105 protein-coding genes (2 of these 105 cut by a window edge) are annotated in these 112779 nt (G+C 70.3%); 52 read left to right on the top strand and 53 right to left on the bottom strand.

The features are described 5' to 3' along the window. The 5 genes from rho to pdxT all read left to right on the top strand — a co-directional run. On the top strand, positions 1-377 hold the 3' portion of the coding sequence (gene rho / locus DEIGR_RS10000) for a transcription termination factor Rho (protein ID WP_058976880.1). Its footprint begins 898 nt before the window's first position; only the last 377 of its 1275 coding nucleotides appear in the window; the start codon falls outside the window, past its left edge; its stop codon occupies positions 375-377. 39 nt (positions 378-416) lie between these two features. Next, complete coding sequence (locus DEIGR_RS09995) at positions 417-1742, top strand: M23 family metallopeptidase (protein WP_058976878.1); 1326 nt, start codon at positions 417-419, stop codon at positions 1740-1742. Continuing rightward, entirely contained in the window at positions 1739-2134 is a 396-nt protein-coding gene (locus tag DEIGR_RS09990) for a response regulator (RefSeq protein ID WP_058976877.1), read from the top strand. The genes DEIGR_RS09995 and DEIGR_RS09990 overlap by 4 nt, the downstream gene beginning before the upstream one ends. Positions 2135-2217: 83 nt before the next feature. Then, positions 2218-3108: a pyridoxal 5'-phosphate synthase lyase subunit PdxS gene (pdxS, locus tag DEIGR_RS09985; RefSeq protein ID WP_058976875.1), complete on the top strand. Its 891-nt coding sequence runs from the start codon at positions 2218-2220 to the stop codon at positions 3106-3108. A 2-nt stretch (positions 3109-3110) separates the two neighbouring features. Next, entirely contained in the window at positions 3111-3701 is a 591-nt protein-coding gene (gene pdxT / locus DEIGR_RS09980) for a pyridoxal 5'-phosphate synthase glutaminase subunit PdxT (RefSeq protein WP_058976873.1), read from the top strand. A 56-nt stretch (positions 3702-3757) separates the two neighbouring features. Here the strand turns inward: pdxT and DEIGR_RS09975 are convergent, their stop codons facing one another. Continuing rightward, complete coding sequence (locus tag DEIGR_RS09975) at positions 3758-5137, bottom strand: MDR family MFS transporter (RefSeq protein ID WP_058976871.1); 1380 nt, start codon at positions 5135-5137, stop codon at positions 3758-3760. A gap of 83 nt (positions 5138-5220) precedes the next feature. Here DEIGR_RS09975 and DEIGR_RS09970 point away from each other — a divergent pair, with 83 nt between their 5' ends. After that, positions 5221-6195 carry an aldo/keto reductase gene (locus tag DEIGR_RS09970; RefSeq protein ID WP_058978650.1) on the top strand — a complete coding sequence of 325 codons (975 nt, stop codon included), beginning with the start codon at positions 5221-5223 and terminating at the stop codon, positions 6193-6195. Between the two features lie 56 nt (positions 6196-6251). Here the strand turns inward: DEIGR_RS09970 and DEIGR_RS09965 are convergent, their stop codons facing one another. Next, a complete protein-coding gene (locus tag DEIGR_RS09965; RefSeq protein ID WP_058978649.1) occupies positions 6252-6692 on the bottom strand; it encodes a response regulator in 441 nt (146 codons plus the stop codon). Positions 6693-6841: 149 nt separating this feature from the next. Here DEIGR_RS09965 and DEIGR_RS09960 point away from each other — a divergent pair, with 149 nt between their 5' ends. From DEIGR_RS09960 to DEIGR_RS09945, 4 genes are all read left to right on the top strand, one after another. Further along, positions 6842-7267, top strand: a complete 426-nt coding sequence (locus DEIGR_RS09960) for a DinB family protein (protein WP_058976869.1) — start codon at positions 6842-6844, stop codon at positions 7265-7267. Beyond that, on the top strand, positions 7264-7818 hold the full coding sequence (gene yjjX / locus DEIGR_RS09955; RefSeq protein WP_058976867.1) for an inosine/xanthosine triphosphatase: 555 nt from the start codon (positions 7264-7266) through the stop codon (positions 7816-7818). Before DEIGR_RS09960 ends, yjjX begins: the two co-directional genes overlap by 4 nt. Positions 7819-7842: 24 nt before the next feature. Further along, entirely contained in the window at positions 7843-8694 is an 852-nt protein-coding gene (locus DEIGR_RS09950; RefSeq protein WP_058976865.1) for an MBL fold metallo-hydrolase, read from the top strand. A gap of 278 nt (positions 8695-8972) precedes the next feature. Further along, entirely contained in the window at positions 8973-9530 is a 558-nt protein-coding gene (locus DEIGR_RS09945; protein ID WP_058976863.1) for a hypothetical protein, read from the top strand. Between the two features lie 36 nt (positions 9531-9566). Here the strand turns inward: DEIGR_RS09945 and DEIGR_RS09940 are convergent, their stop codons facing one another. Together DEIGR_RS09940 and DEIGR_RS09935 are read right to left on the bottom strand one after the other, a co-directional pair. Continuing rightward, on the bottom strand, positions 9567-10217 hold the full coding sequence (locus DEIGR_RS09940; RefSeq protein ID WP_407638317.1) for a glycosyltransferase family 2 protein: 651 nt from the start codon (positions 10215-10217) through the stop codon (positions 9567-9569). Positions 10218-10291: 74 nt separating this feature from the next. Further along, positions 10292-12091: a hypothetical protein gene (locus DEIGR_RS09935; protein ID WP_174518661.1), complete on the bottom strand. Its 1800-nt coding sequence runs from the start codon at positions 12089-12091 to the stop codon at positions 10292-10294. A gap of 270 nt (positions 12092-12361) precedes the next feature. Here DEIGR_RS09935 and DEIGR_RS09930 point away from each other — a divergent pair, with 270 nt between their 5' ends. The 3 genes from DEIGR_RS09930 (at position 12362) to ftsY (ending at position 15764) form a co-directional block, all read left to right on the top strand. Further along, positions 12362-14443 (top strand): protein kinase domain-containing protein, encoded by a 2082-nt coding sequence (locus DEIGR_RS09930; protein ID WP_058976859.1) that lies wholly within the window; start codon positions 12362-12364, stop codon positions 14441-14443. Positions 14444-14445: 2 nt separating this feature from the next. After that, positions 14446-14724 carry a glutaredoxin family protein gene (locus DEIGR_RS09925; protein WP_058976858.1) on the top strand — a complete coding sequence of 93 codons (279 nt, stop codon included), beginning with the start codon at positions 14446-14448 and terminating at the stop codon, positions 14722-14724. A gap of 83 nt (positions 14725-14807) precedes the next feature. After that, positions 14808-15764 (top strand): signal recognition particle-docking protein FtsY, encoded by a 957-nt coding sequence (gene ftsY / locus DEIGR_RS09920; RefSeq protein WP_058976856.1) that lies wholly within the window; start codon positions 14808-14810, stop codon positions 15762-15764. 54 nt (positions 15765-15818) lie between these two features. On the opposite strand, the gene DEIGR_RS09915 is transcribed toward ftsY, so the two are convergent. The 5 genes from DEIGR_RS09915 to DEIGR_RS09895 form a co-directional block, all read right to left on the bottom strand. Beyond that, positions 15819-16820, bottom strand: a complete 1002-nt coding sequence (locus DEIGR_RS09915) for an ABC transporter permease (protein WP_058976854.1) — start codon at positions 16818-16820, stop codon at positions 15819-15821. Positions 16821-16835: 15 nt separating this feature from the next. Continuing rightward, positions 16836-17864: an ABC transporter permease gene (locus tag DEIGR_RS09910; RefSeq protein ID WP_058976852.1), complete on the bottom strand. Its 1029-nt coding sequence runs from the start codon at positions 17862-17864 to the stop codon at positions 16836-16838. A 192-nt stretch (positions 17865-18056) separates the two neighbouring features. Further along, entirely contained in the window at positions 18057-19634 is a 1578-nt protein-coding gene (locus tag DEIGR_RS09905) for an ABC transporter substrate-binding protein (RefSeq protein ID WP_058976850.1), read from the bottom strand. 373 nt (positions 19635-20007) lie between these two features. Then, complete coding sequence (locus tag DEIGR_RS09900) at positions 20008-20772, bottom strand: fumarylacetoacetate hydrolase family protein (protein WP_058976848.1); 765 nt, start codon at positions 20770-20772, stop codon at positions 20008-20010. Positions 20773-20904: 132 nt separating this feature from the next. Then, positions 20905-22041, bottom strand: coding sequence for an acyl-CoA dehydrogenase family protein (locus tag DEIGR_RS09895; RefSeq protein ID WP_058978648.1), 1137 nt, complete (start codon positions 22039-22041; stop codon positions 20905-20907). A 194-nt stretch (positions 22042-22235) separates the two neighbouring features. Between DEIGR_RS09895 and DEIGR_RS20855 the strand changes: the two genes are divergently transcribed. Continuing rightward, complete coding sequence (locus tag DEIGR_RS20855) at positions 22236-23561, top strand: hypothetical protein (RefSeq protein WP_058976846.1); 1326 nt, start codon at positions 22236-22238, stop codon at positions 23559-23561. A gap of 21 nt (positions 23562-23582) precedes the next feature. On the opposite strand, the gene DEIGR_RS20850 is transcribed toward DEIGR_RS20855, so the two are convergent. Next, on the bottom strand, positions 23583-23726 hold the full coding sequence (locus tag DEIGR_RS20850) for a hypothetical protein (RefSeq protein ID WP_160329928.1): 144 nt from the start codon (positions 23724-23726) through the stop codon (positions 23583-23585). A gap of 150 nt (positions 23727-23876) precedes the next feature. Beyond that, on the bottom strand, positions 23877-25184 hold the full coding sequence (gene purB / locus DEIGR_RS09885) for an adenylosuccinate lyase (protein WP_058976844.1): 1308 nt from the start codon (positions 25182-25184) through the stop codon (positions 23877-23879). A 206-nt stretch (positions 25185-25390) separates the two neighbouring features. Between purB and DEIGR_RS09880 the strand changes: the two genes are divergently transcribed. Beyond that, complete coding sequence (locus tag DEIGR_RS09880) at positions 25391-25984, top strand: hypothetical protein (protein ID WP_174518656.1); 594 nt, start codon at positions 25391-25393, stop codon at positions 25982-25984. 76 nt (positions 25985-26060) lie between these two features. Continuing rightward, positions 26061-27191, top strand: coding sequence for a DNA glycosylase AlkZ-like family protein (locus DEIGR_RS09875; protein ID WP_058976843.1), 1131 nt, complete (start codon positions 26061-26063; stop codon positions 27189-27191). Here DEIGR_RS09875 and DEIGR_RS09870 read toward each other — a convergent pair. Both DEIGR_RS09870 and DEIGR_RS09865 read right to left on the bottom strand, forming a co-directional pair. After that, positions 27161-28177: a phosphotransferase family protein gene (locus tag DEIGR_RS09870; protein WP_083523997.1), complete on the bottom strand. Its 1017-nt coding sequence runs from the start codon at positions 28175-28177 to the stop codon at positions 27161-27163. The genes DEIGR_RS09875 and DEIGR_RS09870 overlap by 31 nt on opposite strands. Before the next feature lie 41 nt (positions 28178-28218). After that, positions 28219-28452 (bottom strand): hypothetical protein, encoded by a 234-nt coding sequence (locus DEIGR_RS09865; protein ID WP_058976841.1) that lies wholly within the window; start codon positions 28450-28452, stop codon positions 28219-28221. A gap of 121 nt (positions 28453-28573) precedes the next feature. On the opposite strand from DEIGR_RS09865, the gene glmM reads away from it, so the two are divergent. Both glmM and DEIGR_RS09855 read left to right on the top strand, forming a co-directional pair. Then, entirely contained in the window at positions 28574-29908 is a 1335-nt protein-coding gene (gene glmM, locus DEIGR_RS09860; protein ID WP_058978645.1) for a phosphoglucosamine mutase, read from the top strand. Between the two features lie 122 nt (positions 29909-30030). Then, on the top strand, positions 30031-30531 hold the full coding sequence (locus tag DEIGR_RS09855) for a hypothetical protein (RefSeq protein WP_058976839.1): 501 nt from the start codon (positions 30031-30033) through the stop codon (positions 30529-30531). Between the two features lie 249 nt (positions 30532-30780). Here DEIGR_RS09855 and rpsT read toward each other — a convergent pair whose 3' ends face one another. After that, entirely contained in the window at positions 30781-31059 is a 279-nt protein-coding gene (rpsT, locus tag DEIGR_RS09850) for a 30S ribosomal protein S20 (RefSeq protein WP_058976837.1), read from the bottom strand. A gap of 245 nt (positions 31060-31304) precedes the next feature. Between rpsT and DEIGR_RS09845 the strand changes: the two genes are divergently transcribed. Next, entirely contained in the window at positions 31305-31871 is a 567-nt protein-coding gene (locus tag DEIGR_RS09845; protein ID WP_058976835.1) for a RecX family transcriptional regulator, read from the top strand. Positions 31872-31895: 24 nt separating this feature from the next. Here the strand turns inward: DEIGR_RS09845 and DEIGR_RS09840 are convergent, their stop codons facing one another. From DEIGR_RS09840 to DEIGR_RS09830, 3 genes are all read right to left on the bottom strand, one after another. Further along, on the bottom strand, positions 31896-32828 hold the full coding sequence (locus tag DEIGR_RS09840; protein ID WP_083523996.1) for a diacylglycerol/lipid kinase family protein: 933 nt from the start codon (positions 32826-32828) through the stop codon (positions 31896-31898). A 71-nt stretch (positions 32829-32899) separates the two neighbouring features. Continuing rightward, positions 32900-33100, bottom strand: coding sequence for a hypothetical protein (locus DEIGR_RS09835; RefSeq protein WP_058976833.1), 201 nt, complete (start codon positions 33098-33100; stop codon positions 32900-32902). 110 nt (positions 33101-33210) lie between these two features. Then, positions 33211-34857 carry a methylmalonyl-CoA mutase family protein gene (locus DEIGR_RS09830; RefSeq protein WP_058976831.1) on the bottom strand — a complete coding sequence of 549 codons (1647 nt, stop codon included), beginning with the start codon at positions 34855-34857 and terminating at the stop codon, positions 33211-33213. A gap of 132 nt (positions 34858-34989) precedes the next feature. Between DEIGR_RS09830 and DEIGR_RS09825 the strand changes: the two genes are divergently transcribed. Continuing rightward, the gene (locus tag DEIGR_RS09825) at positions 34990-35943 is read left to right on the top strand and encodes a hypothetical protein (protein ID WP_201785750.1); all 954 of its coding nucleotides are present in this window, start codon (positions 34990-34992) and stop codon (positions 35941-35943) included. 196 nt (positions 35944-36139) lie between these two features. Here the strand turns inward: DEIGR_RS09825 and DEIGR_RS09820 are convergent, their stop codons facing one another. Then, entirely contained in the window at positions 36140-37171 is a 1032-nt protein-coding gene (locus DEIGR_RS09820; protein WP_058976830.1) for a peptidylprolyl isomerase, read from the bottom strand. An 81-nt stretch (positions 37172-37252) separates the two neighbouring features. On the opposite strand from DEIGR_RS09820, the gene DEIGR_RS09815 reads away from it, so the two are divergent. Continuing rightward, the gene (locus DEIGR_RS09815; protein ID WP_058976828.1) at positions 37253-38317 is read left to right on the top strand and encodes a lipid II:glycine glycyltransferase FemX; all 1065 of its coding nucleotides are present in this window, start codon (positions 37253-37255) and stop codon (positions 38315-38317) included. 75 nt (positions 38318-38392) lie between these two features. Here DEIGR_RS09815 and DEIGR_RS09810 read toward each other — a convergent pair whose 3' ends face one another. Then, positions 38393-40471, bottom strand: coding sequence for a S8 family serine peptidase (locus DEIGR_RS09810; protein ID WP_058976826.1), 2079 nt, complete (start codon positions 40469-40471; stop codon positions 38393-38395). Between the two features lie 113 nt (positions 40472-40584). On the opposite strand from DEIGR_RS09810, the gene DEIGR_RS09805 reads away from it, so the two are divergent. The 5 genes from DEIGR_RS09805 to DEIGR_RS20350 all read left to right on the top strand — a co-directional run bounded on the left by DEIGR_RS09805 (position 40585) and on the right by DEIGR_RS20350 (position 45626). Further along, complete coding sequence (locus tag DEIGR_RS09805) at positions 40585-41100, top strand: metal-binding protein (RefSeq protein ID WP_058976824.1); 516 nt, start codon at positions 40585-40587, stop codon at positions 41098-41100. Between the two features lie 287 nt (positions 41101-41387). Further along, positions 41388-41525, top strand: a complete 138-nt coding sequence (locus DEIGR_RS20845; protein WP_160329927.1) for a hypothetical protein — start codon at positions 41388-41390, stop codon at positions 41523-41525. Positions 41526-41795: 270 nt separating this feature from the next. Further along, positions 41796-44576 carry a DNA polymerase I gene (polA, locus tag DEIGR_RS09800; protein ID WP_058976822.1) on the top strand — a complete coding sequence of 927 codons (2781 nt, stop codon included), beginning with the start codon at positions 41796-41798 and terminating at the stop codon, positions 44574-44576. Between the two features lie 206 nt (positions 44577-44782). After that, positions 44783-45382: an HAD family hydrolase gene (locus tag DEIGR_RS09795; protein WP_058976820.1), complete on the top strand. Its 600-nt coding sequence runs from the start codon at positions 44783-44785 to the stop codon at positions 45380-45382. A gap of 22 nt (positions 45383-45404) precedes the next feature. Beyond that, positions 45405-45626 (top strand): hypothetical protein, encoded by a 222-nt coding sequence (locus DEIGR_RS20350; protein ID WP_153013698.1) that lies wholly within the window; start codon positions 45405-45407, stop codon positions 45624-45626. A gap of 13 nt (positions 45627-45639) precedes the next feature. Here DEIGR_RS20350 and DEIGR_RS09790 read toward each other — a convergent pair whose 3' ends face one another. The 11 genes from DEIGR_RS09790 to DEIGR_RS09740 form a co-directional block, all read right to left on the bottom strand. Next, positions 45640-45909 (bottom strand): hypothetical protein, encoded by a 270-nt coding sequence (locus tag DEIGR_RS09790; RefSeq protein ID WP_058976818.1) that lies wholly within the window; start codon positions 45907-45909, stop codon positions 45640-45642. Continuing rightward, a complete protein-coding gene (locus DEIGR_RS09785; RefSeq protein WP_058976816.1) occupies positions 45902-46897 on the bottom strand; it encodes a ribonucleotide-diphosphate reductase subunit beta in 996 nt (331 codons plus the stop codon). The genes DEIGR_RS09790 and DEIGR_RS09785 overlap by 8 nt, the downstream gene beginning before the upstream one ends. A 216-nt stretch (positions 46898-47113) precedes the next feature. Beyond that, positions 47114-49201: a class 1b ribonucleoside-diphosphate reductase subunit alpha gene (gene nrdE / locus DEIGR_RS09780; RefSeq protein ID WP_058976814.1), complete on the bottom strand. Its 2088-nt coding sequence runs from the start codon at positions 49199-49201 to the stop codon at positions 47114-47116. Beyond that, positions 49180-49623 carry a ribonucleotide reductase stimulatory protein gene (locus DEIGR_RS09775; RefSeq protein ID WP_058976813.1) on the bottom strand — a complete coding sequence of 148 codons (444 nt, stop codon included), beginning with the start codon at positions 49621-49623 and terminating at the stop codon, positions 49180-49182. Before DEIGR_RS09775 ends, nrdE begins: the two co-directional genes overlap by 22 nt. Next, entirely contained in the window at positions 49620-50048 is a 429-nt protein-coding gene (locus DEIGR_RS09770; protein WP_058976810.1) for an acyl-CoA thioesterase, read from the bottom strand. The genes DEIGR_RS09775 and DEIGR_RS09770 overlap by 4 nt, the downstream gene beginning before the upstream one ends. Before the next feature lie 348 nt (positions 50049-50396). After that, complete coding sequence (gene hemG / locus DEIGR_RS09765; protein WP_058976808.1) at positions 50397-51779, bottom strand: protoporphyrinogen oxidase; 1383 nt, start codon at positions 51777-51779, stop codon at positions 50397-50399. Continuing rightward, the gene (gene hemH / locus DEIGR_RS09760; RefSeq protein ID WP_058976806.1) at positions 51776-52732 is read right to left on the bottom strand and encodes a ferrochelatase; all 957 of its coding nucleotides are present in this window, start codon (positions 52730-52732) and stop codon (positions 51776-51778) included. Before hemH ends, hemG begins: the two co-directional genes overlap by 4 nt. Positions 52733-52804: 72 nt before the next feature. Continuing rightward, on the bottom strand, positions 52805-53881 hold the full coding sequence (gene hemE / locus DEIGR_RS09755) for a uroporphyrinogen decarboxylase (RefSeq protein ID WP_236704718.1): 1077 nt from the start codon (positions 53879-53881) through the stop codon (positions 52805-52807). Positions 53882-54115: 234 nt separating this feature from the next. Next, positions 54116-54508, bottom strand: coding sequence for a hypothetical protein (locus DEIGR_RS09750; protein WP_058976804.1), 393 nt, complete (start codon positions 54506-54508; stop codon positions 54116-54118). A 53-nt stretch (positions 54509-54561) separates the two neighbouring features. Beyond that, entirely contained in the window at positions 54562-54891 is a 330-nt protein-coding gene (locus DEIGR_RS09745; RefSeq protein WP_046844702.1) for a cyclic-di-AMP receptor, read from the bottom strand. A 111-nt stretch (positions 54892-55002) separates the two neighbouring features. Then, positions 55003-55515 carry a transcription initiation factor IIE subunit alpha family protein gene (locus tag DEIGR_RS09740; RefSeq protein WP_058976802.1) on the bottom strand — a complete coding sequence of 171 codons (513 nt, stop codon included), beginning with the start codon at positions 55513-55515 and terminating at the stop codon, positions 55003-55005. 466 nt (positions 55516-55981) lie between these two features. Here DEIGR_RS09740 and DEIGR_RS09735 point away from each other — a divergent pair, with 466 nt between their 5' ends. The 3 genes from DEIGR_RS09735 (at position 55982) to DEIGR_RS09725 (ending at position 59096) form a co-directional block, all read left to right on the top strand. Continuing rightward, positions 55982-56731: an ABC transporter ATP-binding protein gene (locus tag DEIGR_RS09735; RefSeq protein ID WP_058976801.1), complete on the top strand. Its 750-nt coding sequence runs from the start codon at positions 55982-55984 to the stop codon at positions 56729-56731. Beyond that, positions 56721-58013, top strand: coding sequence for an ABC transporter permease subunit (locus DEIGR_RS09730; RefSeq protein ID WP_236704717.1), 1293 nt, complete (start codon positions 56721-56723; stop codon positions 58011-58013). Before DEIGR_RS09735 ends, DEIGR_RS09730 begins: the two co-directional genes overlap by 11 nt. 231 nt (positions 58014-58244) lie before the next feature. Beyond that, a complete protein-coding gene (locus tag DEIGR_RS09725; protein ID WP_058976799.1) occupies positions 58245-59096 on the top strand; it encodes a metallophosphoesterase family protein in 852 nt (283 codons plus the stop codon). 219 nt (positions 59097-59315) lie between these two features. Here the strand turns inward: DEIGR_RS09725 and DEIGR_RS09720 are convergent, their stop codons facing one another. Together DEIGR_RS09720 and DEIGR_RS09715 are read right to left on the bottom strand one after the other, a co-directional pair. Beyond that, entirely contained in the window at positions 59316-60929 is a 1614-nt protein-coding gene (locus tag DEIGR_RS09720) for a fasciclin domain-containing protein (protein WP_058976798.1), read from the bottom strand. Between the two features lie 185 nt (positions 60930-61114). Continuing rightward, a complete protein-coding gene (locus DEIGR_RS09715) occupies positions 61115-64492 on the bottom strand; it encodes a DNA translocase FtsK (protein ID WP_058976796.1) in 3378 nt (1125 codons plus the stop codon). A gap of 86 nt (positions 64493-64578) precedes the next feature. Here DEIGR_RS09715 and DEIGR_RS09710 point away from each other — a divergent pair, with 86 nt between their 5' ends. After that, entirely contained in the window at positions 64579-64998 is a 420-nt protein-coding gene (locus tag DEIGR_RS09710) for a Mov34/MPN/PAD-1 family protein (RefSeq protein ID WP_058976793.1), read from the top strand. Continuing rightward, positions 64995-65468 (top strand): AAA family ATPase, encoded by a 474-nt coding sequence (locus DEIGR_RS09705; RefSeq protein WP_058976791.1) that lies wholly within the window; start codon positions 64995-64997, stop codon positions 65466-65468. The genes DEIGR_RS09710 and DEIGR_RS09705 overlap by 4 nt, the downstream gene beginning before the upstream one ends. On the opposite strand, the gene DEIGR_RS09700 is transcribed toward DEIGR_RS09705, so the two are convergent. The 3 genes from DEIGR_RS09700 to pulA all read right to left on the bottom strand — a co-directional run bounded on the left by DEIGR_RS09700 (position 65469) and on the right by pulA (position 70564). After that, complete coding sequence (locus tag DEIGR_RS09700) at positions 65469-66431, bottom strand: nucleoside hydrolase (protein WP_058976790.1); 963 nt, start codon at positions 66429-66431, stop codon at positions 65469-65471. It abuts the gene before it with no gap. Between the two features lie 57 nt (positions 66432-66488). Then, positions 66489-66779, bottom strand: coding sequence for a hypothetical protein (locus DEIGR_RS09695; RefSeq protein WP_046844711.1), 291 nt, complete (start codon positions 66777-66779; stop codon positions 66489-66491). 80 nt (positions 66780-66859) lie between these two features. After that, complete coding sequence (gene pulA, locus DEIGR_RS09690) at positions 66860-70564, bottom strand: pullulanase-type alpha-1,6-glucosidase (protein ID WP_058976787.1); 3705 nt, start codon at positions 70562-70564, stop codon at positions 66860-66862. Between the two features lie 218 nt (positions 70565-70782). On the opposite strand from pulA, the gene DEIGR_RS09685 reads away from it, so the two are divergent. Further along, complete coding sequence (locus DEIGR_RS09685; RefSeq protein ID WP_058976786.1) at positions 70783-70989, top strand: hypothetical protein; 207 nt, start codon at positions 70783-70785, stop codon at positions 70987-70989. A gap of 60 nt (positions 70990-71049) precedes the next feature. On the opposite strand, the gene DEIGR_RS09680 is transcribed toward DEIGR_RS09685, so the two are convergent. The 3 genes from DEIGR_RS09680 to DEIGR_RS09670 form a co-directional block, all read right to left on the bottom strand. Continuing rightward, positions 71050-71493 (bottom strand): hypothetical protein, encoded by a 444-nt coding sequence (locus DEIGR_RS09680; protein WP_058976783.1) that lies wholly within the window; start codon positions 71491-71493, stop codon positions 71050-71052. Between the two features lie 62 nt (positions 71494-71555). Continuing rightward, the gene (locus tag DEIGR_RS09675) at positions 71556-72065 is read right to left on the bottom strand and encodes a DUF3592 domain-containing protein (RefSeq protein WP_058976781.1); all 510 of its coding nucleotides are present in this window, start codon (positions 72063-72065) and stop codon (positions 71556-71558) included. A gap of 77 nt (positions 72066-72142) precedes the next feature. Next, the gene (locus DEIGR_RS09670) at positions 72143-73003 is read right to left on the bottom strand and encodes a M55 family metallopeptidase (protein ID WP_058976780.1); all 861 of its coding nucleotides are present in this window, start codon (positions 73001-73003) and stop codon (positions 72143-72145) included. A gap of 130 nt (positions 73004-73133) precedes the next feature. On the opposite strand from DEIGR_RS09670, the gene map reads away from it, so the two are divergent. Next, positions 73134-73895 carry a type I methionyl aminopeptidase gene (gene map, locus DEIGR_RS09665; protein WP_058976778.1) on the top strand — a complete coding sequence of 254 codons (762 nt, stop codon included), beginning with the start codon at positions 73134-73136 and terminating at the stop codon, positions 73893-73895. Further along, the gene (locus DEIGR_RS09660) at positions 73892-74554 is read left to right on the top strand and encodes a pentapeptide repeat-containing protein (protein ID WP_058976776.1); all 663 of its coding nucleotides are present in this window, start codon (positions 73892-73894) and stop codon (positions 74552-74554) included. The genes map and DEIGR_RS09660 overlap by 4 nt, the downstream gene beginning before the upstream one ends. 25 nt (positions 74555-74579) lie before the next feature. On the opposite strand, the gene DEIGR_RS09655 is transcribed toward DEIGR_RS09660, so the two are convergent. From DEIGR_RS09655 to DEIGR_RS09645, 3 genes are all read right to left on the bottom strand, one after another. Further along, a complete protein-coding gene (locus tag DEIGR_RS09655) occupies positions 74580-75650 on the bottom strand; it encodes a peptidoglycan recognition protein family protein (RefSeq protein WP_058976774.1) in 1071 nt (356 codons plus the stop codon). Between the two features lie 208 nt (positions 75651-75858). Beyond that, positions 75859-76845, bottom strand: coding sequence for a peptidoglycan-binding domain-containing protein (locus DEIGR_RS09650; protein WP_083523994.1), 987 nt, complete (start codon positions 76843-76845; stop codon positions 75859-75861). Between the two features lie 189 nt (positions 76846-77034). Then, positions 77035-77598 carry a hypothetical protein gene (locus DEIGR_RS09645; RefSeq protein WP_058976773.1) on the bottom strand — a complete coding sequence of 188 codons (564 nt, stop codon included), beginning with the start codon at positions 77596-77598 and terminating at the stop codon, positions 77035-77037. Between the two features lie 144 nt (positions 77599-77742). Here DEIGR_RS09645 and DEIGR_RS09640 point away from each other — a divergent pair, with 144 nt between their 5' ends. The 10 genes from DEIGR_RS09640 (at position 77743) to DEIGR_RS09595 (ending at position 89685) form a co-directional block, all read left to right on the top strand. After that, entirely contained in the window at positions 77743-78873 is a 1131-nt protein-coding gene (locus DEIGR_RS09640; RefSeq protein ID WP_236704716.1) for an ABC transporter ATP-binding protein, read from the top strand. Between the two features lie 88 nt (positions 78874-78961). Continuing rightward, the gene (locus tag DEIGR_RS09635) at positions 78962-79789 is read left to right on the top strand and encodes an ABC transporter permease (protein WP_058976771.1); all 828 of its coding nucleotides are present in this window, start codon (positions 78962-78964) and stop codon (positions 79787-79789) included. An 88-nt stretch (positions 79790-79877) separates the two neighbouring features. Further along, positions 79878-80687, top strand: a complete 810-nt coding sequence (locus DEIGR_RS09630) for an ABC transporter permease (protein ID WP_058976769.1) — start codon at positions 79878-79880, stop codon at positions 80685-80687. Continuing rightward, the gene (locus DEIGR_RS09625) at positions 80684-81781 is read left to right on the top strand and encodes a polyamine ABC transporter substrate-binding protein (protein ID WP_058976767.1); all 1098 of its coding nucleotides are present in this window, start codon (positions 80684-80686) and stop codon (positions 81779-81781) included. Before DEIGR_RS09630 ends, DEIGR_RS09625 begins: the two co-directional genes overlap by 4 nt. Positions 81782-82129: 348 nt before the next feature. Then, positions 82130-83896, top strand: coding sequence for an ABC transporter substrate-binding protein (locus DEIGR_RS09620; protein ID WP_058976763.1), 1767 nt, complete (start codon positions 82130-82132; stop codon positions 83894-83896). 87 nt (positions 83897-83983) lie between these two features. Beyond that, complete coding sequence (locus DEIGR_RS09615) at positions 83984-84967, top strand: ABC transporter permease (RefSeq protein ID WP_058976762.1); 984 nt, start codon at positions 83984-83986, stop codon at positions 84965-84967. A gap of 1 nt (position 84968) precedes the next feature. After that, complete coding sequence (locus tag DEIGR_RS09610) at positions 84969-86102, top strand: ABC transporter permease (protein WP_058976761.1); 1134 nt, start codon at positions 84969-84971, stop codon at positions 86100-86102. Between the two features lie 111 nt (positions 86103-86213). Continuing rightward, positions 86214-87260, top strand: a complete 1047-nt coding sequence (locus DEIGR_RS09605; protein ID WP_058976760.1) for an ABC transporter ATP-binding protein — start codon at positions 86214-86216, stop codon at positions 87258-87260. Beyond that, positions 87257-88273 (top strand): ABC transporter ATP-binding protein, encoded by a 1017-nt coding sequence (locus DEIGR_RS09600; protein WP_058976759.1) that lies wholly within the window; start codon positions 87257-87259, stop codon positions 88271-88273. The genes DEIGR_RS09605 and DEIGR_RS09600 overlap by 4 nt, the downstream gene beginning before the upstream one ends. A 116-nt stretch (positions 88274-88389) precedes the next feature. Then, positions 88390-89685 carry a DUF4139 domain-containing protein gene (locus tag DEIGR_RS09595; RefSeq protein ID WP_058976758.1) on the top strand — a complete coding sequence of 432 codons (1296 nt, stop codon included), beginning with the start codon at positions 88390-88392 and terminating at the stop codon, positions 89683-89685. 356 nt (positions 89686-90041) lie between these two features. On the opposite strand, the gene DEIGR_RS09590 is transcribed toward DEIGR_RS09595, so the two are convergent. Next, a complete protein-coding gene (locus DEIGR_RS09590) occupies positions 90042-90782 on the bottom strand; it encodes a methylenetetrahydrofolate reductase (RefSeq protein ID WP_058976757.1) in 741 nt (246 codons plus the stop codon). Continuing rightward, positions 90779-94522 carry a methionine synthase gene (metH, locus tag DEIGR_RS09585; RefSeq protein WP_058976756.1) on the bottom strand — a complete coding sequence of 1248 codons (3744 nt, stop codon included), beginning with the start codon at positions 94520-94522 and terminating at the stop codon, positions 90779-90781. The genes DEIGR_RS09590 and metH overlap by 4 nt, the downstream gene beginning before the upstream one ends. A 381-nt stretch (positions 94523-94903) precedes the next feature. Between metH and DEIGR_RS09580 the strand changes: the two genes are divergently transcribed. Both DEIGR_RS09580 and DEIGR_RS09575 read left to right on the top strand, forming a co-directional pair. Continuing rightward, positions 94904-95674 (top strand): type 1 glutamine amidotransferase domain-containing protein, encoded by a 771-nt coding sequence (locus DEIGR_RS09580; RefSeq protein WP_058976755.1) that lies wholly within the window; start codon positions 94904-94906, stop codon positions 95672-95674. Continuing rightward, a complete protein-coding gene (locus tag DEIGR_RS09575) occupies positions 95671-95973 on the top strand; it encodes a putative quinol monooxygenase (protein WP_058976754.1) in 303 nt (100 codons plus the stop codon). Before DEIGR_RS09580 ends, DEIGR_RS09575 begins: the two co-directional genes overlap by 4 nt. 56 nt (positions 95974-96029) lie before the next feature. On the opposite strand, the gene DEIGR_RS09570 is transcribed toward DEIGR_RS09575, so the two are convergent. Next, positions 96030-98747, bottom strand: a complete 2718-nt coding sequence (locus DEIGR_RS09570; RefSeq protein ID WP_058976753.1) for an ATP-binding protein — start codon at positions 98745-98747, stop codon at positions 96030-96032. On the opposite strand from DEIGR_RS09570, the gene DEIGR_RS20840 reads away from it, so the two are divergent. Then, positions 98746-99000, top strand: a complete 255-nt coding sequence (locus DEIGR_RS20840) for a hypothetical protein (RefSeq protein ID WP_058976752.1) — start codon at positions 98746-98748, stop codon at positions 98998-99000. The two genes, DEIGR_RS09570 and DEIGR_RS20840, sit on opposite strands and share 2 nt — an antisense overlap. A 56-nt stretch (positions 99001-99056) precedes the next feature. On the opposite strand, the gene DEIGR_RS09560 is transcribed toward DEIGR_RS20840, so the two are convergent. From DEIGR_RS09560 to DEIGR_RS09550, 3 genes are all read right to left on the bottom strand, one after another. After that, positions 99057-100556 (bottom strand): tripartite tricarboxylate transporter permease, encoded by a 1500-nt coding sequence (locus DEIGR_RS09560; RefSeq protein ID WP_058976751.1) that lies wholly within the window; start codon positions 100554-100556, stop codon positions 99057-99059. Further along, a complete protein-coding gene (locus tag DEIGR_RS09555; RefSeq protein ID WP_058976750.1) occupies positions 100556-101074 on the bottom strand; it encodes a tripartite tricarboxylate transporter TctB family protein in 519 nt (172 codons plus the stop codon). The genes DEIGR_RS09560 and DEIGR_RS09555 overlap by 1 nt, the downstream gene beginning before the upstream one ends. A 102-nt stretch (positions 101075-101176) precedes the next feature. After that, a complete protein-coding gene (locus tag DEIGR_RS09550) occupies positions 101177-102127 on the bottom strand; it encodes a Bug family tripartite tricarboxylate transporter substrate binding protein (RefSeq protein ID WP_058976749.1) in 951 nt (316 codons plus the stop codon). Positions 102128-102314: 187 nt separating this feature from the next. On the opposite strand from DEIGR_RS09550, the gene DEIGR_RS09545 reads away from it, so the two are divergent. The 3 genes from DEIGR_RS09545 to DEIGR_RS09535 all read left to right on the top strand — a co-directional run bounded on the left by DEIGR_RS09545 (position 102315) and on the right by DEIGR_RS09535 (position 105701). Then, positions 102315-103904 (top strand): ATP-binding protein, encoded by a 1590-nt coding sequence (locus DEIGR_RS09545; RefSeq protein WP_058976748.1) that lies wholly within the window; start codon positions 102315-102317, stop codon positions 103902-103904. After that, positions 103901-104581: a response regulator gene (locus DEIGR_RS09540; protein ID WP_058976747.1), complete on the top strand. Its 681-nt coding sequence runs from the start codon at positions 103901-103903 to the stop codon at positions 104579-104581. Before DEIGR_RS09545 ends, DEIGR_RS09540 begins: the two co-directional genes overlap by 4 nt. Before the next feature lie 235 nt (positions 104582-104816). Continuing rightward, a complete protein-coding gene (locus DEIGR_RS09535; RefSeq protein WP_058976746.1) occupies positions 104817-105701 on the top strand; it encodes a hypothetical protein in 885 nt (294 codons plus the stop codon). Between the two features lie 3 nt (positions 105702-105704). Here the strand turns inward: DEIGR_RS09535 and DEIGR_RS09530 are convergent, their stop codons facing one another. From DEIGR_RS09530 to DEIGR_RS09520, 3 genes are read right to left on the bottom strand one after another with little or no spacing between them, the layout of a single operon-like run. Beyond that, on the bottom strand, positions 105705-106103 hold the full coding sequence (locus DEIGR_RS09530) for an inorganic pyrophosphatase (RefSeq protein WP_058976745.1): 399 nt from the start codon (positions 106101-106103) through the stop codon (positions 105705-105707). Continuing rightward, the gene (locus DEIGR_RS09525; protein ID WP_058976744.1) at positions 106100-106480 is read right to left on the bottom strand and encodes a hypothetical protein; all 381 of its coding nucleotides are present in this window, start codon (positions 106478-106480) and stop codon (positions 106100-106102) included. Before DEIGR_RS09525 ends, DEIGR_RS09530 begins: the two co-directional genes overlap by 4 nt. Positions 106481-106506: 26 nt before the next feature. Further along, on the bottom strand, positions 106507-107412 hold the full coding sequence (locus tag DEIGR_RS09520; protein ID WP_058976743.1) for an alpha/beta hydrolase: 906 nt from the start codon (positions 107410-107412) through the stop codon (positions 106507-106509). A 121-nt stretch (positions 107413-107533) separates the two neighbouring features. On the opposite strand from DEIGR_RS09520, the gene DEIGR_RS09515 reads away from it, so the two are divergent. Both DEIGR_RS09515 and sdaAB read left to right on the top strand, forming a co-directional pair. After that, positions 107534-109000 carry a lycopene cyclase family protein gene (locus DEIGR_RS09515; protein ID WP_058976742.1) on the top strand — a complete coding sequence of 489 codons (1467 nt, stop codon included), beginning with the start codon at positions 107534-107536 and terminating at the stop codon, positions 108998-109000. Between the two features lie 73 nt (positions 109001-109073). Further along, positions 109074-109739: an L-serine ammonia-lyase, iron-sulfur-dependent subunit beta gene (gene sdaAB, locus DEIGR_RS09510; RefSeq protein WP_058976741.1), complete on the top strand. Its 666-nt coding sequence runs from the start codon at positions 109074-109076 to the stop codon at positions 109737-109739. 32 nt (positions 109740-109771) lie between these two features. On the opposite strand, the gene DEIGR_RS09505 is transcribed toward sdaAB, so the two are convergent. The 3 genes from DEIGR_RS09505 to rsmA all read right to left on the bottom strand — a co-directional run. Further along, positions 109772-110767: a DHH family phosphoesterase gene (locus DEIGR_RS09505; RefSeq protein ID WP_058976740.1), complete on the bottom strand. Its 996-nt coding sequence runs from the start codon at positions 110765-110767 to the stop codon at positions 109772-109774. A 96-nt stretch (positions 110768-110863) separates the two neighbouring features. Beyond that, complete coding sequence (locus tag DEIGR_RS09500) at positions 110864-111868, bottom strand: carbohydrate kinase family protein (RefSeq protein WP_083523990.1); 1005 nt, start codon at positions 111866-111868, stop codon at positions 110864-110866. 70 nt (positions 111869-111938) lie between these two features. After that, positions 111939-112779, bottom strand: partial view of a 16S rRNA (adenine(1518)-N(6)/adenine(1519)-N(6))-dimethyltransferase RsmA gene (rsmA, locus tag DEIGR_RS09495; protein WP_083523989.1) — the 3' portion only. It continues 89 nt past the right edge of the window; 841 of the gene's 930 nt are visible here — the last part of the coding sequence; its start codon lies beyond the right edge, outside the window; its stop codon occupies positions 111939-111941.

Below are 112779 nucleotides of genomic sequence, written 5' to 3'. Positions count from 1 at the left end.
ACTGGCCCAAGCGCTTCCTGGGCGCCGCGCGCAACATCCGCGAGGGCGGCAGCCTGACCATCCTGGCGACCGCCCTGGTGGAGACCGGCAGCCGCATGGACGACGTGATCTTCGAGGAATTCAAGGGCACCGGCAACGCGGAACTCGTGCTGTCGCGCCGCCTCGAGGAACGCCGGATCTTCCCGGCGCTGGACATCCTAAAGTCCGGCACGCGCCGCGAGGAACTGCTGCTGCAACCTGAAGTCCTGAAGAAGATGTGGCTGCTGCGCAAGGTCATCAGCGACATGGACCCGGCGGACGCCATGGAGATGCTGCTGTCCCGCATGGGCAAGACCCGCAACAACGTCGAATTCCTGGCGGCCCTGGCCGGCGGCTGACGCTCGACCCCTCACTTTCCCCCACTCGGAGCTCATACTTTGTCCTTTCCCTCCCTGCGCCGCGCGACGCGGCTCCTGACTCTCGGTGCGCTGCTGGGTCTCGCGCACGCACAACAAGCCACCCCTGACGAGCGCCTGCTCGCGCCGCTGCAACTGCAGCTGGACGCCCCGGCGGACGTGGTGCTCAGCCGCGACACCGGCGAGCGCGTGCTGGAGGTCGTCACGACCCGCACGACGCCCCTGCCGAACGTCGCGCGCCGCTACGGCCTGACGCCGGGCGCCGTGAAACTGGCCGCGGCGCACGGCGCCACGCAGGTCGTGCAGCTCACCCTGCCCGGGCGCGTGCAGGCCCGGCAGCCCCTGCGGCCCCTGTCGGTCGTCACGTACCGCGTGCGGCCCGGGGACACCATCGCCCGGGTCGCGGGCCGGTTCGGGCTGACGGTCGTGGACCTGCTGGGCGTGAACCTCGACCGGACCAGCCTCGATCGCCTGCCGGTGGGCAGCACCCTGAACGTCCCGACCGGAACGCGCGGGCTGCTGGTGCGGATCAAACCCGGTCAGAGTGCGCTGTCCCTGATCGCCGGGTACGGCGCGGACCTGCTGGCCACCGCCCGCGCGAACGACGTGCTGCCCACCGAACTCGACGTCGGGGACGAGCTACTGCTGCCCGGCATCCGCGCCGAGGGCTTCGCGCAGCAGCTGGCAGAGAAACGCGAGGCCGAGCGCCGCGCGCAGGTCGCCGCGCAGCGTCAGGCGCAGTACGAGAAGTTCGTCGCGTGGAAGAAGGGCCGCGAGAAGGCCCGCCTGGAAGCCAGGTACGCCGCGCAGGAACAGTACGAGAAGTTCCTGGCGTGGAAGAACAGCCCCCAGCGCAAGGCCGCCATCGCCGCGTTGGAACGCCAGCAGCAGTTCGAGGCCGCGCAGGCCCGCACCCGGCAGAACGCGCGGCAGGCCGCCGTGGCCGCCGTCAGTCTCGCCCCGGGGCGCAGCGGGCTGGTGTGGCCCATGCGCAGTTACCGCCTGACCAGCCGCTACGCCGAGCGGGACATCGCCTTCCACCAGCAGGTGTTCCACGGCGGGATCGATCTGGCCGCTCCCTACGGCACGCCGATCTACGCGGCGTCGGCAGGTCGCGTCACGCAGAGCGGCTACGGGGCGTATGGTCTGAACGTGTACACGCAGAGTGGGGACAGCACGCTGGTCTACGGCCACATGAGCCGCACGGCGGTCGTGTCCGGGCAGACGGTCCAGCAGGGCCAGCTGCTGGGGTACATCGGCTGCACCGGCATCTGCACCGGTCCGCACCTGCACTTCGAGGTGCGGCTGAACGGGCAGACGGTCGATCCGCTGGGCCTGCTGCCATGACCGCGCCGCGCGCCGGCGTGCGCCTGCTCGTCGTGGACGACGAGGAACAGATCCTGGAACTGCTGGACCTGACGCTGTCCATCCAGGGCTACGAGGTGTGCCCGGCGGGCAGCGGTCCGCGTGCGCTGGAGGTCCTGGCGGCCGAGCACATCGACGTGATCGTCATGGACGTGCTGATGGTGCCCTGGGACGGGTTCGAGACGGTGCGGCGCATGGCCGCGCAGTACGGCGCGGCGCTGCCGCCCGTGGTGTTCCTGTCCGGCCTGGCGCGGCCCGCCGTGATGCCGGAGCTGGGCCCCGACGTGGTGCAGGAGTATCTGGTCAAGCCGTTCCGGCCGTCGCAGCTCGTCGAGCGGATCGAGGAGGCCCGGCGCCGCAAGGCGTCCATCTAGGTTGGACTACCAATACAACTGACCCCTCCGGCTGTCCGCTTGTGACCCTCCCGGTGGGGTCAGTTTCCGTCTACCCTGGGGGCATGACCGAAGCGACCACCGGTACCCCCGCCCTGAAGCAGGGCTTCGCTGAAATGTTCAAGGGCGGCGTCATCATGGACGTCGTCACCGCCGATCAGGCCCGCATCGCCGAGGCTGCCGGCGCGACCGCCGTCATGGCCCTCGAGCGCGTCCCCGCCGATATCCGCAAGGACGGCGGCGTGGCCCGCATGAGCGACCCCAAGATGATCAAGGAGATCATCGGCGCCGTCAGCATCCCCGTCATGGCCAAGGTCCGCATCGGGCACATCGTGGAAGCGCAGATCCTCCAGGCGCTCGGCGTGGACTTCATCGACGAGTCCGAAGTCCTGACCCCCGCCGACGACCAGTACCACATCCTCAAGCACGACTTCAAGGTGCCGTTCGTGTGCGGCGCCAAGAACCTCGGCGAGGCCCTGCGCCGCGTCGGCGAGGGTGCGAGCATGATCCGCACCAAGGGCGAGGCCGGGACCGGCAACGTCATCGAGGCCGTCCGTCACGCCCGCACCGTGCTGGGCGAGATCAAGCACATCCAGGCCCGCCCCGCCGAGGAACTCATGACCGTCGCCCGCGACCTCCAGGCGCCCTACGAACTGGTCCGCTACGTGCACGAGCACGGCAAGCTGCCCGTCGTGAACTTCGCCGCCGGTGGCGTGGCCACGCCCGCCGACGCCGCGCTGATGATGCACCTGGGCCTGGACGGCGTGTTCGTCGGCAGCGGCATCTTCAAGAGCGACAACCCCGAACGCCGCGCGCAGGCCATCGTGAAGGCCGTCACGCACTTCCAGAACCCCGAGGTGCTCGCCGAGATCAGCGAGGACCTGGGCGCGCCCATGACCGGCATCAACATCGACGACCTGATTCCCGCCGAGCGCCTCGCCGCGCGCGGCTGGTAAACATGGCCCGCGTCGGCGTGCTGGCCCTCCAGGGCGCGTTCCGCGAGCACCGCGCCGCCCTGGAACGCCTGGGCGCCCAGGTGGCCGAGGTCCGTCTCGCGGCGGACCTGGACGGCCTGCACGGCCTGATCCTCCCCGGCGGGGAGAGCACCACCATGGCCCGCCTGATGACCGAGTACGCGCTGTGGGAACCCCTGCGGGCCTTCCACGCGCGCGGCGGGCAGCTGTGGGGCACCTGCGCGGGGGCCATCCTGCTGTCAGGCGAGGTGCAGGGCGCCCCACCGCAGTTCGGGCGGCAGGACAGCCTGGGCCTGCTGGACGTGACGGTGCAGCGCAACGCCTTCGGCCGGCAGATCGACTCGTTCACGACCGGGCTGGACATGCGCGGCCTGACTGGCGCGTTCCCCGCCGTGTTCATCCGCGCGCCCGCCTTCGCCCGCGTCGGTGAGGGCGTGGAAGTCCTGTCCGAGTTCGACGGGCAGGCCGTCGCGGTGCGTCAGGGCCGCGTGCTCGCCACCGCGTTCCACCCGGAACTCACCGGGGACGACCGTCTGCACGAGCTGTTCCTCCAGGGTTGCCTCACGCCCGCCTGACCGGGAATGCGACAGGCCGCCACCTCCGCGCGGGGTGGCGGCCTGCTCCGTATGGGTCAATCGTTGCTGGCCGGTACGGGTGCCTGGGCAGGGCGCGTGACGCGCAGGCGCAGACTGAGAGCCAGGGCCACGATGACCAGCCCCAGCGCCAGCAGGTACGCGCGGCGCAGGCCCTCGGCGAGGTCGAAGCCGCCGCTCTGGATGGCGGCCGAGCCGATCAGCAGTGCCATCAGTGCGGTGCCCAGCGCGCCGCCCATCTGCCGGGCGAACAGCACGCCGCTCGTGACGGCGCCCAGCTCCTCGCGGCTGGACGTCTCCTGCGCGGCCAGCAGTAGGCTCAGCATGGAAAAGCCCATGCCGGTCCCAACCGCGAAGCCCAGTGCGCTCGTGACCCACAGGGGCGCGTGCACGGCGAAGGTCAGCGCGCCGAACATCACGACGAGCACCGCGAAGCCCACCTGCGCGATGCGGGCCAGCGGCACGGTCTTCACGAGGCGCGAGGTCACGATGGCGGTCAGCGTCCAGCCGACCAGCATGGGCGTCAGGATCGCGCCGCCCGCCGTGGCCCCGCCGCCCGTGACGCCCTGCGCGTACAGCGGCAGGTACGCGATCACGCCGAAGTACGCCGCGCCGCCCAGCAGGTTCCCGGCGAACGCCACGCGCGGCAGCCGCTCGCGCAGGGCGCGCATGGGCAGCAGCGGGTCCGGGTGGCGCCGTTCGAGCAGGATGGCGCCCACCAGCGTCACGGCGCCCAGGCCCACCAGCAGCCACTGCCGCTGCTCCAGGCCCCACACGACCAGCCCGCTGCCCAGCGTGAACAGCGCCGCGCCCGCCCAGTCGATCCGGGCGGGGCGCGGCTGCCCGGTCTCCGGCAGGAAGCGCAGCGCGAGCAGCAGCGCCGCCACACCGAACGGCAGACTGGCGTAGAAGGTCCAGCGCCACGAGAGCGTCTCGGTGAGCCAGCCGCCCAGCAGCGGCCCCACCAGCCCGGACACGCCCCACACGCCGGAGATCAGGGACTGCACCCGGCTGCGGTCCTGCAGCGAGTACAGTTCGCCGACCATCGTGAGGGTCAGGGGCAGCAGGCCGCCCGCGCCGATGCCCTGCACGACCCGCGCGGCGATCAGCAGGCCCATGGAGTGGCTCTGGCCGCACAGGGCCGAGCCGATCAGGAAGATCAGCACGGCCGCGAGGTACAGGCGGCGGCGGCCCACCACGTCGCTCGCGCGGCCCCACAGTGGGCTGCTGACGGTGTTGGTGAGCAGGTACACGGCGAACGGCAGGGCGTACAGCGTCTCGCCGCCCAGGTCGCGGATGACGCTGGGCATGGCGGTGGCGACCACGCTGGCTTCCAGCGCGGCGAGGAAGACGCCCACGATCAGGCCGGTGGTGGCCAGCTGCCGGGCCTGCGGGCTCAGGGTGGGGAAGGCATTCACCTGCGCAGCGTACTCCCGTGAACGTCGGGTCAAGGGTGGGGCTGGATTCACACGATCTGAATCGTTACAGTCTGCGCATGAGCATGCACCAACGACCACTCGGCCGCAGCGGCCTGAACGTCACCGAGATCGGCTACGGCGCCTGGGGCATCGGCGCCGACATGTGGAAGGGCGCGCAGGACGACCGCAGCCTGGACGCCCTGCGCCGCTACGTCGAACTGGGCGGGAACTTCATCGACACTGCCATGGGTTACGGCAGCGGCCACAGCGAACGCCTCGTCGGGCAGGTCGCGCGCGAGCACCCTGGCACGCTGGTCGCCACGAAGATCAGCCCGAAGAACATGGGGTGGCCCGCCGCGCCCGGCACCACCGCCGACGAGGCCTTCCCCGGCGAGTACATCACCGACATGACCCGCGCCAGCCTGGAGCGCCTGGGCCTGCCGACCATCGACGTGCAGCAGCTGCACGTCTGGAACGACGCCTGGCTGGGCCAGGGCGACTGGCAGGACGCCGTGACGCAGCTGAGGCGCGATGGGCTGATCCGCGCCTTCGGGATCAGCATCAACGACCACCAGCCGGACAACGCCGTGAAAGCGGTCGAATCGGGCGTTGTGGACAGCGTGCAGGTCATCTACAACGTGTTCGACCAGTCCCCGCAGGACCGCCTGCTCGACGCCTGCCGCGAGCACGGCGTGGGCGTCATCGTGCGCGTCGCGCTCGACGAGGGGAGCCTGACCGGCACCCTGACCCGGGACTCCACCTTCCCTGAAGGCGACTGGCGCAACGGCTACTTCGGCGGCGACCGCCTCACGCAGCTGCAACCCCGCCTGCGCGCCATCGAGCAGGACCTCGGCATCCGCACCGACCAGCTCGCCGAGACCAGCCTGCGCTTCGTGCTGTCCCACCCGGCGGTGTCCACCGTGATCGTCGGGATGCGCTCGGTCCGGAACGTGGACCGCAACGTGACGCTGGCCGACGGGCGCGGCCTCCCGCAGGACCAGGTGCAGCGGCTGTACGCGCACCGCTGGGACCGCAACTGGTACCAGAGCGCCGAGTAAGCCACACGGAAGGGGCCGCCGAACCATACTCGGCGGCCCCCTTCGGCTGTATGCGGTCAGCCAGCCCGGGGCGGCAGCCGCACAATGGTCAGCATGTAGCGGCCCAGCGCCTGGATGGCGTCGTAGAACTTCCCGAACTCGACGGGCTTCACGACGTAACTCGCCGCGTACGCCTGATACGACTGAAGGATGTCCTCCTCGGCGCGGCTGGTCGTGAGCATGATCACCGGAATGGTCATCAGCTGCGGATCCTGCTTGATCTCGCGCAGCACCTCCAGGCCGTTCATGCGCGGCATGTTGATGTCCAGCAGGATCACGTCCGGGCGCGGCCGGGCCGGGTCACGCAGGAACTCCAGGGCCTCCACGCCGTCACGGGCGACGTGCAGGTGCGTGTGGATGCCCGCCTCCTGGAAGGCCTCCTGGGTGAGGATGATGTCGGCCTCGCTGTCCTCGACCAGCAGCAGGTGAATCGGAATGGGAGAGTGAGTCTGGGTCATGACGGTGCCTCCGGCCCCGGTGGGGGCCACTGCGGACCAGTCTGGCAGCCGCACGTGACCGCCGCGTGCAGCGCGCGTTGGTGCTCCCCGCACGCTTCCTTATGGCTCCCTTGAGGACCCGCGCGCGGCGCTGCACTACTCTGGACGGCATGAACGTCCTGCACTACGCCCTGGCGGGCGGCGCGGCCTTCCGCACTCCTGGCGACCTGCTGCGCGGCCTGACCCTGGACGAGGCCACCGGCGCCGTGCCGGGCCTGCCGTACACGCTCGGGGCGCTCCTGGCGCACCTGCAGGTGACGCAGCGCACCAGCCTGGATCTGGCCACCGGGCGCGCCGACCGCTGGCCCGACGGGCTGGACGTCTGGCCCGATGCGCCGACCAGCGGCGCAGATCTGACGGCCCTGCTGGGCGACCTCCAGGCCGGGCTGGCCGAGGCGCAGGCCCTGGCCTCCGACCCCAGCAGCCGCGCGCGGGACGTCCTGACCGATCTGGCGGCGCACAGCGCGTACCACTGGGGGCAGGTGGCGCTGATCCGCCGCCTGCACGGCACGCTGCCCGAACCGGAGGGCGCGTGACAGTCCTCGTCGGTTCGTTGAACCCGGGCAAGGTGCAGCCCGTCCGGGACGTGTTCGCCGTCCTGTTCCCGGAACTGGATGTCAGCGGCGTTGCGGTCCCCAGCGGCGTGCGCGACCAGCCGGTCGGGGTGGGGGAGACCCGCCGGGGCGCCGTGAACCGCGCCCGGCGGGCCGCCCGGCTGCCCGGCGCGACCTGGGGCGTGGGCCTGGAGGGTGGGGTGCGGGTCGAGCGGGGGCGCGGCTGGCTGTTCGGGGTGGTGGCCGCCGCGCGCGTCGGGGACGGCGTGCTCCTGACCGCCCGCACGGCCGAGCTGCCTGTCCCGGAGGCCGCCCTGCCACGCGTCCTGGCCGGTGAGGAACTGGGCGGCGTGATGGACGAACTGCTGGGCACCCACGACCTGAAACGCGGCGCGGGCACGGTGGGCGCCCTGACCGGCGGGCTCGTGACCCGCCCGGCGGTGTGGGCGCAGGCGCTCGCGCTGGCCCTGGCGCCCACGCTGCACCCCGGATTCTACCCCTCCGTCCATACGGCGCGGACGAACGTGCGTTAGGCGCCGTCTGGTAGGCTCGGGCGCGTGAGCACCTGGATCCAGTCCCGTCAGATCGGCCCCGCCACCGTCCACTCCCTAACCGACGGCCAGTTCCGCCTCGACGGCGGGGCGATGTTCGGCAGCGTCCCCCGCGTCCTGTGGGAACGCGCTGCCACCCCCGACGAGCTGAACCGCATCCGGCTGCGCATCAACCCCCTGCTGATCCAGCTGGGCGGCGAGAACATCCTCGTCGAGACCGGCATGTGGGACCAGGGCGGCGAGAAATTCGAGGCCATGTACGCCCTGGACCGCGACGAGACCGTCTTCCGGGGCCTGGACGCCCTGGGCCTGAGCCCCGACGACATCCACCTCGTGATCAACACGCACCTGCACTTCGACCACGCCGGACGGAACGTCACCACCCTGGGCGACCCCACCTTCCCGAACGCCCGCTACGTCGTGCAGAAACAGGAACTCCACGACGCCCGCCACACCCACGAACGCAGCCGCGCCAGCTACCTCCCCGCCTACATCGACCCCATCGAGCACGCGGGCCTCTTCGAGGTCGTAGATGGCGAACACGAGCTGCGCCCCGGCCTGAGCGTCCTGCCGCTCCCCGGGCACAACCTCGGCCAGCAGGGCGTCGTGCTGCGTCAGGACGGGCAGACCCTGGTGTACGTCGCCGACCTGATCCCCACCCTGGCCCACGCGCCCACCGCGTACATCATGGGCTACGACCTGTACCCCGTCACCACCCTGGAGACCCGCAAACGCCACCTGGGCCAGTGGTTCGAGGAAGGGGCCATCATCTGCACGCCGCACGACCCGGACACCGCCTTCGCGCAGCTGCACCCCAACCCGAAGGGCGGCTTCACCCTGAGCCCCGCGCAGCCCTGAAGCCCCCGCCGGAAGCCCCTGGACAGACGCACAGCGGGCCCTGGCGCTCCAGACGGGAGTCGAGTGATGCCACGTCATCCGGATTCGCCCGGTGGCCCCCTCACCCTTCCGCCCTGTCGCGCCACTGCCGGGGGGCACTGCGAGAGCCGCCCTCTCGCAGGGGGAGCGGGGCACGCGGACCGTGTCCACGGCAGCGGGTCATGTTCACCCCGTACCGGACGGCCTGCCGCGCATCACGGGGCACGCGGCCGCCCGGCACGCTACCCTGGGGGGCGTTCATGCGTCCCCTCCTGCCCCTGCTCCTCACGGCCCTGACCCTCCTGCCCGCCGTTCAGGCCGTCACCCCCGCACTGGACCCCAACTACTACCCGCACCGCCCCGGCACCCGCTGGACGTACAGCAGCGGCGAAACCCAAGTCGTCGGGGCGCCCGTCACGCACCGCGGCGTGAAGGTCACACCCGTCAGTCACCAGTACGGCAGCACCACCTACAGCCAGGACCTCCTGGAGTACCGCGCCGACGGCAGCGTGTGGCTGCGCGGCGTGAACGCCGCCGGACGCCTCAGCTGGTACAGCCCGCCGCTGCTCGTGTACCCCGCCGGGCCCCTCCAGACCGGCCAGAGCTGGCAGGCCGCCAGCGGTCCGCTGCGCATGACCGTCACCGTCACCGGCACCGCCCCGCTGAAACTCGCCGCCGGGACCTTCAACGCCCTGATCCTGCGGACCGAGACCGTCACCGGCGGCCGCAGCAGCGTCCAGCTGAGCTACTTCGTGCCCGCCTTCGGCATCGTCCGCTACCAGACGGCCGACGGCAGCACCATCGACCTGAACCGCTGAACGCGGCGGACCACCGGATCGCGCCGCCCGGACCGGTCAGCCCCGGCGGCGCGCCCGGTACGTCAGCAGCGACACGTACATTTTCGTGCGGGCCTTCGCACCCCCCCAGAAGCCCCGCTTCTTCTCCTTGACGACCTGCGCCACGTTCGGCAGCTCCACGTATGCCCAGCGCGCCCCCGTCGCCTTCAGGTGCCGCGTGATCGCCGGTTCCGGCCAGCGCTCGGCCGCCAGGTCCGGCACGGCCAGCAGCCACTCGCGTCGGCACGCCCGCTGCCCGCTCAGGTGCGGCGTGAGCTTGTTCCCCCAGTCCGTCACGAACCCGCCGCCCTCGAACACCCCGATACTCATGTCCAGCTCGCCGCGCCGCACCGGGTCGCACAGTGTCTCCAAGTGCGCGGCGCTCAGGCCCGTCAGGTCCGCGTCCAGCAGGATCACCACGTCCGCCCGCGCCGCCCGCAGGCCCGCGTGCAGTGCGCCCCCCTTGCCGACATTCACCGCGAGATCCACGACCTGCGCGCCGGCCTCCCGCGCCGCGCCGACCGTGCCGTCCACGCTGCCGTCGGACACCACGATCACCTCCGGCGTGAAGGTCCGCGCCACGCGCACCACCCCGCCCACGGTGTCCTCCTCGTTGAAGGCCGCAATCACAACCGCGCAAGACACCGAGACACCCGACATGCCGCTCATGGTACCCGCCCGCGCCGCCCCCACCAACCCGGCGCCCGTCACCCACCGCGCCGCCGGACCGGCGCCGGTCCGCGTCAGTTCATGCGGATGTCGTCGGTGGACAGCTCGGCCGCCTCGAGCGTCGGGACAGGCACGTCGGGCGCGAGCGCCGCGCCCAGCCACGACCCGTGCCGGACCAGCAGCAGGTTCCCGCCCGGCAGGCGCGCCACGAGCAGGTCGTGCAGCACCATCGGCGCCAGCCCAGGCATCATGACGACCAGTTCCCCCTTGTAGTCCCAGCGGATGGTCACGCCCCGGCCCTCGACGTGCAGGGTGAGCGGCTCGTCGCTGAGGACCACGCTCGTGAAGTGCCCGCCCGGCGCGAGATCCACCTGCGTGACCGGCACACCCTCGGGCATGGTTTCCGGGTCGTGCAGCGCGATATGCAGCGCCGCATGCAGCCGGTCGGCCACCACCCGGTGCAGCCCCAGTGCCTGCGCGGCGCGGCGGAAGGCCTGCGCGGCGTCGTCGGCACCCACACGCGTCAGTCGCGCCACCAGCGTCTCCACGCCCTTGCGCGCGAAGGACAGCAGCACGTCCGGCGTGGCGTCCAGATACTTGCGGGCGCTGTCCGGCGTGAGTTTCTCCAGTTGCAGCGGACCGCCGCGCATCACCTGCGCCGCCGCGCGTGCCAGGCGCAGGAACGCGAAATCCTGCGCCGGGTTGAGCAGCAGCGCTGCCGCCCGCGCCGTGGACGCCCGCCGGCCCAGTTCCAGCGCCGTGTGACTCTCGACCACCAGGGTCATGTACGCCCCGCTGACGAACGCCCGGAACTGCTGGTCGGGCAGTTTCAGCGTCTGCGAGCGCTCGTGCGGAGGCAACCCTGGGCGCAGGAGGGTCAGCTGCGAGCCCACCTGCAGCTGCCAGTTCGGGCCGATCGGCTGCCACTCGATGTTCAGGCCGCGCCAGCGGGCGCCGCTGCCGCCGCGCAGGAACACCGTCAGCCGCTCGGCCCCGTCGTCCGGGACGCGCATGGCGCTACCCGCGTGCTGCGCCAGCAGGATGCTGCCCTGCGGCGCGCCGTTCAGACTGGGTTTGGGCAGCGCGTCCAGGATCGGGTCGAGCAGCTGCGCCACGTGCCGCGCCGCCGCGCGGATCGCGGGCCGTTCGCGCGGGTCGCGCGGCAGCGGGAACTCGGCCCGCAGCGCCCGCACGAGTGCCTCGCGCGCCTCGTGCGACACGTGCTCGCGCTCGGCGGCCGCGATGCGCGCGGCGAGCACGTCCTCGTCCGGGTGGCGCGGGAACGGCTCGGCGTGCACGGCCGACAGGGCCGCGCGGACCCGCGTGCGGCCGTCCTCGGTCAGCAGCAGCGCGGACAGCGCCTGCGCCAGACGCCCCGTGACCTCCGGGTCGTGCAGGTCCATCAGCGCGTCGTGCGCGGGCGGCACCGCCAGCGGTTGCGTGCCGGGCCGCGAGAGCCGCTCCGCGTTCTCGATCACGGTGTACAGCACCCGCAGATGCCCGAATTCCGGTTCGCGCTGCCAGCGCAGCGTCAGGTCCCGCGCCTGCGCCGCCGCCCGCTGGTGCCACTGCAGCAGCTGCAGTTCCTCCCAGGCGCGCGACTCCTCGGAATCCGCCGTGGGCGGCGCCGTCCAGGTGCTCTGCCCGCCGTGCCCGGGGCGGGGGCGGGTGTGCTGCACCGGGTTACCCTGGTGCAGGCGGTACTGCCGGTCGGTTTCCATCAGGCGACGCAGCAGCGGTGGCTCCAGGGGCGCGCCCAGCAGCTCGTCGCGCAGCACGGCCAGACCGCGCCGCCCGCCGCGCGGCACGCGGCCCTCCGTGAGGTCCTGCACCTTGTACTCGTACAGTTCGACCAGTTCAAGCCAGAAGTCCACGGCGCACCTCCGGGCGGGTCAGCAGCGTTGAAGCGGGCATCCCGTCCAGTATGCCCCGCGTGACACGCCCCGCGCGCGCTCCCCCCCCGGACGGGCGCCATCCCCCGGCCGCTGCGCTCGAGTCGCTGCGCACCCATCCCTGGGCGCTGGCTCCCGGGCACGCGGCGCGCTGCATGCGGGGGGCGGGATGTAAGGCGCGTGACAGTGCCGACCTGTATAACAAGGGGCAATGACGCGCCCCACCTGCCCCCGCCCGCGCCGGAGCCGACCGTGACCCCCGTCCTGCTCGCGTCACTGTTCATCGTCGGCGTCCTGCTGACCGTCCGCCTGAACGAACGGGTGCTGAGCGTCGCGGTGGCCGTCGTGGTGGGGCTGCTGGCCGCGCTGCTGGCCGCGCTGGCGCTGGGCGTGGGCGGCCCGCGCGCCGCCGAGATGCAGCTGAGCGACCTGAACCGCGCGCAGGGCGTGCTGGTCGCCGCGGCGTTCGTGATCGCCACCGCCGCGTACCACATGGGCCGCATGCTGCTGCCCAGCCTGGACCGCCCGGGCCGCAAACCCATGAAGGTGCAGCGCACCGCCGCGCCCACGCAGGTGCAGCGCCGCACGAACCTCACGCAGACGCAGGTGACCAGCGACCTGCGCTTCCAGGACTACGAGGTCCTCGACCGGATCGGGGTGGGCGGCATGGGCAGCGTGTACCGCGCCCGGCGCCGCCAGGACGGCCGCACGGTCGCGCTGAAGGTCCCGCAGGACAAGTACCTCGCGGACGCGAAGTTCGTCAAGCGCTTCTACCGCGAGGCCGAGGTCCTCAAGCGCTTCAACCACCCGAACATCGTGCGGGTGTACGACTACCGCATGCAGGACCCCGAGCATTACATCGCCATGGAATTCCTGGACGGCGAGAGCCTCGAGGACGTGCTGGAAAACCGCACGCTGACCTTCACCGAAAGCGCGCAGATCATGCGGGCCCTGGCCGACGCGCTGCGCCACATCCACATGCAGAACGTCGTGCACCGCGACATCAAGCCCGCCAACGTCATGCTGCTCAAGAGTGCCTTCACCGACGGCGTGCTGCGTGACGGCGGCGTGAAACTCATGGACTTCGGCATCGCGGTCGGGAAGGTCCTGACCCGCCTGACCATGACCGGCGCGCGCGTCGGCACGCCCATCTACATGGCGCCCGAACAGGCCAAGGGCAACCGCGTGGACGCCCGCAGCGACGTGTACTCGCTGGGGCTGCTCGCCTACGAACTGGTCACCGGGCAAACCGCCTTCAAGGGCAGCTACGAGGCCGTCGTGCACCAGCAGGTCTTCGAGTCCCCCAAACCACCCAAGCAGGTGAGGCTGGAAGTGCCGGGCAAACTGAACGACCTGATCCTGCACATGATCGAGAAGGACCCCGCCTCGCGCCCCACCCTGGACGACGTGATCGCCCGCATCGATGCCGGGGTGCTCAGCGACGACGTGTTCAACGACCCGGTCGCGCTGGCCCTGAGCGTCCAGGAGAAACGCGGCACGCTGCGCCTGCTGGACCTCAAGGGCAAGCTGCGCGCCAGCCTGCGCGACCAGACCGGCGGCGCCCAGGGCCTGCCCGGCGCGCCCAACGCCATGGCCAGCGACCACGAGGGCAACATGTTCGTCACGCTGCTCGACTACCGCCAGGGCCGCAGCGGCACCCTGGCCCGCAAACTCGACCCGGACGGGCAGGAACTCGTATCCTTCGGCCCGTACGGGCTGGGCGACGGCGAACTGCTCCAGCCGGTCGGGGTGGCCGTCACGCAGGGGCAGGTGTTCATCCTGGACGCCGAGGCGCACCACGTGGTCGTCTTCGACCTCGAGGGCCGCTTCCTGCGCCGCTTCGGCGGGCGCGGGCAGGGCCTGGGCCGCTTCGAGAAGCCCCGCTCGATCGTCGCCGCGCCCGACGGGCACGTGTACGTCCTTGACACCGGCAACAACGAGGTGCAGCGATTCAACGCGCAGGGCGAGTACATCAGCCGCTTCGCGTTCCGCCTGGACCGCAACAGCGACGCGCTGCGCCCCCTGGAGGGCCTGGGCGTGGACCAGTTCGGCGCGGTGTACATCGTGGACAGTGTCGCCCGCAAGGTCCGCAAGATCGAGGCGGACGGCACCCCGGGCCTGACCTTCGCCATGGAAACCCTGGTCGGCGAGCCTGCCGACGCGCCCTGGCTGATCCAGGTCGGCCCGGACGGGCAGATGTACGCCGTGCGTCAGGGCGGACAGGTGCTGCGCATCTACTCCAGCGTGGGGGACCTGCTGTCCTCGAACGACATGTACGCCCCGGTGCAGGCCATGTCGCTGCTGCAACGCCCGCACGTCCTGCAGCCCGCCTGACCGTGACGCCCGCCCCCCTGCCCACCCTCACCCTGTACACCCGCGCCGGGTGTCACCTGTGCGAGCTGGCCGCCGCGAACCTCGGCGCGATGAACGTCCCGTTCACCCCGGTGGACATCGACGCGTTCCCTGACCTGCGCGCCCGCTGGACCGACCACGTGCCCGTCCTGGTCTGGACGCCGCCCGGCCAGCCGGAACAGGTGCTCGGCAAGGGCGCGTTCAGCCGCGCGCGCGCCGGGCAGATCAAGCTGCACCTCATGCGTACCGTGTCCGGAACCTGAAGCTGTCCGGGGACGCGCGACCGCGCGCCGGGACGCTATGGTGAGCGCATGAATCACCCCTGTCCCCCCGCCGGAGTGCCCGCGTGAGCTGGCTCGAACGTCTCCGCGACGGGCTCTCCAAGACCCGCAAGCAGATCAACGACACCGCAGGCTTCCTGGGCAGTGACGTCCGCGACGTGCTCACCAATCGCCTGGACACCATCGAGGACCTCGAGTACGCCCTGATCGCCGCCGACGTGGGCCGCGCCGCCACCGAGGAGATCCTCGACGACATCCGCCGCGCCGAGGGCAAGAACCTCCAGGACGCGCTGATGGACGCCCTGACCCTGCAACTGGAACCCGACGCCAGACGCGCCGAGTTCCGCAAGCTGGGCTTCAGCCCCGACGCGCGGCGCAGCAGCGTGGACCCGAAGGGTCACGTCGTCATGGTGATCGGCGTGAACGGGGTGGGGAAGACCACCACCATCGCCAAGCTGGGGCAGTACTACGTGGACCGCGGCAGGAGCGTCATGTTCGCCGCCGGAGACACCTTCCGCGCCGCCGCCGGCACGCAGCTGGGCGTCTGGGGTGACCGGCTGGGCATCCCGGTCGTGCAGGGCGTGGACGGCGGCGACCCGGCCGCGGTGGCCTTCGACGGGGCCGCCGCCCGCGCGGCGCGAGGCACGGACCTGCTGTTCGTGGACACCGCCGGGCGGCTGCACAACAAGCACAACCTGATGGAGGAACTGAAGAAGGTTCGCCGCGTGATCGAGAAGGCCGACCCGAACGAACCGGCCGAGGTCTGGCTGGTGCTGGACGCCGTGACCGGCCAGAACGGCTTGCAGCAGGCCAAGAAGTTCCACGAGGCCACCCCGCTGACCGGCGTGATCGTCACGAAACTGGACGGCACCGCCAAGGGCGGCATCCTGGTGCCGATCGTGCGTGAACTGGGCGTGCCGATCAAGTTCATCGGGGTGGGCGAGCAGCCCGGCGACCTGCAACCCTTCGACAGCCGCGAGTTCGTGCGCGCGCTGTTCGACGTGAACATCCCCCGCGAGTAACGGCAGACAGAGGCGGCCCCCAGGTGATCCAGGGGCCGCCTCGTCGTGTGGGGTCTACTGGGTGCTGCGGGGGTCCAGGACGTCGCGCAGGCCGTCCCCGAGGAGGTTGAAGCCCAGCACGGTCAGGAAGATCGCCAGACCCGGGAAGATCATGGTCCAGGGCGCGTCGAGGTAGTACTGGCGGCTGTCACTGATCATGGTGCCCCACTCGGGCAGGGGCGGCTGCGCGCCGATGCCCAGGAAGCCCAGCGCGGCGACCTCGATGGTCGCGGTGGCGATGCTCAGCGCGCCCTGCACGATCAGCGGCGAGAGGCTGTTGGGCAGCACGTGCCGGAAGACCATGCGCCACTGTGATGCGCCCAGCGCCCCGGCGGCCGCGACGAACTCCCGCTCGCGGACCGAAAGGACCACGCCGCGCGCCAGGCGCAGGTACACCGGGATCTGCACCAGCGACACGGCCAGCATGGCGGTGACCAGCTGCGGACTGTTCAGCGCGAACAGCCGGTCCATGCCCGCGATCAGCAGCGGCGGGTTGTCGGCACTGAAGATGCTGGCGAAGCCGATGGCGAGCAGGATGCCGGGGAAGGCCAGCATCACGTCCGTCAGGTAGCCGAGCACGCTGTCCAGCCACCCGCCGAAGTACCCGGCGAGCACGCCCAGCAGCGACCCGATCACCAGCGCCAGGATGGTGCTGACCACCCCGACCTTCAGGCTGATGCGGGTGCCGTGCAGGACGCGCGTCAGGACGTCGCGGCCCAGGTTGTCCGTGCCGAAAGGCGCGGCGAACACGTTGAACTTCCCGCTGACGGGATCGGTGTACGTCTGCTTCGCCTCCTCGTTCCACAGGGCCGTGATGGACGGCGGTTTCAGGCGCAGGGTGTACCGGTTGGGTTCATTGCGCGGATCGTAGGGTTTCAGGACGCTGGCGAACACGGCGAGCAGCACGAACGCCAGCACGATCACCGCGCCGACCTTGCCGGGCGTGCTGCGCCGGAAGCGCCGCCAGAAGATGCTGTCCTGTTTCGGTGTGGACTGCGGAACAGTCGTTGTCGTCATGGGTCACTGTTCCTTTCAGCTGTACTGGATGCGGGGATCGAGGGACGCGTAACTCAGGTCCACGAGCAGGTTCACCACGCTGACCACCAGCGCCGCGAAGATCACGCCGCCCTGGATGATCGGGTAGTCGCGCTGACTGATCGCGTCGTACACCCACGACCCCAGGCCCGGCCAGGAGAAGATCGTCTCGGTCAGCACGGCGCCGCCCAGCAGCGCGCCCGCCTGCAGCCCGATCACGGTCACGACCGGCAGCAGCGCGTTGCGCAGCGCGTGCTTCATGGTCACCGTGCGGTCCGTGAGGCCCTTGGCGCGGGCCGTGCGGACGTAATCCTGGTTCAGGACGTCCAGCATGGAGCTGCGCGTGATGCGCGCCACGATCGCCAGGGGAATGCTGCCCAGCGCCAGGGCGGGCAGCACGAGGTGCCGCACGCTGTCCCACGCTGCGGCGGGCTGACCGCGCAGCAGCGCGTCAAGCACGTTGAAGCCCGTGACGGGGTCCACGTTGAATTCCGTTCCTGCCCGGCCACTGGGCGGCAGGATGCCCAGCTTCACGCCGAAGAAGTACGACAGCAGCAGGCCCAGCCAGAACACCGGCATGCTCACGCCCAGCAGCGAGATGGTCGTCGCGAGGTTGTCCCAGATGCTGTTGCGCCGCAGCGCGGCCAGGATCCCGGCTGGCATGCCGACGATCAGGGCGACCAGCAGCGCCGCGACGCTCAGTTCGGCCGTGGCGGGGAAGCGGGACTTCAGGTCGTCCAGAACGGGAATGTTGCTCTTCAGGCCGGTGCCCAGGTCGCCGCGGACCAGCGCCGTGATGTACTTCGGGTACTGCGCGTCCAGGGGATTGGCCGGGTTGAAGAACCAGGGTTTGTTCAGGCCCAGCTGTTCGCGCAGCGCGGCGGCCGCTTCGGGCGTGGCGCGCTCCCCGAGCATGGCGACGGCCGGGTCGCCGGGAATGGACCGGACGAAGACAAAAACGACCAGGCTGATGCCCAGCATGACCAGCAGGGTCCGCGCGAGGCGGCGGATCAGGTAACTGCCCAAGGTGAATCTCCAGAGGTGTGAGAGGGTCGGCGGCGCACTGGCGTGTCAGACAACCGTTCAGTGCGGGCGGGGCGGGCGGTGGGCGCCACGGGGCCCGGACGGTTTGTGGCGTCTGAGAAGGTGGGCGCCAACGGTGAGGGCCGGAGCAGGCCCGTGCAAGGCGCTGCTCCGGCCCTCACGCTTGACCGGGGGTTACTTCTTGCCGGGAACGCTGATGGTGTTGAAGGGTTCGCTGCCCAGCGGGCTGGGCGTCCAGCCCTTCACGTAGCTGCGGGCGGCGGCCAGCGGGTTGCTGTGCACCATGGGGATGCGGTACGCGGCGTTGTAGGTGATCTCGTGGAGCTGCTGGTACACCTTGGCCTTGGCGGCCTGGGTGGCGGCGGCGCGGCCCTGCTGGAGCAGCGTCTCGACGTTCGCGGGGTTCCAGTTGATGTCGTCGCTGGCGTTGGCCCCGTAGTACGCGCCGTAGAAGTTGTCCGGGTCGCCGTAGTCGCCGGTCCAGCCGATCATGTACATGTCGAAGCCGGGTTCCTTGTTGCGGTCCTGCAGGTACTTGGCCCAGTCCTCGGTCTTCAGGTTGACCTTCACGCCGATGGCGCTCAGGTCAGCGGCGATGGCTTCCGCGATGGGTTTGGGCGTGGGGAAGTAGGGACGGCTGACGGGCATGTACCACAGGTCGATGGAGAAGCCGTTGGGGTAGCCGGCGTCGGCCAGCATCTTCTTGGCGGCGGCCGGGTCGAACTTGTAGTCGGCCGGCACCTTGGAGCTGTTCGCCCAGGCGAGCACCGGGGGCAGGAAGCTGGCGTTGCTGGTGCCCAGACCGTTCCAGAAGGCGTTGGCGATCTCCTTCTTGTTGATGGCCATGCTGATCGCCTGACGCACCTTGTCGTTCTTGAGGTACTGGTTGCGGTTGTTCAGGCTCAGGAAGCCCACGTTGAAGCTGGGACGCTTGACCGCCACGAGGTTCTTGTCCCCCTGGACGCTCTTGAGGCTGTCGGGCGTCAGGTCGTTGGCGAAGTCGATGGTGCCGGCCTTCAGCTCGTTCAGGCGCTGGCTGGCGTCCTTGATCGACCGGATGACCAGCTGATCGACCTTGGCCTTCTCGCCCCAGTACAGCTTGTTGGGCAGCAGGGTCACGCGGTCGCCGGTGCGCCAGCTCTGGAAGATGAAGGGACCGGTACCGACGGGCTTGCTGGCGGGCGTGCCGTACTTCGCGCCGTCCTTCTTGATGGCGGTCGGGCTGGCAATGCCGAAGTAACCGGCGGCCAGCACGTCAGGCAGAACGCTGGAGGGCTTGTTCAGGTCGACGCGCACGGTGTACTCGTCGACCTTCACGATGTTCTTGATGACGGCCGTGGCGTCACCCTTGTAGCCGCCGAGCAGCTCCCCGACGATCTCGAAGGTGCGGCCCTGGTCACGGAAGCCGTAGGGGTGACTCTTGTCCCACCAGCGGCCCAGGTTGAAGATCACCGCGTCGGCGTTCATGGGGGTGCCGTCATGGAAGCGCACGCCCTTGCGCAGCGTGAAGGTCCAGGCGGTGTTGTTCGCGTTCGCGGTCCACTTGGTGGCCAGGCCGGGCTTGAGGTCGGTGGTGCCGTCCTCGAAGTCGACCAGGGTGTCGTAGATCTGCCGCTGCACCAGGATGCTGATGCCGTCGGTGATGTTCCCGGATTCCAGGCTGACGGGTTCGCCGTTGCCGCCGAAGACGAGGGTGGCGGCCGACGCGGCACTGAGGGTCGCGAGCAGGGCGGTCAGAAGCACTTTCTTCATGGAACCTCCGGTCCTGACCGGCCGCGGGCGTCACGACCCCGGTCAGGGGGCGCGTGGGCAGGGCGGGCAGGACGATGAAAAGGTAAAACGTGCGTTCAGGGTATGGGCCACCCCCGGGGGTGTCAAGCGACCGGCACTGACCGGGCCGTCAGTTGCGCGGTCCCGCCGGACAGCCCGGCGGTCGGCGGCCTCCTGACCTGGGCCTCTGCCCGGACGGTCGGGGGGAACATCCCGGCCCTCCTGACGGGGCAGACGGCCCGTGTCACCGCAGCATCCAGCGGTGCTGAAGGGCTGACGTCTGAGGTCGGGCGGACCCACAGGACGGGCACCCGAGAGGGGCGCGGTGGCGCCCGGGTGCACCTGGACACTGCGGTCAGACGATGGGCGTGACGAGCACCCCGAGACCCTCGACCTCCACCTCGACCGTGTCGCCCGGGCCGACCGGACCGACGCCCTCGGGCGTGCCGGTCAGGACGACGTCGCCGGGTTCCAGCGTCACGAAGCGCGTCAGGTACACCAGGATGTCCACGACCGGGAAGATCATCTGCGCAGTGCGGCCGTCCTGGCGGACTACGCCGTTCACGCGGGTCTGCACGCGCACGTCGCGCGGGTCGAACTCGGTTTCCAGCCAGGGGCCGAGTGGGCAGAAGCGGTCGGCGGCCTTCGCGCGGAACCACTGCAGGTCGGTCTTCTGCCGGTCGCGGGCGGTCAGGTCCAGGCCGCAGGTGTACCCCGCGACCGCCGCCAGCGCGTTCTGCGGCGTGAGGTTCCGGGCGCGCTGGCCGATCACCAGGGCCAGTTCGCCCTCGAAGTGGAAGTTGTCGGTCCAGTCGGGTTTCTGCACGCTCCCGCCGGGTTCGGCCAGGGCGTTGGGGCCCTTCAGGAAGATGCCGGGCTCGGCGGGCAGGTCGCCGGTGTCGTTGCCCAGCTCGCGGATGTGATCCAGGTAGTTGCGGCCCACGCACACGATCTTGCTGGGCTCAGCCGGGGCCAGGAGGGTCACCTGCGCGGCCTCCAGCGTCTCGCCCGTGACCTTCCCGCCCATGCCGCGCGTGACCTGCACCTGCGTGCCGTTCAGGACGCCCCACTGCGCCGAGCCGTCTGCCGCGCTCCCCACCGAGAACCGAACAAGTTTCATGCGCGCAGGATAGCGGCCGGTGGGCGCCCCTCGCGCGGGCCGTCAAGGAAGCGGCGCAGAGCCGACGGCACAGAGGAGATGGCGCAGGGGCGGACAGCCCGGCCGCCTGTCCGCCCCTGCGCCGCCTGCCGTTTATTTCAGGAGGTTGCGGCTGATCACGACGCGCTGGATCTCGTTGGTGCCCTCGTAGATCATGTTCAGCTTGACGTCGCGCAGCAGCTTCTCGACGGGGTACTCGGCGACGTAGCCGTACCCGCCGTGAATCTGGATGCCCTCGTTCGCGGCGCTGAACGCCATCTCGCTGCAGTACGCCTTGGCAATGGCGCTCTCGAAGCCGTGGGGCTGACCCTGGTCGACCAGCCACGCGGCCTTCTGGTACATCAGGCGGCCCGTCTCGATGCCGATGGCCATCTCGGCCAGCTTGAACTGGATCGCCTGGAACTGCGCGATGGGCTTCCCGAACGCCTCGCGGTCCTTGGCGTACTTGACGCTTTCCTCCATGGCGCGCCGCGCGATCCCGACCGAGCCCGCCGCGACCGGAATGCGGGTCTTGTCCAGCGTCTTCATGGCGATCTTGAAGCCGTCACCCAGGCCACCCAGCTGATTCTCTTTGGGCACGCGGACGTTCTCGAACACCAGTTCGCTCGTCAGGCTGGCGCGCTGGCCCAGCTTGTGCTTGATCTTGTTGTACGAGAAGCCCGGCGCGTCCTTGGGCACGACCAGCGCGACGGTCGCCTTGTGGCCGCCCTGCTTGTCGGTGGTGGCGAACACGACCGTCACCTCGGCCAGACCGCCGTTGCTGATCCACATCTTCGTGCCGTTGATGACCCACTCGTCGCCGTCCAGCACGGCGGTGGTGCCCATGGCGGCGGCGTCGGAGCCGTTGTTCGGTTCGCTCAGGGCGAACGCGGCCAGCCCGGCCTTCTCGGTCAGAGGCGTCAGGAAGCGCTTCTGCTGCTCCTCGGTCCCGCCGATCAGGATCGGGGCGATGCCCAGCTCGCTGGCCATCAGGACGGTGTAGATGCCCATGCAGCCGTAGGCGATCTCCTCGCCGATCAGGCACTCGTCGAACATGCCCAGGCCCAGGCCGCCCGCGTGCTCGGGGATGCTGGGGTTGAGCAGGCCGACCTCGAAGGCCTTCTCGACGACCTGCCAGGGCAGTTCCTCCTTCTGGTCGTACTCGGAGGCGATCGGGATGATCTCCTTGCGGGTGAAGTCGCGGGCGAGCTGCTGCAGCTGGCGTTGTTCGTCGTTCAGGGTGAAGTCCATGGTCACTCCTCGGGGTGGGCGCGCGGCTGCGCCGGAATGGGGGGGCAGAATGGGGGATTGTACTGGGTTCAATCTTATCAGGGCCGCGGCCCCCCACGCACCTGTCCCCGGCCCGGTGGCGCCCAGCCCGTCCACCCACGCTGATCATGAGCTGATCACGCCCCACCCGGTACAACACGGGCCAGAGGCGCCCCATGACCACACCCCAACCGCAGCGACCACCAGACCCGCCGCCGCCCCCACACCTGGACCTCACGCTGGACCTGCGCGTCCTGAACGACGAGAACTTCGCCCGCAGCGACGCCACCCACCACGCCAGCCACACCCGCCTGCCCCTGCTTGGCCGCCCCCACACCCACCGCCAGTACCTGCGCCTGGGCGGCAGCCGCACCCTGACCCTGAACCTCCACTGCCCCCCGGTCCTGCACCCCACGGACCTGCACACACAGACGCTGCACCCCCACACCCTGCACGTCGAGGCCGTCATCAGCGAGACCCGCCCCGCCCCCGCCCGCGCGCGGCACCACGCGACCATCCCGCTACGCCCCGGCCCACCCACCCCCCAGCACCTGCCCCTGCACCTGCCCGGCGACCCCCACCCCTACGCGCACCTGACCCTGCGCTGCACCCTGGTCCCCGCCGGACCCGACCCGGGCGGCGCCCTGCACGCCCGCGCGTGCAGCCTCGGCTGGACCCCCACGCACCTGCACGCCGTGCCAGGCGGACACCAGCTGACCACCGACCACGGCGCCCTGTACCACGACGGCCACACCACCCGCGCCCTGCACCACCACGCCGACACCCACTACCACGCCCGCGGCGGCCCCGGCGGTCCCCTGGGCCTCCCCACCGGCGACGCCCTGACCAGCCCCGGGTGGACCCTCACGTTCGCCGGGCACACCCTGCGGCACGACCGCGGCCACACTGCCCTCCTGACCCGCGCGGCCGCCGCCCACTGGCCCGCCGCCGGCGCCACCCTCGGCCTGCCGGTCGCCGACACCACCCGCCTCGACCGCCCGCCCGGCCCGCTGGACGTCACGCCCTGCGAACACGGCACCCTGCTCGTCGACCCCACCCGGCCCGCCCGGATCACACCCAGGACCCTGCGCGTCCCGCCCGCGCGCGTCACCCGCTGGCTCCAGGCGCACCTCGACCCGACCGGCAGCGGCGAACAGTCCGGGCAGTTCAGCGACCCCTGGCCCGGCCAGCCGCTCCGCTACCCGCTGACCATTCACACGCCCGGCGGCCCCCTGACCCTGTGCGTGCCGCTCGCCCTGAAGATCAGCCCCACCCCCGACGCCCGGCGCGAAACGCACCTGAACGCCCGGCAGGCCGGCGTGATCGACCTGCCCCCAGGCACGCCCGCCCGCGCCGCCCGCCACACCCTGCGCGTCCTGGACGACCTGCTGCGCCGCCCCCTGCAGCTGGCCTCCCTGCCCGCCGGGAACCACCTGATCGGCGCGCACGTCACCCCGGACGGCGGCCTGCACCTGGACTTCCTGCCCACCGACTGGACCTGACCGCGCTGTCCAGTGCCGACGCTAACTCAGTTCGCGCAGCACGGCGGCCAGCAGCAGCACGTTCACGCACAGCAGCACGTGCGACGCGGGGACCACCCAGCCCGGCTCGAAGGTGCCCGCGCCCCGGCGGGGTTTTCTGCGTTTCGCACGTCGTTTCCGGGCCATCGGGTGGCGAAGGTACCACCCGCAGGCCCGGCAGAACGGGAAATACCACGCAAACGCCCCCGGCGGGGGCACCTCCAGTCCGTCTGGGACGGCGTCAAGAGGGCGGGGCAGGGGAGAGCACGCGCCTCCGCCCACCCCGCCCAGCTGCGTTTACATCCCGAAACGCGCGTAGATGTCGTCCACATGCCGCAGGTACCAGCCCAGGTCGAACGCCGCGTCCAGTTCCGCGTCGCTCAGGGGGCTGTCCGCGTCGGCCTTCAGCAGGTCACGCAGGCCCTCGCCGGTCTCCCAGGAGCGCAGGGCATTGCGCTGCACCAGGGTGTAGGCGTCCTCGCGGGACAGGCCCTTCTCGTCGATCAGGGCGTGCAGCACCCGCTGGCTGTACACCAGACCGCCCAGGTCGTTCAGGTTGCGCAGCATCCGCTCGGGGAACACCACGAGGTCACGCAGCACGCCGGTCAGGCGGCGCGTGGCGTAACTCGTCGCGGCGGTCGCGTCGGGCAGGATGACCCGCTCGGCGCTGGAATGGCTGATGTCCCGCTCGTGCCACAGCGGCACGTTCTCCAGGCCCGTCAGCAGGTACCCGCGCAGCAGGCGGCTCAATCCCGTCACGTTCTCCGTGAGGATCGGGTTCTTCTTGTGCGGCATGGACGAACTGCCGGTCTGGCCCTTCCCGAAGGGTTCCATCGCCTCGCGCACCTCGCTGCGCTGCAGGTGACGGATCTCCACGGCGATCTTCTCGACGGTCGTGCCGTAGATCGCCAGGGCACTGAGCACCTCGGCGTGACGGTCGCGCGCCAGCGTCTGGTTCGTGACCGGCGCGGCCTGCCAGCCCCACGCCTGCGCAACCTCCTCCTCGATGCGGGGCGAGACGTGCGCGAACGTCCCCACCGAACCCGACAGCATGACCACCTGAATGCGCTTGCGCGCGGCGTGCAGGCGTTCCAGGTCGCGGTCCAGGGTCGCCATCCAGTTCAGGAACTTCAGGCCGAACGTCATCGGTTCGGCGTGAATGCCGTGCGTGCGGCCCACCGTCGGCGTGTGCTTGTGCGCCGCCGCCTGAATGCGGCACACCTCGCGCAGCGCCTCCACGTCCGTGATGATCACGCCCAGCGCCTCGTCCAGCACGAGGTTCTGCGCGGTATCCACCACGTCCGTGCTCGTCAGACCGTGATGGATGAAGCGCGCCTCGTCGCCGTACCGGTCGGTCAGGGCGCGCGTGAACGCCACGATGTCGTGCCGCGTCACCGCCTCGATCTCCGCGACCTTCAGCGCGAACGCCTCGTCCAGCGGATCGGCCTCACTCCTGGCGATCAGGGTGTCGTAGGCGTCCTGGGGCACCTCGCCGTGCCGCGCCTGCGCCTGCATGGCAGCCAGCTCCACGCGCAGCCACGCGCGGTACTTGCTGGCCTCGCTCCACAGCGCCTTCATTTCCGGGGTCAGGTAACGGTCAATCACGGTTTTCCAGCGTACCACCCCCCTGCCGCCGCCCGCCGCGCGGTGTCCAGCCGGGGGCAGAGGTGCCGCCGGGCAGCCCCCCCGATTGGCGGGAGGGACGCGAAGTTTTTCGTGTTCACAGCTTTCCGTCAGCTTCGCGGCGCACACTGCCGATGTTGTCTCAATTCACGGCGGCCACCGCGCCGCCCCCTGCCAGAGGAGGCCCCATGAACCGCACCCTGATCGTCCTGACCGCCCTGACCCTGGGCACCGCCGCGCTGGCCGAGGGCACCGCTCCCACCACCCCTGCGCCCACCACCCCTGCGCCCACCACCCCTGCGCCCACCACCCCCGCGCCCACGACGACCGTCACGCTGCCCGGCAACGTCACCGCCAGCGCCGCCGACGCCTGGAAGGCCTTCATCGCGGCGGGCGGAACTGCCACTCTGCTCGGCGCGGACGGCAGCGTCATCGGCACCCTGAACGCCGACGGCACCGTCACCCTGACCGGCACGGCGACCCTGAGCGACGTCCGGAGCGTCACCCTGACCCCCGCGACCGGCGAGGCCCTCACCGTGAACGTCACCCGTGACCTCAGCAGACCCGGCGCGATCAAGATCGAGTTCACCGACGCCCGTGGCCGCACCCAGTCGCTGCCCCTCCCGGCCGTCGCGAACCGCCTGAAGGCCGCGCCCGGCAGCGATGACACTGACGAGAGTGGCGAGGACGGCGACAAGGACAAATCCGAGAAGTCCGGCAAGGACGGCAAGGACGACAAGGGCGGCAAGCCCAGCACCAACCCCGGCAAGGGCAGACCCTGAGCTGAGGTCAGCTCACGCGGCGGGACGTTCCACGAGGAGCGTCCCGCCCTGTTCATGAGTGCGCTAGCCTGACCGCGTGAGCCTCACGCCTGCCGACCTGCGCGCCGCAGCACTGCGGACCCTGACGCCTGCGCCCGGCGTGCAGGCCGCGCTGGACCGCATGGGCTTCGTGCAGGCCGATCCGATCCGCGCGCCCGCCCGCGCGCAGGACCTCACCCTGATGGCCCGCGTGAAGGACTACCGCGCCGGGGATCTCGAGCGGCTGTACCCCACGCTGGACGCCGAGGAGGACATCATCCCGAACTACGGGTTCGTGACGCGGGACGTGCAGCGCCTCCTGCATCCGCGCGAGGTGCCCGAAACGCGCGTGGAACGCGAGCATCCCGGCCTGATCGCGGATGTGCGCGCCGTCCTGCACGAGCGGGGCGAGGTCCACCCCCGCGACGTGATCGCCGCGCTGGGCGCCCGGCGCGCCTCGAACTACTGGGGTGGGAACAGTCAGGCGACCACCCGCGCGCTGGACGCCCTTCATTACCGGGGCGAGGCGCGGATCGTGCGCCGCGACGGGGGCGTGCGCGTGTACGGGCTGGCCCCGCACCTGGACGCCCTGCGGGCCGACCCGCTGACCACCCCGGACCGCCTGCGCGAGGTCGTGCGGTTGCTGGCGCGGCTGTACGGCCCGCTGCCGGAGCCCAGCCTGCGCTACCTGACCAGCCTGTCCGGCTACGGCCTGCCGCACCTGCGCGCGGACCTGCGCGGCGCGCTGCGGGACGCCCTGAAGGGTGACCTGGAGGGGGAGCGTGTGGACGGCGTGCCGTACGTGTGGGTGCCGGGCGACCACCCCGGCGACGCGCCCGCCCCGCGCGGCGTGCGGATCGTGAATCCCTTCGACCCGCTGGTGTGGGACCGCCGACGTTTCGAGCACCTGCACGGCTGGGCGTACCGCTTCGAGGCATACACGCCCGCCCCGAAGCGCACCATGGGGTACTACGCGCTGCCGCTGCTGCACGCGGGCCGCGCGGTCGGCTGGGCGAATCTGAGCGTCGGCGGGCCGAGTGTGGGCGGCGGCACCCTGACGGCGGGAATCGGCCTGCGACCCGGCGTGCGGCGCACCAGTGCGTTCACGGCTGCGCTGGACCGCGAACTGGACCGCCACCGCGCGTTCCTGAACGCCGCTCAGGTCGCGGTGTCGTTCGACCAGACCTGAGCGGCGCGCTCCAGCGCCGCCGCCACGCCACCCGAGCCACTGTCCCGGCGCCGCAGGGTCTGCCGGGCGGTGGACAGCAGGTTCAGGGCCAGCCCCGCCCGCTCCTGTGCCCGCAGCGCCGCCGGGGTCAGCGGCAGGCCTGCCTGCGCCAGCGCGTCCGCGTAGACCGCCCGCAGATCATCGCCCAGTCGGGCGCGTTCCCCGGCATCCAGCCGCAGCGCCAGCAGGTGCGCCAGATCCTCGCCCGGCAGGCTGGGATGCACCTGCCCGTAATCGATCAGGACCGGCGTGCCGTCCGCGCGGGACCACAGCACCTGCCCCGCGTGAATGTCGCCGTGCACCAGCGTCCAGACCGGCGCGTCCCGCAGCAGCGCCGGGAGGGCCTGCGCGGCGTCCAGCAGCGCGTCCCGCTGCGCGGCGGGCAGATCCGGCACGCCGGGCCGAACCTGCCACCGGGCCACGCGATTCCGGTCCAGCACCTCCACCGGGCGCCACACCCACTCACCGCTCAGGGCCGCGCGGCCCGGCCCGGCCCAGTACGCGTGCAGGGCCGCCAGCAGCCTCACCACGTCCCGCAGCCCCTCCTCCCGCGCGGCGTCGTCCGTGAAGGAGCCCCAGCCGGTCGTCGCGTCCGTCAGGTCGCGCATCAGCAGGTGCGCCAGCGGACGATCCGCGCCGCGGGCCGCGTGCAGCAGCGGCGCGTACGGCACCGGGCAGCCCGGCGCGAGGTCGCGCAGGTAGGTCGCCTCCCGCGCCAGGCGCGCGGCGGCCCGCGTGTCCCGCCACCCGGCCGGGAGGTACTTCAGAAACAGCGGTCCACCCGGCGACGCGTAACGGGCGAAGGCCGCGCCCTCGCCCACCCACGACTCCCGCAGCCGCGCGCCGGGAAATTGCGCCCGCAGCGAACGCGGCCACACGCGGGCGTCCACCGCCACCTCGCCGGACGGGGCGCGCCACGTATCCGCGAGCAGCGTCCCAAGCCGCATCAGCTCAGCTCCATCAGGTGAGCCCCATCAGCTCAACCCCATCAGGTCAACAGGGACACGAGGCCCAGCAGCGACCCGCCCGCCAGCGCCGCGCCCACCATGAACACGCCCAGGCAGCCCAGCGGTCCCCGGCGGCGCGCGCGGTAGTGCCCGCCGTGCCCGTAGTGGTGCCGCCCGTGGCTGTGCGAGGAGCGGCTGTGATGCCCCAGGAACCCGCCCCGGTGCCCGTGCCCGCTGCGACTGAAGGAGAACGATCCGATCGAGAATCCACTCATGCCCTGCACTACGCGGCCCGCCCGGGAAAAGTTGCGCCGCCTGAACTGCGTCCATTCAGGTGCACTGGCCTGCACGGCCTCCGGCGAGGCCGATACTCCGGCGCGTATGATGGGCGCGATCATGACGGAACGGAAGTACTTCGGAACGGACGGCGTGCGCGCCGTCGCAGGCACCCACCCCCTCACGGCCAGCTGGGTCATGACCCTCGGCGCCGCTGCGGGCGAGGTGCTCAAGAGCAGCAACCCCCGCGCGACGGTCGTGATCGGCAAGGACACCCGCCAGAGCGGCGACATGCTGGAAGCCGCGCTGGCCGCCGGACTGACCAGCCGCGGCGTGAACGTCATCCACCTGGGCGTGCTGCCTACCCCCGGCGTGAGCTACCTGACCCGCCACCTGAAGGCCGACGCGGGCGTCGTCATCAGCGCGTCGCACAACCCCTACGAGGACAACGGCATCAAGTTCTTCGGCGCGGACGGTCAGAAACTCAGCGACGCGACCGAACACGAGATCGAGGCCGCTATCGACCGCGTGCCCGACCTGGCTCCCGTGACCGGCGTGGACCTGGGGGGCGTCACGAACTACACCGAGGCCGAGCGCCTGTACGTGAACTACCTCAAGACCCTCGCGCCGGACCTGAGCGGCCTGCGGATCGCCATGGACTGCGCCAACGGCGCCGCGTACCGCGTGGGCCCCAAGGTCTTCCAGGCGGCCGGGGCGGACGTGTTCGCGGTGTACACCACCCCGGACGGCCGCAACATCAACCGCGGCTGCGGCAGCACCCACATGGACCACCTGCAGCGCATCGTGCGCGAAGGGAAGTACGACCTGGGCGTCGCCTTCGACGGGGACGCCGACCGCGCCCTGTTCGTGGACAGCCGCGGGAACGTCGTCCACGGGGACCACATGCTGCTCCTGAACGCCCGCGCGCGCGGCGAGACGGCCGTCGTGACCACCATCATGGCAAACATGGGCCTGGAGGTGAAACTCCGCGACGCGGGCATCCCGCTGGAACGCACCGCCGTCGGCGACCGCTACGTGCACGAGCGCCTGCACGGCGGCGGCCTGCACCTGGGCGGCGAGCAGAGCGGCCACATCCTCTTCCTGGACGTGTCGCCCACCGGGGACGGCGTCCTGACCGCCCTGCTGACCCTGAAGAGCATGCAGGCGCTCGGCACCACCCTGGACGCCCTGCACGACGACCTCGTGATGTTCCCGCAGACCCTCGTGAACGTCCGCGTGACCGACAAGAAGGCCATCGCCGTGGACCCCGAGGTGCAGGCCGCCGTGCAGCGCGCCGAGGAACGCCTGCACGGGAAGGGCCGCGTGAACCTGCGCCCCAGCGGCACCGAGAACCTCATCCGCGTGATGGTCGAGGGGCAGGACGAAACCGAGATCCACGAGATCGCCCGTGAACTGGCCGGAGTGGTCGAGACGCGCGGCGCCCTGACCGCCTGACCCGCCGGGGGCGAAAACGGTCACAGCACCCTCATGCACGCCCGGGGTACACCTACGTCAGGCCCGCGTCACACACCCGCACTCAGAATGACGCCCGAGACCGCACGCCCCGGAGGACGCCCATGAAACTGCTACCCCTGCTCCTGACCCTGCTGCCCGGCGCCGCCCTGGCCGCCGCGCCCACCGCCCCCAGCCCCCTGAAACTGACCGCCAGCACCTCCGTCGTCACGAAAATCACGAAGGACGGCAAGACCACCGAGACCCTCACGGACGCCAGCCGGGTCGGCGTGGTGCCCGGCACGATCCTGGACCTCGCGCAGACCTTCCAGAACGTCAGCGCCCGCGACCTCGGCGGCCTGAAACTCAGCATGCCGGTCGACAAGGCCGTGATCTTCCAGAGTGCAGGCTGCACCGTCGCGGGCGTCACCACGCTGTACTCCGTGGACGGCAAGACCTTCGGACCGGCGCCCCTGAAGAAGACCGTGACCGTCACCGAGAACGGCCGTCAGGTGCAGAAACAGGTGGAGGTCAAACCCAGCGAGTACCGCGCGGTCCGCTGGGAGATCCCCACCCTGAAGGCCGGTGCGTCGGCCCGCTGCGCCGTGCGCGCCACCGTCCGCTGACGCACCCGCGCAACAGACGTCCCCCATCACCCGTGCGGTGTGGGGGACGTCCGTTGTCATACGAATCCCGATTGAATGGTCTGCACAAACTGCTCAGTCCGGATGGGCGCGAGAACGAGCAGGGCGGGTTCCGGGCGTGGAGTTGGTCAGCCGGTGTCCTTCCGGGTCGTGAACGAAACAGACGGAATCCATAGCACAGGAGAGGGGCGCGTCAGCCGCAGCCGACGCGCCCCCAGCAGACCGGGCGGTTTAGCCCTGCTGCGCGGCCTTGGCCTTGTTGATGGCCTTGGCCAGACGGCTCTTCTTGCGGGCCGCGGCGTTCTTGTGCAGGGTGCTGCCCTTGGCGGCCTTGTCGATCAGGCTCTCGGCGCGGGACTGCACGGCGGCCATGTCCTCGGCGCCGGTCTGGGCGGCCACCAGGGCCTTCTTGCTGAAGGTCTTGATGGTGCTCTTGCGGCTGCGGTTCAGCAGGCGGCGCTTGAGGCTCTGGCGGTGACGTTTCTGGGCGGACTTGTGACGAAGGGCCATGGTGGTTCTCCTTGTTCTCCCGCCGCCTGTCTGGCGGGTCGGGGCGGTTCCCATGGCGGGAACGCGAGCGTCCGGACCGCAGGGGTTCCGGCGCGCCGGGCACGTCGCCGTGACCCGGGCCGCTCACCGCGCGCGGTGGGCAACCTGCGCACTATAGCGGCCCGCGGGGCCGCGCGGCAAGTGCGGGGCTTTGGGCGCGGTGCCGGGCCACCTTCGCCTTCCAGCCCGCGCGGCATACTGCGCGGGTGAGAGCCCGCCGACCCCGCCCCGCCACCCCGGACGCCGGGCCCGAGGCCCGCCCCGCGCGGCCCCGCGACCCGCAGGAGGAACGCGACGCGCTGCTCGCGTACGCCTTCCGCGCGCTGGGCCAGCGGGCCCTGAGCGCCGCCGAACTGCGCGGCCGCCTGGAACGCCGCAGCGAGAACCCGGACCTGATCGAGGAGGTCCTCAGGCGCGTGCAGGAACTCGGGTACCAGAACGACGCGCAGGTCGCCCGCAGCGAGGGCGCCCGACGGGGTGTGGGCACCATGCGGGTCCGGCAGACCCTCAAGCGGCGCGGCGTGCAGGACGACCTGATTCAGGAGGTCGTCGAGGCCCGTGACCCGGACCGCGAGCACGCCGAGGTCCTGACCCTGCTGGAGCGCCGCTGGTCGTCCCTGGCCCGCAAGCGCGACCCGCAGGCCAGTGCGTTCGCGTTCCTGGCCCGGCGCGGGTACACCTGGAACGTCATCTGGCCCGCCCTGCGCGAGTTCATGGCGGGCCGCCCGGTCGAGGAACCCGGCGACGAACCGGACTGGCCCGAAGAGGACTGATGGGCGAGGACTGAACGCGCTGGTTCAGGCGTTCAGGAGCCGCACCGCGCCGGGCCGCACCTCGGCCTCCAGTCGGGTGACGGGGGCGCTCAGGTCACCGTCGAGATGCGCGCGGATGGGGCGGCTCCAGCGGACCGAGACCTGCCGCGCCGCCGCGTGGTGCGCCAGCGGGTGGCCCAGGTGCGTGCCGCGCAGGACGCGTGCCAGCAGTCCGCTCAGTTGCAGGCGGGTCATGGGGCCGCCCACGACCACGTTCAGCAGGCCGTCACGCACGTCCGACTGGGGGCTGATCAGGAACCCGCCGCCGTAGCGGGTGCCGTTCATGACCGCCACGATCGGGCTGGGCCCCGCGTACAGCGTCACCCCGTCCGCGGCCACGGTGACGTCGGCCAGCGTCAGGTCCTTCAGGGTCGCCACCGCCGACCAGGCGTAGCGGGCGAAGCCCCGCACGCGTGGCGGCACGCGGTCCATGTTCGTCGTGACGTCCGCGTCGAAGCCCATGCCCAGGCCGTTCAGCAGCGTCCGTTCCGTCACGCGGCCGTCCGCGTGGTACGCCCGTACGGTCAGGGCGTCCACGGCGCGCGGCGTGAACGCCAGCCGGTCCAGCGCCTCGCCGAACGCGCCGGGTTTCAGGCCCAGCAGGCCCGCGAAGTCGTTCCCGGTGCCCAGCGGCAGGATCGCCAGGGGCCGCCCGGTGTCCACCACGGCGGGCAGCAGCGCCCCCACCGTGCCGTCCCCCCCCACCGCCATCAGCGCCGTGCCCGCCGGGAGGGCCTGCACCCGCGCCAGGGCCAGTGCGGCGTTCTCCTCCTGAATCAGGGTGTGCTGCAGCCCGCGCCGCTCCAGTTCCGCCCGCAGGCGCGGCCACTCCCGCGCCGCCAGTCCACCCCCCGCATTCGGGTTCAGGACGACAGCCAGTTCCGGAAAGTCCGCCGCGCGGAGAGAAGCGTCACTCACGATCCCAGCAGGATAAGGCCTGCGCCCCGCGCCACCGGCCCGCCTTGACCCGGTTCAGCAGGCAGCGTAGGTCATTTCATGTTCGGGTCGTCCTGCAGTTTGCGGGCCTCCATCTGCCCGACCAGCTGCAGCCACTCGTCGTCGTTCAGGTCGTCCGGGGTGCGGCCACTGGCCTGAAGCAGGTCGCGCATCAGGGCCACCTCGCGGTCGGAACTGGCCTGCTCGCCCAGCCGGGCACGGATCGCGTCATCGGTGATGTTGGGGGAGATCATGCCGCACCCTAGCGCCCGCCCATGCGGCACGCCTTCACGCGTCCACCAGCGTCCCTTCACCAAACAGAGGGAGGCCCTGACGGCGCTCCCTCTCCGGCGCTGCCGTCCGCTCAGACGATGGCGGGTTCCACGTACTCGCCGTACACGGTCTTCAGGATGTCCATCTGCTCGCCCAGCGTGCAGTACGCGTGCGCGCACTCCAGGAAGGCGGGCATGGAGTTCGCGCCGGTCACGGCCGTGTCGCGCAGGGCGTCCAGCGCGGCCTGCACGCGCTGCGGGTCGCGTTCGCGGCGCACCTGCGCCAGCCGGGCCTCCTGCACCCGCTCGACCTGCGGGTCGATCAGCTGGATGGGCACCTCGACGGCGTCCTGCACGAAGTCGTTCACGCCGACCACGATGCGGTCTCTGGACTCGACCTCGCGCTGGTAGCGGTAGGCGGCCTCGGCCATCTCCAGCTGGAAGAACCCGCTGTCGATCCCGGCCTCCACGCCGCCCATCAGGCGGATCTGCTCGATGTAGCCCATCGCGGCGGCCTCGATGTCGTCGGTGAGTTTCTCGACGTAGTAGCTGCCCGCCAGGGGGTCCACGACGCCCGCCACGCCGGTCTCGTAGGCGATGATCTGCTGGGTGCGCAGGGCGATGGTCGCGGCTTCCTCGGTGGGCAGGGCCAGCGCCTCGTCGAAGGAGTCGGTGTGGAGGCTCTGCGTGCCGCCCAGCACGGCCGCCAGCGCCTGGATGGCGACGCGGGCGATGTTGTTCAGCGGCTGCTGCGCGGGCAGGGACACCCCGGCCGTCTGGGAGTGCGTGCGGAGCATCCAGGAGCGGGGGTTCTTCGCGCCGTAGTGGTCACGCATCTGCCGTGCCCAGATGCGCCGCGCGGCGCGGAGCTTGGCGATCTCCTCGAAGAAGTCGTTGTGGATGTCCCAGAAGAAGCTGATGCGCGGCGCGAACTCGTCGATGTTCAGGCCCCGTTCCAGCGCCTTCTCCACGTAGTGGAAGCCGTCGGCGAGGGTGAACGCGAGTTCCTGCACGCCGGTCGCTCCGGCCTCGCGGATGTGGTACCCGGACACGCTGATGAAGTTCCACTTGGGCAGGACCTTCGGGCCCCACTCGAAGGTGTCGATGACCAGTTTCACGCTGGGCGCGGGCGGGTAGATGAATTCCTTCTGCGCGATGAATTCCTTCAGGATGTCGTTCTGGATGGTGCCGCCCACCTGCCCCAGGTCCTTGCCCTGCTTCTGCGCGTTGGCGATGTACATCGCCCAGATGGCGTTCGCGGGGCTGTTGATGGTCATGGACGTCGTGACCTGCGTGGGGTCGATCCCCTGGAACAGGATCTCCATGTCCGCGAGGCTGCTGACGGCCACGCCGCACTTCCCGACCTCGCCCTTGCTGAAGGGGTGGTCGCTGTCGTAGCCCATCAGGGTGGGCAGGTCGAAGGCAGTGCTCAGGCCCGTCTGACCGGCCTTCAGCAGCGCATGGAAGCGTTCGTTGGTCTGCTCGGCACTGCCGAAGCCCGCGAACATCCGCATGGTCCACAGTTTCCCGCGGTACACGCTGGGTTGCACGCCGCGCGTGTACGGGAACTCGCCGGGGTAGCCCAGGTCCCGCTCGGCGTCCCAGTCCTTCAGGTCGTCTGCGGTGTAGATGGGTTCGGGCTCCATGTCCGAGAGGTTCTTGAAGTTGTACTTGCGCTCGGGGAACTTCTGCGCGGCGGGGCTGTAGACGCTCTGCATCCACTCGTTCTTGCTTTTCATCGGGGGACCTCCGGGGCGGGGGAGAGGCTGGAACAAACGCTCGTTAGGTTCCTGCCAGGATAGCAGGGCGCCCGACCCCCGGACCCCAGGTGCGGCACTCCGCTGAACTGCGGGGCGCTAGCGTGTCCGGCAGTGACGACCACCGACACCCTGCCCGGCACCACCGACCTGCCCACGGCCGCCGAACTGGCCGCCTTCACCCTTGAAACGCAGCACCCTGTCACGCACGGGTGGCTGGACCGCGCCGCCCGCCTGCGCAACCTGACCGACGAGCACGAGTTCGACCTGCAACTCGCGACCGATCTCGACCTCGCCGCGCAGCGGGCCGAATTCCTGAACGCCGGACCCGCCGCGCCCGCCTACCTGAACGTCTGGACGCCCGTCACGCCCGACCTGCACGCCATGCTCAGCATCCGCTTCCTGGGCCTGGACGTCACGAAACCCTTCGTGGACGTCAGCGTCACCAGCCGCCCCGTCACGCGCGCCGACCTCCCGGCGCTGGCGGACGCGGCCCGCGTGTACGCCCCGTTCCACCCCCCACGCCTGCGCGTCTGGAGCGCCGCCCCCATGGGCGACTGGGCGGACCTCGACCCGGACCGGCGCGTGCTGGCCGCGCCCGTGGGGGAGCTGCGCTGCCACCCTGTCCCGGACGACCTGACCCTGACGCCCACCGCCGACGCCAGCCGCCACGCCGACGCGCAGGCCGCGTACGACGCCGTGGACGCCGCCCACCCCCACCACCCGCACGAGGCCCGCCTGCTGAGCGCCGAGGACCTGCAGGAGGGCATCGACGCCGGGACCATGTTCGACGTCCACTGGCGCGGCGGGTGGGCCGGGTACGCCGGAACCCTCGCGCACCCGCAGCTGGGCCTGGACGCGCAGGTCGTGCAGGAACTCCTGCTCGCCCCACACGCCCGCGGTCACGGCCTGGGCGCGGCGCTGAGCACCCTGCTCGCCCGGCACCTGCCCGACCCCGCCCAGGCCCTCAGCGGCACCATCCACGGCCGCAACCGGGGCGCGCTGAACGCCGCCGCCCGCGCAGGGCGGCACGACGTGGGCGGCTGGTGGTGGGCGCCGCTGCCCTGACCGGCACAGGAGGAGGCCCCGCCAGCTGAACCGGCGGGGCCTCCTCCTGCACTTCCCGGGGTTATACGGATTCCGTTTGTTTCGTTAACAGATCGGAAAATCACCGATCTGCCAACTCCACGCCCGGAACCCGTTGTTCTCCTCCTCGCTCCGCTCGGGTTGAAAGTTTCTGCAAACCTTTCAACCGGAGTCCTTATTACTTGTCGGCGGGCTGGACCGTCACCGTGGCCGGGAAGCTCTCGCCGCCCAGCTTGGCGACCTGGGTGTCCAGGTACTTCTGCGCGGCCTCGCTGGACAGCTTCGCGCGGATCAGCGGCGCGGCCTCCGCCAGGGGCATCACGCCCGCCTCGGTGCGTTTCGTGACGAGCACGAGGTGCCAGCCGAACTGCGACTGCACGGTCTGCACCTGAATCAGCGGGCCCTTGAAGCTGGCCGCATCGAAGGACGCGACCATCTCGCCGGGGCCGAAGCAGCCCAGGTCGCCGCCCTGCGCGGCGCTGCCCGGATCCTGACTCCTGGCCTTCGCGACCGCCGCGAAGTCCGCGCCGCCCGCGAGTTCCTTCGCGACAGCCTGCGCCTCGGCCTGCGTGGGGACCAGGATGTGCTTCACGCACGCTTCCGGGTCACGCTGGAACTCGGCGCGGTGCAGGTTGTAGAACCCGCCCACCAGCGCGTCCCCGAACGTGAAACGCCCCTGCACCTTCTCCAGGTACGCGCCCACGACCGCGCGGCGTTCCAATTCGGCACGCAGGTCGTCCGGGCTGCCGTAGCCGGTGGCGCTCAGCGCCTCCTGAAATTCCGCGTCGGTCTCGAAGTCCGCGCGGGCCTCCTGCATCTGCGAGTCGATCTGCGCCGCGTCGGGCGCGCCGGACGCCCGCGCGAGCTGCTCGACGGCGCGGTCACGCACGAACTGCTTCAGGAAGTCCGCGCGGGCCTCGGCGAACTGCGCGACGTACGACTCCTCGAAGGGAATGCCCTGACCGTTCAGGACCCGCGCGACCGCCAGCCGGAAGGCCCGGTCGTAGTCCGCCAGCGTGTAACTGACCTTCCCGACCCGCGCGACGATCACCGCGGCCGTCATGTCGGCGCTCGCGGGCGCCGTGACCGGAGCTGGCGTGGCGGCGGGCGCAGGCGTGGTGACCGGGGCGGGCGTCGCGGGCGCGGTCGTGTCGGTCTGAGCCAGGGCAGCCCCGGACAGCAGCAGGGCAGTCAACAGGAATTGTTTCACCCCGCCACTCTAGCGTCCCGGCGCCGCCGCACCGTGACAGGCGCGTGAATCCCGCCGGTGGGGACTGCTACAATCCCCCGCGTGCGCCTGAACCTCGTGGAAACCACCGACCCGCGCGTCTATGACGACGCCGTGCGGCACCTGCCCATCACCAGTGCCCTGCAGGGCTGGGGCTACGGTGAGGCCAGGCGGCAGCTCGGGCAGACCCCCGCCCGGTACCTCATCCAGCAGGAGGGCCGCACCGTCGGCGCGCTGCAACTGATCCGCAAGCGGCTCGTGCCGGGCTTCAGCACCCTGTACGCCCCGCGCGGCCCCGCCCTGGAGAGCCTGGACCTGCTGCCGGGCGTCGCGGACGCCGTCAAGCGCGTCGCGCGGCCCACCGACGCCCTGCTGAAGATCGAACCGCCCGTGCCGTTCCTGGCCGCCGAGGGCGTCACGCTGCCCGACGCCTACGGCCCGTTCCGCCGCGCCGACACCGAGCAGCCCGAACACACCATCGTCGCGGACCTGACCCGCAGTGAGGACGAACTCTTCGCGGGCCTGCATTCCATGGCGCGGCGCAACGTCCGCACCGCGCAGAAACTCGGCGTGGTCGCCGGACGGGACGACGACTTCGACGCGTTCTGGGAGATCTTCACCGCCACGAACGAACGCGCCCAGCTGGGGGCCTTCCCCCGCGAGTACTACGAGACCATGCTCCGCGAGGGGAACGCCCACGGCGGCGAGGCGTACATCGTCCTGTCCCGCTACCAGGGCCGCGCGCTGGCCGGCGGTTTCTTCCTGGCGATGGGCAAGGGCACCTACTACCTGTTCGGCGGCAGCGTCCGCGACGACCGCACGAACGAGGACGGCAGCCCCCTGAAAGACGCCAAGGCCCCCGACGCCTTCTACTGGAACGCCATGCTGGACGCCAAGCAGCGCGGCTACGAACTGTTCGACTTCTGGGGCATCCCGCGCGTCCTCGACGAGAGCAAACACTCGTACGGGGTGTTCAAGATGAAACTGAAGTTCAGCGAGCAGCGCGTCTGGTACCCCGCGTACGACCTGAACCTGAACCCCGCCGCGCCCGCCATCGTGAAGGCCCTGCGCTGGCGCAAGACGCAGAACAACCTCCGCAAGCGCGGCAGCGCCGACGACGTGCTGTAAACGCCACAGAGAGGAGGCCCCCACACCGTTTGCCGGGTGGGGGCCTCCTCTCTGAACACGTCAGCTCTGCACAGGTCAGCGGGGGCTGAGGTCACCCAGCGCCACGCGCGGCGCCGCCTCCGAGAGGGTCACGGCCCGCTCGTCGCGCGTCTCGCCGCTCTCGCCGTACACGCCGTTGCCGTTCACGTCCGAACCCGCCACGACCTGATACGTGCCCTCGCCCAGGAACGCCCGGAACGCCCCGGTGCTGTCCAGCGCCGGCTGGAAGCTCAGGCCCCGGCTGCTCTGCACGCGCACGCCCAGGCCGCTGCTCACCTGCGGGGCGTTCAGCGCCGCCGCCGCGTTGATCATCCCGAACCCGAACCGGTCGTCGCGGCCCGCCGCGCCCAGATCTGTCGCCGTGTCGCGCAGGCGCGCCAGCGTGTCCTCCGGGCCGGTCGTGACGCCCTTGCTGAGCAGCAGCGCCGCCAGCGCCGCCACCTGCGGACTCGCCTGACTCGTGCCGACCTCCGCCTCGTAGTTCGGGGCGTCCTTCACGTAGTTCCAGCCGGTCGACAGGATCATGTCCGGGAACGGCGCGCCGTTGAACGTCCCGCCGTTGAAGGTCGCGCCGCTGCCCGGGTCCGCGCCGCCCGGCGCGGCCAGCTGCACCTGCGGGTACGCGTTGCTGAACGCCGAGTGCATCGGCGCGCTCGCCCCGGACAGCGTCACGCTGCCCACCGCCACCGCCCCGTCACACGCCGCCGGGTAGTACGGCACCGTCCCGTACCCGTTCCCGGCCGCCGCGACGACCAGTGACCCGGCCGCGCGGGCCTCGGCGATCGCGTCGCACATGGGCCGCGCGTCCGCGGCGCTGATCGCGCCGCCCAGACTCAGGTTGATCACCTGCGCCGGGTGCGGCGAGCGGTACGTCACGCCGTCCAGCGTGACCGGCAGGCCCGCCGCGTAGCGGATGCCCTGCGTGACGTCCGCCTCTGCGGCGTTCCCGCCCGCGTCGATCACCCGGACCGGGAGCACCTTCACGTTCGCCTTGTAGGCGGCGCCCACCACGCCGCTGGGGCTGCACCCCTCGCACACGCCGCTGTTCTGCCCCCAGCGGGCGGCGACGATGCCGGTCACGTGCGTGCCGTGACTGCCGGTCGTGCGGCCCGGCACGGACGGATCGGTCGGGTCGGTGTCCGCACCGGTCCCGTCGCCGTTGCTCGTGTCCGTGATGACGTCCAGCGCGCCCTCGGTCGGCCCCCACAGCGCCCCCGCGAGATCCGGGTGATCGAAGCGCACCCCGGTGTCGATCACCGCGACCGTCACCGCGCGGCTGTACGCGCCGGCCTCCATGTCCCGCCAGACCGCGCCGTAGCCCAGCAGCGAGTACGCCCACTGCAGCGGCGCGAACTGATCGGTCGGCGTGACCGGCGTGGCGAGCGCCTGTGTGTTCATTGCCTGGGTGCGCAGCACGGCGTTCGGCACGGCGTACTCCACGTCCGGATCGGCCCGCAGCGCCGCCAGTGCGCCCTTCACGTCCGCCACGTCCAGCGCGGCGATCCGTTCGCCCAGCGGCGTGTGCCGCTGCACGCTCAGGCCCGCCGCGCGCAGCCGCTCCCGGCCCCGCACGTCCGCCCGCAGGGTTCCTGAACCGCCCTGCGCCGACTGCGCGTTCAGGCCCGCGCGGTACTTCACGATCACGCCCCGCGCCTCCGGCGTGACCGCCGCCGGGCCAGGCGCGCTCGTGACCACGTCCCCGCCCGTCACTGCCGCCGGGGCACTCAGGCGGCCCGTCAGCTCGTACTGCTGCGCCGTCACCGCCCACAGCGCCGTGCCGTTCTTCGCGTCCGCGCCGCTGCCGGTCGTCCACGCGACCCGGATCACACCGCTGAGCTGCGCCTGATCCGCCGCGACCGGCGTGGCGTCCTGCCGGACCGCCGCGACCGACAGCGCGACCGCGCCCGTCCCCGCCGACTTCGACACCCGCACCCAGGACGGGTACTCCACGATCCGCCAGCTGCCGCTGAACGGCACCGTCACGTCCTGCTGCGCGCGCAGACCCAGCGCGACCGTGCGGTCCTGCACGCCCACACCGGCGGTGTTCAACTGGTCGCAGGCCGTCAGGGCCAGCGCCGCCACGAGCAGTCCTGCCTTCCCGAAGAGATGAGTCATGTACGGCACAGCATGCCGCAAGAAAACTGACGGCGCATGAAGGTCCGCCACCCGGCCGCGCGCGCCCCGCACCTCCACCGGGCACGCGGCGCAGGTGGCACAATGGGCCGCGCATGCCCAGCGGACGAGTCCACAACCTGATCAACATCGCCGCGTACAGCGTCCTGGCCGCCGGCGCCCTGTACGCCACCCGGCAGGACCTGCTGGTCGTCACGCCCGCCCAGGCGCTGAACTTCACGCTGGCGTACGCCGCCGGGACGTTCCTGCTCTCCCCGGACCTGGACCTCGCGGAAGGGAAGGTGGACAGCAAACGCCACTGGGGCGTCCTGGGCGTCCTGTGGGTACCGTACGGCATGCTGTTCAGCCACCGCGGCTGGTCGCACAGCTGGGTGATCGGCCCGCTGACCCGCCTGCTGTACGTCGCGCTGATCGCCGCCCTCATCGTGGGCCTCGTGCGGTTCATCGCGCCGGACCTGCAGATGCCGACCATCCCTCAGCCCATCGCGTGGAAGGTCGTGCTGCCCCTGCTGATCGGGTACTACCTCAGCCAGTGGCTGCACCTGATCGCCGACGGCGTCCGCCCCGACCACGGGCTGCGCAAGAGTTACCGCAAGGTCCGGGGCCGCTGACGCGCCTGCCCCCACGGTCCCTTCACAGATCAACGCGTCCCCACGCGCGGCGCACACCGGACTCACGGACGGCGCTTAAGCTCCAGCTACCCACAATTCAACTCCCGACCGGGTGAAGTCGGGACACGGGACGCCCCGCCGGACGCGGGGCTTTTTTGCGCGCCCAGCCGCATGAAACGGCCATAGATGAACGCCCTGTTCATACATAGAGTTCCCCTCAAGGGCAGCTTCAGCCCCCTTCAGGCGCCCGTCATGGACCGCCGGGGCGCGCGGCGCACACTGAACCCATGAGCCTCCTGCTGATCATGGCCGCCCTGACCCTCCTGGTCATGCTCGTGTCCTTCGTGGTCATGACGCATGAGGACCGCGCGATCCTGCGCGAGCAGGAGGAACGCCCGTACCGGAACCTGCAGGCCGGCGACTGATACGGACTCCGGTTGAAAGGTTTGCAAAATCTTTCAACCCGAGCGGATGCGAGAACGAGCAAAGCGGGTTCCGGACGTGGAGCTGGCAATCCGGTGAAGTTCCGGATTGTCAGCGAAACAAACGGAATCCGTATGACCCCCGTTCCCCCACACCCCAGTTCAAGCGCCACAATCCAGTCCATCCACGAGCCGCTGCCGGTACCCTCACGCCCGCAGCAGCGTTCTGCTGCCCTCGCCGGAATTCATTACGTCCCCAGTAGAATGGCGGGTATGACCTCCGCCGCCCCCGACACCCTGGTGCTGATCGACGGCCACGCCCTGGCGTTCCGCTCGTATTTCGCGCTGCCTCCCCTCACGAACAAGCAGGGCGAGACCACCAACGCCATCCTGGGCTTTCTGCGCCTCACGCTGCGCCTCGCCCGGCAGCGCAGCAATCAGGTCATCGTGGTGTTCGACCCACCCGTGAAGACCTTCCGGCACGAGCAGTTCGACGGGTACAAGTCCGGCCGCGCCGAGACGCCCGCCGACCTGCCCGGCCAGATCAACCGCATCCGCGAGATCGTGGACGCCATCGGCTTCCCCCGCCTGGAAGAACCCGGCTACGAGGCCGACGACGTGATCGCCAGCCTGACCCGCAAGGCCGAGGGGACCGGCATGCAGGTCCGGATCGTCACCAGCGACCGCGACGCGTACCAGCTGCTCGACGACCACGTGCGTGTCATCACGAACGACTTCCGTCTGATCGGCCCGGCCGAGGTGCTCGAAAAGTACGGCGTGACGGTGGGGCAGTGGGTGGACTACCGCGCGCTGACCGGCGACGCCAGCGACAACATCCCCGGCGCGAAGGGCATCGGCCCGAAAACCGCCGCCAAGCTGCTTCAGGAGTACGGCACGCTGGAGGGCATCTACGCCGCCGCGAAGGCCGGCACACTGAAACCCGATGGGACGCGCCAGAAACTCCTCGATTCCGAGGAAGCCGTGGAGTTCAGCCACCGGCTGTCCTGCATGGTCACGGACCTCCCGCTGGACGTGCAGCTCGGCGCGGGCCGCCTGCCGGGCAACCCGGAGAGGCTGCATGAGCTGCTGACCGAGCTTGACCTGCACTCCATCAAGCGGGACGTGGCGGCCCTGGACGGCATCGAGAGTGTCCTGAGCGTCCCCGACGCGGTGAACGACAGTACCCACCGCGACGCGCCCCACGACGCCCCAGACGCTGCCGTCGTGCCCGCCACCCCGGCCCTCACCATCCAGACCGCCGAGTGGCGCACCCCCGCGCAGGGCGTCATCTGGGGCTACCGCCTGTCCCGCGAGGACGATCTGACCGCCGCCCTCGTGGACGCCGCCACCCTCGAACTCGACGGCACGACCGGCACCGTCCGCACCGCGCCCACCACCGAACCTGCCGAGTGGCGCAAAGCCGAGGTGTACGCCCAGCCCGGCGGCCTGTTCGACCACCCCGACGAACCCGCCGCGCCCCTCACCAAAACCCAGCAGAAGGCTGCCGAGAAGGCCCGCAAGGAGCAGGAGAAGGCCGCCGCGAAACTCCGCGAGCAGTACCCCGCGACGGTGGACGACGCGCAGTTCGTCGCGCAGCGCACCGTCACCGCCGCCGCCGCCAAGGCCCTCGCCACGCACCTCAGCGTGCGCGGCACCAGCGTCGAACCCGGCGACGACCCCCTGCTGATGGCGTACCTGCTCGACCCCGCCAACACCACCATGAGCGCCGTCACCCAGCGGTACCTGAACGTCCCCTGGCCCGACGACGCCGCCGGACGCGCCGCGATCACCGCGCAACTCCTCGACCTCCTGCCGCCCCTGCTGGACGACACCCGCCGCACGCTGTACGACGACATGGAACAACCCCTGTCCGCCGTCCTGGCGCGCATGGAAGTGCGCGGTGTGCGCCTGGACAGCGAGTACCTGCGCGGCCTCTCCGCCGCCACCGGCGCGCGCCTGAGCACCCTGGAAACCCAGATCCACTCGCTGGCCGGACGCGAATTCCAGATCCGCAGCCGCGACCAGCTCGAAGCCGTCCTGTACGACGAACTCGGCCTCGCCAGCGGCAAGAAGACCAAACTCACCGGCAAACGCAGCACCGCCGTCGCCGCCCTCGAACCCCTCCGGGACGAGCACCCCATCATCCCCGCCCTGCTCGAATACCGCGAACTGGAAAAACTGCGCGGCACGTACCTCGACCCCCTCCCGAACCTCGTCAACCCCCGCACCGGCCGCCTGCACACCACCCTCGCGCAGGCCGCCGTCGCCACCGGCCGCCTCAGCAGCCTCAACCCCAACCTGCAGAACATCCCCATCCGCAGCGAGACCGGCCGCGAGATCCGCAAGGGCTTCATCGCCGACCCCGGCCACTGCCTGATCAGCGCCGACTACTCGCAGATCGAACTGCGCCTCCTGGCGCACATCGCCGACGATCCCCTCATGCAGCAGGCCTTCCAGGAGGGCGCGGACATCCACCGCCGTACCGCCGCGCAGGTCCTCGGCCTGAACGAGGGAACCATCACCCCCGATCAGCGCCGCGCCGCCAAGACCGTCAACTTCGGCGTGCTATACGGCATGAGCGCCCACCGCCTCTCGGGCGACCTCGGCATCCCCTACGCGGACGCCGCCGGATTCATCGAAACGTACTTCGCCACGTACCCCGGCATCCGCGCGTACATCGACCGCACCCTCGAATTCGGCCGCCAGCACGGCTACGTCGAGACCCTCTACGGCCGCCGCCGCTACGTCCCCGAACTCGTCGCCACCAACCGCACCCTGCGCGAAGCCGGGGAACGCCTCGCGTACAACATGCCCATCCAGGGCACCGCCGCCGACATCATCAAACTCGCCATGATCACCCTGGAACGCGAACTCCAGGGCACCGGCGCCCGCCTCCTGCTACAGGTGCACGACGAACTGCTCCTCGAAGCCCCCGAAGACAAAGCCGAGGAGATCAGCGACACCGTGCGCCGCATCATGGAAGGTGCCGCCAGCCTCACCGTGCCCCTCGCCGTCGAAGTCGGCGTCGGACCGAACTGGTACGACACGAAATAAAGTTGCGGTGAGTCGCAGACGAACCCGACCGGAGGGAGCGGCAATTAAGGCGGGTTCAGGAGATGGACGGCTTCCCGGTGACGTTCCGGGAAGCCGGGAATCGGATGAATCCGCTCTGTGGGGGGTGGGCTGTGGGAACGGCCTGCTCCCTCACTCTTTCTTGGCGTTGAGGTCGCCTCCGTCGGGTGCGGGCGTACCCTGCGGGCATGACCATCCGCGCCCTCTTCTTCGACATCGGCGGTGTGCTGCTCAGCAACGGCTGGGACCGCGAGCAGCGCGCCGTCGTCGCCGCGCAGTTCGGGCTGGACGCCACGGACTTCAACGAGCGGCACAAGCTGGCCGTGCCCGAGCTGGAGCTGGGCCGCATGACCCTGGACGAGTACCTGGAGCAGACCGTGTTCTGCCACCCGCAGACCTTCACGCGGGACGAATTCCGCGCGGCGATGGAAGCGCAGAGCACCCCGCACGAAGGCGCCCTGGCCCTCGCCCGCGACCTGTCGGCGCGGCACCGCCTGTACGCCCTGAACAACGAGGGCCGCGACCTGAACGACCAACGCATCCGCACCTACGGCCTCAGCGACTTCCTGCTGGCGTTCTTCACGTCCTCCACGCTGGAACTCATGAAACCCAACCCCGCCATCTACCGCGCCGCCCTGACGCTGGCCGCCGTCGCCCCGCACGAAGCCGTCATGATCGACGACCGCGCCCAGAACACCGAAGCCGCCCGCCGGGTCGGCATGCACGCTGTCCGCTACGAGAACGCCGCGCAGCTCCGGGAGGAACTGGCGGCGCTGGGTGTGGAGTAAGGGGAGTGTAAGCTTCTGGAGGATGTCAAACCCTCGCCAGGACGCGAATCGTGCCCTCATTGACCTGCTGATCGAGCAGATTGAAGGCGGTCCTGATCTGCGGTTCGGGCAGGTGCTCTGGAATCTCGGGATCGTGATGTCAGACGGGGCAGGTGGAATCCTTGATCCTCATGCCGAGGAGTCTGTTGTCACACTTGACCGGGCCAAGCAACGGGCGGAACGACTTCGCCGCGCCGCAGAGTGAAAAGCTGCAGCTCTCAGCTCTGAGTGAGGAATGCCTTGACCGCGCCGAGGCTGCCGGTGTCGAGCAGCAGCTTCCCGCTGGGGCGGTGCAGCAGAGCGGGGGTGCGGGCCAGGGCGTGCGCGTCGGCCAGGGCAGTGAAGGCGTCGGGGTTCTGCTGTCGGTGCAGGATTTCGATCTGGTCGTCGAACGCGCCGCGCAGGGGGAGGGTCAGCATGCGCTTGAGGGTCTCGCACTGCGGGCACTGGTCCTGCGTGAACAGCACGAAGGGTCTGAGGTCAGTCATGGGCGACCTCCTGAGCGGGCCAGAGTTCGCTGAAGTCGTCGTCGGTGAGCGCCTCGACGCGGAGTTTGGCGTAGCTGCTGCCCTTCGCGCTGAAGAAGTCGTGGGTGGTGCCGCGTGAGCGGATACCGTTCAGCACGACGGGGTTCACGTCCTCGTCGGGGAAGCGGCGTTCCAGGCCGAGGTTGTCGGCCAGCACGTTGAAGTTGAAGCGGATGAACGTGGCGACGTCATGGGCGAGGTTCACGCTGCCGTACAGCACCTCGGTGTACGCCAGTTCGTTGCGGTACAGGGTGTCGAGGCTCGCCTCGTACCACGCGAGGGCCTGCGCCTGCTCGTCATCGGTCAGTGCGGCGAACTTCTCCTGAGCCAGCAGCGCCACGTACACGCCGTGCACGGCCTCGTCGAGGATGATCAGGTTGAAGATCTCCCCGGCGGACACCATGCGGCCCTGCCCGGCCAGCAGCAGCGGGTAGTAGAAGCCGCTGTAGAACAGCGCCGTTTCCAGCATGCACGACACGACCATCTTCCGCCACAGCCCGAAATCGCTGACGTCCGGGTCGCGGAACACATCCTCGATGAACTGAATCTTGAACTGAAGCTGCGGCTGCGCCTCCACCCACGCGAACACGGCGCGTTCCTCGGTGGTCGTCAGGAACGTCTTGTTCATCAGGCTGTAGCTGCGCGCGTGAATGTCCTCCATCATCCCCTGGAACTGCAGGGTCGCCTTGCGGATGTGCCCGTCCACCAGGCCGCGCAGGGCGGGCATGCCCACCTCGCCCTGCAGGGTATCCAGCGCGTTCAGGCCCGCCGAGGCGTGCATGTACGTCCAGCGTTCCTGCTCGGTCAGGCTCTTCCAGTGAATCGCGTCGTTCGTCAGCGGAATCTCGTCCGGGAACCACAGCTGGGACGTGTACTTCTCGTAGAACGTGACCGAGAAGCTGTCTTCCGGGTCGCTCCAGTTCGTGGCGGTAAAGGGGGCTCGGGTCATATCAGGTCTCGCAGGGGTTGGGGAGGGGAGAGGGGGTCTATCCGGTGGCGACTTGAGGGAAGGGGCTGAGGGTCTAACTGTCCAAGGGTCTAAACGTCTGAGGGTCTAAGAATGGTTTGGCAGAGGGGCTTTTCCTAGACTCTTTGACCCTTTGACTCTTCGACCCTCGGACGGTCAGTCGTGTAGTCCGATGCCACCCCGTCCCCCGTTCCGCCGTCAGATGGCGCAGTTCAGGCACTCGTCGATGCTGACCTTGCGCAGGCGCGTGTAGTACAGCGTTTTCAGCCCTTTGGCGTAGGCGTACAGGTAGTAGCGTTGCAGGGTGCGGGTGCTGGCGTTGCTGGGCACGAACAGCGTGCAGGAGATGCCCTGATCCACGTGGCGTTGCGCGGCGGCGACGGTGTCGATGACGCGCTTCTGGTCCATGTCGTACGCTTCCTCGTAGAACCATTCGGTCAGTTCGCTTAAGTGCGGCATGGGGTAGATGGTGCGGGCCTTGTTGCTCGTGCGGGTCTCGACGCGTTCGGTGATGGGCATGATGCTGGCCGAGGCGTTGCTGACGTAACTGATGCTGCCCGTGGGGGCGATGGCCATGACGAACGAGTGCGCCAGTCCGTGCGTCTGGATGTCCTGCACGAGCGCCTGCCAGTCGGCGCGGGTGGGGAGGGCGTGACCGTCGAACAGCGCGGCGACCTCGGGCGTGGTCGGCAGGAAGTCCTCGTGCAGGTACTGCGCGAAGTGCTCGCCCGTCTGGTAGCGGCTGCCCTGGAAGCCCTGGAATACGAAGCCGGTGTCCCGCGCGATCTGCATGCTGGTGCGGCGGGCGTGGTAGTGCACGGCGGCGAAGTACACGTTCACGAACTCCAGCGCCTCGGGGCTGCCGTACACGAGTTCGTTCTTCGCCAGGAACGAGTGCAGACCCATGGCGCCCAGGCCGATGCTGCGCATCTCCTCGTTGGCGCGTTTCACGGCGGGCACCTCGTGGATGCTGGTCGAGCGGGCCACGTTGTCCAGCAGTTTCACCGCCGAGCGCACCACGCGCCCCAGGTCGCCGCTCGCGAGGCTCTGCTCGATGACCAGCGACGCGAGGTTGCAGCTGACGTCCAGGCCCACCTGATCCTTCTCCTCCTGCCCGTACGCGTGGAAGGTGCTGGGCAGGGTGGGTTGCAGGATCTCGCTGCACAGGTTGCTCATCTTGATCGTCCCGACGTTCGGGATGGGATTCACGCGGTTCGCGTTGCCCTCGAACAGCAGGTACGGGTAGCCGCTCTCGCCCTGCGTGACGGCGATGTCCTCCAGGATGCGGCGCGGCGACACGAGTTTCTTGCGCAGGCGCGGGTTCGCGGCCAGCGTCTCGTACTCGCGCGTCCAGTCGATGCTCGTGAACTCCCGGCCGGTCTCCTGGAACAGCGAGTGCGGGTAGAACTGGTAGATGTCCTGCCCGGCGCGGGCCTTCTCCAGGAAGATGTCCGGCACAGTCGCGCCCATGGACAGGGTCTTCAGGCGCGCGTCCTCGTCGGACGCGATCTTCTTCGCGCTCAGGGTGTCCAGGAAGTCCGGATGCATGACGCTCAGGTAGATCGCGCCCGCGCCGGGCCGCTGCCCCGCCTGATCCGCGTAGCGCAGCATGTTGTCCAGCATCTTCGCCACGCCCATCACGCCCTTCGTGACGTTCTGGATGCCGCGCAGACTCTCGCCGCGTGCGCGCAGGTTGCTGACCTCCACGCCGATCCCGCCGCCGCCCTTGCTGAGTTCCGCCACGAACGACAGTGTCTTCGTGATCGAATCCAGGTTGTCCGTGCAGTCCTGCAGCAGGAAGCAGCTGACCAGCCGCCCCGTGTTCGCCTTCCCGGAGTTCATCAGGGTGGGCGTCGCGGGCGTGAACGTCTGGTTCACCAGATGCTCCACGAGTTCCAGCGCTTCCGGCAGGGACTCGCTGCGGGCCAGGGCCGTGACGCTCAGGCGGTCCTCGTACCGCTCCAGCCACTGCTTGCGGTCCGGGGTCATGGTCGCGTACTCGCTGTAGAACTTGAACGCCCCCATGAACGACCGGAAGCGGAAGTTCAGGCTGTACGCCCGCTCGAACACCGCGCGGACCTCCGACGGACGGAACCGGGCGAACACCGCCGGGTCCCACACGCCACGCTCGGTCAGCGTGGCGATCTTCTCCTCCAGGCTGGGGAAGGTCACGGTGTTCGGGTTGACCTTCTCGCGGAAGTACACCCGCAGCGCCTCCTGATCATGCGACGTGTCCACCACGCCACCCGCCAGCACCTTGTTGTTCAGTTCAATCCAGGGATCCATTCGTTCGTCCTTTCCGCCACCACGGGCGACACCCACGCTGCACTCGATTCCTTGCTCTGCCCGGCCAGCCACGCCAGTACCGCCGCGCGGTCCGCTGCTGTCCCTCCCTTGTTCAGCCGCGCGACCAGTGGCACCCCGAACTGCGCGGCGATCCGGTCGCCCGCCCGCCCGAAGTTCTCCCCCCAGTGGTAACTGCCGCTCGCCACCACGCCCCGCAGGCCCGCGCCGTGCGCGCGCAGGAAAGCGGCGGTGCTGTCCGGCACCTGCCCGGACCCGAACGTGTACGTCAGCAGCAGGAACCCCTCACCCGGCGCGGGCGGCGCGTCCCGCACCGACCCGACCGGCAGGCCCCCCGCCTCGCGCGCCAGGGCCGTCGCGAACCGCCGCACGTTCCCCGTCAGGGAATCGAACACCAGTCTCACGCCTCTGCCGCCAGTGGGGGCACGGGCGCAGGCTGCCCGTCCTCGCCCAGCGCCACGAGCGCGAACGTCCCCGCGCACGCCAGTTCCCGCGTCTCGCTGTACATGTCCTCACGGAACACGTCCACCTGCACCGTCATGCTCGTCCGCCCGGTCCGCACCACGCGCGCCACGAGTTCCACCAGCGACCCCTGCGGAATCGGATGACGGAACTCCATGGCGTCCAGGTGCCGCGTCACCACCTTCTTCCGGCAGTGCCGGGTCGCCGCGATGAACGCCGCCGAATCCATCAGTGACAGTGCCTCACCGCCGAACAGCGTGCCGTGATGGTTCGTCAGGCCGGGAAAGACGACGTGCGTCACGCGCGTCTCACGCGGCGGCACGGGCAAAAGGCCGCCCAGTGGGGGACGGGACACGGGCAGGGTCATGGAACACCTCTGGAGCAGGGGAGAAGCGGGAGCAGAACAGGGCAGAGGTGAGTTGTCAGGTGATCAAAGGGAAACCGCCTTGTGCCCCTTGCGCGGGGGCCGTGATATGGGCGTCTCTTCGCTGGGCGAGCGTTCGGACTGAGGACCGTGGCGCGACCGTGCCGGACTGAACCCCTGTGGGGCATGACCGGACTTCCCTCTGTTCCCGCGAAGTGCTGCGTGCGCAGCGACTGCCGGAGTCTACATGCGGTATGCGGGTGGGTCAAATGCAGGTGCGGTATACATCATCTGGTATGACGTAGGAACGCACCGCCTCCGGGGTGAAGGCGGTGCGTGGTGGGCTTCAGTCTACGCGGTGACGGGTGTCAGGACGGCGCGGGCGGCGGTGCGTCCGGCGTTCACGCAGTCGGGGACGCCCACGCCGGTGTAGCTCGCCCCGGCGATCTGCTGGTGCGCGGGCAGTGCGGCGCGGATGCGGGCGATGTGGTCGAGGTGCCCGACGACGTACGCGGGGTTCTTGCCGCGCCAGTCACCGAACGCGTGCCACAGCGGGTCGCCCTGCGCGCCGAAGAGCCGCTCGGCGGTCTCCTGCGCCAGGACGCGGGCCGTGGCGGGTTCGATGTCCTTGAAGAACACGCGCATCAGCACGTGCCCGTCCGGGGCGCGGCCGTGCATCTTCGCGGAGTGCACCGTGATGGCCTTCAGGAGGGTGTCCTCGCTGGCGTCCACCTGCAGGCCGTGCAGGAGCATGTCGCCGGGGAACTGCTCGGCGCGGTACGCGAGCACCACGGCAACGCTGCTGTTCGCCTTCAGCTGCCCGATCAGGCTGGCGGCTTCCGGGTAGTCCCGCTGGTACATGGCGCCCGCGTACCAGGCGGGGGTGGTGTTGATGACGGCCCGGCCGCGCAGTTCCTCACCGCCCGCGAGGGTCACGCCGTGCTCGTGCACCCGCAGGACGGGGGTGTTCAGGCGGATCTCGCCGCCGGTCAGGCGTTCCTGGAGCGCGCGGATCAGGGTGCTCGTGCCCTCCTGGAAGGACATGAAGATCGGCCCGGCGGCGCGGGGGGTGGCGCGGCTGCCGCGGATGACGCTGCCGTACTCCTGTTCCATCTTCAGGAACTGCGGGAACGCCGCTTTCATGCTGAGTTCCAGCGGGTTCGCCACGTAGATCCCGGCGGCCAGAGGCACGATGAAGTTCAGGCTTTCCGGCCCGAAGCGCCGCGTGAGGAACGACGCGAGGGACTCGTCCTCGTCGGTCGGGGGCTTTGGCGGCACGTGCTGCTCGTCCAGGTAGCGGCGCAGGCCCCCTTCGGACAGCACGCCGCTCTGCAGGAACGAGTCGTCGTCCAGCGGCACGAACATCTTCATGTTCGGCGGGAACGGCAGGAGCTGACCGCCGCGCAGGAAGTAGATCTTCTTCGTGTCCTCGCGCGGGTGGATGACCTGAGCCTCCAGGCCCACCTCGCGCGCCAGCTGTGCCGCGTACGGCTTGCCGAGGATGAACGCGTCGGCGGCCCGCTCGACGAGGAAGCCGTCCTCGGTGCGTTCGGAGTGCAGTTTCCCACCCAGGTAATCCCCGGCTTCGAGCAGCACGAACGGCACGCCGCGCGTCTGGAGTTCCCAGGCGGCGCTCAGGCCGGTGATGCCGCCCCCCACGATGATCACGGGCAGCTCACCGCCCGCCCCTGTACCACTCGGGGCTGCGCCGTTCGTCGCTGCGGCGTCGGTCATGACAGCGCGGCCACCTTGCGTTCCAGCACGCTGGCGAGCGTCCCGATGAACAGCGGGTCCGTGTTCAGGGCCGGGGGGCGCACCAGGGTCATGCCCAGTTCGGCGGCGGTTTCCTGCGCGGCGATGTCGATGTCGAACAGGATCTCCACGTGGTCGGATACGAAGCCGACCGGCACGCTGACGACCTTCCTGATGCCCTTGCCGGACAGGTCGTGCAGGTGCTCGTCCAGTTGCGGCCCCAGCCACGGCTCGGGGCTGCGCCCGGCGGACTGGTAACTCCACGACCACTGGTCGTCGCGCAGCCCGGCGGCGGCGGCGATCAGGCGCGCGGACTCGTGCAGCTGGTCGGCGTACGGGTCACCCTCGCGCAGGATCCGAACCGGCAGGCTGTGCGCGCTGAGGATCACGTGCACGTCGTCCCGCTCGCCCTCCGGGAACGCCGCGATGCCCTCGCGGACGCGGTTGGCCAGGGCCGTCACGTACCCGCTCTCGGTGTGGTACTCGTTCACGAACTCGAAGTCGATGTGGCCGTGGTTCATGCTCAGGCCCGCCTTGATCTTCTTCTGGTACTTCGCGACGCTCATGCTCGAGTAGTGCGGGGCCAGCACGATCGCCACCGCCTGCGTGATGCCGTCGTCGAGCATCTCGCGCACGGCGTCCTCGATCCAGGGGTTCCAGTGGCGCATGCCGATGTACGCCTTCAGGGGCCGCTGCACGCGCGCCTGGAGTTCCTGCATGGTCGCCTCGACCTGCGCGCGGGTGAATTCCGGCAGGGGGCTCTTCCCGCCGATCTGGCGGTAGTTGTTCGTGATCTCGTCCAGCACGGCCTGCGTCGTCACGCGCCCGGCGCGGATGTCCGCGAGGTACCCGGGCATGTCCTCCAAGCTCTCGGGGCCGCCGTAGGCCATGAACAGCACGCCCAGCGGCGCTTCAGTGTGGGTGGAATCGGTCATGTCGCTCCTCTCAGGTCACAGGGGGGAATCGGGGTGGGGTCCGGTGCGGTCGCTGCTATTCGCTCTCGGGGGTTACTTCGCCGTCTGTTCGTGCACGTAGTCCACGAGGCGGCGGACCATGTCCACGGGCGTCTCGGGCAGCAGGCCGTGCCCCACGTTGAAGATGTGCCCGGGGCGGCCGTCCACCTCGGCCAGGATGCGGTCGGTCTGGTGCTTCAGTTCACGCCAGGGGCCCTGGAGCAGCAGCGGGTCGAGGTTCCCCTGCACGCCCTGCCCGGGCTGGATGAGTTTCCACGCGTCGTTCAGGGGCGTGCGCCAGTCGATGCCCATGACGTCGCTGCCCAGCGAGGACATCTCGGGCAGGAGGTGGTGGGTGCTGGTCCCGAAGTAGATGACGGGCACGCCCAGCTTCTTGGTGCGTTCGATCAGGCGGCCCGTGGCGGGCTTCACGAACGTCACGTAGTCGTAGATGCTCAGCGCGCCCACCCACGAGTCGAAGATCTGCACGGCCTGCGCGCCGGCCTTGACCTGCTCGGCCAGGTAGTCCGCGAGGATCGTCTCGAACTTGTCCATCAGGCGGTGCCACGCGGCGGGCTCGCCGTACATGAAGCGCTTGGTGCGCTCGTAGTTGCGGCTGCCCTTGCCCTCGATGGCGTAGCTGGCCAGCGTGAACGGCGCGCCCACGAAGCCGATCAGCGGCACGCCGCGCGGGTCGAGTTCCTGCCGCACGAGCTTGATGGACTCGGCGGTGTACGGCATGACTTCCGCGGCGGCGGGCACGCCCAGGCGGTCCACGTCGAAGGGGGTCTCGATGCGGTTGCTGATCTGCGGGCCGACGCCACCCACGAAGTCCAGGTCCAGGCCCATGACGGGCAGGGGCGTCAGGATGTCGTTGAAGAGGATCGCGGCGTCCATGGGCATGGCCTTGATGGGCTGCAGGGTGATCTCGGCGGCCAGTTCCGGCGTGCGGATGCACTCCAGCATGCTGCGCCCGGCGCGCAGCGCGCGGTACTCGGGCATGTAGCGCCCGGCCTGCCGCATGAACCACACCGGGGTGTGCGGGGCGGCCTCGCCGCGCATGGTCTTCAGGAACGCGGAGTCGCGGTTGGTGGGGTCAGGGGTCAGGACGGGGGTGCTGGGTCGGGTCACAGTGAAAGGCTCCTTGCCGGGGTGGGGTGCGCCGCGTGGGCGCAGATCGAAAAGGGACAGAAAGCCGCACCGGAACGGCATCCGGTGGGACAGCGCCCGGTACTCTAGCGGAGAGCCTCCCAGTCAATCATCCCGGACCAACCGGTCGGTCAGCGCAGCCCAGAGGAGGGCAGAGCAGGCCAGCGCTCACATTCTGGGCGGCGGGCGTCCGGCAGACCGTACCCGTCACGCCAGTCAGGCCCGCACCCGTGCCCTGTGTCGTCGCACCGCACGCCGAACACTGTCGATCAGGGCGGTCAGCGCTATCCCAGCCAGCGCCAGGGGCAGCAGCGTCAGAGTCCCCACGCCCACAGCCGACCAGACTGCCAGCAGCACCACCGTCATCAGCGCCGCGACGCCGTGCCGCCCACCGAGCAGCGCGGCGGGCAGCAGGGTCAGCACTCCCAGGCGCACGAAATCAGTCCCGGTGGCCTCCAGGTTCCGCCACAGGGCCTGCGGGCTGAACCACGCCTCGCTCAGCCGGGACGCCTCCCCGACACGCAGGACCAGCAAGGTCGCCAGGAAGACGAGCACGCTGCCCGTCGTGTACAGGGCCGCCCGCCAGATCCCACCCAGCAGGAACGACACGGGGCCGGAGGGGACGACCTCGCCCAGCTTCCGGCCCGCGCGCCCTGACCCGCTCAGACCTTCACGAATTCCTGCACGCCCATGACGAACATCACCGCGCCGCCCACGGGCACCTCGACCGGGTCGTTCACGAGGCCCTCGTTCTGCTCGCCCATCGGGACGCTGGGCGCGACGAGGCGGGTGCGGGTGCGGCAGGTGCGCTGCACGTGCCGCTTGAGTTCGTCGAGGCGTTCGTCGGACACGCCGATCATCAGGGTGGTGTTGCCCTCGCGCAGGAAGCCGCCGGTGCTGGCGAGTTTCGTGACCTCGAAGGCGTTCTGGGACAGCACGCGGATCAGCGCGGTCGCGTCCGCATCCTGAATCACAGCCAGCACGAGTTTCATGCCCGGCAGGATACCAGACCCATGATGAAGGTTCCGTCAGGCTGATCAGGTTGCCCCGGATACGGCCATGAAAAACCCCCGCCGGAGCGGGGGCGGTGCGTGCGCCGGGGATCAGGCGACGGCTTTCTTGCGGCCCGTAGCCTTCTCGGGCGCGGCGGCGCCGTCCTGGCCGAGCGCCTGGGTTTCCTTCAGGCGGAAGATCACGAGGCTGCCCACGAAGGTGCAGGTGATCATGCCGTGCGCGTTCAGGAGGCTCAGGGCGGCCATGACGTCCTCGCGGGTCATGCGCAGCTGGTCGCTCATGTACAGGGCGCTGTCGGCGCGGCCCTCGAGGTAATCGCGGACCTTCTTGGCGTCACTGGTCAGAGGGGTGGCGGGCACGTCGGCCAGACCGGGGTCGGCGAGGCCGTACACGGCGCGGGTGCCGGTGCCGGGCAGGCGGCGCACGCGGCCCTGGTCGAGCAGGCTGGCCAGCGCGGCGCGCAGGTGGCTCAGGGCGAGGCTGGTCGTCTTGGCCAGTTCGGTCTCGACCCATTCGGGTTTGCTTTCCAGGGCCTTGAGCACCAGTTTCTCGTTGGCGCGGCGGGTTTCCTGCAGGTCTTCGAGGGTGGGGGGATTGAACATGTGGCCTCCGGTGCGCCGCTGGCCCCTGTCTGGGAGGGAGCGGTGCGGAACTGTGGCGGTTCGGGAGCGGTCCCAGTCCCCGGGTGGGGGAGGTGGGGGCCGGTGGACGTGATGCAGTCAGGGCTGAGCGTGGGCGACTGGAACGTGACACCTGTGATGACGTGTGGATGACGTGGAGCTTGGACGCAGTGCAACTTTGCGGCCGGAACTGGCCTCTAGCGCAACTTTCCTATTGTTACAGATTTTCTCTCATCTTGCATGAGCAATCGGGGGATTGCTTTTCATGTACGTCCTGTGTCCCTGAACGCGAAATGCCGTGAACGACGGCAGTTCTCCCGTTTTTCACATCCGTCTCATGCGCCGGTCTTGAACGGTTCAGCGCGGCCACCCGTCGTGCACGGGAACCTGACCGGAACCTGACCCGTACTGCCAGCGATGCCCCCGGACAGGGGGGATCAGGAGGCCCATGCTCGACATTCAGAACGTCACCAAGTCCTACCGCGCCTACCAGGCGCTGCGCGGCGTCACCCTGCAGGCCCACAGCGGCGAGGTCTTCGGTCTGCTCGGCCCGAACGGCGCCGGGAAGACCACCCTGCTGCGCATCCTCGCCACGCTGCTCGAACCGACCTCCGGCACGGCCGTGGTCGGCGGGCACGACATCCACCACGACCCCGAAGGTGTACGGCGCGCGGTCGGCGTCGTGAACGGCGGCATGGGCCTCCCCGCGCGCCTCACGGGCCGCGAGGTCCTGCGGTCCTTCGCCACGCTGTACGGCCTGACCCGCGCCCAGGCCGACGCGCGCATCACCGAACTCGACGACCGGCTGGAACTGGGCCGCACGCTGGACGTCCGCGCCGGGGAGTACTCCACCGGCATGAAGCAGAAGGTCGTGATCGCCCGCGCCGTCATCCACGACCCGCCCGTCCTGATCCTCGACGAGGCCGCCAGCGGCCTGGACATCTTCGCGCGGCGCACCCTGCTGGACTTCGTGCACGCCACCCGCGCCCCGGGCCGCCTGACCGTGTACTCCACGCACGTCATGAGCGAGGTCGAGGAAGTCTGCGACCGCGTCGCCATCCTGCACGAGGGGCACCTCCTGAACGTCGGCACCATCCCCGACGTGCTGGCCCGCACCGGCGCGAGCAGCCTGGAACGCGCCTTCTTCACCCTCGTCCGCCCGGACGCTGCCCCCGCGGAGGCCCGCCATGCCCGCTGAACGCCCCACTGGCACCGTCCGGCGCGGCGGCCTGCGCCCCGGCATGGTCTGGCAGATCGCCGCGCGCGACCTCCGGACCACCCTGCGTGACCGCCGCACCCTGAGCGCCACGATCCTCATGCCACTGATCCTCATTCCGCTGTTCACGCTGGGCCTGCCCCTGCTGATGGGGAACCTGATCGGCGGGCAGCAGCAGGCGCGGCAGCAGCTGGGCGTCGTCGGCACCCTGCCCGAGGACCTGAAGCGCGCCCTGACCACCGACGAGAAACTCCCCGACGGGACCGTCACCCGCGCCGGCGTGACCCTGGTCCCCGTCACGGACCCACTGAAGGCCGTGCAGGACGGCACCGTCGAGGCCGCCCTCCAGGCCGCCGCCCCGCTGCCCGCCCGCGCCGGGGACGGCACCGGCACCCTGAAGCTGTACGCCAAACTCAGCAACCTCCGCGCCCGCAGCGGCGCGTTCGGCAAGGTGCAGGACGTCGTGGACGGCTACAACCGCCAGCTCGCCACCGCCCGCCTGGGCACGCTGGGCCTCGGCGCGGACACCCTCGAACCCGTCCGCATCCAGCCCGTGGACGCCAGCAGCGCCCAGGAGCAACGCAGCGGCCAGCTGGCCTTCCTGATCCCCATGCTGATGATGCAGTTCATCCTCGCGGGCGCGCTGGCCACCGCGCTGGACGCCACCGCAGGCGAGAAGGAACGCGGCACCCTGGAAAGCCTGCTCGTGGCGCCCGTCCGCCGCGCCGAGGTCGTCACCGGGAAACTCATCGCCACCGCCACCACCGCCCTGACCAGCGCCGCGTTCAGCGTCGCCGGATTCCTCCTGAGCAGCGTCATCATGCGCGCCTACCAGACCGCCAACCCCGGCCACGTCGCCACCTTCACGCAGGCGATGGGCGGCCAGCTCAGCCTGACCCCCACCGCGCTGCTCACGGTGCTGGGCATCGCGCTGACCACCGCGCTGCTCATCAGCAGCCTGCTCATCCTGGTCGGCATCTACGCCCGCAGCTTCAAGGAAGCGCAGACGTACGTCGCGCCCATCAACCTGCTCGTCGTGCTACCCGCCGTGACCCTGCAGTTCGCCGACTTCCTGAACGCCAGCGCCGCCCTGTACGCCACGCCCCTCATCGGCGGCATGCTCAGCATCCTCGACACCGTCAAGGGCACCGGCGAACCCACTCACGCGGTACTGGCCGTCGCCGGGAACCTCGCCGGGACCGCCCTGTTCAGCCTGCTCGCCCTGCGATCCTTCGGCCGCGAGGAGGTCATCTTCCGCAACTGAACCTGACTCCGATTGAATGGCTTGCAAGGCCGTTCAATCCGAGCGGACGCGACTCGCAGAGCTGCGCAGCAGAGAAGGAGCAAAGCGGGTTCCGGACGCGGAGCTGGCAATCTGGTGAAGTTCCGGACTGTCAGCCAAGCAAACGGAACCCGTGTAAACGACCTCCCTGCCCTGGCACAGTGGGCCGCGTCTTCCAGTGACGCGGCCCACCCGGCACTACAATGCCGCCCGATGAGGATCGCTGTCCTAGCCGACATTCACGGGAACGCCGACGCGCTGGACGCCGTGCTGCGCGACGCCCACGACCAGGGTGCCGAACGGCTGATCGTGAACGGCGACGTGGTGAACCGCGGCCCGGACTCCGTGCAGGTCATGCAGACTCTGCTGGACCGGGACGCGACCTTCACGCTGGGCAACCACGACGACCTGCTGCGCCTGTGGCACGCCCGCAGCGACGTCCTGCCCGCCGACTGGTACGCCGACCCGTTCTGGGGCGCGACCGCCTGGAGCGCCGCGCAACTGGACCGCGCGGGCCTGCTGCACGCTCCCGCCGACTGGCCCATGACCCTGGACCTGCACGAGCCGGGGCTGCCCCCGGTGCAGATCGCGCACGGCACCCGCGACCACTACCGCGAGAGTCTCAGCGACCGCAGCGACCCGGCCCGGCTGGACGCCCTGAGCGTCGCGCCGGACGGCACCCGGTACGGCGCGCTGATCGGTTCGCACATCCACCGGCCCGTGCAGTACGACCACGCCGGTACGCTGGTCCTGAACACCGGCGCCGTCGGCTCCCCGGCCACCGGCGACCCCCGTGCGCAGTACCTGCTGCTGGACGCGCAGCCCGGCGGGTGGCAGGCCACCCTGCGCGCCGTGCCGTACGACCGCAGCGGCGTGCTGCGCCGCTTCCAGACGAGCGGTCTGCTCGACACCGGCCTTAGCGCCCGCATCTTCCGCGACGAGATCATCACCGCCCGCAGCCTCTACACGCCCTACTGGAGCTGGACGGAAGACCAGGGCATCCCCCGCACCCACGCGAGCTGGACCGACTTCCTGCGGCATCACCCGGACCTGCAACCCGCCTGACGCCAGCCTGGGGGGCGCCTGCGCTGGTCAAACCTGAAAAACCCCCTCCGGTAGAGGAGGGGGCGGTCACCCGGAGGAAACTTACAGCGGCTTTCAGTTCCATTGAAGGGCCAACAGCACGCCCTTCAATTTCACTTCCAACCGCTGTTGAGGACGGCTACTCGCTTCGCACGTTTCAGGTGTGCTGAGGAAACCCCTCAACACACCTGAAAACCGCTGTTACTTCAGGGTGGGGGGAATCAGCACGGAGTCGATCGGGTAGATCACGCTGTTCCCGGCGTCCGCGCGGCTGCTGACCATGCCGCCCATGATGCCGTCCGCGCCGCGCACGCCGACCTTGTAGCCGGTGCCGTCGACCATCAGGTCGATGCTGCTGCCTTCCATGGAGCGCAGCTGCGCGACGTTCAGGCCGTCATCCACCACGCGGCCGGTGACCACGTGGAACAGCAGCACCTGCTTGAGCTTGTCCATGTCGGCCATCAGGGTGTCCAGGGTCGCCTGGGGCACCTTGGCGAACGCGTCGTTCGTGGGCGCGAAGATGGTCACGTCACCCGCGACCAGCGCGTCGACCAGACCGGCCTTCTGGACCAGGCTCAGCAGGGTGCTGAACTGCGGCTGGGACAGCACCTCGGTGATGTTCGCGCCGGACTGCGCGGTGGGCAGCGTCACGGTCACGGTCGGGGTGGTCACGGTCGTCTCGACGGTGGCGGTGGGCAGCACCAGATCGGGCGGCAGCAGCACCTGGTTGATGGCGTAGATGAAGCCGTTGCTGGCTTCCAGACCCGCGCCGTCCACCATGGCCTCGTTCACCATCTGGGTGGTGCCGTCGAGCTTGAAGTTCAGGCTGGCGCCCTGCGCGCTGCGCAACTGCGTGGCCGCGGCGACCTGATCGGCGGTGATCTTGCCGGGCACCACGTGGTACGTCAGGACGGCCTTGAGGGTCTCGGGGTCGCTGGCGATCAGGGCCAGGGTGTCGGCGTCCACGGCGGCGAACGCCTCGTTGGTGGGCGCGAAGACCGTGAAGTCGTTGCTGATCAGCACGTCGTTCAGTTCGGCGTCGCTGAGCAGGTCACGCAGGGTGCTGAAGCGCTCGTCGGTGGTGATCAGGTCGTACACGGTGTTGCTGCTGACGGCCGTGTCGGTGGTCGAGGTGGTGGTGTCGGTCGTCGTGGTCGTCGTGGTGGTGGTCGTGGTCGTGCCGCTCATGCCGACCGGCATCGCGGGAATGGCCATGATGTCGGTTGCGGCGGGCGCCGTGCTGGCAGGTGCGGGCGCCGGGGCGGGCGTCGTGACCGTCACGGTGGCGGGGGCCGGGGCGGGCGCGGCGGCCATGGCGGGCATCAGGACCGTGTCGACCACGTGCACGATGCCGTTACAGGCCATCACGTCGGCCTTCGTGACGGTGGCGTTGTCGATCATGACCTTGCCGCCCATCACGTTGATCAGCACGCTTCCGCCCTGCGCGGTCTTCGCGGAGGACATACCCATGACCTGCTTGGCGGTCACCTTGCCGGGCACGACGTGGTACAGCAGGATCGAGCGCAGCAGCGCCGGGTCGTTCAGCGCGGCGGCCAGCGCGTCGCTAGGCAGCTTGGCGAACGCGGCGTTCGTGGGGGCGAACACCGTGTACTGACCGCTCATGAGCGTCTGGGTCAGGCCGGCGGCCTCGACGGCGGTCGCCAGGGTGCTGAAGTTCGGGTCGGTCGTGACGATCTGCGCGATGCTCTTGCAGGCCGCGGCGGGGCGGGGGGTGGCGGGCGCGCCGGCGCCGCCGGCCAGGGCGGGCGTGACGAGCATCAGGCTCAGGGTGAGCAGACCAGTGTGCTTCTTCATGAGATCACCTCGGGAAATGGATATTGAACTGCGGGTTACCGTCAAACAATCTTCACCACGAGGCCAGGAAAAGCAACTTTTGGAAGCAATCTTGCAGGTCAACTAAATAAAAATGGCCCCGAAATTGGGGCCACTCTCATTCACAGTTCAGAACCTTGAGATTCCGTTGATCAACGGGCCGGGGTTCACTTCCCGAAATACTCCGGCAGGTCCGCCTCGGTGACCAGCACCTCGCGCGGTTTGCTGCCCTGATGCTTACTCACGATGCCCATCGCCTCGAGCATGTCCATCAGCTTCCCGGCGCGCGCGTGCCCCACCGACAGGCGCCGTTGCAGGCGCGACACGCTCCCCTGACCCTCCTCGATGGCGATCTGCGCCGCCTGCCGCAGCAGCGGATCACTGAAGTCCATGTTCGACTTGTCGCCGCTGGGCCCGCTGGCCTCCACGCCCCCCTCGAAGTCCGTGCCGTACGCCTCCACGAACGCGTCCTCGAACACCTGACGGCGCAGCTCGTCGGCGATCCGGGCGGACTCCACCTCGCTGATGTACGGCCCCTGCAGGCGGATCGGTTTCACCAGGCCCGGCTGGTAGAACAGCATGTCGCCCATGCCGGTCAGGCGCTCGGCGCCCAGCGCGTCCAGAATCGTGCGGCTGTCGTGACTGCTGCTCACCGCGAACGCGATCCGCGCCGGGACGTTCACCTTGATCAGGCTGGTCAGGATGTCCACGCTGGGCCGCTGCGTCGCCAGCACCAAGTGCATCCCGGTCGCGCGGGCCATCTGCGCCAGGCGCATGATCGCCGACTCGACCTCTTTCGGGCTGGTGATCATCAGGTCCGCCAGCTCGTCGATGATGATCACGAGGTGCGGCAGTTCCGGCTCGCCGACCTGACGCATCTTCGCGTTGAACTGCTCCAGGTTCTTCGCGCCCACCTGCGACATCATCTTGTAGCGCCGCTCCATGTGCGCCACGGCGCCCAGCAGCACGCCCGCCGCGTCCACCGGATTCGTCACGACCGCCCGCACCAGATGCGGAATCCCGTCGTACGGCGTGAGTTCCACCATCTTCGGGTCGATCATCAGGAACCGCAGCTCGGTCGGCAGGTACTTGAACAGCAGACTGGTGATCAGCGTGTTCACGCACACCGACTTCCCGCTGCCCGTACTGCCCGCCACGAGCAGGTGCGGCATCTTCGCCAGGTCCCCGACCATCATCTCGCCGTCGATGCTCTTGCCCAGGATGATCGGCAGTTTCGCCCGCGAACCCTTGAAACTCGGCGCGGCCGCCGCCTGATGGAACGTGATCGGCTCACGCTCCGCGTTGGGGACCTCCAGGCCGATCACGCTCTTGCCCGGCACCGGCGCCTCGATACGCACGCCCCCCACCGCCAACGCCCGCGCCAGATCGTTCGACAGGCCCGCGATGCGGCTGATCTTCTCGCCGGGCGCCGGTTCGATCTCGTACCGGGTGACGGTCGGGCCGCGCGCGTAGTCCACCACGCGCGCCTGCAGGTTGAAGTGCCGCAGCGTCTCGTCGATCAGCCCGGCCCGCTGCCGCGCCGAGATGTCCAGCGCCTCGGTGTTCAGCGCCGCGCCGGGAATCGGGTCCAGCAGCGCCTCGTCCGGGCGGGCCAGTGGCAGCGCGTCCTGCACCGGGCGGGCGTTCGCCTCGCCCGTGAACAGCGGCAGCGGCGCCGAGGGGGTGTGGGTCTGTGGTGAGGTCGGCGCGCGGCGTTCCGGCTGCGGGCTGTCCCAGGGGGCTGGCGTGGCCGCCCGGACAGGGGCGGGTGCCGGGGGAGCCGGGGTCGTGGGCGCCGGGCCGAACGGCAGGTCGTCGTCATCCCAGCCGCTGAAGGGATCCATGCCGCCTGGCGCGTCCTCCAGGCCCGGCACGACCGGATCGGGCCGTACCTCCGGGGTGTAGGCGGGCGCGGCGCGCTGCGGGGTGGGCGGCAGGGTTACCGCCGGGGTGGGCGCAATCGGATTGGGTGCAGCCGCCGGGGGAAGCGGCGTCGCGTCCCAGTCGGGCGCCGCCGGGGCAGCCAGCGGGGTCGGAATCGGGGCAGAAATCGGGGCAGGGGAGAGGTCGGGCGCCGTTCCCGTCAGCGGCGGGGCCGGGGCGACCGCCACCGCGGCTGCCCGCGCGGGGGGCGTCCAGAGGGGCGCCGTCACCACGGCCGGGGCGGCAGCGGTCAGCGGCGCGCCGAAATCGAAGTCCAGGGTGGGCAGCGCGGGCGCCGCCTCCGGGAGGGGCTGCGCGGCCAGCGCCTCGGCGCGGCGGCGGGCGTCGTCCTGCGCGCGGGCCAGCTGCGAGCGCCACCCGGACGGATCGGCCATCACCGCGTCCGGGTCGGCCCCCAGCGCCTCCGCGAGCGATTCGGCCAGCTCGGTCGGCGCGCGGTCGAACGCGGCGGCCAGTTCCGGCCAGCCGACGTACGCCGCCGCGCGGGCCCGCCACGCCGTGAACTCCTCGGCGAGTTCCGCCCATTCGCGGGCGCGGCCCGTGTGCGCGGGCAGTTCGCGCGTCAGCATGCCCGCGTCCGGTTTCCCAAGCGCCTTCTCGGCGGCCTTGCGGTCGCGTTCCAGCCGCCCGGCCCGCTGCGCCAGCCGCTGGACCTCCAGCACCAGCGCCCGGCGCAGCCGCTCCAGCGCCGCGCTCGCCATGGTGCTCGGCAACTCGGCGCTCAGGTCGTGCCGCCCGGCCCGCAGCTCGTTCGCGACCGCCTCCACCTGCGCGCCGGCCTCGGGGGCCTCGGCGGTCACGTCGGCCCGCAGGTCCCGCGCGGCGTTTCCCACGAAGGTCCGCGCCACCTCGCGCCATGCGACCAGCTCCCGGTCCAGGTTCTTCAGGCCCGCCTCGTCCAGCGAGCGCACGTCCCGGCCTGCCGCGCGCAGCTCGTCGTGCAGGCCGGACAGCTCCGGCGCCTGCGGGTAGAGGCGGCGCAGGCCCTCGACCTCGCGTTGCAGGTTCGCCAGTCCCTGCCGCGCCCCCACCCGCGCGCGCGCGGCGTCGCGGCCCTCCTGGCGCGACTCGATCACGCCCTGCACCTGCGCCGCGCCGCCACCCAGCAGCACGCTCAGCGACCGGAAGAAGCCCTTGAGGAGCGACAGCGGGGACAGGCGCAGCATCACCTCGACGCCCAGCGTCAGCGTGAGCAGCGGCAGCAGCGCCGCCGCGTAACTCAGCGTGCGCACCAGCGGGTGCATCGCCAGTCCCGCCAGCTGCCCCGCCTGCCCCGGCTGCGCCACCTCGTGCAGCGCCAGCAGGGACAGCACGACCAGGACGCCGCCCAGCACGCGCCGCGTCAGGTTCGTCACGTCGCGGTTCAGGAACACCAGCGTCCCGTACGCCACCGGCACGACCGGCAGCAGCGTCGCCGCCCAGCCCAGCCAGCCCACCAGCAGCGCCCGCGCCTGCCCCATGAACGATTCCGACCCGGGCTGCGCCGGTTCCATGAACACCGTCACGCCCAGGAAGATCCCGAGCGCGAACAGCACCAGGCCCAGGGCCTCTCCGTCGAACCGGCTGACCGGAGCTGCACCCCTCGAACGCGCCTTCGCCATGCCGCGCAGTGTACTCCATAACACACTGCAATTCCGCACCAGCACGGCATTTCGACCCCTATGCCCCCGGCATGGGTCATGGCAGAATGCCCGGCGTGCCCCTGCACCTTCCCGCCGCGCTGCACGCGGCCCTCTGGCAGCACGCCCGCACCCACCCCCACCACGAGGTCGTGGGCGCCCTGGGCGGCGTCCAGCACGGCGAAACGTGGTGCGTGCACACCCTGTACCCCCTGCCGAACATCGCGCCCGACCCGGCCCGTGAGTACCTCGCCGACCCCACGTACCTGCTGCGCGCCCTGAAGGCCATGCGCGCCGAGCGCCTGGACCTCGTGGGCCTGTACCACAGCCACCCGCGCGGCCCGGACCGGCCCAGCCGCACCGACACCCGGCTGGCCGCGTACGACGTGCCGTACCTGATCGCCGACCTGCGGAGCGGCACCCTGCGCGCCTACCTGCTCCCTGAGGCGCACGAGGTCGCACTGCACGTCACGGAAGGACCGGAATGAGTGCCATTCACGCCCTGCACGGCTTCATCGGCGCCGGGAAGACGACGCTGGCGCGCACGCTGGAACGCGACCTGGGCGCGCTGCGCTTCACGCCCGACGAGTGGATGACCACCCTGTACGGCGCCGACCCGCCCGCCGCCGAGTACCCGGCCCTGCTGGCCCGCGTCCGCGCACTCATGCATTCCCAGTGGACGCGGGCCGTCACGCTGGGCGTCCCGGTCATCCTCGACGAGGGCCTGTGGACCCGCGCCAGCCGCGACGAACTCCGCGCGCAGGCCGCCGCCCTGGGCGTGCCCCTGACCCTGCATGTCCTGCCCTTCGACCCGGCCACCGCGTGGGAGCGGGTCGCCGCGCGGAACGACCAGCCCGGCGCGCATTTCGTCGCGCCCGCCACCTTCGAGCTGTTCCTGCCGCGCTTCGAACCGCTGACGACCGACGAGGAACCCCTCCAGCACGTCGTCCGGCACTGATCAGGGCAGGCGGCCCACGCGTTCGAGCAGCAGGTCGAAGAACTCGGCGTCGCGCACGCCCACCGCCACCTGCGCGTTCGGGGCCTGACCGGTCACGCCGTACAGGTCACAGACGGTGCGCCCTACGTTGAGGCCCTCGGTGGTCTCCACGCTGACGGGCATCGGCTGCCAGTCCAGCAGGTCCGGGCGGATCGCGGCGGCCACCGCCAGCGGGTCGTGCAGCGCCCCGCCGTCCAGGCCGTAGCGGCGGCGGTACACGTCCGCGTAGAACGTGAGCAGCTCGGCGCAGGCCTCTCCCGCGCGGGTGCCCAGGGCGCGCAGCGCCGCGATGCGGTCCGGCCCCGCGACCGCCTGCATGGTCACGTTCAGGCCCACCATCCGCAGCGGCACCCCGCTGGTGAACACGACGTGCGCGGCGTGCGGGTCGGCCAGCGCGTTGAACTCGGCGGCGGGCGTGCGGTTGCCCTGCGCGGTGCTGCCGCCCATCCACACGATCTCCCGGATCAAGGGTGCGAGGTCCGGCGCCAGCCGCAGCGCCAGCGCCACGTTCGTCAGCGGGCCGGTGGGAATCAGGGTCACCTCGCCCGGCAGGGCGCGCACCGCGCGGATGATGAAATCCACGGCGTGCCCGGCCTCCGGGGGACGGACAGGGTCGGGCAGCCCCTCGGCGGGCAGGCCCGAGTCGCCGTGCACGGCCGCCGCCGTCAGCGCCGGGCGCACCAGCGGGCGGTCCGCGCCCACGTACACGCCCACGCCGTCCGCCGCCGCGCCCGCCAGGGCCAGCGTCACCCCGGCGTTGCGGGTCGTGCGGTCCAGGGACACGTTGCCGTGCACGGTCGTCACGCCCAGCACCCTCAGGTCCTCCGGGCTGCCCAGCGCGAGCAGCCACGCCACCGCGTCGTCCAGGCCAGGGTCACCATCGAGAATCACGGGCAGCGGCTGTTTGGTCACGCGCGGCAGCATACCGCCAACAGAAAGAGGCGGCCCCCACCCGGGAAGCCGCCCGCCTGAACGTGGACGTTAAGCCTGGGCGGTGCCGGGCTGCTGCACTTCCTCGCCGCGGATGGTGGCGATGGTCGCCTCCACGAGTTCCGCGAAGCCGCCCTTGTGCATCGCGGCGAGCAGTTCGATGGTCTTCGCGGCGTTCCCCTCGAACGCGAAGCCGGTGTTGTCGAGCTGGCAGCCGTTCATGGCGGTGCCGTCCGTGCCCTTGTACACGAGAAGGCACTCGACGAACGTGCAGTTCTGGAACTGGGTGCCGTCCAGTTCGATGCGTTTCTTGGTGAAGGTCTGGTTCTCGATGGTCTGCATGAGTGGACGTCCAGTGTACGCGAGGGGATCAGCAGGAGGGGGCCGCCCGGTCGCCCGGTGGCCCCCTGTCCTGAGCAGATTTACTTCCCGACGAACACGGCGGTGGTCAGCGCGGGCACCGTCACACTGTTGCCGGTGGCGCGGCTGCTCTTGACGGTCGCGTCGGTGCCTGCCGCCAGTGCGGGGTGCAGGCTGAGGTTCAGGCCAGCCAGCGCCGCGTCGCTGAGGGTCACGCTCTGGCCAGTGGCGTTGAACACCACCACGACGTTCCGGTAGGGGTTGGTGGCACTCACGGCGCCGCTGAGCTTCATGGCGATCACGCCGGGCTGCTGCGCCGGGCCCACGTTCAGGAACGTCAGGCCCTGCCCCACCTGCGCGGCGGTGTCCATGCGGAACAGCGTGCTGGAGTACCGGACGCGCAGCATCTCGCGGTAGTGGTCGAAGGCCCGCTGAATGTCGGCCGCCGACGGTTTCAGGGCCGGGTTGCCCAGCAGGCCGCGGTACAGGTTCCAGTTCGCCTCGTTCTTCTCGGCGGGCGGCAGGCCCTTGCCGAAGCCGTTGCCCTTGCCGGTGAAGTCCAGGGTGTTGAACCAGTCGCCGCTGTTGTAGCTGTCGGTGTCGAAGCTCTTGGAGCGCAGGATCTCGTCCCCGGCGTAGCTGAACGGCAGGCCCTGCCCGAGCAGCACGACGCTGTTGGCGAGGTTCTGCATGCGGGTGCGCTGCGCGGAGGTGGCACTGGCGGGCGCTTTCAGGAGGACCGCGTCGAACAGCGTCTGGTTGTCGTGCGCGCTGACGTACGTGATCGCCTCGCGGGGGCTGGCCGCGTACCCGGTGGGCGCGCCGTTGTAGTTCACCTCGGCGCCCTTCACGGCCTTGCCGGTCGCGTCGGTGAAGCGGTAGTCGCGCAGGTTCCCGGTCAGGCCGACTCGCACCTGATCGGCGAGGCTCAGGGCCCTGGCCTTGTTCGTGTTCGCGGGTTGCCCGTTGGGCAGCACGAACAGCCCGGTCGCGAAGCCCTGCTCCTGCAGGCCGCCGAAGGGGTTCCCGCCGCGCACGGCGTCGCGCAGGCGGTCGTTGAAGGTGCCGATGCCCTGCCCGAACAGGTTCAGTTGGGTGGCGTTCATGCCGCGCCCACCGCCCTGCACCTCGCCGAAGTCCCAGCCCTCGCCGTAGAGGTAGATGCTCCTGCCGTCCACGCCGTCACCTTGCACGGTCAGGGCGTCGAGCGCCTTGCGGGCTGCCTGCATGTCGGCGACCATGTGGTGGCCCATCAGGTCGAAGCGGAAGCCGTCCACCTTGTAGGCCTTCGCCATCAGCACCAGCGTGTCCACCATGAGTTTGCGCATCATGACGTGCTCGGTGGCGGTGTTCGAGCAGCAGGTGCTGTTCTCCACGCCGCCATTGGCGTTCAGGCGGTGGTAGTAGCCGGGCACGATCCGGTCCAGGACGCTGCGGTCCGCCTGCCCGCTGGCGGCGGTGTGGTTGAACACCACGTCCTGCACGACGCGCAGCCCCATGCCGTTCAGCGCGGCGACCATGCGGCGGTACTCCAGGGTCCGCTGGTCGGGATTCACGGCGTAGCTCCCCTCGGGGACCATGTAGTGATACGGGTCGTAGCCCCAGTTGTACGCGTCCTGGTCCTTCACGGCGCCGATGGCCTTCTGCTGCTCGTCGCTGTTCGGCGCGAACTTGCCCAGGTCTCCCGTGGACTTCCACGCCGCCTTGTCCTCCTCGATGGTGGCGATGTCGAAGGTGGGCAGCAGGTGCACCGCCTTCAGCCCGGCGTTCGCCAGGGCCTTCAGGTGCTTCACGCCGTCGCTGGCCGCCTGCGTGAACGCCAGGTACGTGCCGCGCTGCGCCGCCGGAACGGTGCTGTCCGCCGCGCTGAAGTCCCGCAGGTGCAGTTCGTAGAAGCTCAGGTCGCCCGCGGAGCGCAGCGCGGGCTTCTTCAGCGCGTCCCACGCCTGGGGTTTGGTGGCCGGGTCGTTCAGGTCCACGAGCACCGAGCGGGTGCTGTTCCGCGTCAGCGCCACCGAGTACGGGTCGGTCACGAGGTTCGTCTCGACCTTCCCGGTGCTGGGCGCGTACACCTTCACCTCGTAGCGGTAGGCGGCGCCGCGCCAGTTCTGCGCGCCCCTGACCGTCCAGACGCCCTTCGCGTCGCGGGTCATCGGCACGACCGTCTCCTGACCGCCGGGAACGGTCAGGCGTAATTTGACGTCCTGCGAGGTCGGCGCCCACAGCCGCAGCGTGGGGATGTTGCCCTGCCACTGCGCGCCCAGCGCGCCGTCGTACGCGAACAGGTCGTCCAGTGCCCAGGCGGTCTGCACGCCGGTCGCGTCGAGGACCGTGCCGTCCGGCATGACGCTGCTCACCGCCACCTGACCCTGCAACACCGTCCCGATGCGCGCGGCGTCCTCGGCGCGAATGCGCAGCAGCGCGTACCCGCTCAGGTACGGGGCTTTCGCCTTCAGGGCGGCACTCAGGCCCCCCTCGACTTCCTCCAGGGTCAGGCTGTCGCCGCCGTCCACCCCGACCGCCGATAGTTTCAGGCCGCCGCTGCGCGCGGCGTGCAGCGTCAGGAACGCGCCGGGCTGCACGAACTCCGGCTTCACCGCGATCAGGTCACGCGACAGCATCACCGCCTGCGCGCGGGTCAGGTCACCCACAGTGCGCACGCTGGTGTCCGGGCGGGTGGTGTTCACCGTCGCGCTGCCACTGACGATCCACGCCTGATTGCCCATGTCGCTCGTCAGGAACTGATCGGCCCCCGGATCCTTGTTGTCGCCGTTATGCACGATGAACCCCAGTTTCTTCCAGTCGGTCTTCATGGGCACGTCCCAGTACACGCCGAACGAATTCGTGCCCGTGGGCATCAGGGGCTTGCTCCACTCGACCTGCGCGGTGGTGTCCTCCCAGGCGTGCAGGCCCCACCCGTCGTACTTCCCGTCCGGGCGGTAGTAGTTGATGCGGGCCACGCCAGCCGGGACCGGCGGGTCGCTGAGCACGGCGGGCGCACCGTACGCGAATTCGGCCTTGCCGCTCGTGACGGTCACCTCGTTGCCCTTGCTCAGGTCCGCGAACATGTCGGCGCCCGGGTCCTTCTCGTCGCCCTTGTGCACGATGAAGCCGATCTTCGCCGCGCCGTCCTTCAGCGGCACGTCCCAGTACGCGCCGCTCGCGTCCACCCCCGTGGGCGTCAGGGGCTTGCTCCACTCGACCTGGGCGGTGGTGTCCTCCCAGGCGTGCAGGCCCCAGCCGTCGTACTTGCCGTCCGGGCGCACGTAGCGCACGCGCAGGACGTTCTTGGGGATGGGCTGCGCGCTGCTGCTGGCCGCCGGCGTCGCGGCGGGCGCGGTGGCTGCGGGCGCGGCGGCCTGCGCGACCGGCGCCTTGCTCGCGTCCACCGTGAACGGGCCGGCCTTCGCGTACGCGACGTTCAGGCCGCCGGATTTCAGGAACAGTTCGCGGCCGCGGCTCAGGTCGAACCACAGGTCCCTGTCGGCGTCCTTGGTGTCGCCCTTGTGCACGATGAAGCCCAGCTTCTGCGCGCCGGGTTTCAGGGGAATGTCGAAGTACGTGCCGAAGTCGTCCCTGCCGCTCTGGGCCAGCGGTTTGTCCCAGGTGACCTGGGCGGTCGTGTCCTCCCACACGTGCAGGCCCCAGCCCGCGTAGGCGCCGTCCGCGCGCTGGTAGTGCACCCGCGCGGTGTCGGCAGGCAGGGTTGTTTGCGCCGCTGCCGAAGCAGACAGCGCGACCGTCAGGAGGGTCGCCAGTCTTTTCATTGGTGTGGAAATTGTAGCGCTTCCAAACCGGAACGCGGGTGAGGTCGAGGTCACGACCTCCGGTCCGGACGGGCTAAAAACATCGGTCACGACGCTCATTTCCTGACTATCGGGCGACACGGTCCGTGCCTCTCCTTCTGGAAGCGTTCCACGACGGATCAAGCCCCCTTGACCCACCCCACACGCAGCCCGCCCCGCCCGCCCCTACGCTGTGCCCCATGACCGGCACCGGACACACCAGCGACGAAACCCGCGACGAACCTCAGCACGACCACAGCGACGCCGAGAGCCTGCGCCGTATCCCCGCCGACTACGACGACCGTGGCGTGGTGCAGGACAGCCCCGGCAACCCAGACATCGGCGTGGAGCACGGCGAACCCAACCGCCAGATGGACCCCGAGAACGACAACACCAACGACGGATAACCCCACGAGCGGAGGCGGCGCGCCAGTGCATACGGCGCGCCGCCTCCCTTGTCTGTTTCGTCAGAAGCGCAGTTCCAGCCCCAGGCCAGCCCCGAAGGTCCCGGCGCTCGTGCCCCGCACGAAGGCGCGCCAGCCCGCCGGGCCGAACACCGGACCGCGCAGGCCCGCCTCGCCGTAAAGCGCGTACACGTTGTCCCCACCGGTGGAGGGCAGCAGGGCCTGCCCACCCAGCGTGGCAAACGCGTCCACCTTCGACAGGGGAATGTTCAGGTCCCGCAGCGTCAGGCCCAGCGCCACGCGGTTGAAGGTGGTGTCCGTGACGCGCCAGGGCCGCTCGGCGCTGCCCTCCACACCCACCGTGCCGACGAACGGGATGGGCAGCAGCGCCGCGCCCGCGTGCACGCCGAAGCCGCCCGTCGTGGCGTCCGCCCCGGCCCACGCCACGGCGGCCGAGGCAGGCGCGGAGAGGGTCAGGGCGGCCAGCAGAGGAAGGAACCGGGTCATGCGCGCAGCGTACCAGCCGGGCAGGTGAGAACGTGACGGAGCGTTCAGTGCGGGCTGACCGCTTACTTCGGCAGCCACGTCTGCCCGCCCCACCGTTCACCGCCGCGCCCGGCCCACAGGACCGCGCCGCCCAGCACAAGCGAGGCCGCGCCCAGCAGCCACAGCGGCCAGGACAGACCCAGGCCCACCTGCAGCACACTCCGGGACGGCTGCCGGGGATCGTAGTGCACGGCCACCGATTGCCCCACCGGGTACCGCGCCAGCACCCGCCGCGCGCCCCGCAGGGACGTGCTGTTCAGCCGGAAGAAGTTCAGTCGCTCGCCGCTGTACGTCTGCCCACTGGCGCGGTAGGTGTAGTTCACCTCGGGCCGCCAGCCGCGCCGGTCTGCGAAACGGCCCCCCGGCACGGCCTGCGCCCGCGTGACCGTGCCGGTCGCCACCGGCCAGCGCGCCGCCCGCAGGGATTGTCCCGACTGCCACACCCCGAAACCCAGCAGGGCCGCCCCGACGAGCAGCAGAAGCAGGGGCACGGCCGGATAGCCAGGGCGGGGACCGCGCGGGGGACGGGGCATGTCCCGCAGTGTCGCCGTCCCTCCTGCGGGCACGGTCCGGGTTGGGTCCGGATACCTTCATGAACGCGCTGCGGGCGTCAGCCGTCCAGCCGGACCTCGGCCACCTTGGCGAGCATGCGGAACGTCTGGAACAGGTGGTACGCGTCCGGGCTGTGCCAGCCGACCGTGACGGCGTCCACGCGGGTCACGCCGGGGACGCGCTCGCCGGCGTCCGCGCGGGCCTGATGGTTGAAGCTGACCTGCGCGTGCGCGGGCCAGCGGGTCACGTAGGGCGTGGCGTCGCCCGCCGCCTCCACCGCCCGGCGCGCCCCGTCCCGGATGCGGCGCTGCGCCTCACGCGGGTGCAGGTGCGCCGCCGCGAAGGCACTCAGGCCCTCCTTCACGGGCACCGTGACCACCCCGGCGCCCAGTTCCGCCGTGATCTCGCCCATGGCCACGTCGTCCCCGGACGCGAACAGCACCGGCACGCCGTAATGCCCGGCCAGCAGGGCGTTCAGGCCGTACTCGCCGGTGCTCACGCCGTTCACGACCACGTCCCGCACGAAGCCGTTCCAGGTGTGCGCCAGCGGCCCGCGCACGCTTCCGGCCCGCGCGTGGTAGCCCACGAACAGCAGGCCCACCACCCCGGGCTCCTGCACGCCCTGCACCATGCTCAGCGGCTTGTCGCTACCGCTCGTGAAGCGCACCCCGTCGGGCAGCAGTTCCGGGATCAGGTTGCGCATGGTGTCGTGACTGTCGTTCACGAGCACGTCGGTCGCCCCGGCGTCCAGCGCGCCCTGCGCGGCGGCGGCCGCCTCCAGCGTCATGCGTTCGCGGGCACGTTCGTACTCCGCGCCGCTCACCAGCCCGCCGAATTCCGGGGGGCTGACCTGCACCCAGCTCGAGACTCCGGTCACGCCCTCCATGTCCACACTGATCACCACTCGCCGCTCGGTCATGGCTGGCAGCCTACGTCAGATGGGCCTGCCGGGCGCGGGGCAGGTGGTGCCGTCCACCCGCCCGTGAATCCGTACACACCGTGACGCGCGGCCGCCCCGTTGCGGCGCGGGCGTGTTAGCCTCATTCGTTATGAGCCGCGTGCCCCTGAAATCCGCCCGTGAAATCGAGATCATGCGCCGCGCGGGCGCGCTCGTCGCTGACACCTTCCGTGTCCTCGCGCCGTTCGTGAAACCCGGCGTGACCCTCAAGGAACTCGACCGACTGGCCGAGGAGCACATCCGCAAGGCCGGGGCAATCCCCGCGTATGTCGGGTACGGCCCGAAGAACAACCCCTTCCCCGGCACGATCTGCGCCAGCGTGAACGAGGTCATCTGCCACGGCATCCCCGACGCCCGCGAACTGAAGGACGGCGACATCATCGGCGTGGACATCGGCGTGCTGCTCGACGGGTATTACGGGGACGCCTGCACGACCTACACGGTCGGGCAGGTCAGCGCGGAGGTGCAGGGCCTCGTGGACACCACCCGCGAGTCCCTGAAGAACGCGCTGGAACTGGTGAAACCCGGCGCGCGCCTGGGGGACATCGGCCACGCCATCCAGAGCCTCGCGGAGGCGCGCGGGTACGGCGTGGTGCGCGAGTACACCGGGCACGGCATCGGCAAACGTCTGCACGAGGAACCCACCGTCCTCCACTACGGCGCGCGCTACACCGGCCTGAAACTCCAGCCGGGCATGGTGTTCACCATCGAACCCATGATCAACCTGGGCCGCCCCGAGACGCGCCTCCTCGCGGACGGCTGGACGGTCGTCACCGCGGACGGCAGCCCCAGCGCGCAGTTCGAGCACACCGTGGTCGTCACCGCGAAGGGCCACGAGATCCTGACCGTGTGAACAGGCCCGCCGCGCCGACCCCTCCGAAATTCCCGCGTGGTGGCGTCCGCGCGCCCAGCTCCGACCAAATTGAGGACGAGGCGACCCTGCGCGGCGCGCTGTTCGAGGGGGGCGACTGGCCCGCCCTGGCCGCGCTGCACAGCGTCACCTTCGCCGGGTGCGTGTTCCGCCGCGTGAACCTCACCGGCAGCACCTGGGAGCGGGTGCGCCTGCTGGACGTCCGCTTCGAGGACTGCGACCTCAGCGGCGCGCGCTGGACGGACGTCAGCCTGGACCGGGCCGAGGTCACGGGCTCGCGCCTGCTGGGCCTCCAGGCCGCCGGGGTGCGCCTGCGGCACGTCCGCCTGACCCGCGTCCACGCGCCTCTGAGCGTCTGGCAGCGCGCCGACGCCCTGCACCTCCACCTGAGCGGCTGCGACCTCAGCGAGGCCAGCTTCATGGAGGCGAAACTGCCCGGCACGGTTCTGCGGGACTGTCGCCTGCACCGCACCGACCTGCGCGGCGCGCAACTGGACGGCGCGGACCTGCGCGGCAGCGCCCTGGGGGGCGTGCGCGCCGGGGCGGCCGACCTCCAGGGCGTCACGGTGGAGGCCGCGCAGGTGCTCGACCTCGCGCACCTGCTGGGCGTGACCGTCGCGGAACGGCCCGGCGACGCGTAGGCCACCGGGCACCCTCGCCTGTCCCTCAGCTTTCCAGCGCCAGCCAGGTGTTCGGCCCGACAATCCCGTCAGCCGTCAGGTTCCTGCTGGCCTGGAAGGATGTCACGGCGCTCTCGGTGGCGGGACCGAACGCGCCGTCCACCGTGACCGGGTACCCGCGCGCCGCGAGCTGCCCCTGCGCCGCCTGTACCGCCGGGCCGCTGTCCCCACGCCGCACGGTGCGGATCAGGCGTTCCCAGGTGGCCGACCCGATCAGGCCGTCCGGCGTGAGGCCCGCCCCCGACTGGAAGGCGCTGACGGCGCTGGCCGTGCCGCTGCCGTAGCTGCCGTCCGCCGTCAGGGTCTGCCCGGCGGCGATCAGCAGGCGCTGCGCGCTGCGCACCCGCTCGCCGGTCATGCCGGTCTTCGTGGTGGGCCAGATGCGCACCTGCACGCCCAGCCGCGCCGCCACGTCCGCGCGCAGCTGCGGCAGTTTCGCGTACAGCACGTCGCCGGGACAGTCGGTGTTGTTGAAGTCCCGGTGCCCGTACAGCTCCGTGGCGGGAATGCCGTACTGCTGGCACAGCCACGCGCACAGGCTCACCAGCGCGCCGTACTGCCCGGCGGGCGGCGAGACCGTCATGTACGTGCCCTCGTTCTCGATACCCACCGCCACGTCGTTCTGCCCGTCGCAGTGGGCGCCCTGCACGTGCTGCGTGCCGCCCTGCGCGGCCTCCAGGCTGCGGTGCCGGCCCTCCAGGACGTACCCGCCCCGGCTGACCGTGAACTGCTGCCCGGAGTCGATCCACCCGCGCGAGAAGTGACTCTGCTGGATGGTCCGGGCCAAGCTGAACGCCTGCGCCTGCGACAGGTCCGTGGTGTTTGCGCTGGCCGTGTGGTGCACCAGGATGCGGGTGGGCCGCGCCGCGAGCAGCACGATGGGCGATTTTGCCGGTTGTGCCAGCCACGCCGCGCACGTCGAGACGCCCGGCGCGGCGACCGCCAGAGCGTTCAGCCGTTCGGGCACGCGCGTCAGGGGCACGCCGCAGCCCGCCAGGACGGCACTGGCACTCGCCAGCAGTCCCAGGCGCAGCACGTCACGCCGGTGCACGTTCATCGTTTCCTCCGGGGGGCGGAGGTGGCGTACGGGGCGCGCTGCCGGGGCCGTGCGGACGCCGTGCGGATCGCGTGGCCGGGCGTCCGGGGAGCCGCGCTGCCCGTCAGGGACCGGCTGATTTCCGCTGACGCAGTGGCTGGCGCGGGGCGCGATGTGGGCAGGGTGACGGGGACTGCGGCCTGACCGGGACTCAGCGGTGTCGTCATGGTCAGTTCCACGCGCAGTGGACGTGGTTGCTGTGCCCGCCGGTCGGGTCGTGGTACGCGTCGAAGGTCTGCCCGGGGTCGCTGCCCGCCGCGATGCAGGCGTTGCGCGCCGCCGTGTGCGAGCTGCTCGGGCTGCTCAGGCTCACGCCGTTCCAGATGCCGATATCGAACGCCAGCCCCGCGTAGTGATCCGAGTACGTGGAGTGCACGCCGCCCGCAATGGAGGTCACGTAGAAGCTGTTGCTGCGCGACAGGTCGGACATGCCCTGCAACATGCTCTTTTTCAGGTACACGGTCAGGCCGCAGTTGGCGTTGCTGGCGCAGCCGCGCGTGGCGGCCTTCCCGGCGGCTGTGTCCAGCAGGTTCTGCCGGGGGCTGCCATTCGTGGTGCTGCTGCTCGTGCCCAGCGTGACGCGGCTGGTGTTCAGGATGCTCTGCGCGAGGCTGGCGGCGGTGCCCGACCCGCCGGTGCTGGCCCCGGTCACCAGGGCGTTCCAGGTGTTCAGGCCCACCACACCGTCCGCGCTCAGGCCTCGCCTGCCCTGGACGTCCCGCACGGCGCTGTCCGTGCCCGCGCCGAACGCGCCGTCCACGGTCACGCCCGTGTACCCGTACCCGCTGCGCAGCTGATCCTGCACGGCGCGCACCGCGTTGCTGTTGTCGCCCTGTCGGACGGTCACGATCAGTTTCTCCCAGGTGTTGCCGCCCACGATGCCGTCCACCGTCAGGCCGTTTGAACCCTGGAAGGACCGCACGGCGCTGTCCGTCCCGGCGCCGAACGCGCCGTCCACGCTCAGGGTGTAGCCGCGGTGGCGCAGCAGGTACTGCAGGGTGACCACGTCGCGGCCACTGTCCCCCTGCCGCAGCGCCTGCCACGTCAGCACGGACTGCGCGCCCAGCGTGGGCGCAGAGGACAGCGAGGCCGGGGTGCTCGGCGCGGCGCAGCCCGCCAGGAGGACCGTCAGGAGGAGGGGAAGACGAAAGCGCATGGATGAACCTCCGGAACACGCGTGGGGAAAGGGCCCCGGATGCCAGGGTGGGCACCCGCAGGAGTTGAATTGACGCGTGACCCCGACTGTAGCGTGTCCAGCCCGCCCGGCGGCGGCAAGGTGGTGCGCACCAGTCGGGCGGAGCGAAGAGCCCCCGGCGCAGGCTCGGCGGCAGGGGAGAGGGTCAGCTCAGCGCGACCTGAGCAGCTCCGTGTGCGGCGCGCCGAAGCGGTCACGCAGGAAGTGCCCCTGCGTGAGCATCCGGTCGGCGGCGGCGTGATCGTGGTGCAACAGGTCGTCCAGGCCCTCGTTCAGGCGCTCCAGCTGCTCGCGCAGTAACCCTTCCGGGTCGCGGCCCTGGGCGCGAAGCTGCTCGCGTCCGGCGGGCGTGAGGTGCTGGTACGCCCGCAGGGTCTCCGGCAGGTACTCCAGGCGGATCTGCGACAGCATGGTCCGCGAGCGCTCCTCGGCGGGTGGGGGCGTGTCCTCCAGGCGGCACAGCAGGGCCAGCGCGTACAGGCGGTGCGGTTCCGGCAGACGCAGGGCGAGGGTGGGCGCGTCGTCCCCGGCGCTGGCGTGGGGAGGGGGGGCGGGCAGGGCCGGGTGTTCCTGAGTCACGCGGGCGGGGAGGAAGCCGCGGCGCAGCGCCTCGCGTTCGAGTTCATGACGGTGGATCATCTGGCGGCGCAGCAGCGGGAAACCGAACACGCTGCCGAAGAACAGGGCGGGGACGACGATCGCTTCAAGGTCCATGGGGGTCACCTCCGGGAGGGCTGATGCGCCCGACTGTACCCGCCGGGCATGAGCGGCTCGTCCCCCGAAAGGCGGACCTGCCGGGCGCGGCCTCTACAATTGGGGGATGACTGTGTACTGGACCGGGGTGACGCCATCAGCGGCGTGACCTTCAAGGGAAAACGCCCGCGTGATCTCGCGGACGACGCGGCCGTCAGCGTGCGCGGCGTGCGCAAGAGCTTCCGCTCGCCGGGCGGCGCCGAGACGCGCGTGCTGGACGACATCGACCTCGACATCCGCCGCGGCGAGTTCTTCAGCCTGCTGGGCCCGTCCGGCTGCGGGAAGACAACGCTGCTGCGCATCCTGGCGGGCTTCGAGAGTCCGGACGCGGGCGCGGTGCTGATCGGCGGGCAGGACATGACGGGCGTGCCGCCCCACAAGCGGGACGTGAACACGGTGTTCCAGAGTTACGCGCTGTTCCCGCACATGACCGTGCAGGACAACGTGGCGTTCGGGCTGCGGATGAAGGGCGTGCCCGCCGCGCAGATCCGGGGGCGGGTCTTGCAGGCGCTGGAGCGGGTCCGCATCGCGGATTTCGCCGCGCGCCGCCCGGATCAGCTGTCCGGCGGGCAGCGGCAGCGGGTGGCGCTGGCGCGCGCCATCGTGAACGAACCGCAGGTGCTGCTGCTCGACGAACCGCTCTCCGCGCTGGACCTGAAGCTGCGTAAGGAGTTGCAGGTGGAACTCGCCAACCTCCAGGAAACGCTGGGCATGACCTTCGTGTTCGTCACGCACGATCAGGAGGAGGCGCTGGTCATGAGTGACCGCATCGCCGTCATGAACCGGGGCCGCGTGGAGCAACTGGGCCGCGCCGAGGAACTCTATGAGCGCCCGAGGACGGCGTTCGTGGCGAACTTCCTGGGCAGCAGCAACCTCATCCCCGGCACCGTCCTGACCGTGGACGGCCACGAGGCGACCGTGCAGACCGAGCATGGCCCGCTGCGCACCACCCACGGCGTGGGCCTGCGCCCCGGCCAGAGCGTCACGCTGTCCGTCCGCCCCGAGAAACTGCGCATGGAACGCGACGACGAGACCGAAGGCAACGAGATCCGCGCCCGCGTGGACGACATCGTGTACACCGGCGCCGAGAACCAGTACCTCCTCCAGGCCGGCGGGCAGCAGCTCGTCGCGTTCCAGCTGAACGCCGACATCGGCGCCGACGAGGACTTCGACTACGACGAACAGGTCGCCCTGTACCTGCCGCCCGACAACCTCGTCGTGCTGGAAGAAGCATGACGGGGGTTGATAGTCGAAAGGTGATGGTTGATGGAACACCCCTCTATCAACCATCAACCTTCAACCATCACCGTACCGCAGGTGCCCCGTGCTGACTTTGCGGCGGTTCTTCGCCACCCTGGGGCCGGGCGTGCTGTGGCTCGCGGTGTTCCTGATCGTGCCCGCGCTGGTGATGCTGGGGTACTCGTTCCTGACGCGCACGGATCTGGCGCAGGTGGGCGGCCCGTGGACGCTGGAGTCCTGGGGGCGGGTGTTCGGATACGACGCGCTGTTTCAGGAGTGGACGGGGGACAACGTGCGGGTGCTGTGGCGCAGCGTGTGGGTCGCGACGCTGAGCACGGCGCTGTGCGTGCTGATGGGGTACCCGCTGGCGTTCTACATCGCCCGGCAGGACGCGCGGCGTAAGAACCTGCTGCTGCTGCTGCTGATCATCCCGTTCTGGACGAACTTCCTGATCCGCGTGTACGCCTGGATCCTGATCCTGCGCCCCTTCGATCTGGTGCCCAGCCTGACCGCCACGCTGCTGGGCATGGTGTACGCGTTCGTGCCGTTCTTCGTGCTGCCCGTGTACTCCAGCGTCGAGAAGATCGACTGGCGCCTGCTGGAAGCCGCCGAGGACCTCGGCGCGCCGCCCGTGCGGGCCTTCCTGAGCGCCGTGTTCCCGCAGACCCTGCCCGGGCTGGTGGCGGGCATCCTCCTGACGTTCATTCCCGCGCTGGGCACCTTCGTGGTCAGCGACATCCTCGGCGGCGCGAAGACGGCCCTGGTGGGGAACCTCATCCAGAACCAGTTCGGGCAGGCGGGCGACTGGCCGTACGGCAGCGCCCTGAGCTTCCTCCTGATGGGCGCCGTGTTGCTGGGCCTGTGGGCGTACGCCCGTGTGGCCGGGCAGAAGGGCCTGGAGGAACTCGTATGAGGCTGCGCCAGTTGAAAGTCGATGGTCGATGGTCGATGGATCACCTATCAACCATCGCCCTTCGACCATCGACCGCCCGGAGGGCGCTGTGATCCGGCGGACGCATCCGGCGCTGAGTGCGTGGGCGTGGCTGGTGTACGCATTTCTGTACCTGCCGATCATCGTGCTGGTGGTGTTCTCGTTCAACGATTCGCGCTTCGGGGCGACGTGGGCGGGGTTCACGACGAAGTGGTACGGGGTGCTGTTCGCCCGCGCGGACGTGCGCGAGGCGCTGGTGCACACGCTGGAGATCGCCCTGATCAGCACGCTGGTCAGCACGGTGCTGGGGACGCTGGTGGGCCTGGGCCTGTGGCGGTACACGCTGCGCTTCCGCACGGCGCTGACGGGGCTGCTGGTGCTGCCCATCGTGGTGCCGGACGTGGTGATGGGCGTCAGTCTGCTGATGTTCTACTCGTTCGTCCGGCAGGGCCTGGAACGGGCCGGGTGGAGCTTCGACAACGGCTTCTGGACGGTGCTGCTGGCGCACGTGACCTTCCAGATCAGTTACGTGGCCCTGACGGTGCGCTCGCGGCTGGCCGGGTACGGCCCGGAACTGGAGGAAGCGGCGCGTGACCTGGGCGCGAGCGGCTGGGAGTCGTTCCGGCGGATCATCCTGCCGCTGGCGATGCCGGGCGTGCTGGCGGGGGCGCTGCTGGCGTTCACGCTGTCCCTGGACGATTTCGTGGTCACGTACTTCACGAGCGGGTCGGGCTTCAGCACGCTGCCCGTGCTGATCTACACCAACGTGAAGCGAGGCGTGACGCCGGACATCAACGCCCTGAGTGCGCTGCTGGTCCTCGTGACGGTGGTCGCCATCGTCGCGGCGAACGCGCTGCTGCGCCCCCGGAGAGGCGCGTGAAGCGGGCCGCGCTGCTGGCCGCTGCGGGCCTGCTCCTCCTGACCGGCTGTTACCGCGTGCAGAAACCCCCGCAGGCCCAGACGGGCGCGGCGGTTCCGGTGACGCGCGGGGACGGGAAGACGCTGCGGGTGTTCATCTGGTCGGAGTACATCGACCCCGAACTGGTGAAGGCCTTCGAGAAGGCGAACGGTGTGCGGGTCGTGCTGGACACCTTCGAGAGCAACGAGGCCATGCTCGCCAAGCTGCAGGGGGGCGGGGCGCAGTACGACATCGCCGTGCCCAGCAACTACGTCGTGCAGACTATGGTCCGCGCCGGACTGCTGCAACCTCTGGACAAATCCCAGATCCCCAATCTGAAGAACATCGCCCCAGGCTTCCTGAACGCCGACTACGACCCGGCCAACGTGTACTCCGTGCCGTACCAGTACGCCGCGACCGGACTGGCCTATAACCGAGAGCGGTACGTGCCGCGGGACACCTGGGCGGAGATCTTCGGCCCGGACGACCGCCGCTCGTTCGTGCTGCTCGACGACCCGCGCGAGGTGATCGGCGCGGCACTGAAGTTCCTGGGCTTCAGCGCGAACACCACCCGCGTGGGGGAGCTGCGCGCCGCGCGCGACCTGCTGCGCCGCGTGGTCGCCAAGAAGGGCTTCCAGGGCTTCGACGGCGGGCCCGGCACCCGCAACAAACTCCTGGCGAAAACCGTGGACCTGGGGCAGATCTACGTGGGTGACCTGCTGATCGCCACCGAGGAGGACGAGAACGTGCAGGTGCTGCTGCCCCGCCAGGGCACGACCATCAGCATGGACACCCTGGTCGTCCTGAAACGCAGCCCCAACCCCGAACTGGCCCACCGCTTCATCGATTTCATCCTGGACGCGGAGAACGGCGCGCAGCTGAGCAACTACACCTACTACGCCACGCCGAACGCCGCCGCCCGGCCGTACCTGGACGACTTCCTGAAGGACATCCCGGCGCTGAATCCGCCCGCCGCGTGGCTCACCGACGGCCGCCTGGATTTCATCGGCGAACTGCCAGCGGGGCGCCCGCAGCGGCTGTACGACCGCATCTGGACGGAACTCAAGAGCCGCTGAGCGCGGTCGGCAGGGGAGACCGGCGGGCTCTCCTGCTGACGACGTGACCTGTGCAGACCACCCGGCAGGGCGGCGGGTGCATCCAATCGTCACTGTATTCATGAGAATGGGCTGCGGGTCACTTTGGCGGTTCGTCCTGTCAAATGAAACCCGCAGCGTTCATGAGCCGATCAGTTGCAAGATAGTGAATGAATATGCAATCCGGCGTGTCGAATGGGAAAATCAGTCCTTGACCGAAACAGGATAGGCCAATATATTTAGCTCGCTGGAAAACGAAATCAGGAACCAAGACCCCGGCTGCGCGCCGGACCTTGTCGTATTTCCTTTCACGCACCCTGGAGGACCCCCATGAAAAAAGCCCTGACTCTTGCCCTGGCCCTGACGGTCGGCACCGCTGCCGCCCAGAGCGCCTTCGTCTGGCCCGCCGCCTGGACCGCCGAGCAGAACACCGCGAACAAACGCGGCGGTGAACTGCGCCTGTCCGCCATCAGCGACTTCAAGACGATGAACCCCTTCACCAGCAGCGAGGCGGACAGCATCCCCGACCGCATGGAGACCGGCGCCGGCCTGTTCACGCAGGACCCCCGCAACGACGAGTTCATCCCCTATATGGCCGCCGCCCCCGCCGTGGTCAGCAACAACAACAAGCGCTTCGTGGTCAAGATCCGCCAGGGCATGAAGTTCAGCGACGGCCAGGCCATCACCGCCGATGACTGGGTTACCACCTGGAAGATCCACACCGACGACAAGGTCGGCAGCAACAGCCGCGACACCTTCTTCCTGGTGGGCAAGCCCATCACGGTCAAGAAGCTCGACAACTACACCCTGCAGTTCGACTTCCCCCAGCCCAGCGCCAGCGCCCTGAGCATCATGAGCTACGCACCCTGGCCTGACCACGTGTTCGGTAAGGCCTACCGTGAGGGCGGTGCCGACGCCGTCAAGAAGATGTGGGGTCTCGCCACGCCCGCCAGCCAGATCGTCAGCCCCGGCATGTGGGTCGTCGACTCCTACCGCGCCGGTGAGCGCACCGTGTTCAAGAAGAACCCCAACTGGGGCGACTGGAACAAGGACAGCCGCGGTCAGGAACTGCCCTACCTGAACACCATGTCCGTGCGTATCGTCGCCGACGCCAACGCGTCCCTCGCCGCCTTCCTGGCCGGTCAGATCGACACCGTCGGCATGCGCAACGCCGACGACCTGGCCCAGACCAAGAAGGCCATCGACAACGGCAGCCTGAAGGCCTTCCTGAAGGCGAACGTCAGCCCCCAGGCCACCAGCCAGTGGATCACCTTCAACTGGAACAAGGCGGGCGACCCCGCCAAGCAGAAACTCTTCCGTGACGTGCGCTTCCGCCGCGCCATGAGCCACATCGCCAACCGCCAGGCCATGGTGCAGCTCGCCCTGGGCGGCCTGGGCAGCGAGACGTACTTCAGCACCTACCCGATCTTCAAGCAGCAGATCGACGCGGGCCTCGCGGCCGGCGCCCCCCAGTACAAGTACGACCTCGCGCAGGCCAGCAAGCTGCTCGCGCAGATCGGCTACACCAAGAAGAACGCCCAGGGCTACCTGGTCGACAAGAGCGGCAAGGTCCTGGAATTCAACCTGAGCACCAACGCGGGCAACACCGTCCGCGAGCAGCTGGGCCGCATCTTCGCCGACGAGGCGAAGAAGGTCGGCGTGAAGGTCAACTTCACCCCCATCGACTTCAACACCCTGGTCGGCCAGCTGACCTCCAAGGGCGAGAACCGTCCCTTCGACGCCATCCTGCTGGGCCTCTCCGGCGGCAGCAACATCTGGAGCTTCGGCAGCAACGTCGTGCCCTGCGGCACCAACCTGCACTCCTACAACAACCCCACCGACGGCAAGTGCGCCACCAGCCAGGAACAGCTGATGACCAAGCTGTACTACCAAGGCGACGCGGAACTGAACGACGCCAAGCGCCGCGCCATCGGCGGCCAGCTGATGAAGGCTGAAGGCGAACTGCAGCCCGTCATCTACCTCGTGGGCGGCAACTACCACGTGGCCTTCAACGAGCGTCTGGGCGGCGAATTCACCGCCAGCATGATGGACGCCTACTACGGCCACCGCCTCCAGGCCCTGACCTTCATCAAGTAAGCGACCAGAGCAGCACGCTGCTCCCACGGGGGGTGGTCCGCCCACGCGGACTGCCCCCCACACCCATGACGCCCCCGGAGAGCCCGCATGATCCCATTCCTCCTGCGCCGACTGGTGCAGTCCATTCCCACCCTGTTCCTGGCCAGCATCCTGATCTTCTTCGTGATCCAGCTGGCCCCCGGCGACTTCCTGACGCCCGCCAAACTCAACCCGAACATCAGCCCCGAGGCGCTGGCCGCACTGGAACGCAACTTCGGCCTGGACCGGCACCCCATCGAGCAGTACTTCCTGTGGATGAAGAACATGCTCTTCAACTTCGACCTGGGCCTGTCGTTCTCGTACCAGCAGCCCGTACTGGACGTCATCAAACCCCGCATCGCCAACTCGATGTACCTGGTGCTGCTCTCCACCCTGCTGTTCTACGCCATCGCCATTCCCATCGGCGTGTTCGGCGCCGTGCGGCAGAACTCGCTGGGCGACAAGACCATCAACGTCATCCTGTACTTCCTGCTGGGATTCCCCAGCTTCTTCCTGGCGCTGATCGTCATCTACTTCATCCTGCAGGTCCGTTCGGCGACCGGCCTGGACATCCCGATCAACGGCATGACCAGTAACGGCTTTGACAGCATGACGCCCGTCCAGAAATTCCTGGATATCGCCAAGCACCTCCTGATCCCCGCGGTCATCTTGGCCGTCAGTGACGCCGCCGGACTGACCCGCGTCATCCGCGGGCAGATGCTGGAAGTCATGCGTTCGGACTACATCCGCACCGCGCGCGCCAAGGGCGTCAGCGAACGCACCGCCATCTGGAAGCACACCTTCCGCAACGCCATCCTGCCCATCGTGGCCGGCATCGGCGGCCTGCTGCCCGGCGCGGTCGCCGGCGCCGGCTTCATCGAGGTCGTGTTCGCCTACCCAGGCATCACCCCGATGATCCTCGACGCCCTGAACGCCCAGGACCTGTATCTCATCGCGGGCTTCACCGTGATCACCACCGTCCTGCTCGTGATCGGCAACGCCCTGAGCGACATTCTCCTCGCGGTCGTTGACCCGCGCATCAAGGTCGGCTGACATGACCACCACCGCACCCGCCACCACCCAGAAGGACAAGCCGCTCGGTCAGTCCCAGTTCTCCGTCGCCTGGCAGCAGTTCCGGAAGAACCGCCTCGCGCAGGCCGGCGGCCTGATGCTGATCCTGCTGTACGTCATGGCGATCTTCGCGCCGTTCATCGCGCCTGACGCCCTGTCCTCGTACTCGACCAGCAACATCACCCGCTTCCACCCCCCAACCCCCATCCAGTTCCGTGACCCCGACACCGGCGCGTTCACGCGGCCCTACGTGTTCAAGTACACCCAGCAGCTGAACATGGACACCTTCGTGAACGAGTTCAAGCCCAGCGCGGAACGCTGCCCGCTGTACTTCGGGGTGCGCGGCGCCAGCTACAAGATTCTGGGCCTGTTCCCCGGTAACCTGCACCTGTTCGGCACGAACAAGGAAGACTGCAGCGTGTACCTGTTCGGGGGCGAGGACCTGGGCCGCGACCTGTTCACGCGCACGCTGTACGCCTCGCAGATCAGCCTGACCATCGGCTTCGGCGCGGTGCTGATCACCACCCTGATCGGCCTGATGATGGGCGCCATGGCCGCCTACTTCGGCGGGATCGTCGACACCGTCATCATGCGCCTCGTCGAGGTGCTCGCCGCCATTCCCTACCTGTTCCTGCTGCTGCTGCTGCGCAGCGTGTTCCCCCGCGACATCAACCCGATCCTCGCGCTGTACGTGATTCTCGGCATCCTGGCCTTCATCGGCTGGGGCGGACTGGCGCGCGTCACGCGCGGACAGCTGCTCAGCGTGCGCGAACAGGACTTCGTGTCCGCCGCCAAGAGCCTCGGCGCCAGCGACAACCGCATCATGTGGCGCCACATGCTGCCCACCCTGACGACCTACGTGATCGTCACGACCAGCCTCGCCATCCCCAGCTTCATCCTGCTGGAATCCGGCCTGAGCTTCCTGGGCATCGGCGCCGTGGAACCCTACGCGTCGTGGGGCAGCCTGCTCAAGGCCGCGCAGGACGGCGGGCTGAGCAGCCTGAACACCCGCCCCTGGGTGCTGATCCCCGGCTTCTTCATCGTGTTCACCGTGATGTGCTTCCAGCTGCTCGGCGACGGGCTGCGCGACGCCTTCGACCCGCGTAAGCGCGCCTGAACCCCTGTCACGCGCGGCGCGGCCAGCGAAATGGGCCGCGCCGCGCGTGACAAAACGCCCTAGAATCCCCAACGGTTGTATGATGCACAACGTGTTGAAAACGGAGGAACAATGACCCACCAGGGTGAAGTCCTGTTGGCCGTGAACGGCCTGAAAACTTACTTCAGTACCGACGACGGTGTCGTGAAGAGCGTCGACGGCGTGACCTTCCACATCAAGAAGGGCGAGACCCTCGCCGTCGTGGGCGAATCCGGCTCCGGCAAGAGCGTCACCAGCCTGTCGGTCATGCGCCTGATCCCCACCCCTCCCGGCAAGATCGTGGAAGGGGAGATCCTCTTCACCGGCAAGGACGGCGTTCAGAAGAACATCGTCACGCTGAGCGAAGCGGACATGCGCAAGATCCGCGGCAACGACATCTCCATGATCTTCCAGGAGCCCATGACCAGCCTGAACCCCGTCTATACCGTCGGGGACCAGATCGCTGAAGCCGTCATGCTGCACCAGGGCAAGAACAAGAAAGACGCCATGGGCGTCGCCACCGACATGCTGCGCTTCGTGGGCATCCCCGCCCCCGAGAAACGCGTCAACGAGTACCCGCACCAGATGTCCGGCGGGATGCGCCAGCGCGTCATGATCGCCATGGCCCTGAGCTGCAAACCCGCCCTGCTGATCGCCGACGAGCCCACCACGGCGCTCGACGTGACCATCCAGGCGCAGATTCTCGACCTGATGCGCAACCTGCAGAAAGAGGTCGGGATGAGCATCCTGTTCATCACGCACAACCTCGGCGTCGTGGCCGAGATGGCCGACCGCGTCGTCGTGATGTACGGTGGCCGCGTGGTCGAGGAAGGCGACGTCGTGGACATCTTCCAGGCGCCCCGCCACCCCTACACCATGGGCCTGCTGAACAGCATTCCCCGTCCCGGCGAGTACGAGCATGTCCCCGGGCAGCCCAAGGGCCGCCTGGAAGCCATCCCCGGCAACGTGCCCAACCCGCTGAACCTGCCCCCCGGCTGCGCCTTCGAGCCGCGCTGCAAGTTCGCCGTTCCCGACTGCTCCAAGGCGGTGCCCGCGCTGGAAGACACCGGGCACGGCCACATGTCCCGCTGCATCCGCTGGCGCGAATTCGCGCAGGCGCAGCGCGAGGTGACCGCATGACCGCCGTCAGCACCCAGACCCGCCGCACCATGCCCGCCACGGGCGACACCCTGCTGGACGTCCAGAACCTGGAGAAATTCTTCCCGATCCGCGGCGGCCTGCTGTCCCGCGTCGTCGGCAACGTCAAGGCCGTCAACGACGTGTCCTTCAAGATCGGGCGCGGCGAAGTGGTCGGCCTGGTGGGCGAATCCGGCTCCGGCAAGACCACCGCCGGACGCGCTATCCTGCGCCTGATCGAACCCACCGGCGGGCAGGTGCTCTTCAACGGCACCGACATCACCAAGCTGTCCAAGGGGCAGATGCGTGACTACCGCCGCGAGATGCAGATCATCTTCCAGGATCCCTTCGCGAGCCTGAACCCCCGCATGACCGTCAGCGACATCATCGGGGAGGCCATGCAGATCCACAACCTGCACCCCGGCAAGCAGCGCGTCGACCGCATCGCCGAACTCCTGCAGAAGGTCGGCCTGCGCCCCGAGCACATGCGCCGCTACCCGCACGAGTTCAGCGGCGGTCAGCGCCAGCGCATCGGGATCGCCCGCGCCCTGGCCGTGGACCCCGCGTTCATCGTCGCCGACGAACCCGTCTCGGCGCTGGACGTGTCCATCCAGGCGCAGGTCGTGAACCTGCTGCAGGACCTGCAGGAAGAACTGGGCCTGACCGTGCTGTTCATCGCGCACGACCTCGCGGTCGTCGAGTACATCTGCGACCGCATCATCGTGATGTACCTGGGCCGCGTCATGGAAATCGCGCCCAGCCGCGAACTGAACCGCAACCCCAAGCACCCCTACACGGAGGCGCTCCTGTCGGCCGCGCCCGTGCCCGACCCCACCGTCAAGCGCCAGCGCATCATCCTGGAAGGCGACATTCCCAGCCCGATCAACCCGCCGTCGGGGTGCGTGTTCCGCACCCGCTGCCGCTACGCGATCGCCGACTGCGCGAACATCGTCCCCGAACTGCGTGAAGTCAGCCCCGGTCACTTCAAGGCCTGCATCCGCGACGACATCCTGTAAGACTGTCCGGCCTGCACGAACAGCCCGCCACCCCACATCCGGGGCGGCGGGTTTTCTGTCGCGTTCCTGACGCCCACTCTCACATCTCATATTGAGCGGCGGGTCACCATCCAGACATGAAAAACAGCCTGTCAGTCGCCGCTGCCGTCGCCACCACCCTCGCCCTCGGCACCGCCAGCGCCGCCGACCTGCGCATCTACCCCAGCTTCACCGAGGTCCGCCAGCCCGTCACCGCCACCGGCACCAGCCTGAACGTCACCCTGCCCCAGTCCGCCTGGGAAAGCGTGCTGCCCGGCAGCCTCGACCTCGAAGGCCTGCCGTTCAGCAGCGCCGCCCAGACCCTCCAGAGCAACTGGCTGAGCGGCCTCGAAGGCCAGACCGTGTTCCTGCGCCGCGGCGACACCACCGAACCCGTCACGCTCGTGCGCGCCCGCGACCTGCTCGTCAGGGACGCCCAGGGCCGGTTCTTCAACGTGCGCTTCGAGGACCTGTCCTTCAGCGCCGCGCCCCCCCTGAACCCCCAGAGCCCCAGCCAGACCCTGACCTACACCCTGCCCCGCGCCGGAACCGGCACCCTGACCTACCTGACCCGCGCCGTCACCTGGAGCCCCCGCTACACCCTGAACGCCAGCAGCGCCGGCGCGAACCTGACCGCCCTGGCCGACCTGCGCAACACCACCGACCTCGCCTACGACGTGCAGAACACCGAACTGTACGCCGGAGACGTCACCGTGCAGGCCAACCCGCAGGCCGAAGCTGCCGGATTCGCCGCCGACACGGTCATGCGCGCCGTGCCCGCCACCGCCGCCCCCGTCCCCAAGATCCAGAGCCAGGGCGAACTGCGCGGCCTGACCCGCTACGACCTCACCACCCCCTTCACGCTGCCCGCCAACTCCGTCATCACCCTACCGTTCCTGACACCCAAACTCAGCCGATTCGAACGCTACGCCGGACTCGATACCTACTTCGGCACCGGCACCCGCACCGGCACCCTCAACCGCTCCTACCGCCTGGAAGCCGACCAGCGCCTCCCCGCCGGGCCCCTCACCGTCCGCGAGGACGGCCGCCTCGTCGGCCAGACCACCCTCCCCGACACCCGCAAAGGCGGCACCATCGACTTCTCCCTGGGCGAAGACCCCGACATCGAATACACCCGCACCACCGCCCAGACCGCCCAGGTCAAGGACGCCAAAGGCAACGTCACCAAGACCACCTACAAGGTCACCTACGCCTTCGAGAGCAGCAAGGACCGCGCCGTCCGCGCCGAAATCACCGAACGCATCGGCGGCCGCATCATCACCATCGACACCATGGCCCCCGTCAAAAACCAGGGCACCGCGAACCTGCGCGTGGACGTGCCCGCCAAGGGCAAGGTCAGCAAGAGCTTCACGGTCGTGATCGACAACAGCTGAGGCTTTTGTAGAGACTGGACCTTCGGGGTGCTCCTCGGGGGTCCGTATCGTTGGCGGCCCCACCCCCCAGCCCCCTACCCCAGAGGGGCAGGGGGGGCAGTCGCTGCGCTCGGCAAGAGGCTTTACTGTTGCGGCGCGGTCGGCATAGGCAGTGACGGGTCCGGCCTCGACGCCATCCTGCCGCCCCCGTCGCAGGCCCGCGCGCTACGCGCACGACGGCCGGTGGTTGTCTGCGGTCAGTAGGTGGGTGGGACGTTTCGCTCCGCTGATCGACTTTCTTCATGTCTTGCTCCTCCCCCCTGAGGGGGGAGGCCGGGTGGGGGTGACTCAGAGCTCAAAGCTCGCAGCCCACTCGCTCAGAGGATGCCGCCCAGATACTCCAGCACGTTCACTTTCACCGGCATGAAGTACGCGTGATGCTGCCGCTGGCGGGCGAAGGTCAGGAGGTCGCGGGCGAACACGCGGTTGCAGTCCAGGGTGGGCGTGAACGTGCGGGGAAACACCGCGTGGTTGCGGGCCCGCCAGTAGTTGAAGCTGGCTTCCGTGAGAATGCTCGTCGCGCCCCACCACACGTCCGTGCCGTCCGGCAGGAGGTCCGCCCAGGTGTCCAGCAGGCGCAGGTCGAAGAACGGCTGCGTGAAGAACCCGGCGGCGCCGGCGTCCAGCTTGCGCTCCAGGTAATCCCGCTCGCGCACGAACGACTGCCGGTACGGGTCCAGCCCGGCGTACACGCGCAGGTGCGGCGCGTCGCGGGTCAGGCGGCGGATCAGGTCCACGGCGTCCTGGTCGTACACCTTCGCGCTCATATCAATCGGCGCGTCACCGGTCACGACGAGCACCTCGCGGATACCGTGTTCCTCCAGCAGCGGCAGGAACGGCAGGGGCTCACGTGGGTTGAAGTCCACGGCGCGCAGGTGCGGAATCGCCGCGAAGCCGGGGCGGGCAAACCCACACCCCACCCAGGAGCGCAGCGAGTACCGCGTCAGGTCCGGAACGTTCACGGTATCCACGCCGCCCAGCGCGCCCGCGACCTCCGCGATCTCCGCGCGCAGGCCAGAACGGGACCGGGGCACCAGCTCGACAGACACGCGGGTCATGGGCGGCCTCCGGCCGCCGCAGAAGGCTGAAGGTCGATGGTCGAAGGCGCGGCCCTGCCATCTGCTATCTGCCTTCCGCCTTCCCCCGCTCCCGCGTCGTACGCGAGGATCGGTCCCAGCCAGCGTTCGGTTTCCTCGATGCTCTGACCCTTCCGGCGGGCGTAGTCCAGGATCTGGTCGCGGCCGATGCGGCCCACGGCGAGGTAACGCGCTTCCGGGTGCGCGAAGTACAGGCCGGACACGGCGGCGGCGGGCGTCATGGCGCACGATTCGGTCAGGGTCAGGCCGACCTCCCCGGCGTTCAGGAGGGTGAACAGCGTGCGTTTCTCGGTGTGGTCAGGCTGCGCGGGGTAGCCGGGCGCGGGGCGGATGCCCTGGTAGCGCTCGCGGATCAGGTCGTCGTTGCCCAGCGCCTCGTCGGGCGCGTAGCCCCAGTGCTGCACGCGGACGTCCCGGTGGAGTTTCTCCGCGAAGGCTTCCGCCAGTCGGTCCGCGATCGCCTTGACCAGAATGGCGTTGTAATCGTCGTGCTGCGCCTCGAACGCCGCCGCGAGTTCCTCTGCGCCGTGAATCGCCACCGCGAACGCCCCGATGTGATCCCCGTCAGGCAGGATGAAGTCCGCCAGCGCCGCGTTCGGCGTGGTCTGGTCGCGCTGCTGGCGCAGGGTGTGGAGGCGAGCGGAAGGCGGATGGCTGATCGCGGATGGCTGCCCACCTTCCATCTGCCACCTGCCATCTGCGGCAACCACGATGTCGTCTCCGTCGCGCCGGGCGGGCCACAGGCCGATCACGCCGCGCGCGGTCAGGAGCTTCTCGTCGATGGCGCGCTGGAGGAGGGCCTGCGCGTCGGCGAAGAGTTTGCGGGCTTCCTCGCCGCGCAGGGGGTCGGTGAGGATGTTGGGGTAGATGCCCTTCATCTCCCACGCGATGAAGAACGGCGTCCAGTCGATGAAGTCCAGCAGCTCCGCGATGGGCTGCTCGATGACCTGACGGCCCGGTTCGCGCGGGGCTGGCGGGACGGTGGGGGAGAGCTGCGGGGCGCGCTCGCGGGCCGTCCCGATGGGCACGAGGCGCACCTGCCGCCCGCCGTGCCGTTCGCGCAGCGCGTCGTACTCGGTGCGGACGCGATCCTGCACGCCCGCCGGGTCGGCCAGCAGGTCGGCGGTGGTCGTCACGGCGCGGCTGGCGTCCAGCACGTGCACCACCGCCCCCGGGTAGGCGGGGTCGATCTTCACGGCGGTGTGCGCGCGGCTGGTGGTCGCCCCGCCGATCAGGAGGGGCAGGGTCAGGCCGCGGCGGGTCATCTCGCGGGCCACGGTGACCATCTCGTCCAGACTGGGGGTGATCAGGCCGCTCAGGCCGATGACGTCCGCGCCGATCCGCTCGGCCTCGTCGAGGATCTTCTCGGTGGGGACCATCACGCCCAGGTCGGTGACCTGATAGCCGTTGCAGGCCAGTACCACCCCGACGATGTTCTTGCCGATGTCGTGCACGTCGCCCTTCACGGTCGCCAGCAAGACCTTGCCCTTGCCGCCGGCCTCCTGCTTCTCGGCCTCCATGTACGGCGTGAGGTACGCCACGGCGCGTTTCATGACGCGGGCGGACTTCACGACCTGCGGGAGGAACATCTTCCCGGCGCCGAACAGGTCGCCGACGACGTTCATGCCGTCCATCAGCGGCCCCTCGATGACCTTCAGCGGCGAGCCGAGTTCCTGGTACGCCTCCTCGGCGTCCGCGTCCACGAAGTCCGCGATGCCCTGCACGAGCGCGTGCTTCAGCCGCTCCTGCACCGGCAGGTCCCGCCAGGGGCTGCCCGCGCCGACCTCGCGCTTCACGCCCTTGTAGCGGTCGGCGAGTTCCAGCAGCCGCTCGGTCGCGTCGGGGCGGCGGGCCAGGATGACGTCCTCCACCGCGTCCCGCAGTTCGGGCTCAATGTCCTCGTACACGGCGAGCATGCCGGCGTTCACGATGCCCATGTCCAGCCCCGCGCGGACCCCGTGGTACAGGAACACCGCGTGCATCGCCTCGCGCACGTGGTTGTTTCCCCGGAACGAGAACGACACGTTGCTGATCCCACCCGAGACCAGCGCGCCCGGCAGGTTCGCCTTGATCCAGCGGGTCGCCTCAATGAAGTCGATGGCGTAGCGGTCGTGTTCCTCGATGCCCGTGGCGACGGTCAGCACGTTCGGGTCGAAGATGATGTCCTGCGCCGGGAAACCCACCTCCTCGGTCAGCAGGCGGTACGCGCGCGAGGTGATCTCAATGCGCCGCGCGAGGTTGTCCGCCTGCCCCTGCTCGTCGAAGGCCATGACGACCGCCGCCGCCCCGTAGCGGCGTAGCAGACGGGCGCGTTCCAGGAACTTCGCCTCGCCGTCCTTGAGGCTGATCGAGTTCACGACCGCCTTGCCCTGCACGCGCTTGAGGGCCGCCTCCAGGATCTCCCACTTGCTGCTGTCCAGCATCAGCGGCACGCGGCTGATGTCGGGTTCCCCGGCCAGCAGGTTCAGGAACTTCACCATGGCGGCCTCGCCGTCGAGCATGCCCTCGTCGAAGTTCACGTCCACGATCTGCGCGCCGTTCTCGACCTGCTGCCGCGCGATCTTCAGGCCCGCGTCGAAGTCCCCGGCCAGGATCGCCTTGGCAAATTTGGGGCTGCCGGTCACGTTCGTCCGTTCGCCGACGTTCACGAAGTTCAGTTCCGGCGTGACGTTCAGCGGCTCCAGGCCACTCAGGCGCAGCACGGGGGGCTGCTCGGGGGCCACGCGCGGCGTGATCTCGCGCACCGCCTCGGCAATCGCGCGGATGTGCTCAGGAGTCGTGCCGCAGCACCCACCCACGATGTTCACGAGGCCCTCGCGGGCGAAGTCGGCCAGCACGCCCGCCGTGTGCTCGGGCGTCTCGTCGTACTCCCCGAAGGCGTTCGGGAGGCCCGCGTTCGGGTGGACGGACACCAGCGCGTCCGTGTTCGCGGCGATCTCGCGCAGGTGCGGGCGCAGCAGATCAGCGCCCAGCGCGCAGTTCAGGCCCAGGCTGAACAGGTTCGCGTGCGAGGTGCTGATCGCGAACGCTTCCGGCGTCTGCCCGCTGAGCGTGCGGCCCGAAGCGTCCGTGATCGTGCCGGACAGCATGACCGGCAGCGTCTTCCCGGTGCGCGCGAAGGCCTCCTCGCAGGCGAACAGCGCCGCCTTGGCGTTCAGCGTGTCGAACACCGTCTCCAGCAGCAGCAGGTCGGCGCCGCCCTCGATCAGGCCCTCGGCGGCCTCGGTATACGCGGCGACCAGATCGTCGTAGGTGACGTTGCGGAATTCCGGGCGTTCCACGTCCGGCGAGAGGGTCGCCGTGCGGTTCGTCGGGCCGATGCTCCCCGCCACCCAGCGCGGCCTGCCGTCACGGGCGGTGAACTCGTCGGCGACCTCGCGCGCCAGCCGCGCGCCCTGCACGTTCATCTCGCGCGCCATGCCTTCCGTGCCGTAGTCCGCCTGACTGATCGTCGTGGAGTTGAAGGTGTTCGTGCTGGCGATGTCCGCCCCGGCCTCGAAGTACGAGCGGTGCACGGCGCGGATCACGTCGGGCCTCGTCAGTTGCAGCAGGTCGAAGTTTCCCCGGTACATCCGCAGGGGATCGGCGCCGTCCCAGCGGAAGTCGGCCTCGGTCAGTCCGGCCCCCTGGAGCTGCGTGCCCCACGCGCCGTCCAGAATCAGGATTCTCTTGCGCGCCTCGGCGCGGATATCGGTACTCATGGTCTACCCCTGTACAGCAGAAAGCCGCCCCTGGGCGGCCTCGAAAGTCCTTGCGCGAAGTCAGCGCCGCTTCTGGGCCACCCCAACCCGCTCGCGCCATCGTCAGCGCACCCACGCGGGTCTTCTCTGAAAGCACCGAGTGCCGCAATGAGGGCCGGTTGCCACGCCATCACAGGGCAGAAAATTCCCTCCGGCGGTTCTGGATGACCACGCCCGGCAGGCGCGGTTGTGCAGAGAATAGCGCGCTGCGTCCGTCCCACCCGGCGGGGTGCATGGACAGGCCCGCCGGGATCAGGGCGCCTTCACCCAACCTGAATGCTTTAGAAAGCAAAGTAAGGGGTTCGACAGTCGGCCCCCCCGCCGGCGCTTAAGGTGTCGCCCATGACCAAGAACATCCTCGTCGTGATGTCCAGCGAAGACCAGCTCCCGCTCAAGGACGGCCAGACGCACGCCACCGGTTTCTACCTCAACGAATTCGGCGTGCCCGCCCACCGCCTGACCCAGGAGGGCTACGAGCTGACCATCGCCACGCCCAAGGGGAACCGTCCTCCCATGGACCACGGCAGCGACACCAAGGACTTCTTCAAGGACGAGGCCGAGCACGCGCAGATCAAGGCCTTCGTCGAGCAGACCCTGAGCGGCACCGTCCACAAGCTGAGCGACGCCGCCGCGATCCTCGACCAGTTCGACGCGGTGTTCCTGCCCGGCGGGCACGCCCCGATGATTGAACTCATGCGCGACGCCGACCTGGGTAAGGTGCTACGTCACTTCCACGGGAAGGGCCAGCCCACCGCGCTGATCTGCCACGCGCCGGTCGCCCTCCTCGCCGCGCAGCAGGACGCCGCCGCCTACCAGACGGCCCTCCAGAACGGCGAGACGCCCGCCGCGCAGGACTTCCTGTACAGCGGTTACAAGGCCACCGTGTTCAGCACCCCCGAGGAACAGGACGCCGAGAAGACCTTCGAGGCCCCCATGCAGTACTACCCCGCCGACGCCCTGCGCGCCGCCGGCATGGACGTGCAGAACGGCGGGAAGTACACCAGCCACGTCGTAAGCGACCGTGAACTCATCACCGGGCAGAACCCCATGAGCGACGAGGAATTCGTCACCGCCCTCCTCGGCGCGCTGAAGGGCGACACGGTGAACGCATGAGTGTCATCGCCGTCCACGCCGTCATCACGCCTAAACCCGAGCACGTCGACACCGTCCAGGCCGAGATGCTGAACATGGTCCGCGCCAGCCGCCAGGAGGCAGGCAACCTCCGCTACGACCTGCTGCGCGAGGACAAGGACGGCGCGGTGCGGTTCCACGTGCAGGAACGCTACCGCGATCAGGCCGCCGCGCAGGCCCACCGGGACAGCGAGCACTACAAGGCGTACCGCGCCAAGGCCGGAGACTGGTTCGCCAGCGCCCCCGAAGTGACGGTGCTTCAGGAAATCGACGTCGCCTGACCCCCTGAAACGGAGGCCGCCACTGGGGTGTTTCCTGGTGGCGGCCTCGTGCTTGCTCAGCCCGGCGCGCTGACCGGACCTGCCGCCAGTGCCGCCAGCAGCGGACGCAGCACGTCCCAGCCCTCCTCGCCCCCCGGGGTCAGGAGGGTCTGCGCCTCTGCCGCGAGCGCCGAGGCGACCTCCCACTCGCCCTGATCGAAGGCCAGCGCCGCCTGCTCCGCCACGATCAGGCCCCGGAGCGACCCGGCGTTCAGGGTGCGGGCGCTGTCGTCCGCCTCGCGCAGCGCCTGTGCGGCCTCGCAGAACTGCCCCAGGCGGCGCAGGCACGCCCCCACCTTCCACAGGCTCAGTACCCGCCCGCGCGACAGGGTGCCAGGCGGCAGCACCTCCATTGACTGGCGGTAGGCCCGCTCGGCCTGCGCGAACTCACCGGACCGGTACGCGCCGTACCCCAGCCAGTACAGGACGTTCGACGCCCGCACCGGCAGCCGCTCGCGCGTCAGGGTCAGCGCCTCCTGCAGCCATCCGGCCGACGCGGGCCAGTCCTCCAGGCACGCCAGGGCCGCGCCGCCCTCCAGCAGCAGCGCCGAGCGGACATCGTCATCCAGCGCCCCGCCGAAACGCGCCAGGGCGGCCCGCACCTCCGCGACCGCCAGGGCGTACTCGTCCCGTTCCGTATGCCACTTCGCGCGGCGCGCGGCGAGATCCGCCCAGCACCCCGCGTCGTCCAGCCCGGCCGCCAGCTGTGTCAGCGCGGCCAGTTCCGCCTCGCGCCGCGGTTCGTCGTCCAGGTGACGGCACAGTTCACTGCGGGCCACCCGCACCGCGAACGCCTCACGCGGCGGAGCGCCGCACGCCAGCGCCCGCCCGTACAGCGCGAAGGCGTCCGCATGCGCGAACAGCCCCTCGGCCTCCCGCGCCGCCTGCACCCACAGCGGCCACGCCCGATTCAGCTCGCCGCCCCGCTCGAAGTGCCGCGCCACCGTGCCCGCCGGAGTGCCCGGCGGGGCCAGCGCCGCCAGCCCCGCGTGCAGGTGCGCCCGGCGCGCGCCACTCAGGCCGTCCAGCAGCGCCCGGCGGTGCAGGTCATGCCCGAACCGGAAGCCCGCGCCGTCCGGGGTGACCAGCCGCGCCTCCTGCGCCCGCTCCAGCTCGTCCAGCGCCTCCCCGACCGGCACGCCCACACACCCCGCCACCAGCGCGGGCGGGAACGCCTCGCCCCACAGCGCCCCGGCCTGCAGCAGCTGCCGCGTCACGCGCCCCAGGCGCTCCACGCGCCCCCGGATCGCCTGCGTCACCGACGGCGGCACTGGCACCTCGGCGTAATCCACCGTGAACGCATCGAACGGCGTGTGCCAGCGCCCACCCCGCTCGGACAGCACGCCCCGCTCGCGCAGGTCCCGCAGGGTCTCCATCAGGAACAGCGGGTGCCCGGCCGTCGCCGCGAACAGCCGCGCGCTGAACAGCGGCGCCTCGCTACCGGCCAGCCGCGTGATCAGCTCCGCCACCCCCTCCAGCGGCAGTTCCTGAAGGGTCAGACGCGGCGGGTTCACCCGCGCCAGGACCTCCAGCACGTCCGTCCGGCCCGCCAGTTCCTCCGGGCGGGCCGAGAGCCACAGGTGCCGCGCGCCCCGGTGCAGCGCCAGGAACGCCGCCTCCAGCGACCCGGCGTCCAGCCAGTGCAGATCCTCGGCGATCACGGGGCGACCCCCCGCCAGGGCCAGCAGCGCCTGCGCCAGCACGTCCAGCGTCGACCCCCGGTCCGGCAGGCCCGCCCCGCCCGGCGCCCCCAGCGCCGCCACGAGCGCCGGGCGCAGCGATTCCGGGCACCACGCCAGCGACGGCTGCGCCCGGAAGGCGTCCAGCAGCGCCCCGAACGGCAGCGGCGTGAGTTCCGGCGCGCCGCGCAGCACCAGCGAGTCCCCCGCCGCCCCGCGCAACAGCCGCGACTTCCCGATGCCCGCCTCGCCCAGCACCAGCATCGTCCGCGCCGCCCGCAGCGCCGCGACCTCCGCCGCGCGGCCCACGAGCGGCCCGGGCGGCCCACCTGCGGACGGCCCCGGGTCCTGCGCCAGTGTCTGGGCAAGCAGGCGCGTGGCGGGCAGCGGCTGGGCCTGCGCGCCGAGTTCCTCGCGCAGGCGGCGGCACAGCGCCCGGTACGCGTCCAGCGCCTCCTCCCGCTGCCCCAGCGCCGCCAGGGTCTCCATCTGCGCGCGCACGCTCCGCTCGCGCAGCGGCTCCAGACCCAGCGCCCGCGCGTGCGCCGCCAGCACGCCCGGCCACGCCCCCCGCGCCGCCTCGTGCGCCGCCAGCGCGTCCAGCGCCCGCAGCTGCTCGTCCAGCGCCTGCCCCGCCACCCGCTCCTGCCACGCGCCGAACTCCGCCGCGCCCGGCACGCTCAGGTGATCCAGGAACCGCCCTCCCACCAGGGCCGCCGCGCCCGGCGCGTCCCCCGCCGCCAGGGCCGCGCGCAGCGCGAGCAGGTCCACCTGCACCTCACCCCGCAGGGCCGCCGCCCCCGGCGTGACATCCAGCCACTCCGCCAGCCCCGAGCCCCGGAGGCGGTGCAGTTGCACCCGCAGGTTCCGGCGCGCTGCCTCCCCCCCCTGATCCGACCACAGCAGGTCGGCGAGCACCTCGCGCGGCGTCTCGCCCTCCAGCGCCAGGAACATGAGGAGCGCCAGACTCTTGCCCGTCACGTCCAGCAGCCCGGCGGGACCGGTCACGCGGGGCACGCCCAGCGTCCGCAGGATCAGCACTGACCCGGTGTTCATGAGTGCCCCCAGTGTACGCGCGCAACGCCCGCGCAACACCCCCCACGCCAGACTGCCCCGCAAGGAGACCCCCCGCGTGCCCCCCCCACAACCCCCCACCGCGTACATCATCCGCATCGAGCCGCCCACCCCCGCCACCCGCCCCACCGTGCACCTGGAACCCCAGGGCCGCCCGCAGGACACCCGCACCTTCCACGACGTGGACGAACTGCTGCGGCACCTCTGGCTGCTGCTGGAGGGCGGCGTACGCTGAGCAAAAGCAAGAGGTCGGGCGCGTCAAGGCCCGACCTCTTCCTGATCCGATGGTGGTCAGCTGGTTGCACCCTGCCGCGCCGCGCGGGACTTGAGCACCTGCGGCACCACCAGCGCCGCCAGCACGATCAGCAGGATGAACGCCGACAGCGGCTGCTGGAAGAAGACGGTGAAATCCCCCTGGCTGTTCTGCACTGCAGTTCTGAACTGTTTCTCGGCGACTGGTCCCAGAATCGCCCCGATGATCGCTGGCGTGATGGGGAAGTCAAACCGCCGCATCAGGAACCCGATCACCCCGACGATGGCCAGCAGCACCAGGTCGAACACGCTGTTGTTCAGTGAGTACACCCCCACCGTGCTGAACACCAGAATCCCAGCGTACAGGAAAGGGCGCGGCACGAGCAGCAGCTTCGCCCAGACAGGCGCTAAGGGCAGATTGAGCACCAGCAGCATGACATTGCCGATAAACAGACTGGCGATCAGACCCCATACCAGATCCCCATTCGTGGCGAACAGCAGCGGCCCCGGCTGAATCCCGTACTGCTGGAACGCGCCGAGCAGGATCGCGGCGGTGGCGCTGGTGGGCAGACCCAGGGTCAGCAGCGGTACGAGCACGCCCGCCGCGGACGCGTTGTTCGCCGCTTCCGGCCCGGCCACGCCCTCGATGGCGCCCTTGCCGAACTCCTCGGGGTGCTTGCTGAGCTTCTTCTCCAGCGTGAAGGACAGGAAGGTGGGGATCTCCGCGCCGCCCGCCGGGATCGCGCCGAACGGGAAGCCCAGCGCCGTGCCGCGCAGCCACGGTTTCCACGAGCGCCGCCAGTCCTCGCGGTTCATGTTGGCGTTTCCGTCCAGTTTGATCACGCTGGCCTTGTCTTTCCGCAGGCGACTTGCCACATACAGGGTCTCACCCACCGCGAACAGGCCGATCACCAGAACAATGAAATCGATCCCGTCCAACAGTTCAGGGAATCCCAGTGTGAAGCGGGCCTGACCACTCTGACTGTCGATGCCGATGAGGGCGAATGCCAGACCGATGAAGAGACTGATCAGGCCTCTGAGTGGCGAAGAACCGAAGGTCGCGCTGATCAGCACGAAGGCGAGAACAGTGATGGAGAAGGTGGCGCTGGCAGGAATTTTGACTGCCACGTCCGCGATGGCTGGGGCGGCTATGGTCAGCAGTGCCGTGCCGATGGTGCCCGCCACGAACGACCCGATCGCGGCGGTCGCCAGGGCGGCAGCGGCGCGGCCCCGGCGGGCCATCTTGTTGCCTTCCAGGGCGGTGATGATGCTGCTCGATTCGCCCGGGGTGTTCAGCAGGATGCTGGTGGTGCTGCCGCCGAACATCCCGCCGTAGTAGATCCCGGCGAACATGATGAACGCACTCACGGGCGGCAGTTGCGCCGTGACCGGCAGCAGCAGCGCCACGGTCAGGGCCGGGCCGATGCCGGGCAGCACGCCCACCAGGGTGCCCAGTGTCACGCCGATCAGGGCCCACAGCAGGTTCAGGGGGGTCAGGGCGGTCTCGAAGCCCGCAAGCAGGGACGTGACGGCCTCCATCACAGCACCCCTTTCAGGATGCCCGCCGGGAGACTCAGGCCCAGGCCGCGCGTGAACGCCACGTACGTGACGAGCGCGACGATCAGGGCGACGCCCGCCAGCAGGGGCACCCGGCGCTCACCGAACGCGACGCCCACGCTGAAGTACATCACGGCCGTGCCCACCACGAAGCCCAGCGGCACCAGGATCAGCGAACCCAGCAGGAAGCCGCCCAGGATGATCCCGGGCTGGCGCAGGTCCGGCTGGGCGTCCGGGTCGCTGTCCTCCTCGGCGGCGGGTTCGGCGCGGTAGCCGCGCAGGGTCGCCACGAGCAGCAGTGCGCCCAGCGCCAGCGTGCCGACCGACACGATCATGGGGAACACGCGCGGGCCGACGTACGCGTTGATGCCGAAGGGAATCTTCAGCGTGCCGATCAGAAGCAGGGCCCCGACGATCAGGACGCCCAGCGCGACCAGCAGGTCGGGCACGCTCAGGCCGCGGCGCGCGGCGGGAATGGGGGTGGTGACGGGATCAGACATGCACGGAACCTCGCAGGGCAGGGAAAGACGGGGGGGGACGCAACGTGGGGCCGGGCGGCGCGAAGGAAACTCGCCACCGCCCGGCACGACCAGCCGCAGGCTTTACTTGACGAGCCCGATGTCCTTGAGGACCTCGCGGGTGCGGGTCGCTTCCAGCTTCAGGAACACGTCGAACTTGCTGCCGCTCATGTACAGGTCCGTCCAGTTGCGGGTCTTGAGGGTGTCCTTCCATTCCTTGCTGGCGTGCAGCTTGTCCATGGCGGCCACCAGCGCGCCCTTCTCGCTGCTGCTCAGGCCGGGAGGGGCGACGATGCCGCGCCAGTTGGCGAGTTCCACGTTGAAGCCCTGGGACTTCATGGTGGCGACCGGAATGCCCGGCTGGGCCTTGGGGGCGCTGATGCCCAGCGCGCGGAGTTTCCCGGCCTTGATCTGCGCCTCGAACTCGCCGTACCCGGCGACGGCGGCCGTCACCTGGTTGCCCAGCACCGCCGCGAGCGTCTCGCCGCCGCCGCTGAAGGGCACGTAGTTCATCTTGCGGGGGTCCACGCCCGCCGCCTTGGCGAACAGCCCGACGAGCATGTGGTCGGTGCCGCCGGCGCTGCCGCCCGCGAAGGGCAGGCTGGGGTTGGCCTTCCAGGCGGCCGCGAGGTCACCCAGGGTCTTGTAGGGGCTGCTGGTGGGCACCACGATGACCTCGTACTCGCCGGTCAGGCGGGCGATCGGGGTGACGCGGCTGAGGTCCACCTTGGAGGAGTTCGTCTGGATCGCGCCGACCATCACGAGGCCCATGGTCATCAGCAGGTTGCTGTCGCCCTTGCTGTTGTACAGCTGCGCCAGGCCGATGGTGCCGCCCGCGCCGGGCACGTTGAACACCTGCACGGGCTTGGCGATGCCCTGGTTCTGCAGCACGGTCTGGATGGTGCGGCTGGTCTGGTCCCAGCCGCCGCCGGGGCTCGCGGGCGCCATGATGCGCAGGTTGCTGAGGTTCTGGGCGGTGGCGGGCGCGGCGAGCGTCAGCAGGGCGGACGCGGCCAGGATGGCAGTCTTCTTCATGGGGTTCCTCCGGTGAGGGGGTGGGTTGTGGTGTCACCCGTACCCTACGCCCACCCGGCCCCGGTCACAAGAGTTTTTTTGCGTGCTGGCCGAGCAATCCGTGTACGCAATGCACGCCCGTGAACGCAATGCACGCAACCCCTGGGTGTGACGGGCCGCGCGCTCCTACAATCGGTGGCGAACACCCATGACCCGACGACGCCCCAACCTGCAGGGCCGACTGGTGCGCCTGCACCTGATCGTGCTGTGTGCCATGACCGCCCTGCTGGTCGGCGTGCAGACCGCGCAGCTGTACGGCGAGGCCCGCGAACGCCTGGGCGAGCGCGCCCTGACTGCCAGTCGCATCGTGGCGAAACTGCCCGTGGTCGTGCAGGGCACCGCGCGCGGCACGCAGGACGCCGCGCTGAACACCCAGGTGAACGTCCTGCGCGAGGAGGCGGGCGCGGACTTCATCGTGGTCGGCAACGCGCGCGGCATCCGCCTGGCGCACCCCGTTCCCGAGCGGCTGGGCAAACCCATGGAGGGCGGCGACAACGCCCAGCCGCTCGCCGGGCAGGAGGTCGTGTCGGTCGCGCGCGGCAGCCTGGGCCTGAGCGTGCGCGGCAAGGTCCCGGTCTGGGCAGGCGGCGTGCCCGGCAGCCGCGTGGTGGGCGTGGTCAGCACCGGGTACCTCATGCCGCAGGTGTGGCATCTGGTTGGCAGCGCCCTGATCAGCCTGCTGCCGTGGTTCGTGCTCGCGCTGGGCCTGGGCACGGTGGGCGCGGTGTGGGCCGCCCGGCGCCTGCGGGCCGAGATCCTGAACCTGGAACCCGAACAGATCGCCGCGCTGGCCCGCCAGCAGCGCGCCGTGCTGGCCGCCCTGCGCGAGGGCGTGCTGGCGGTCGATGCAGGCGGGCTGGTGACGCTCAGCAGCGACCGCGCCGTGACCCTGCTGGGCGGCCAGAGCGCCCCGGCGCCCCTGGCGACCCTCTGGCCGGAACTGGCCCTGCTGACCGCTGGTGGGGCGGCGCGTACCCAGAACCTGGAACTGGCCCTGCGGGGCGAGCCGGTCCTCGTGAACCTCGAACCGCTGGAGGGCGGCGGGTTCGTCGCGGGCTTCCGCGACCGCGCCGAGGCCCTGGCCCTGGCAGAGGAACTCACGCACGCGCGCGGCTTCGTGGACGTCCTGCGCGCCCAGACGCACGAGTACCAGAACCGCCTGCACGTCCTGTCCGGCCTGCTGCAGCTCGGGCGGGGCGAGGAGGCCCTGCGCGTCCTGAACGCCGAGATTCACGCCGACGCGCAGTTCCGGCAGCTGCTGCGCGACGTGCAGGTCCCCCGGCTGGTGGCGCTGCTGGCCGGAAAGCGCGAGCGGGCGCAGGAACTCGGCATCGACTTCCAGATCACCGAGGGCAGCCACCTTGGCCCCCACTGGGAACGCCACGCCGACACCCTGGTCAGCGCCGTGGGGAACCTCACCGAGAACGCCTTCGAGGCGCTCGCCGGGCAGCCCGGGCTGGTCACCGTCACCATCGGCGAGGACCCGGACGGCATGCAGGTCGAGGTGGAGGACAGCGGCCCCGGCGTGCCCCCGGCCCTGCACGACACCCTCTTCGACCGGGGGGCGAGCAGCAAGGGCGAGGGCCGCGGCTACGGCCTGCACGGCGTCCACGCGCGCGTGCAGGGCCTGGGCGGCAGCCTGCGCCACACCCGGCGCGGCCCGCTGACCGTCTTCCAGCTGAGCCTCCCGCAGCCCCTCCCACACCGCCCCCCCGAACCGGCCGAGGTGACCGCATGAACGCCCGAATCCGCGTGCTGCTCGTCGAGGACGACCTGCGCGTCGCCCGCGTCAACCGCGACCTGCTCGAACGCGACCCCGACGTGCACGTCGTCGGCAGCGCCGCCACCTGCGCCCAGGGCGACGCGCTGGCGCAGGCGCTGAAACCCGACCTGATCCTGCTGGACGTCCACCTGCCCGACGGCAGCGGCCTGGGCCTCCTGCGGCACTGGCGCGCGCACGGCCTGACCACCGACGTGGCCCTGATCACCGCCGCCGACGACGAGAACAGCGTCCGGCTGGCCCTCGCGCACGGCGCGTTCGACTACCTGATCAAACCGTTCACCGGCGCGCGGCTTCAGGACCTGCTCGCCCGGCACCGCACCCGCCGCCTGCCGGGACCCGGCGCGGCCCGCCTGGACCAGGGCCGCCTGGACCGCCTGCTCGGGCACGGCGCGGCGCAACCGGCCGCCCTGCCACGCGGCATCGACCCGAACACCCTGGACCGCGTCGTGCAGGCCCTCCAGGGCGCCGCGCAGTCCGTCACCGCCGAGGAGATCGGGGAGCAGGTCGGCCTGAGCCGCGTGACGGCGTGGCGGTACCTCGAACACCTCGTGCGCAGCGAGCAGGCCACGCTGGAACACCAGTACGGGAACGCCGGGCGCCCCGTGAAGCTCTACCGCGCCCGCACCCCCTGATACGGGATTAAATTGACTTGCTTGCACCGTGATCGCGTTCCGTTGTTCCCTCTCCCCCTGTGGGACTCGGAGAGCTGCGCAGCAGAGAGGGAGGGAGGCGCGAAGCGACGGAAGGGTGAGGGGGCCACCGGGCGACTCCGAATGATGTGGAATCACTTGAGTCCCGTATGACCCCGGGACACCGTGACGCGATCCCGAATCGGCCGGGCCGGGCGCCGACTACACTGGTGACCCGATGCGTTCCGCGCTGCCCACCCTGCTCCTCCTGACCGCCTGCGCGCCCACACTGACGGTCAACGCCGCCGACACGCCCCCCGTGGACCTGGGCGGCGCCGCGCCGGACGTCGTGATTCTCAGCGTGGCGGGACGCTGCGGGGTGCCGTGCGCCGCGCCGCGCGACAACTGGGCGTACCTGGGGTCACGCGGCACCGTGGACCGCGTCGCCCGTGAATTCCAGGCGGCCGGTCTGAGCGTGCAGGCCGCGAACTACGCCAGCAGCCCCACCGCGCGCTTCGTGTCCGCCCGCACCGGCACCGAGCAGCGCGGGTACGCGGCCCTGCTGGCGGACCTGGACGCCCTGCGCGCCGCGTGGACCGGCCCGGACGCCCCGAGGATCGTGCTGCTGGGGCATTCGCAGGGCGTCGTGTGGCTGCACCAACTGACCCGCGACCGGCCCGACGTGCCCTTCGCGGCGCAGATCGACCTGGACGGCATCTGCCTGGGCTGGAAGACCGACTTCGGCCCGCTGATCCGCACGGGCGACCCGTTCTCCCCCCTGAACGCCTGCGAGCCCATGACCGTCGCCGGGCGGCGCGTGAACGCCAAGGACGTCGTGTGGCCCAACGTGGCGCGCGGGATCGAGGTGCAGAGCAAACGCCTACCCCGGCGCGGGGCCGCCACCGGTTACGCCGTGAACTACCTGTTCGAGGTGGAGGGCAACGTCCGCCTGGACGGCACCACGCGCGCCCTGACCCGCTTCATCTCCCCCCGGGAGGACCACAGCGCCGTCACGTACCCGGCCAGCGACGCGATGACCTGGGTGGCGGGGCAGCTGCGCACCCTGACGCTCGACTGGGCGGCGCAGGACGCCCGGGGTCCGGCCGGAACGGCGTCCCCCTGACCGTCACCCGGGCCGCGCGGCGGCCAGTTCGTCCAGCCACGCCTGCGCGGCGTGGGCGTCCTGCACGGTCGCGCCCCGCTCGGGCGGGAACCACGCCAGCAGCCCATGAAGGGCCGCGCCCTGCACCGGCCCCACGCTGAAGATCACCTTGTGATCCCCGTCGTGCAGGTGCAGCAGGGCCGCCGGGGCCCCCTCGCGCACCGTGCCGACCGCCAGCGGCTCGCCCAGCCACACGGCGTCCACCTCGGCGTCATCGGCCGGGTTCAGGGTGCCCGGCAGGCACCCGTAGTTCACCGGCGCGGGCCGGGCCTCCACCCGCAGCGGCTCCAGGCGGCCGTCGCGCCACACGAAGCGCTCGCGCTGCCCCGCCGTCCACTCCACGACGCCGCGCCATGCCCTCACGGCTTGACCTCGTACAGTTCCACCTGCCGCAGCACCGCGCCGCCGAACGACAGGACCGCCCGGTACGCGCCCTTGTCCGGGGCGCGCAGTTCGAAGGTCGCGGCGCGCTGCGCGGCGTCCAGGTACACGCTGTCGGTGCCGATGGCCTGGGTGCCGTTGAACCACGCCACGCTCAGGAACCCCGGCGTGATCGGGCCGTCTACCTGGGCGCGCAGCAAGAGCCGCTCGCCGTCGCGGGTCAGGGCCGCGCCGGTCACGCGCGCCGGAAGTTCCGGTTCGATCTGCCCGGGAATCAGCGGCACGAAGTTGTAGCGGCAGCTGCCCAGGGCCGGGCACAGCAGCGCGAGCAGGAGCAGGGAACGCCTCACGCCGTCCATGCTACCTGCCCGCGCTGAGTGTGACGTCAGGGCAGCCGGTGCGCTTCGATGAAGTCGATGACGGCCTGCCGGGTGCCGCCCAGGAACGTCAGGGGGCGCGCCATGGCCGCGATGATCGTGATGTGGTTCAGTTTCGGCAGCACGGTCCGCGTGACGGGCACGCCCGCGCCCTTGAGGGCCGCCTCCATGTTCAGGGCGTTCTGCGGGTAGACCGTGTCGTCGTTCTCGGCGACGAGGAGCAGGTGGGGCGGCGCGTCGGCGCGCACGTGCCGGTCGGGCATGACCTCGTCCGGGGTGGCGCCCACCGGGAAGGCCTTCGCGCTGGAGAACTGCCGGAAGTCGTACGAGTACGGCCCGGCCACGCCGATCACGCCGCGGATCGCGCTGACCGGCACGTCCGCCTCCGCGAGCCAGCGGGCGTTGTCCACGACCTCCACGGCGTTGAAGCCCCCCGCCGAGTGGCCCATCACGAACACGTTCTGCGGGTTGCCGCCCAGCGCGCCCACCTTCTCGCGCAGGACCTTCAGCGCCTGCGCGGCGTCCTGCACGTACGAGGGATACCGGTTCGCCGGGGCGAGACGGTAACTCATGACGGCCGTGACGTACCCGGCGCGCGCCAGGGACTCCCCGACGAACTTGTGGCCGTCCTTGTCGCCGTTTTCCCAGCTGCCACCGTGGATGAACAGCACGACCGGGGCGCTGCGGGCGTTCTGCGGGGCGTACACGTCCATGACGTTGCGGACGTCCGGGCCGTAGCGGACGTTGCTCGTCACGTTCAGGCCGGCGGTGGAGACCACGCGGTTCAGGGTGCCCTGCGCGCCGTCGCGGGAGCAGGCGGCCAGCGCCGTCATGAGGAGCAGGGCGCCGGCCCCCAGCAGCGCGGCGCGCGGCACACGGGAACGGCGGGACGGGGCGGGAGAGGTTCGGGTCATGCCCCCACCCTAGAGTCCCGGCGCCCGGGTGGGCAGCGCGCCGCGCCACAGTCCAAACTTGAACTGCCGTTCATGCGCGGGCGTACACTCCGCCGCCGCGCGGGCACGCTACGCTGCGCGCATGCCCGCCCCCACCGAGCCCGCGCCCACCGACGCCCTGATCGTCGGCGCCGGGCCCGCCGCCCTGGCCCTGGCCGCCGAGTTGCGCGCCCGGCACCACAGCGTCCGGATCGTGGCGCCGCACGCGCCGCAGGCCTTCCCCGCCACGTACGGCGCGTGGCTGGACGACCTGCCCGCTTGGGCGCAGGCCTGCGCCGCGCACGTGTGGACGGACGTGCGGGTGTACACCGGCCCGCAGCCCACGCCGCTGCTGCGGCCCTACGCGCTGCTGGACAACACCCGGTTCCTGCACGCGCTGCTGGACCGCGCCGGACCCCTGGCCTGGACCGTGGGGACCGTCACGCACGCCGCGCCCGGCGCGGACGGCTGGACCGTGCACACCCGCGAGGGGCACGCCCTGACCGCCCGCTTCGTGGTGGACGCCGCCGGGCACACGGGCAGCCTGCGCCGCCCCCGGCACCCGGGCGGCGCGGCACTGCAGACCGCCTACGGCCTGACCGCCCGCTTCGAGCGGCCCCCCAGTGCACCCGGCGCGATGGTCTGGATGGACTACCGCGCCCCGCACGGCCCGGGCGAGACCCCCACCTTCCTGTACGCCATGCACCTGGGCGGCGACACGTACTTCGTGGAGGAGACCAGCCTGATCGCCCGCCCCGCCCCCACCCGCGCGGCCCTGCGCGCGCGGCTGCACGAGCGCCTGCGCGCCCAGGGCACCCCGCCCGGCGAGATCCTGCACGAGGAATGGGTGGCGTTCCCCATGAACACGGCCGCCCCCGACCCGCACGGTCCGCTGGCCTTCGGGGCCGCCGGGGGTCTGGTGCACCCCATCAGTGGCTTTCAGGTCGCGGGGGCCCTGCGCGCCGCGCCCATGGTGGCCCACGCCGCGGCGGACGCCTTGCGGGCCGGGCGCGACCCGCACGCGGCGGCCTGGGCGGCCCTGTGGCCCCCCGAGCGCCGCGCCGCGCGCGAGGTGCACCTGCTGGGCGTGCAGGCGCTGCTGAACCTGCCCCCGGATCAGCTCGCGCCGTTCTTCCGGGCGTTCTTCGCGCTGCCGCCCGCCGCGTGGCACGCGTTCCTCGACCCGGACACGCCGCCGGGCGCACTGGCCCGCACGATGCTGCGCCTGTTCGCCACGCTGCCGAACCGCACCCGGCTGCCGCTGGCCCGCGCGGCCCTCGCCACGCCGGGGGTCAGTGGGCGCGCGCTGCGCTCGGCCATGAACGTGCCTACAGCCTCCGCCCATCCGGTCCCGGTCCCGGCGCGGCAGGCTGTGGGCATGAGCGACGATACGCGCAGCGAGAACGCCGTCCTGAACCACGAGGACCTGAACCAGACCGAAACCATCCAGAGCGGCATGCAGGGCGCCACCGGGAACGCCGACGCGAACGGGCTCGACCCCGACGTGAACCTCGGCGAACGCGTGGAGGAACTGCGCGAGAACCTCCGCCCGCTGACCGAACAGAAATAAACCTGCGCGCAGGAACAGGGGGGCGGCCCCGACTGTTGGCCACCCCCCTTCCCGGCGCCCCTATACTCGCCGCATGTCCCTCCTCGACATGATCGGGCCCGTCATGATCGGCCCCAGCAGCAGCCATACCGCCGGGGCCTGCCGCCTGGGCCTGGTCGCGCACCACCTGCTGGGCGAACCGCCCCGCGTGGCCCGCATCGGCCTGCACGCCTCGTTCGCCAAGACCGGGCGCGGGCACGGCACGCACCTCGCGCTGATCGCGGGACTGCTGGGCATGCGGCCCGACGACCAGCGCCTGCCCGCCGCGTTCGAGGAAGCGCAGGCGCAGGGCCTGACCTTCGAGTTCCACGATTCGGACCTGGGCGACGTGCACCCCAACACCGCGCTGATCGAGGTGAGCGGCGACACGCAGCGGGTCACGGTGCAGGGCAGCAGCACGGGCGGCGGCGTGATCCTCGTCACGCACGTGCAGGGCCTGGGCGTGAACTTCAGCGGCGCGAGCCCCACCCTGATCCTGCGCTACACCGACGCGGTCGGCATGATCGCCCGCATCGCCACGACCATCGCGGCGGACGGCGTGAACATCGCCACGCTGACCTGCACGCGCGTGGCGCGCGGGGGGCAGGCGCTGCTGGCGGTGGAACTCGACCAGCCCCTGAGCGCCGAGGCGCAGGCCTTCCTGGCCCGCTGGGCGGACGTGAACTGGCTGCGGATGCTGCCGAAACTCATGGACGGCTGAACCGCTGCAGGATCAGCCGCCCGGAGCCGGCGTCAGCGGCTGGCCTCCACCCGCGCGAGTTCCGCCGTGATCGCCGCGTCCAGTTGCGGGAACACCTCCGGCCAGGGCTGGTTCAGGCTGGCCCCGGCGGCCGGGACGTGCCCGCCGCCGCCGAGCGTCACGGCGATGTTCTGCGCGCTGACGCCCGCGCGGGAGCGCAGGGACAGCTTCACGCGGTCCCCGAAGTCCTTGACCATCACGGCCAGCTGCGAGCCCTCGGCGTTGCGGAGCATGCCCACGTAATTCTCGACGTCCTCCCAGGCGGCCCCGGCGCGTTCCAGCATCGCCTCGTCCACCCGGGCCAGGACCACGCGTCCGCCGTGCAGGAATTCCAGGCTGCCCAGCACCTCGCGCAGCAGCATGTAGTACGTGCGGGGGTTCTGGCCCAGCTGGTCACTGATCCAGCCCAGCCGGGCGCCCGCCTCGCGCAGCCGCGCGGCGGTCCGGAACGCGCCGGGCGTGACCGAATCGAACCGGAACGACCCGGTGTCGGTCACGAGGCCCAGCATCAGCGGCGTGGCGATCTCCTCGGACCACCCGGCGCCCAGCAGGTCGATCAGGTCCGCGACCATCACGGCCGCCGCCGGTTGCGAGGGGTCCACGGCGTGCGCGTCGGCGCGGCGGGCGTTCGTGCCGTGGTGGTCGACGTTCACCACCGGACCGGTGAACACGCTCAGGTCCGCGCCGCCCACCCGGACGTGATCGTTGTTGTCCACGTCCAGCACGGCCGCCAGCGCCCCAGCGGGCCACTCCGCGAGGCGCCCTTCGGTCAGTTCGCCGGGGCGCGGCATGAACGCCAGGAAACGCGGAACCTGCATGGGCGCGATCACCTCGCGGCCCAGGCTGCGCAGGGCGCGCGTCAGGCCGAGCACGCTGCCCAGCGCGTCCCCGTCCGGATTCTCGTGCGAGAGGACCACGATCGGTCCGGAGTGGTCCAGCAGGGCGCGGGCGACCGCCGCGAGGTCGGAGGTGGGGGAGAGGTCCGTCATCCCTCAACTATAGGCCGCGCGGGCAATCCTGGCCGCCGCGCGCCCGACGAAGCGCGCCACCCGAGTCGAACCGGGTGGCGCGTTCATCCTGTCCGCTCAGCTGGCAGGCGTCTTGCGGCTGCGCGTGGTCTTCGCGGGCGCCGGTGCCGGGCTGGGCGCCGCCGCGGCGAGTTCCGGCACGATCGCCGAGAGGTCCTCGTGAGTGATCGGGCGTTCCTGCGCGCCGAAGCCGGTCGCGGCCAGCGCCCCGGCGGCGTTCGCGGCGCGCGCCGCCCCGCCGATCCCCGCCCCGGCCAGGATCGCGTGCGCGAACACCGCCGTGAAGGTGTCCCCGGCGCCGGTGGAATCCACGACCTTCCCGGCGGGTCGGTAGGCGTCCACGAGTTCGGTGTCCTCGGGCGTCCAGGTGATCGAACCCATCTTGCCGACCTTCACCACGACCCGCTGCGCGCCGGCCTTGCCCAGCTGCGCCAGGGCCGCGCTGATCGAACTGGTGCCGGTCAGGGCCTGCAGTTCGTGCTGGTTGAGCATCAGGTAGTCCGCGCCCACCACGTCGTTCAGCAGGGAGGTCCCGGCCTTGTTCACCGCGCCGGTCCCCAGGTCGATGAACACGGGCACCGGGGTTTTCGCGCCGCGCGCCGCCTCGATGGCCGCGAGGCTGTACTCCCGCTGCGGTCCCTCGGTCAGGGCGTACGCGTTGATGATCAGCGCGTCGGCGCCCTCGACGTCCTTCTTCTTGAACCCGGCGGGGTCGAGCTGGCGGTTGGCGGCGCCGTCGCTGATCATGGCGCGTTCGCCGTCGCGGGTCTGCATGACCGTGATGGTGCTCGTGATGAGCGTGGCGTCGCGCTGGATGGCGGCCTCGCTGACGCCGCTCTCGCGCACGCGGCTCAGGGCGTACTCCGCGAAGGGGTCGTCGCCGACGCGCGCGGCGAGGGTCACGGCGTGCCCCAGGCGGGCCAGGGTGACGCTCATGGTGCCGCCGGCCCCGCCGGGCTTCATGCTGGCCTGCTGCGGCGTGACTTCCTCGCCGGGTTCCGGCAGGCGTTCGAGGTGGTAGAGGTGATCGACGGTCACGTCACCGATGATGTAGAACTTCACAGGGGATTCCTCCGGGGTGCCGGTCTGGGCGGCCCTGAATAGTGACTGGGGGGGTGATTCTTGCTCGCGGTTACCGTATCACGCCCAGTTTGACGGCCATGTCACGCAGGTCACCCAGGGACACGTCCTCGGCGCGCACGTCCGCGCGCAGCCCGACCGCCTCCAGCGCGGCGTCGATCGCGTCGCCGTCCATGCCGGTCAGGCGCAGGTTGTTGCGCAGCGTCTTGCGGCGGTGGTGCAGCGCGGTCTCCACGAACGACAGGAATTCCTGCTCGGGCGCCGGGCGGGTCCGGTCGAAGTCCAGGCGGATCACGGCGCTCGTCACGTCCGGCGCGGGCAGGAAAGCGCCCTTGGGGACGTCGCGGACGTGCTGCACGCTGCCGTACAGCGCGGCGATGGCACTCAGGAACCCGTAGTTCTCCTCGCCGGGCCGCGCGGCGAGGCGCTGCCCGACCTCCTTCTGCACCAGCACGGTCGCGGACACGATGCCCGGCGCGCGCATGAAGCGCGACAGCAGCAGCCCCGTGATGTAGTACGGCAGGTTCGCGATGACCCGCGTACCCGCGGGCAGCGTGGCGTAGTCGAAGTCCAGCGCGTCGCCCCACACGACCTGCACGTCCAGCCCGTCCAGCGTCTCGGCCAGCACGGGCCGCAGCCGCTCGTCCTTCTCCAGCGTCGTGACCTGCGCGCCCCGGGACGCGATCTCGCGCGTCAGGACGCCCAGGCCGGGGCCGATCTCCAACACGGGCACGCCGGGCGCGGCGCCGCCCGCCTCGGCGATGGCGCGAAGGATGTTCCCGTCGATCAGGAAGTTCTGCCCGAGGCTCTTGGTGGGCTTCAGACCGTGCCGGTCGAGCAGGTCCCGCACGCGCGCCGGGGAGTACAGCGGCGCGGCGCTCAGGTCCCGTTCC

Source organism: Deinococcus grandis (genome assembly GCF_001485435.1).
Lineage (GTDB): Bacteria > Deinococcota > Deinococci > Deinococcales > Deinococcaceae > Deinococcus > Deinococcus grandis.
Note: the sequence above shows the minus strand (reverse complement) of the source record. Positions and strands in the feature narration are given on the sequence as shown.

What these genes read in the sequence shown, in the direction of transcription:
- DEIGR_RS09990 (WP_058976877.1), top strand. Translation starts at nt 1,739, where the DNA reads ATGACCGCGCCGCGCGCCGGCGTGCGCCTGCTCGTCGTGGACGACGAG.
- pdxS (WP_058976875.1), top strand. Translation starts at nt 2,218, where the DNA reads ATGACCGAAGCGACCACCGGTACCCCCGCCCTGAAGCAGGGCTTCGCT.
- pdxT (WP_058976873.1), top strand. Translation starts at nt 3,111, where the DNA reads ATGGCCCGCGTCGGCGTGCTGGCCCTCCAGGGCGCGTTCCGCGAGCAC.
- DEIGR_RS09970 (WP_058978650.1), top strand. Translation starts at nt 5,221, where the DNA reads ATGCACCAACGACCACTCGGCCGCAGCGGCCTGAACGTCACCGAGATC.
- DEIGR_RS09965 (WP_058978649.1), bottom strand. Translation starts at nt 6,692, where the DNA reads ATGACCCAGACTCACTCTCCCATTCCGATTCACCTGCTGCTGGTCGAG.
- DEIGR_RS09960 (WP_058976869.1), top strand. Translation starts at nt 6,842, where the DNA reads ATGAACGTCCTGCACTACGCCCTGGCGGGCGGCGCGGCCTTCCGCACT.
- DEIGR_RS09945 (WP_058976863.1), top strand. Translation starts at nt 8,973, where the DNA reads ATGCGTCCCCTCCTGCCCCTGCTCCTCACGGCCCTGACCCTCCTGCCC.
- DEIGR_RS09940 (WP_407638317.1), bottom strand. Translation starts at nt 10,217, where the DNA reads ATGAGCGGCATGTCGGGTGTCTCGGTGTCTTGCGCGGTTGTGATTGCG.
- DEIGR_RS09915 (WP_058976854.1), bottom strand. Translation starts at nt 16,820, where the DNA reads ATGACGACAACGACTGTTCCGCAGTCCACACCGAAACAGGACAGCATC.
- DEIGR_RS09905 (WP_058976850.1), bottom strand. Translation starts at nt 19,634, where the DNA reads ATGAAGAAAGTGCTTCTGACCGCCCTGCTCGCGACCCTCAGTGCCGCG.
- DEIGR_RS09900 (WP_058976848.1), bottom strand. Translation starts at nt 20,772, where the DNA reads ATGAAACTTGTTCGGTTCTCGGTGGGGAGCGCGGCAGACGGCTCGGCG.
- DEIGR_RS09895 (WP_058978648.1), bottom strand. Translation starts at nt 22,041, where the DNA reads ATGGACTTCACCCTGAACGACGAACAACGCCAGCTGCAGCAGCTCGCC.
- DEIGR_RS20855 (WP_058976846.1), top strand. Translation starts at nt 22,236, where the DNA reads ATGACCACACCCCAACCGCAGCGACCACCAGACCCGCCGCCGCCCCCA.
- DEIGR_RS20850 (WP_160329928.1), bottom strand. Translation starts at nt 23,726, where the DNA reads ATGGCCCGGAAACGACGTGCGAAACGCAGAAAACCCCGCCGGGGCGCG.
- DEIGR_RS09880 (WP_174518656.1), top strand. Translation starts at nt 25,391, where the DNA reads ATGAACCGCACCCTGATCGTCCTGACCGCCCTGACCCTGGGCACCGCC.
- DEIGR_RS09870 (WP_083523997.1), bottom strand. Translation starts at nt 28,177, where the DNA reads ATGCGGCTTGGGACGCTGCTCGCGGATACGTGGCGCGCCCCGTCCGGC.
- DEIGR_RS09865 (WP_058976841.1), bottom strand. Translation starts at nt 28,452, where the DNA reads ATGAGTGGATTCTCGATCGGATCGTTCTCCTTCAGTCGCAGCGGGCAC.
- glmM (WP_058978645.1), top strand. Translation starts at nt 28,574, where the DNA reads ATGACGGAACGGAAGTACTTCGGAACGGACGGCGTGCGCGCCGTCGCA.
- DEIGR_RS09855 (WP_058976839.1), top strand. Translation starts at nt 30,031, where the DNA reads ATGAAACTGCTACCCCTGCTCCTGACCCTGCTGCCCGGCGCCGCCCTG.
- rpsT (WP_058976837.1), bottom strand. Translation starts at nt 31,059, where the DNA reads ATGGCCCTTCGTCACAAGTCCGCCCAGAAACGTCACCGCCAGAGCCTC.
- DEIGR_RS09835 (WP_058976833.1), bottom strand. Translation starts at nt 33,100, where the DNA reads ATGATCTCCCCCAACATCACCGATGACGCGATCCGTGCCCGGCTGGGC.
- DEIGR_RS09830 (WP_058976831.1), bottom strand. Translation starts at nt 34,857, where the DNA reads ATGAAAAGCAAGAACGAGTGGATGCAGAGCGTCTACAGCCCCGCCGCG.
- DEIGR_RS09810 (WP_058976826.1), bottom strand. Translation starts at nt 40,471, where the DNA reads ATGACTCATCTCTTCGGGAAGGCAGGACTGCTCGTGGCGGCGCTGGCC.
- DEIGR_RS09805 (WP_058976824.1), top strand. Translation starts at nt 40,585, where the DNA reads ATGCCCAGCGGACGAGTCCACAACCTGATCAACATCGCCGCGTACAGC.
- DEIGR_RS20845 (WP_160329927.1), top strand. Translation starts at nt 41,388, where the DNA reads ATGAGCCTCCTGCTGATCATGGCCGCCCTGACCCTCCTGGTCATGCTC.
- polA (WP_058976822.1), top strand. Translation starts at nt 41,796, where the DNA reads ATGACCTCCGCCGCCCCCGACACCCTGGTGCTGATCGACGGCCACGCC.
- DEIGR_RS09795 (WP_058976820.1), top strand. Translation starts at nt 44,783, where the DNA reads ATGACCATCCGCGCCCTCTTCTTCGACATCGGCGGTGTGCTGCTCAGC.
- DEIGR_RS20350 (WP_153013698.1), top strand. Translation starts at nt 45,405, where the DNA reads ATGTCAAACCCTCGCCAGGACGCGAATCGTGCCCTCATTGACCTGCTG.
- DEIGR_RS09790 (WP_058976818.1), bottom strand. Translation starts at nt 45,909, where the DNA reads ATGACTGACCTCAGACCCTTCGTGCTGTTCACGCAGGACCAGTGCCCG.
- DEIGR_RS09785 (WP_058976816.1), bottom strand. Translation starts at nt 46,897, where the DNA reads ATGACCCGAGCCCCCTTTACCGCCACGAACTGGAGCGACCCGGAAGAC.
- nrdE (WP_058976814.1), bottom strand. Translation starts at nt 49,201, where the DNA reads ATGGATCCCTGGATTGAACTGAACAACAAGGTGCTGGCGGGTGGCGTG.
- DEIGR_RS09770 (WP_058976810.1), bottom strand. Translation starts at nt 50,048, where the DNA reads ATGACCCTGCCCGTGTCCCGTCCCCCACTGGGCGGCCTTTTGCCCGTG.
- hemG (WP_058976808.1), bottom strand. Translation starts at nt 51,779, where the DNA reads ATGACCGACGCCGCAGCGACGAACGGCGCAGCCCCGAGTGGTACAGGG.
- hemH (WP_058976806.1), bottom strand. Translation starts at nt 52,732, where the DNA reads ATGACCGATTCCACCCACACTGAAGCGCCGCTGGGCGTGCTGTTCATG.
- DEIGR_RS09745 (WP_046844702.1), bottom strand. Translation starts at nt 54,891, where the DNA reads ATGAAACTCGTGCTGGCTGTGATTCAGGATGCGGACGCGACCGCGCTG.
- DEIGR_RS09740 (WP_058976802.1), bottom strand. Translation starts at nt 55,515, where the DNA reads ATGTTCAATCCCCCCACCCTCGAAGACCTGCAGGAAACCCGCCGCGCC.
- DEIGR_RS09735 (WP_058976801.1), top strand. Translation starts at nt 55,982, where the DNA reads ATGCTCGACATTCAGAACGTCACCAAGTCCTACCGCGCCTACCAGGCG.
- DEIGR_RS09730 (WP_236704717.1), top strand. Translation starts at nt 56,721, where the DNA reads ATGCCCGCTGAACGCCCCACTGGCACCGTCCGGCGCGGCGGCCTGCGC.
- DEIGR_RS09725 (WP_058976799.1), top strand. Translation starts at nt 58,245, where the DNA reads ATGAGGATCGCTGTCCTAGCCGACATTCACGGGAACGCCGACGCGCTG.
- DEIGR_RS09720 (WP_058976798.1), bottom strand. Translation starts at nt 60,929, where the DNA reads ATGAAGAAGCACACTGGTCTGCTCACCCTGAGCCTGATGCTCGTCACG.
- DEIGR_RS09715 (WP_058976796.1), bottom strand. Translation starts at nt 64,492, where the DNA reads ATGGCGAAGGCGCGTTCGAGGGGTGCAGCTCCGGTCAGCCGGTTCGAC.
- DEIGR_RS09710 (WP_058976793.1), top strand. Translation starts at nt 64,579, where the DNA reads ATGCCCGGCGTGCCCCTGCACCTTCCCGCCGCGCTGCACGCGGCCCTC.
- DEIGR_RS09705 (WP_058976791.1), top strand. Translation starts at nt 64,995, where the DNA reads ATGAGTGCCATTCACGCCCTGCACGGCTTCATCGGCGCCGGGAAGACG.
- DEIGR_RS09700 (WP_058976790.1), bottom strand. Translation starts at nt 66,431, where the DNA reads ATGCTGCCGCGCGTGACCAAACAGCCGCTGCCCGTGATTCTCGATGGT.
- DEIGR_RS09695 (WP_046844711.1), bottom strand. Translation starts at nt 66,779, where the DNA reads ATGCAGACCATCGAGAACCAGACCTTCACCAAGAAACGCATCGAACTG.
- pulA (WP_058976787.1), bottom strand. Translation starts at nt 70,564, where the DNA reads ATGAAAAGACTGGCGACCCTCCTGACGGTCGCGCTGTCTGCTTCGGCA.
- DEIGR_RS09685 (WP_058976786.1), top strand. Translation starts at nt 70,783, where the DNA reads ATGACCGGCACCGGACACACCAGCGACGAAACCCGCGACGAACCTCAG.
- DEIGR_RS09680 (WP_058976783.1), bottom strand. Translation starts at nt 71,493, where the DNA reads ATGACCCGGTTCCTTCCTCTGCTGGCCGCCCTGACCCTCTCCGCGCCT.
- DEIGR_RS09675 (WP_058976781.1), bottom strand. Translation starts at nt 72,065, where the DNA reads ATGCCCCGTCCCCCGCGCGGTCCCCGCCCTGGCTATCCGGCCGTGCCC.
- DEIGR_RS09670 (WP_058976780.1), bottom strand. Translation starts at nt 73,003, where the DNA reads ATGACCGAGCGGCGAGTGGTGATCAGTGTGGACATGGAGGGCGTGACC.
- map (WP_058976778.1), top strand. Translation starts at nt 73,134, where the DNA reads ATGAGCCGCGTGCCCCTGAAATCCGCCCGTGAAATCGAGATCATGCGC.
- DEIGR_RS09655 (WP_058976774.1), bottom strand. Translation starts at nt 75,650, where the DNA reads ATGAACGTGCACCGGCGTGACGTGCTGCGCCTGGGACTGCTGGCGAGT.
- DEIGR_RS09650 (WP_083523994.1), bottom strand. Translation starts at nt 76,845, where the DNA reads ATGCGCTTTCGTCTTCCCCTCCTCCTGACGGTCCTCCTGGCGGGCTGC.
- DEIGR_RS09645 (WP_058976773.1), bottom strand. Translation starts at nt 77,598, where the DNA reads ATGGACCTTGAAGCGATCGTCGTCCCCGCCCTGTTCTTCGGCAGCGTG.
- DEIGR_RS09620 (WP_058976763.1), top strand. Translation starts at nt 82,130, where the DNA reads ATGAAAAAAGCCCTGACTCTTGCCCTGGCCCTGACGGTCGGCACCGCT.
- DEIGR_RS09615 (WP_058976762.1), top strand. Translation starts at nt 83,984, where the DNA reads ATGATCCCATTCCTCCTGCGCCGACTGGTGCAGTCCATTCCCACCCTG.
- DEIGR_RS09610 (WP_058976761.1), top strand. Translation starts at nt 84,969, where the DNA reads ATGACCACCACCGCACCCGCCACCACCCAGAAGGACAAGCCGCTCGGT.
- DEIGR_RS09605 (WP_058976760.1), top strand. Translation starts at nt 86,214, where the DNA reads ATGACCCACCAGGGTGAAGTCCTGTTGGCCGTGAACGGCCTGAAAACT.
- DEIGR_RS09600 (WP_058976759.1), top strand. Translation starts at nt 87,257, where the DNA reads ATGACCGCCGTCAGCACCCAGACCCGCCGCACCATGCCCGCCACGGGC.
- DEIGR_RS09595 (WP_058976758.1), top strand. Translation starts at nt 88,390, where the DNA reads ATGAAAAACAGCCTGTCAGTCGCCGCTGCCGTCGCCACCACCCTCGCC.
- DEIGR_RS09590 (WP_058976757.1), bottom strand. Translation starts at nt 90,782, where the DNA reads ATGACCCGCGTGTCTGTCGAGCTGGTGCCCCGGTCCCGTTCTGGCCTG.
- metH (WP_058976756.1), bottom strand. Translation starts at nt 94,522, where the DNA reads ATGAGTACCGATATCCGCGCCGAGGCGCGCAAGAGAATCCTGATTCTG.
- DEIGR_RS09580 (WP_058976755.1), top strand. Translation starts at nt 94,904, where the DNA reads ATGACCAAGAACATCCTCGTCGTGATGTCCAGCGAAGACCAGCTCCCG.
- DEIGR_RS09575 (WP_058976754.1), top strand. Translation starts at nt 95,671, where the DNA reads ATGAGTGTCATCGCCGTCCACGCCGTCATCACGCCTAAACCCGAGCAC.
- DEIGR_RS20840 (WP_058976752.1), top strand. Translation starts at nt 98,746, where the DNA reads ATGAGTGCCCCCAGTGTACGCGCGCAACGCCCGCGCAACACCCCCCAC.
- DEIGR_RS09570 (WP_058976753.1), bottom strand. Translation starts at nt 98,747, where the DNA reads ATGAACACCGGGTCAGTGCTGATCCTGCGGACGCTGGGCGTGCCCCGC.
- DEIGR_RS09560 (WP_058976751.1), bottom strand. Translation starts at nt 100,556, where the DNA reads ATGGAGGCCGTCACGTCCCTGCTTGCGGGCTTCGAGACCGCCCTGACC.
- DEIGR_RS09555 (WP_058976750.1), bottom strand. Translation starts at nt 101,074, where the DNA reads ATGTCTGATCCCGTCACCACCCCCATTCCCGCCGCGCGCCGCGGCCTG.
- DEIGR_RS09550 (WP_058976749.1), bottom strand. Translation starts at nt 102,127, where the DNA reads ATGAAGAAGACTGCCATCCTGGCCGCGTCCGCCCTGCTGACGCTCGCC.
- DEIGR_RS09545 (WP_058976748.1), top strand. Translation starts at nt 102,315, where the DNA reads ATGACCCGACGACGCCCCAACCTGCAGGGCCGACTGGTGCGCCTGCAC.
- DEIGR_RS09540 (WP_058976747.1), top strand. Translation starts at nt 103,901, where the DNA reads ATGAACGCCCGAATCCGCGTGCTGCTCGTCGAGGACGACCTGCGCGTC.
- DEIGR_RS09535 (WP_058976746.1), top strand. Translation starts at nt 104,817, where the DNA reads ATGCGTTCCGCGCTGCCCACCCTGCTCCTCCTGACCGCCTGCGCGCCC.
- DEIGR_RS09525 (WP_058976744.1), bottom strand. Translation starts at nt 106,480, where the DNA reads ATGGACGGCGTGAGGCGTTCCCTGCTCCTGCTCGCGCTGCTGTGCCCG.
- DEIGR_RS09520 (WP_058976743.1), bottom strand. Translation starts at nt 107,412, where the DNA reads ATGACCCGAACCTCTCCCGCCCCGTCCCGCCGTTCCCGTGTGCCGCGC.
- DEIGR_RS09515 (WP_058976742.1), top strand. Translation starts at nt 107,534, where the DNA reads ATGCCCGCCCCCACCGAGCCCGCGCCCACCGACGCCCTGATCGTCGGC.
- sdaAB (WP_058976741.1), top strand. Translation starts at nt 109,074, where the DNA reads ATGTCCCTCCTCGACATGATCGGGCCCGTCATGATCGGCCCCAGCAGC.
- DEIGR_RS09505 (WP_058976740.1), bottom strand. Translation starts at nt 110,767, where the DNA reads ATGACGGACCTCTCCCCCACCTCCGACCTCGCGGCGGTCGCCCGCGCC.